This window comes from Vibrio sp. NFR, assembly GCF_027587095.1.
Classification (GTDB): Bacteria; Pseudomonadota; Gammaproteobacteria; order Enterobacterales; family Vibrionaceae; genus Vibrio; species Vibrio harveyi.
The window spans coordinates 288,358-403,700 of the sequence record NZ_JAPPTN010000002.1 but is presented as its reverse complement, the minus strand read 5'-3'; the positions used below and the strand labels follow the sequence as shown (position 1 = coordinate 403,700).

The following is a 115,343-nucleotide window of genomic DNA, read 5'->3' as shown; positions in this document are numbered from 1 at the left end:
TTAGACAAAGCGGGTAAGTTTATCGAACACATCCAGCACTTGATGAAACAATCCACTTATCACGTAGACTGGACGGCAAACGCATCACTCTCTCTGATCTTGTTCTGGCAAGCTCGTGGCAACACAGAAGCGATTCAAGAATGGTTGAACACCGCAGTTCGCCCGGAATCAGCGTGTAACCACTTCTTGCAGTTACAGTGGCGCAATATTGCTCGTGCTCACATCAACCTTGGGCAATATGACGAAGCGCGACAAGCTTTGGACTTCCTACAAAGCGAAGCTCGTCGTACTAACTTGGTGACCGATACCAATCGCAACCTTGTGGTTGAAGCGGTATTTGCCGCGCGTCAGAAAGACGAAGAGCAAGCAAAAGCACTATTGAAAGAAGCACTAGTGATGACAAACCAAACCGGTATGGTCGGCAACTTCTTAATCGACGGTGCAACGATTGGTGGTCTACTAGAGAAGCTAAGTCTTCGTCATGAGCTGGGCGATTTAGAGCGTCACCGTGCTCAACAATTGATGAAAGACATCTCTTCAAACCAACGCAGCCGCTCGATTCACTTTGATGAAGACTTTATTGAGAAACTGGTGAACCACCCGAACGTGCCGGAGCTGGTTCGAACCAGTCCACTCACGCAACGTGAATGGCAAGTGCTTGGTTTGATCTACTCAGGATTTAGCAATGAGCAAATCGCTCAAGAGTTAGATGTAGCAGGCACAACGATTAAGACTCACATTCGTAACTTGTACCAAAAGCTCAACATTGCAAACCGTAAGGAAGCGATTGTGACGGCGGAGAACTTGCTGCAATTGATGGGTTACTGATCACTCGAAAGAGAGTAGCTAAACAGGGGTTGGCGTATTGCGTCAGCCCCTTTTTTGTGGGCATTCATGCAAATTGCAAAGCCTGTAAGAAACGTTGTACATATATACGACTTGGAAAGGGCTGGCTATTACACGGCGTTGTTTTCATTGCGCTCGCATCAATAACAACGCTCTGAATCCTGCATCTCAAAGTCACTTGGGTATACGACAGACAAAAAAATAGCCAACCGCAATTAAGGCGATTGGCTTATGTATGATGTGAACAATGTATATTCACTAACAACGTCAGTTGGCTAGGTGACCCTCGGCTTAAGAAGGGTCGAAAAGGATTATGCATTAATCATGCCAATTTGAAAAGCATTATTTTTGGGCACAAGATCTCATATCAAACTGCCAAGATGTTACAACATTTGCAATATGCAAAGTCAAAATGCAAATTGCAGTTGCAAGCCGCAACTCTGTGGCATAAGTGATAAATAAGTCACCAAACGACTCCATTCAACAAATTTATCGATTTTACGCTGACATTTATTCAATCAAGCGCCCCTTTACAACTGATAACAAATCCATTTCTTTATCGCGTATCTTTCTGTTTTTATTCACCTAAACTAACCAAAAAGCTTAACGTTGCTAGGTTCTGTTGGCCTTTCAAGCTGATTTTTACAGCGAGTGTTTGCCTAGAATGACTAAGCAATACACTCCTTTCCTTGCCTACAACGATTTTAACCATGCGCCCATCAGAACAAAACTTAACCACGAAAGTTCAACAGATCCTAGATAAGCAATCATTTAGATATTTTCCTCACCACTATTTCATACTTTTTTGACATCAATGTTTGTATACTCAGGACCATCTACATGACTTAGTACTTGAGAAATGAACTATCTAATCACCTACTTCAAAGGAATGGCGATGGGTGCAGCCGATGTTGTCCCAGGCGTATCAGGCGGTACCATTGCATTTATTACTGGCATTTATGACACACTGCTAGAAAGCATTCGACGTATTAACCCTTCACTTTTCTCGATTTGGAAAAAGGATGGCTTCAAAGCTGCGTTTAATCACATTAACGGCTTCTTCCTTATCTCTTTGTTTGCGGGTATTTTCACCAGTATCGCGACGCTGGCAAAACTAATCAGTTGGCTATTGGAAACTCATCCAATTCCAATTTGGTCATTCTTCTTTGGTCTGATCTTGGTGTCTGTCTACCACATCATTCGCCAAGTAGAAAAGCGTGACGCTATCCGTTTTGTTGCGTTATTGATCGGCATTGGTTTCGCCTACAGCATCACGGTGCTAAAACCACTTCATATGGAGCCAACGGCGATCAACACCATTCTGGCTGGAGCTATCGCAATCTGTGCGATGATTCTACCGGGTATCTCAGGCAGCTTTATTTTGCTGTTGATCGGCATGTATGCTCCTGTATTGGGCGCGGTAAAAGGTTTCCAAATTGATATCCTTGCGCTGTTCCTTGTTGGCTGTGTTGCTGGTCTGCTGTCCTTCTCTCACTTGTTGTCTTGGTTACTGCGCAAATTCCGCGATTTAACCTTAATGTTCCTAACTGGCTTAATGATCGGTACGCTACCAAAGATCTGGCCTTGGAAGGAAACGCTAACATGGCGTACTAACTCGAAGGGTGAGCAAGTGCCATTGCTAGAGCAAAACCTATCACCGTTTGAGTTTGAGCACATCACGTCTCAACCATCACAACTGGTGTTAGCCGTGATCATGATGCTAGCCGCTATAGCGTTAGTACTTGGTTTAGAGAAGTTTGCGGATTCAAACAAGTAAATCTGAACCACAATTCCATCATTTAAGAAGCGGAGCCATTGGCTCCGCTTTTTTTATTTACGCTTTACAAACAATAGGTTTCAAATAGATGGGTATAGTGCACAATTTGTTGAAATTGCGAGTTTTCGTACATCCCATCTGTGCTAGGATGCAGGCAATGTTAAGTGATAAATACTGAATCTTAATGAAAGTGTTACAAATCGCAGGGATAGCCGTGGCACTGGTCGCTGGCTTTTACGCGCCTACCCTAATAAAAAACTTCTCTTCAGCACCCGAGCCTAAGTCGCTCGATGAATACTGTTTCCTCTCTACTGAACCTTGCATCCAACATGATGTTGCGATGACGCTTAGCGTCGATACTGCTCAACCTCTGATCCCAGCTCAGCTCGAAGTCGAATGGCAAGACAGCAAAGCAGATCAGCTCGTATTAAGTTTGGTTGGTCGAGAAATGGAAATGGGCGAGCCAAAATTCATGCTAAAGAAAGTGGCACCAGGTAAATTTGTGGGTGATGTGACATTGCCCGTTTGTACACAAGATTCAATGACGTGGGTTGGTGAACTTTCCGACGGTAAAGACACCATCTACCCGGCCCTCAAAATGCAAAGATAAGGAATTGATATGAGCCGTAATTGGTCTCTCTTTCTCGTGGTTGCGTTTGTCCTTGGCTTTGGTACCAAAACGTACCTAGATGGACAAAAAGACGTAGAGAAAAAACAACAAGTCACTACCGAGCAAAGCGTGTTGTTTGGCGAAGGCGATAAACCTGTCGATATCTTCGATACCAGCGATGATCGCATTCGCATTGTTTACTTTGGCTTTACGCGTTGCCCAGACGTATGCCCAACCTCATTAGCCATGCTAGCAGGTGCACTCAATCAAATCGACGATGCGCAAAAAGCGCAGTTGCGCCCAATGTTCATCTCGCTTGATCCAGAACGTGATGAGGCAGATGCATCAGCCAAGTACGCCCACTACTTCCACCCGATGATTGAAGGCCTGTCCGCACCACTCGACGTGACCACCCCACTTGCCCACAAATATGGTGTCATTTTCCGTAAAACGGAGCTAGAAGGCTCAGAGCTGAAATACACGCTCGACCACAGCTCTTACTTTTACTTCTTGAAGCCTGACGGCACACTCATCACTAAAGTGCCACACACCTTAACGCCTGCGCCAATTGTCGAAGCGATAACTAAACTGACAGCAGAAGGAAAAACCAATGAAAGCTAAGCATGCAATCAAAACGTTAGCCCTCTCCGCCCTACTTCTAAGCCCTTTGGCACAAGCAAACCTAAACGTGATGCCACACGAACCGTATGCACGAGCAATGGCGCCAGGTGCTGTGACGAGCGCTGTGTTTGTGACCTTTGCTAACCGAAGCCAAGAAGACATCAATATTGTCGCAGCAGAAACCCCTGCAGCAGGTAAAGTCGAGTTGCACGATGTGATTAAAGAAGGCGATGTAATGAAGATGCGCCAAGTAGACCACATCACACTCGCTGCAAAAGAGACCACCGAGCTAAAACCGGGCAGCCTGCATATCATGCTATTTGACCTTAAAAAGCCGCTTAATGAAGGCGACGAAATCGAAGTGACAGTGACTTACGACAACGGCCAAAAGCAAAGCTTTACCGCACCAGTTAAAAAAGTCATGACTGGAATGAAAAAGTACGAACATCATCATTAGTGTCTCTTCACTTCATCGATTCAAAGCTCCTCCAACGTGAGGAGCTTTTTTATTCCTCTCTCTTTTCTCTAAGCAGTATTCGCCAAACTATCAATGCATGATTTTGTGTCCTAAATCAGAGCGAAACAGCCGCTGCTGAGATATAAACAAGGCTTTGCTGCAAACGAGTTTCTCGCCATGTTAAAAGCCCTTTCTCGCGTATTTAAAATGCTGACGCAAGTAAATCCAAACCTAGAACAGGATGTCGATACCATCATTGACGCTATTGGTGGCATGAGTAATTTGGTGGAAACTGGTGCTTGTGCGACAAGGCTACGACTCACACTAAAAGACACCACCATTGTGAATCAAAAAGCACTGAAGGAGCATGGAGCGCATGGTGTCGTGATCATTGATGAACGACATATCCAAATCATCTACGGCGTAAAAGCCAACACCTATTCACAAGAGATGGAAGAACGTCGAATAAAACACATATAAAACGCAAAGGAGTTGTAAGAATCAGAGTACAGTCGCTATACTCCGACCGTTAACTCACCAACTTAAGAGGATATATGATGATTGTAATGAATAACACTAACTGGGCAGTGAAAGGGTAACGTCCAACTTTTTCTCGTGGCTAAGCCACACCACCTCCCTTCTTTGCCCGGTTTTCACCGGGGTCAGCTCTATGCGAATTAGACCCTAATGCGATTTGTATTAAGGCGCTTTGTTGCGTCTGGGATAATTCAACAATGAATAAAACACATTCTTTTTGTGAAACACTACTAACTCAACCTAACCCATTAAAGCTATTAGGTTGGAAACCCTTTTTTCAACAACAATTGACGTTAGACGATTACCAAGACACGCTTTTTGCGCGAGTGATTGCTCACCATCGTAGTGGTTACGTTGTGGTTAGCGAACAAGGTGAAACTCACTTACCTATCCATCCCTCGTTACCCAGCATGACCGTTGGTGATTGGGTAGTATTGGATGGTCAGCAACAGTTTTCTCGCCTACTTGAACGCCGCAGTTTATTTAGTCGCAAAGCCGCAGGTAGTAAGGTCGCCGAGCAACTTATCGCCGCCAACGTGGATACTGTCTTCATCGTTTGTTCACTCAACCACGACTTTAACCTCAGTCGCATTGAGCGCTATTTGGCCCTCATCAATGAAGCTGATGTAGAGCCCGTGATTGTGCTGACGAAAGCAGACTTATGTGACGATGTTGACGAGCTCAAAGCTCAGGTACAAAAGCTCGATCCGTTGCTTATGGTGGAAAGCGTTAATGGTTTGGATGAATCAGACGTTGCCAAATTAATGAGTTGGTGCGGCGAAGGTCAAACCGTCGCATTTATTGGCTCTTCAGGGGTAGGAAAATCGACCTTAGTAAACACCCTGCTTGGCGAGCAAGAACAAGCGACTGGTGGTATTCGTGAGGATGACAGCAAAGGTCGACACACTACAACCTCACGCTCAATCCACCTATTACCATCCGGTGGGATCTTAATGGACACGCCAGGAATGCGAGAGATCCAATTAGCAGATTGCGAGGCAGGCGTGAGTGAAACTTTCGCTGATGTTGAAGCCTTAGCTGATAACTGCCGATTCAATGATTGCCAACATCAAACCGAGCCAGGTTGCGCGGTTCAAGCTGCGATTGAAGATGGCTCTCTTGAGCTACGACGCTTTACTAACTATCAGAAGTTATTGCGTGAACAAGCCCATAACGGAGCGAGTCTCGCAGAGCAAAGAGCGCAGAATAAACAGTTCGGCAAAATGGTTCGCAGTATTGTTGACGGAAAGCGCAAACGCCAACAGAGTTACTAGTTTGTTGTATTTGCGTAATCAATAGAACAAAGGAGGCTAACGCCTCCTTTTTTAATAACTTTATGAAAAACCATCATTCATACTTCGCCATACAAATCAACACAAAAGACCAATAACGATAACATTGAGCAAACATTTAAACTAAGAACAAACTAAAACTAGACACAAAATATTACCAAGTTAAGATATGTGATATTCAGCAAGAAAATGGCTGGATTTATAAAAACAGGATAATTGATAATCAGGATGTCTTAGCAGCACAACCACAAGATTCAGCCCCTTCATGCGAGGGAACATTACGCCGTGTAATGACTGAATATTGCACTGTTGCTGAGTCAAAAATTGCAGGAATGATGTATGCAAATGCAACACAACAGTCTCGTTGCCCGATTCGCTCGCGGTAACCTCGTTCTCCAAATCCTCGTCGGTATCGTCTTAGGTATTCTGCTTGCGACTATCTCGCCAAGCCACGCAGAAAGCGTTGGTATGCTGGGTAGCTTGTTTGTTGGTGCACTAAAAGCGATTGCTCCAGTATTGGTATTTATCTTGGTGGCTGCGTCTATCGCAAACCAAAAGAAAAACCAACACACTTACATGCGTCCAATCGTAATTCTTTACCTAGCGGGTACCTTCTTTGCGGCACTAACCGCAGTAGTACTAAGTTTCCTTTTCCCGACCAATTTAACGCTAGTAACGGGCGCTGAAGGTGCAACACCACCACAAGGTATTGCAGAAGTTATCCAAACCTTGTTGTTCAAACTGGTTGATAACCCAGTAAACGCGCTAGTAGAAGCAAACTACATCGGTATTCTTGCTTGGGGTGTGGGTCTTGGTCTTGCACTTCACCACGCATCAGCAACAACAAAAGCGGTATTCGAAGATCTAAGCCACAGTGTTTCCCACATTGTTCGTTTCATCATTCGTCTTGCGCCATTTGGTATCTTTGGTCTGGTTGCCTCAACGTTTGCAACAACAGGTTTTGGTGCACTAGCAAGCTACGCTCACCTTCTAGCGGTACTACTAGGTTCAATGTTTATCATTGCGCTAGTGGTTAACCCTGCGATCGTATACTTCAAAACGAAAGAAAACCCATACCCGTTGGTGTTCCAATGTCTACGTGAAAGTGGCGTAACGGCATTCTTTACGCGTTCAAGTGCTGCGAACATTCCAGTGAACATGAACCTATGTAAGAAACTAGACCTAGACGAAGATACGTACTCAGTGTCTATTCCACTAGGTGCGACCATCAACATGGCGGGCGCAGCAATCACTATCACTACCCTAACGCTAGCAGCGGTACACACTATGGGTATCGACGTTGACCTAATGACAGCGGTACTACTAAGTATTGTTGCAGCAGTATCAGCGTGTGGCGCATCAGGTGTTGCAGGTGGTTCTCTACTACTTATCCCACTAGCGTGTGGTCTGTTTGGTATCTCAAACGACGTAGCAATGCAGGTTGTAGCCGTTGGTTTCATCATCGGTGTGATTCAAGACTCTGCTGAAACAGCCCTAAACAGCTCAACAGACGTTATCTTCACTGCCGCTGTTTGCAAATCAGAACAGCAAAAAGCTCAGTAAGACTTAAGCATCTTTAAGATCTCAATAATAGAAAGGGGAGCCAATGCGGCTCCCCTTTTTGTTTCCTGCTAGGGATGACCTACAAACGAACCGTCTTCCCTGTTTGCATCGACTCTAACGCGGCATCCGCTAACGTCAGAGCAATCTCACCATCTATACCCGAGCAGCATGGTGCTTCGCCTTTAAGTACTTCAACAAAGTGTTGCCACTCTGCCACGTAAGCACGCTCATAGCGCTCTAAGAAGAAATACTTCGGTGTTGCGCCTGCTTGCCCTGTTTCTGTACTGCAGTTGACTAGATTTTCAGTCAGATTCGCCACTTGCAGCATGCCTTTCTCGCCATGCACTTCGAGACGCTGATCGTATCCGTAACCAGAACGGCGACTATTGTGAATCGTCACCATCGCACCAGAAGGGAATGTAAGCGTCACCACACTGGTATCGATATCTCCCGCTTCACCAATGGCAGGATCTACCTTGCAGCTGCCATGTGCCGTAACCGTGATTGGATCTTCCCCTAAGATAAACCGCGCCATGTCGAGGTCGTGAATCGTCATATCACGGAACATACCACCGGACGATTTGCTGTATTGTGCTGGCGGTGGCGCAGGATCGCGAGAGGTGATGACTACGCTTGCTGGTTCGCCAATTTGACCATCATCCAGCACTTTCTTAAGGCTCAAGAAATGCGGGTCAAAGCGGCGATTGAAGCCTAATAAGAACGGCACCTGATGCTGGTTTACTACGCCCAAGCAATCACGTACTCGCCCCAAATCAAGGTCGATAGGCTTCTCACAAAAAATCGCTTTGCCTGCTTTTGCTGCTCGCTCAATCAAATCCGCATGAGTATCGGTTGACGAGCAAATACACACCGCATGAACGTTGTCATCCGCCATCGCCTCTTCTACGGTTTGGCGCTTTGTCTGCGGATACTGCACACAAAACTGATCCGCATAGACCTCAAAAGGTTCGATAAGCGAATAAATCGTGGTTTCAGGTGAACGTTCGATATTGACCGCATGCACTTGACCAATTCGACCCGCTCCAAATAAAGCAATATTAAACATAGAAAATCCCTTATGTGTCGACTAGTCGAATTGATGCTTCATACCCGCCAACATATCTGCGGCGATATCGTAATAATCCCCTTCCCAGAGTTGGTCGTTGAGGAATTCACCAGAGTAGAATCCGTCGTAACCCGTTTGTCGAATCGCATCGACCCACTCTTTCAATGGCACTTCACCTTGCCCTAGTAAGTAACCACGTAGAGCGCGCTCATCAGGCCAAGCTTCGCCCGGTGCAGGACGCTTACCGTCAGACAAGTGCACGTTGAAAATCAGCTCGGCATCGATATTTGCCACTTGTTCCAACGTTGCTCCGCGACATGCCCATAAGTGCCATGTATCCAGAACAAAACCAAAGTTGTCGCGGCCGACGGCGTCGTACAGGCGGAAGTAATCTTCCAATTTGGCGATTGGAGTCCAAGCCGCGCCTTCATATTGGAAACGGATGCCATAGCTCTTACCAATGTCGACAATCTGGCGAATGTTCTGTGCCGTGAGTTCGATGTTTTGCTCTTTAGTTAAGCCATTTAATGCCTCAAAAGCATTGAGCTGGATGGTAGGTGCACCCACGGCTTGCGCAAAACGGCACAGCGTTTCTGAATCTTGGAACAATTGACGTTGGCTGGCTTTATCTGTCACTTCAACCGCGCCAATGATGTCGATCGCCGTTGGGACAATGCCAAACTCATCCATACGTTGTTTGAGTTGCTCAGCGGAGAAGCCAGCTTGAATATAACGCCAGAGTTTTTCGGTGTGAATTTCGAGCCCTTGGTAGCCAGTTTCTTTGGCAAGTCGGACATCAGATAGGATATTGCTGTGCAGAGAGCACATGCCATGTAGAGCAAAACGCATCAGATTTACCTCTTCTCACTGCCCTGTACATTGCAGGACATAAGCCGAATTCAGCTCGAGCAAACCCGCAGCGCAACCGCTAAGTTGCACTTAATCAGTGGACAAAGGTATGGAAAAATCTGCGCGCTTTACTGCTTATTCGCTCGCAGGATCGCGTCCCTATTTGAGATTACTGAGCGATGAAGTTACTTCACTTCTCGACAAATCAGACTCACCGCAATCGCCTGCGCCAAATACATGGAGCTGCTGAGCGAACGGAAGCCCATCAATTCGCCTTCTTGCACTTCAAAACAGACATCCATTTTGCTGCCATGAGGCGTCATTTGGTTATCAGTAATGCAGACAATCGGTACGTTCTTTTTGCAAGCATCATCAATCAGTTGGCTGGTTTCTTCCGCGTATGGATTGAAGGTGATAGCAAACAGAACGTCTTTTTCGTTCATTCGTCGAGTTAACGGAGACAACATGCCACCGTGATCATCCAAGAGCACTACACTCTTGTCGGATTTCATGAGGGCGTACCAAAGATAGAAGGCCACTGGGTAAGCGCGACGAGTCCCCTGGATGTAGATGGTTTCTGCTCCATCCATCAGAGCCACTGCACGTTCCAGTTTTTGTGGAGAGACCGACATTTGAAGCTGTTCTAGTGCTTCAATGTTTGCGTGTCCGAAATCTTGGAAGATGGCTTGAGGCGAGTCATGTGGGACGTCCTCCATCTCACGAGCTTTACGAACGCGCTCTTTGTAGTCTCTCGGACGATTCAAATACTGATCGCGAAACAGTACTTGCATAGAAGTGAAGCCATCAAAGCCCATCGCATTAGAGAATCGACTCAAGGTCGACAATGGTACGTTGGCTTGCTTGGCAATGGTCGCCATGGTTTCTACCGCCACCAGCATCGGCTGGTCGGTTACAAAATCCGCGACTTGCTGCAAACGTCCGCTCAAACTGTCGTAACGCTTTGCGATTAACTCTTTTAGTGTGTCTAAATCTGCAGGTGCTTTCACTTCAACATCCATAGTTATACTGCTCTCCTATCAATGAACGCTTGGAGATAGAGGCCCCTTATAGTAACAAAAGGGGCTGCTATTTTAAGATAATAATTCAAAGTTTCGTACCGCTTCTTCTTTCACGTACGGCATCGCCTTTTGCATGAAGTAAATACGGTCAAACTTTTGCGGTTCCTGATTCATGTAATCGCGAAGATTATGACCCAGAGCCTGACGCAAACAGGTGCCAATATTGAACTTGGACACACGACTTTGCTTCAGCTTGAGCATGTCTTCATCGCGAATACCACTCGAACCATGAATCACCAACGGCACAGCCACAGCATTTGCGATACGGTCTAGGCGACCAAAATCGATAGTACAAGTGGGCTCGGTTAAGCGGTGAACATTACCGACGGAAATTGCGACACAATCAACGCCACTCTCTTCTGCAAAGCGCGCAGCATCTTCCGGTTCTGTGTAGATAGATTTTATGTGGTCGCGACCTTCTTCGTAAGGCACCGAACCAATTTCCCCCTCTACCGATGCTCCTAGAGCATGCGCCACTTCAACGACTTTCTTAGTGCGAGCAATGTTCTCGTCCAACGTCAGTTGCGAACCATCAAACATCACAGAACTAAACCCAGCTTTAAGCGCGCGAAAGACGATGTCTTCTTCGTAAGTGTGGTCAAGGTGAAGCACGACAGGCACCGTGCTCTTATGCGCTAGATTTAGGAACATCGCCGCAGCGGTTTCGACGCCATAAAAGTCCACAACATCTTTATTACACGCCAGAATTACAGGTTTGTTCACTTGCTCTGCCGCTTCAACAACAGCACGTGCATCTTCAAAGCCGAACACATTAAAGCAAGGGACAGCGTAGTTAGACGCCGCAGCCTCCGGCAATAGGTCATTCAAATTTACCAACATGATGATTCCCCTACTTAAATTTCGCGATCATGTCTTTGATGCCAGGGATCGTCTCCACTTGGTATTCGTGGTGCGGATCAAAATGCTGAATCAAAGATTTCTCTGTTTTGCCAACGATGATGGTGAAGTAATACATTTCATAACCCGGCGCCGCCACACTTGGGTGATAACCTTTGTCGATGGCGATCACAGAGCCCGTGCGCACGTGGTAAACCGGACCAAAGTCGTCTTCGTGCTCGTATAGGAACTGCGCACCAAAGCCGAAATCTGGGTTGAAGCGGAATTGGTACACTTCTTCGTAAAGGGTTTCTTTGCTGCCGTCAGGCTTAACACGATCTTCATCATGCTTGTGTGGAGGGAAGCCAGACCAACCGCCTGCCCCAACGGTGAATAGTTCACTCACCAGTAAGCGACCACGTTTGTCTGCATTGGATTGACCCAGTACGTGTTTGATTTTGCGGTGTGTTTTGGTGTCATCTGAACCGTACTGAACCATATCCACGTTCTCTTCGCGGACGCAGAAAGGCTCCAATGACGCTTCAAACTTACCACCCGCAATCATGACGTCAGCCTTGTCGCTCACACATTGAATGGTCGCGCGGTAGCCAAGTGGTACGTAAACCGCTTCTGGGTTGCCGTCCCAAACTGATTTACGCTTACCAATGTTGTCGAACGTTTCGCTCTCGCCGTCTTTCGTTACGGTGATGCTGCAAGTACCGCCAGCCAATACGATGACAGACTCATATCCTTCGATGACATGGTCAAAAGCTTCGTTCTGATTCAAGAACACTTGGTTGAAGTAACATAGCGGTGTTACTTCGTCGTTCGCACCAATAATTGGTTCATTCTTGTTATCAAATGGTGGAATGTGTTTTCCCATTTTTCTTTTCTCCTCACAGTTCGTTTGATAACGAGACTGTCCTATCCTTCTGAAAGTGGCTTAACAAAAAAGCCGGGCCACGATGGTGTGTACGCGCACTGTTTGGTTACCCTCAAGTGACATACCGGCCCGGGAGACCAAACGCGCAGCAATGTGGTGCCCGAAAGCACCAAACCGTGCTTAACTTCGCGTCTCAATAAAATCGAATAGTTGTTCCTTAGTTGGCATGGCTTCTGTGCAGCTGTGACCGCTGACATTAATCGCCGCTGCAGCCGTGCCGTTGCGTACGCCCTCTTCTAGCGAACCGCCAGTAACTAGCGTCCAAATCAGACCTCCGGCGAATGAGTCACCAGAGCCAAATGGCTTATTGGCTTCGACTCGGAAAATGCCTTGCTCGAACTTATGACCCGTACGGTCGTACACTTTCGAGCCATGCTCACCAGCTTTCACCACCACCACTTGAGTGTTCTCTATTAGGAATCGAGCCGCCGTTTGGTCATCGTCGGTGTTGCCCGGAGCAATGACAGTTTCCATCATGTCGAACTCTTCACGGTTACCGATCACGATGTCTGAAAGACCCGCGGCAATGCCGTAGTAAATCGAAGCATCGGTATCCGTACGCCAAGAGTAAGGACGGTAATCGACATCCAGCACCACTAAGGTATTGCTGCGGCGCGCATGCTGCATCGCAATCAAAGTGGCTTCACGGCTTGGGCTTTCCGACAATGCCGTTCCCGTGACCACCAAGACTTTTGAGCTAGCGATGTAAGCTGGGTCGATCTCTTCTGGTTTGATGGTCAAATCCGATGCGTTGTTACGGTAGATAAGCACGGTGCAATCTTTTGGCTTCATCTCCGTGAATGCCACCGAGGTGCGCGAACCAGAATCATCAGTTCTCATACCATCAAGGTTGATGCCTTGCTCCGTCATGTAACCTTTGACGTAACCACCGAATGCATCGTCAGCCACGCAGCCAATAAAGCCGACCTTACCGCCTAACTTGGCAATGCCCACCGCAATGTTCGCTGCTGAGCCACCAACGAATTTGTTGAAGCCAGAGATATCTGCCATGTCGGTTTTAGCTTCGCGAGCGTAGAGATCTACGCCCGCACGTCCTAAAACGATGGCATCCAATGGTCGATTTGTTTCAAGTGCAATGTTTGTCATCGTCAGTTCCTATTATTTGTATTCAACCCAAGCGGCGTTCTGGTCTGCAGATTCCACACACTTCTCGCATAGGCGCACGCCTTCGATGCCTGCATCGATACCTGGGAACCAAATTTCAGACAGCGCTTGTTGGTCATCACGGTCAGCCGCATCGAATGCCAACGCGAAACGGTGGTATAGGTTCGCCCATGATTCGAAGTAACCTTCGGCATGACCACCACCAACACGGTTAGAAGCCACACCCGGTGCGTCTTGGTATAGGTAGCCCATGCCACGCTCGAGAATACGTGGTGCTTCACCCTGCACTTCAAAACGAAGTTGGTTTGGTTGCTCATCCCACCATTCGATGGACGCTTTCGAACCGACGATGCGGATTTTTTGTTGGTGCATCGAACCTGCATTCACTGCCGATGCCCAAAGCGTACCGACTGCGCCATCTTTGAATTGCATCATGATGTGAGCGTTGTCTTCGAGCGGAGCACGTGACTTGATGAAGCTTTGACGCATGCAAGACAGACGGTCGATTTCAAGACCTGTCATCACTTCACATAGGTAGAAAGCGTGCGTACCCACATCACCCAGAACATAAGTTGGACCTGATACTTCTGGGCTGACGCGCCATTTCAAACCTGGATCGTTTTTCTCGTATTCTTCGTTGTGGAAGCCGTGAGCAAACTGCATGTTCACCACACGAATCTCACCCAGATCACCACGCTTCACCATTTCACGCGCTTGCTGAACCATTGGGAAACCGCTGTAACCGTACATCACGCCAATCACGCGATTGCGCTCTGCTGCGATCTGTTTGAGCTCTTCTGCTTCTTCCGTCGTGAAGGTGATTGGTTTTTCACACACCACGTGCAAGTTAGCTTCCAGTGCTGCTTTACAAATTTCGTAGTGAGTTGAGTTTGGCGTTGCTACCGAAACAGCTTGAATGCCATCTTCGCGTTGCGCTTCCTTCTCAAACATCTCTTTGTAATTTGCGTAACAACGGTCGCCATCTAGACCTAAGTTCTCACCGAAATCACGACAACGAGCCGCATCCAAATCGAATGCACCAGCGACCAATTTGAACAAACCATCGCGCTGCGCCGCATTACGGTGCGAGTAACCGATCTGACTTCCACGACCACCGCCGACCATTGCCCAACGGATTGGTTGTTCAAAATGACGTTCTTCATTAAACATGTTTGACTCCTTGATAGGCTCTTGCTTAAGAGCCTATAAATCGAATTGTTGAAATCTGTTTTAAAGCTGGATGTTTTGATACATAAATCGGTTTGGGCTTAAACGCCGGCACGTTGCGCTGCTCTACCTTCTTCCCATGCCGCCACTTTCTCAGCGGTGCCATCATTGCGTGTCACTTGAGGAAGACCCACTTCCCACCAGCAATCACACTTAGACCAAGCCATTGGCGATACTGGGTCGATGTCGACCACAATCACATAAGTACGGTCAGCTTCTTTAGCGCGTTGGAATGCGTCATCAAACTGGTCGATTGAGGTCAACTTCTCGCTGATCGCGCCTTGCGCTTCGGCATGCTTAGCAAAGTCCACGCGAGCGACCTCGCCATCAGGACGGCGACAGTCTTCCAATAGGTTATTGAACGACTCGTTACCCGTATTGTTTTGCAGCTTGTTGATCACCGCGAAACCACCGTTATCGCATACCACGACAATCATCTTGTGACCCGTCAGAACTGACGAGTAGATGTCTGAGTTTTGAATCAGGTAAGAGCCATCACCGACGAGCACAACCACATCGTTATCTGGGTTCGCGACTTTAGCGCCCCAGCCACCTGCGATTTCATAACCCATGCAAGAGAAGCCAAATTCAATGTCGAACTTACCAATTTGGTAGTTCTGCCAGTTCATCGCGAGCTCTGCTGGTAAGCCACCCGCTGCCGTAAGTACCGTGTCGCCCGGCTGCATAGATTTGTTGAGCTTGCCAATCACTTCTGCATAAGAAGACGTACCTTCGAGTAGGTCGCCAGGTTGAGGATGAGTACGACGATGCACCACGGCTTTCCATTCATCCGCTTGCGCTTTCGCCGTTGCCGCCCACTCGTCACTACTACGGAAATCGCCCAGCAGGTTAGACAGCTCAACTAAGCCACGTTTTGCGTCTGCTTTAACTGGAATAGCACGATGTTTAATGGCATCAAAACGTGCGGTATTGATGGTAACTAGCTTCATATCTGGGTTCTTGAACACCGACCAAGAGCCTGTCGTGAAGTCTTGTAAGCGAGTACCCACAGCCAACACCACATCCGCATGCGCTGCCATGTAGTTTGCAGAGTCTGAACCTGTCACGCCGATTGGACCTGCGTTTAGAGGATTGTCTTGCAGCATCGTGGCGCGACCAGCAATAGTCTCAACCACAGGGATGTTGTGTTTTTTCGCAAAGGCAGCCAACTCGTCCGTTGCTAGTGAGTAATGCACGCCACCGCCAGAGATAACCAAAGGTTGTTTCGCGCTAAGTAGCGCCGCTTTTGCATCCTCTAGATCTGCCACTTCTGGCTCTGGACGACGAATGCGGTGTACTTTTTCTTGGAAGAAGACTTCAGGGAAATCGTAAGCTACGCCCTGAATATCTTGTGGTAAGCCGATAAACGCTGGACCACAGGTTTCTGGGTCAAGCATGGTGTCAATAGCCTGAGGCAATGAGTGCATCAATTGCGTTGGCGAGATAATGCGATCCCAGTAACGTGTTAGCGGTTTGAACGCATCGTTACAAGTGATCGAAGGATCGTAGAAATTCTCTGGCTGTTGAAGTACAGGATCTGGCAGACGACTGACGTAAGCGTCTCCAGAAATCAAAAGCACTGGTAAACGGTTTGTGTGCGCAATACCTGCTGCGGTAACCATATTGGTTGCACCCGGACCAATTGAACTGGTCGCGATACCGATGCGACGACGTAAGTTCGCTTTGGCATACGCGATTGCCGCTGTTGCCATCGACTGCTCATTTTGACCACGCCAAGTCGGAATTTTGTCTTCGATATTTTTTAGCTGCTGTCCAAAGCACGTCACGTTACCGTGACCAAAGATGGCGAATGCTGCACCAAATAGCTGTTCTTTTTTACCATCAATTTCAATCATTTGTGCGGCTAGGTACTGAGCTAGCGCTTCTGCAACAGTTAGGCGTACAGTTTTCATTGTCTTCCCCGGTAGTATCAATCATTTTTGTAGCCGCGTTGTCTCCACGGCTTGATACAGGGGAGACGAATCTCCCCTTCCTTACTTGTGCTCTTATAGACCGTATTTCTTCGCGTAGCCTGTGATGTTCTCGTAAGCCGTTTTCGCGTACGTCAATGGGTGCGCTTTCGCTGGGTCTTGTTCTGCTTCAACCAGCAACCAGCCTTGGTAGTTGCGCTCTTTCAATGCTGCGAATACGTCGTCGTAATCCACGTCACCTGTACCAGGAACAGTGAATACGCCATCAAGCACTGCATTTAGGAATGATTTGTCTGCATCACGTGCAGCTTTCATTACTTCTAGACGAAGGTCTTTAAAGTGCATGTGACCAATACGATGACCCCAACGCTTAATCATGGTCACTGGGTTACCACCTCCGTAAGTGATGTGACCCGTATCTAGAGTTAGGTAAACGGCTTCGCCGGTGAATTCCATCATGATGTTGATGTCATCTTCGGTTTCACAGATGGTGCCAACGTGATGGTGGAAAGAGAGTTTAATGTCGTGCTCGTTAAGCAGGTATTCAGCAACTTGAGTTAACTTCGCACAGTAGGTTTTCCACTCGTCCATCGTCAGGATCACACGCTGAGAAAGCGGCGTGTTGATATCTCCATGAACCGTGTTGCTCACTTCGCCAAACACCATAGCTTTACAACCTGCCGCTTTAAGCAGTTTGATGTGCTCTTGCATCGCTGCAATTTCTTCTTCTGCAGTCAGCTTCATGAGATTGCCGCTGTACCAGCCAGAAGCGAGCACTAGGCCATGTTTTTCTAGTAGAGGGATTAGGACTTCTGGCTCACGTGGGTACTTGGTACCTAACTCTGTTCCAGTGAAACCAGCTTCCGCCATTTCACTTAGACACGTTTCCAATGGGATGTCGCCGCCCAGTTCTGGCATGTCATCATTTGTCCAAGTCAGTGGGCTAATTCCATATTGCACGTTGCTCATTTTTATTCTCCGACAATGTTTCCGTTATTTAATAAATGTCGTGAAGTAAAAGCGTGGTTTTTATAGATGCTTTTCTTTCACCGATTTCGTTTCACTGGAAATTACATTAGCGAAAAAAACTTTAAATGAAAAATATTTTTCACAACATGAAATCGATGTCATCAAATTGTTAAATCATGAAAAAAGCCAATCACAGCAAGCCCTACAAGCAAACTTGCGCCAGATCTCATTTTATTTAAAGCCTTTATTTTCAATAATTTATACTGACATTTAAAAATGAAAAATGTTTTTCATTTTTTGATTTGGGTAACACTTTAGGATAAAAAACGAACAGACACCTAGTCGAATAACAAAAGAGTAAATATGATAAACGCAACCGACAAATGAAAAATAATTTTCATTCATCTAATAAACATTAAAAGTCGGCAATATAGATACCCAATACTCGTACCCTACAAAACAGAGTATTGGCCGCTACCCAACTTGATCTTATTCGATGGTTAAAGGAAAGCTTGGGGATCTAATAAAGGAAAAAACAATGGAAGCTACATCCAAGGCCGAAGCTCGAAAGCACAATATCGCCTACATCGTTAGGATTTGTTGTATCGCTGCGCTCGGAGGCATCTTATTAGGTTACGACACTGCTGTTATCTCTGGCGCAATTGGTCCAATCCGTGATTACTTCGGACTGTCACCAGCTCAAACTGGCTGGGCCGTATCCAGCGTAGTATTAGGTAGTATCATCGGTGCGGTCAGCGCAGGCTGGGCAGCCCTAAAATACGGTCGACGCAACACCCTCTTCATCGCCGCCATTCTCTTCATCATATCCGCCATTGGCTCTGCACTCGCTCAAACCTTCTCTTTCTATGTGGTTCTACGTATCGTCGGTGGCGTAGCTGTAGGTTTGGCTTGTGTGGTATCACCAATGTATATGTCAGAAGTCGCACCAAAAGACTTTCGAGGTCGTGCGGTGAGCATGTTCCAGCAATCGGCAGTTATCGGTCAAACGGGTGTGTTTTACGTCAACTACCTCATCGCAAAAGGCATGTCAGAGGCTTGGTTAGTGGATATGGGCTGGCGCTGGATGCTTGGCTCTGAAGTGATTCCTGCCGCGCTTTTCGCAATGTTGTTGTTCCTCATCCCAGAATCACCACGTTGGCTGGTTTTGAAAGGCAAAGTAGACGATGCCAAAGAGACGTTATCTCGTATCTCAAACCCGAAACACGCAGATCGTTTGATCAAAGAGATCCAAGAGTCGTTGAAAGAAACCGTCGGTGCGAAGAAGAACAAAGTCAGCCTGCGTTCGCCATTATTGTTCGCCATCTTAGTGATTGGTACGTTCGTTGCGGCGGCTCAACAGTTAACGGGCATCAACGTGATCATGTACTACACACCTGAGATCTTAAAACCGATCACTGGCTCAACAGAAAATGCGCTGTTCCAAACTACCTTTGTCGGCATTGTCTTTATCGGTGGTAACGCACTTGGTATGTACCTGATTGATAAAGTAGGTCGTCTACCATTAATGAAATACGGCACCTTTGGTTGTGCATTTGGTATGTTCGTGGTCGGCTATGTGCTTTACCAACAAACCGAAGGCTACGCAGCACTGTTCGCATTGTGTTTGTACGTAGTGTCTTACGCGACATCATGGGGTTGTGCATGTTGGACCATGATTTCAGAAATATTCCCGAACAGCATTCGCTCTCGTGCCATGGCCATCGCCGTCGGCGCACAATGGTTTACAGGCTTCATCGTGACGCAATCTTTCCCAATGCTAAACGAAAACCCTTACCTAAAAGAGCAATTCAATGGTGCATTTAGCTTCTGGCTATTCGGCGTCTTGTCACTCATCTGTATGGTCATCGTTGTTAAGTATGTGCCTGAAACGAAAGGCGTCAGCTTAGAGAAAATGGAAGAAGCGATGGCGAAAAAACTGGGTAAAAAAGTATCTGGAAGTGCGACTGAAGCACGTGCATAAGATAACTTAATGTTTTACAAAGGGAACAGGTGATCGCACTTGTTCCCTTTTTGCTTTGGAGGCAAAACTCATGCTCGATAAAATGGCGTTCTTTGTCTATGTGATCCGCTCTGGGTCTATCTCCTCCGCAGCACGAAAATTCAACATTTCGGTCTCCGCAGGAAGCCGTTGGCTGCAAGAACTGGAGCAACACTTCGGTACAACCTTATGTCGCCGCTCGAATCGGTTATTGGAAGCCACTCAAGCGGGGCAAACCTTATACGAAGAGTTTTCTCCTTTAGTCGACAACGCAGAGCGCATCAGTCGCAAGTTAGAAGACTTCCAAGACAGCGAAAAAGGTCACATCAACATCGCGTGCACACCCGTCTATGCCAATCACTATCTGATGGATAAAATCGCCGAGTATTCCAAACTCAACCCAAAGGTGACCTTCAACATCAACGTCACTCCTTGGGCATTGGATCACGCCAGTACTTGTGACCTAATGATCAGTGCCAATGCCAGCTTCCAAGGCTACCGTGAAAAAGATTTATTACTGGTGAAGCGCGAGCTGATGCAGTGCCCGTTTATCGTCGTGGCTTCGCCGCAATACCTAGAAAAATATGGCTTGCCCACGCACCCAGAAGCACTACGAGACCACGCTTGCTTAATTGCAACCACACTGACGGGCAGCAATGATTGGATCTTCCGCCAAGGTGTGGAAAACATGGTACTCAAAGTGCCAAAAACAATCGAAGTGAACGACAGCGACCTATTACTAAGTGGCTCCTTAAAAGGAGCTGGTGTCGCCTACTTGCCGCAATTCGTCACCGAAAAAGCAGTCGAGAAAGGCGAGTTGGTACCACTATTGGAAGAGTATGAGACCAGTATTTGGAGTTTGAATCTGTATTACCATTCACCCAAAACTGCATCTCCAGTGGCAATAAAGTTCAAAGAGTTCTTATTGGAAAAGCCTTGTTAAGTCGGATTGGAGTTAAAACAATAAAGTGCTCACGCCATCGAAAGTCAGCTTGGCGCCTGAAAGAAACAAGAACAAGTAACAGAGCTGATAGATTCTTTCCTGACTGACGCGATGCAAAAGATACACACCCATCTTAACGCCAACAGGCGCGAGTGGAATCAACACCAACGCAGTCATTAAGTTGGTCGAATCAAACTCGCCAAGCCAAATGTAAGGTACGAGTTTCGCTACATTCACTATGCCGAACAACAGTGCCATGGTCGCTATTAGGTTGATTTTAGGCAGTTTCAACGGCAGTAAATAGATACTCGCTGGGCCGCCACCAGCATGAATTGCGGTACTGGAAAAACCGCTCAGAGTACTCCAAATCCAAGCGCCTAACTTCCCCGATTGAGATGGAGTTTCACCACTTAGCCAATACTGAAAACAGAACAGCAAAGACAGCACGCCAACGGTGATCTTCAACCCCGACTCTGGGGTGATACTCAAAAATAACCCCGCTAATACCACCCCAAGCAAAGCCCCCGGCAACATAGTTTTGAGCACTCGAACATCGGCATTTCGATAATGATGACGCACCGCAAATGCGTCCATCACCAACAAGATGGGCAATAAAATCGCCGCCGCTTGTGTTGGCGGTATCACCAGCGCCATCATAGGAACAGCCAAAATGCCCAGCGCTCCACCGAGCCCACCTTTACCAATGCCATAGATTAGCACCGCAGGAATCGCCAAGAGATAGAACCAAGGATCGCTGAGCATCATTACTGCCTTTTCATCATCTAGTTTCGAATCACGCCACAATCTGAGCGAGATAATCGCGACTGCGTTTTAAATCACGCGAAACCTGACTCACGTCTGCGGTGCCGTGCTCATGCTCGACCACGATCCAACCTTGATAGTCGGCTGCTTTAAGTGCACTCATCACTTGTTGCAGCTTGATATCGCCATCCCCTAAGGGAGTGATCAATCCTTTACTATAGGCGTCAACCCATTCCAACTTATCACGGATAGCTAGTCTCAATTTGTCCGTCGAGATATCTTTAACATGAATATGCTCGATGCGTGATCCGTACTGACGAATGATCCCTAGCGGATCCATCCCATCTAAAAACACATGCCCGATATCGATACATAATCCCAGTTTGGTCCCGGGAATCTGACTCATGACAAAATCGATCTCATCTTTATAACTGATGTAGCCGCCAATGCCCGGATGAAGCAAACAGCGCAAACCATATTGGCTTGCCACGCGAATAATTCGCTCAAGGTTAACAATCATGGTCCGTTTATTTTCCATATTCAGACGCGGTGCAGTGACGTTTTGTCCGATATAGCCATAACGTTCCGTATGAATGCCTTCCATGATCAGTAAATTCTTTACGCCCAGCGAATCTAAACGCTGACAGACGGTGTCGACTTCTTCCAAAATGGCAGACATGTTTGCAGAGTCGCAAAATGGCACTTGTACCTTGCCAGCGCACACCTGCAGTCCACGTACACGAAACGCACTTTTCACCAGTTCAGGATCTTCAGGGAAGAAGCCATCCGGTCCTAATTCAATACCACGAAAGCCACTGTCACTTGCATCCATTAACACCTTTCCCCAGCTTGGATTGGTCGCATGAGATGCCTCTTCCACTCCCCAGCAACATGGGGCGCAAGCAATACGATCAAGCATGTGTTTTTCTCCTAAGTTGATTTCTTTTCACCTTAAGATTGGTAGGGGTAAAAGTTCGTGATTTACGCCTCGTTTGTACTTTGCATTTTCGCAAAGCGGCTTTGAATTCCTGGCTATATCGCGACCACATCGCACTCCCTACACTGGTTATGACAGAACGATTACGGAGTAAACAGCGGTATGGAACGAATCTTTATTGTGGCGGCAAAGCGCACCCCAATTGGCAGCTTTAATGGCTCATTAGCGTCATTGTCTAGTGTTGAACTGGGCGCTCATGCCATCAAGGCAGCCTTGGAGCAAGTGGACCTTGCCCCAGAACAAATCGATGAAGTGATTGTTGGCAACGTACTTACTGGAGGCGCAGGCATGGGACCGGGTCGCCAAGCCGCAATGAAGGCAGGCATTCCAGAATCCGTTCCGGCTTACACACTCAATATGATTTGTGGCAGTGGGATGAAAGTCATCATGGACGGTGCAAGCCATATTCGAGCGAGCGACGCAGAGCTAGTGCTTACTTGTGGTATGGAGAGTATGTCCAACGCACCATACATCTCTTCCGGTCAGATTCGTCGCGGTTATCGCATGGGTCATCAACTCCAAGAAGACAGCATCATCAAAGATGGTTTGACAGATGCCTTCCACAATTACCACATGGGTGTTACGGCAGAAAACATCGCCAAGCAATTCCAAATCAGCCGAGAAGACCAAGATGCCTTTGCCTTACAAAGCCAACGTAAAGCGATCAGCGCGATAGAAAATGGTCATTTTGAAGCAGAAATTGCGCCAATTACGATAGTGGAGCGCAAGCGCCAATTCGAAGTAAAGAACGATGAATATCCGAAAGCCGACAGCACCTTTGAAGGTCTACAAGCACTGCGTCCTGCATTCGATAAAGAAGGCAGTGTTACCGCAGGCAATGCATCCGGTATTAATGATGGTGCATCCGCAATTTTGCTCGCTTCAGAAAGTGCCGTAAAACGCCATAACCTCAAGCCAATAGCTGAACTCATCGAATACGGACAAGGTGCTATCGCCCCAGAGGTGATGGGCTTAGGTCCAGTGTCTGCGATTGCCAATACCTTAGCCAAAGCCGAAATGGCTATTGAAGATATCGACGTTTTTGAGCTTAACGAAGCCTTTGCTGCGCAAGCACTTGGCGTGGTTCGTTCCCTTACCGAGCAACACAATATCGATGAAGCGTGGCTGCTAGAACGCAGTAACTTAAGTGGCGGTGCCATTGCACTTGGTCACCCAATCGGCGCATCAGGTAACCGCATTGTGACCACCTTGGTTTATCAACTGCAGCGCACTCGCCGTGATTACGGTTTGGCATCACTGTGCATCGGCGGTGGCATGGGCACGGCGTTAATTTTGAAACGTTGTTAGAAGGAGCCTCTCATGAACACGAAAAACATGAAAAAAGCAGCCACTACAGGGCAAATTGAAAGCCTATTGCACGACGGCATGACCATCATGATTGGCGGCTTTATGGCAACAGGCGCACCAGAACGTTTAATTGATTTGTTGATCAAAAAAGACATCAAAAACATTACCTTAATCAGCACCGACACAGGCTCACCGGGTCGAGGTTCTAGTCGACTTATCGCGGAAAAACGCGTGAAGAAACTGTATGCCTCGCACATCGGCACCAACCCCGAAACGGGCAAACAAATGAATGAAGGCACACTTGAAGTGGAGCTTGTTCCTCAAGGTACATTGGCAGAGCGCATTCGCAGTGCTGGCGCAGGTTTGGGTGGCGTACTAACACCAACAGGACTTGGCACCATCGTCGCAGAGAACAAACGCGTGATTGAAGTTGACGGCAAACAATATCTCTTGGAAATGCCACTGAAGGCCGATTTAGCACTGATTCGTGGATCTAAAGTTGACCGTCGTGGCAACGTTTTCTATAGCAAAACCACTCAGAACTTTAATCCTTTAATGGCAACTGCGGCGGAAACCGTGGTGGTGGAACCAGAGCAGATTGTGGAATTGGGCGATATTGAGCCTGAAGCCGTGCATACCCCAAGTTTGTACGTCGATTACATCTTAGTGGAGGGCAACTAATGACTGCACAATTAGATAAAGAAGTCGTTCGCCGCCGCATTGCATGGCGCGTTGCTCAAGAGATGAGAGATGGCGACATCGTTAACCTTGGTATAGGCTTGCCAACGCTGGTTGCTAATGAAGTAGACAAAGACGTGGAACTGCTTCTGCAAGCTGAAAACGGTCTGCTGGGTATTGATAAGCTGGCTTCAGAAGGGGAACTCGACGCAGATTTGGTCAATGCCGGCGGACAAAACATCACCGCTATAGCAGGCTCTTGCTACTTTAATAGCGCGGACTCTTTTGCCATCATTCGCGGTGGTCACGTGGATTCAACCGTGCTCGGAGCACTGCAAGTGGATGAACGTGGCAATCTTGCCAACTGGATCATTCCGGGCAAAATGGTGCCTGGAATGGGCGGCGCAATGGATCTTGTGGTCGGCGCAAAGAAAGTTATTGTCGCCATGGAACACACGGTGAAAGGCAATCCAAAACTGCTTAAGCATTGCACTTTACCGCTGACCGCTGTGGGTCAGGTAGATTTGATTGTCACTGAAATGGGCGTGTTCAAAATCACCGATAAAGGCATGATGTTAACCGAACTCGCACCGGAGTTTTCCGTTGAAGAGGTACAAACGGCGACAGAAGCCCAACTGATTGTATCACCTAGCCTTATTCCCATGCCGACACCAAACTAATCCAAAAATCAAGAGGAGCACTATGCTCCTCTTTTCATACCTTGATCGTACTTCAAGTTTCTGTCAGGTTTTTCTGAAACACGCTATTTGCCCTTAAATTTTCGAAAATCGATGCGTAGAATCCCGCTTAGTTACGCATATGGTTGAGTTGTACATAGGGTAAAAACCAATGAGATTGTTGTCTGGATTCTCAGCAAAAGAGTGGCTGTTGACCGCCGTGGTACTCGGAGGGTTAACCATAGCCACAGTCCATTATTCTAACCAACGTACTTCTGCTGCCCGTAGTGCTGCAATCCAAGTTCTGTTCGCTGACATGCAGTATTACGTCTCGCTCCTACACAACAATGCAAAAGCGTTTAAGCAGGACCGAGGCGCAAACCAGTGCGTCCTGACAGCTCTTGGCTATCAAGATTTCTACAACGGTTATCCAGAAACTCAGAGTGAGTGTGGTGAGCAAGTTGGATTTTTCGACAATCTGACCATCACTGATGAGATGAAACAAGCAGACTTGGTCTTTATCGAAAACAATCGTTATTCAATTGTCGGCTACGGCAGTGACGAATCACCAGAGGCACTGATGGCAAATCAGTGTTACGCCTACTATCGAATGGACAGCAAAGGCGTTGATGGACACAGCTTTAGAATTGACACCACTGGCTGTTAATGAAGATCAAAAAAGGGAGCACTGTGCTCCCTCTTTCCTACCAATGATAAGACTTAACTTAATGTCACTTCTTCCAATGGGAAGTGCTTGCTCGGCTCAACGAACTCTTGTTGTGCTGCGATGGTTTGCAGTTCCCATTCGCCCGCTTGGTAAGTCGCATTAAGTACGCCGTAACACGCGTCGTGGCAGTGTTGGAAGGCTTGTTTTGGCGTCCAACCTTTCAGCAAGCCAGCGGTAAAAATCGCCGAGATCAAATCACCTGCACCGACGGGGGCTTTAGCAAATTCAAAATGAGGGCGCTTCGCTAAATAAGTGCCTTCTTGCGTCGCAAGCAACATATTGAAGCTATCGTCAGACAAACAGTAAAGGTGTTTCACCAACACCACTTTAGGACCTTTTGCTAGTGCACGCTGACAAGCGTTGATCGCATCATCCAACGTATGAATTTCCATCTCTGCAAATTGGCTTAACTCGAACTGGTTAGGCACAATCACATCTGCCATTGGCATCAGACGGTTTAACAAGTTTTCTGCAATACCCGGCGCCACAATACAGCCTTTATCTGGCGCGCCCATCACGGGGTCACACACATAAAGTGCGTCTGGGTTTGCTTGTTTTACTTTGGAGACGGTTTCTTCAACTGCCAGACATTGCTCAGCACTGCCTTGATAGCCAGTCAGAACGGCTTTGCACTTCTCTAGCGCGCCAATGTTGCCAAGACCACGAACTAATTCGCTGATGTCATCAGCCGAAAACGCACGACCCGTCCAGCCTTCTTGGTACTGGGTGTGGTTAGAGAATTGAACCGTGTGAATAGGCCACACTTCAAAGCCCATGCGTTGCATTGGGAAAACGGCACTGCTGTTACCAGCGTGACCAAAAGAAACATGAGATTGTATAGAGAGGATACCTTGCATAGTACCAGACCTCTTCTTGTTGTTGTTATCAATAGTTCAAAGACAGCGGCGAGCGCCAGATTTGCGAAACCAGTAGTGTATCCGACAAACCAAGATTCTCTAACTCAATTCTAGCCTTCTTCGCTCGAATCGATTGGAGAGCTGGTTTTCAGTACCATTTTCTTAATTTCCATTTTGTCTTTATTGAGCGCAATTTCGAGGGTGTCCCCTTCCCTTATCCCGAGCTCAGTCAGGATCACGCTTGGAATGACTACGACGGTATCGTCACCGATTTTAACAGGTTGGCTAATCATCTTTCGTCCCCCAATTGTCGAAAATGAGTTTTCACGTTATGAGTGGTGTTGTGTCCTCAACTTACCTAGTGTTTCAAATCAAAAGGTTATGGATAAAAGCAAAAGAGCCCTCCACACCGCGTATGGGAAGGCTCGATTGAAAAAACTTAGTTCACGAGAGGTTCGTGTTTAGAAGCGATCAGACCGTACGCACTCCAACCTAGGAAGGTAACGATAGAGCCCCACATCATGGCTTCGTAGCCAGAACCGTACAACGCATAGAAGCTGTACAGAGAACCAATCAGAGCGATGATGTTCGTTGTCTTCATCTCGCGCTCAGGCACGTGCGCCACTTGCTGCATGATGAAGATTGCGCCCATACATAGAATGTAAGGAATGACGTTCGTCACTACCGCCAGGTTAACCAGCGCTTCAAATTGCTCGTTCAATGTTGGCGAGATAGTCATTAAAGAAAGCACCGATTGGATAACCGTGATAGCCACCATGCCTTTGATTGGTGTACCGCGTTTATCAACTTGTGAGAACAGTTTCGGGAAGAAGCCTGCATCTGAAGATGATTTGAATACTGACGCGATAGTGAACTGCCAACCCAGTAGTGAACCTGCACAAGCAAGAACTGCCATACCCGCAACCACTTTACCCGCCGTAGAACCTAGCATCACTGTCCATACTGTTGAGAATGGCGCTGTAGATGCTGCAAGCTCAGAGTTCGCTACGATACCAGAACAGATGTTGGTTGAAACAATGTAAACCACTGCCGCAATCAGCGTACCGCCCAATACTGCGATTGGTACGTTCTTCTCTGGGTTTTCTACCGCTTCTGAGTTCGCACAAGCCGATTCAAGACCTAGGAATGCCCAAAGTGTCATCGCGATCGAAGCACTTACCGCTTCGCCAAATGGTAGGTGGTGTGGGTTCCACGCTTCTACGTACATGGTTGGGCTAAAGTAGAACCAACCAACGATACCCAAAGAACATACAGGAAGGATAACGCCCCAGACCGTAAACGAGCCGATTTGACCAGTAATCTTCGCACCACCAAAGTTAGCGAAGGTACAAATCCAAAGGATAGCGATGGTGTACAGACAGGTCTCTACTGGCGACAAGGTCACTTCAAAAAACGCAGATCCGTAGCCAACACAGGTTATCGCAATCGCGATGTTGGCGATCAACAACGACAAGCCGTAGGTCCAACCCGCCATAAACGCACCCGATTTACCAAACGCGTACGACGCATAACCGTTCATACCACCGTCACGTTTACTAAAGCGACCACACTTTGCAAATACATAGGCAAGAGCCAATGAACCCGCCGCAGTAATCAGCCAAGATAGAATCGAAATCGTGCCCACTTGCGCTAGCTTACTTGGCAGCATAATGATGCCCGAGCCAGCCATGTTAATGAATGTCAGAATGGTTAGCTGCACCACCGACATTTTTTTGGTTTCAGTACTCATAAATTATTCTCCACGAATAAACGGTTCGCACCGCGACAACCAAGTCACGATGCGAACGGGGTAGATTAATCTTTAAGGGCGTAGCAATGGGCGGTGGTGCGGCCATTGACGTCTTCTAGGTACACACCTTGAATCTCTGGTGCGAAGCCTGGGAATCGGTTGATGCCTTCTTCTAGAGATAAGAAGTAATCGACCACTTGTTGAGTCCAGATTTCGCCCGTGATCACACAGATAATGCCTGGAGGGTAAGGAAGCGCACCTTCTGCTGCGACACGACCTACCGCTTCTTTCAGAGGCAAGTAATCACACTCGCCGCGGAAGTATTTGCGTGTTGCCACATCTGGTTTGTGCACCATAGTTGGGAAGTATTCGCTACGGAACATCGCTTTTTGTAGCTGTTTCACGTTCAGCTCTTTGTACATGTCATGCATTTCCTGACATAGCTGACGGATGGTGTAGCCGCGGTAGCGTTCTTTGTTCGCTTCGTAAACGCGAGGAAGCACGATGTTTAGCGGCGCATCATCACGAATAAATTTCTCGAAGCGGTTAATTTGCGCCACAAGATGACGGATCTTACCCATGTCCTCTGCTGGAGTGAGAAGGAACAAGATAGAGTTCAAGTCACACTTCTCAGGGATGATGCCGTTCTCACGTAGGAAGTTAGCCAATAACGTTGCAGGAATACCAAAGTCTGCGTAGCTACCATCTTCAGCAATACCTGCTGTAGTGAGTAGCAATTTACATGGGTCAACGAAGTACTGACCTTCGCCGTAGCCTTCAAATTTATGCCAGCTTGCGTCTGGCTCGAACATGAAGAACTTCTTATTGGTTGCGATAAGATCGGTGTCGTAACTGCCCCATGGTTGACCATCAACTTGGTCAGGAATGAACGGACGAATCAGCTCACAACTTTTCAGGATTTCTTTACGTGCTTCGATACCAGTCTTAACCGCATCACGCCATAGGCGCAGACCCGCTTCACCATCGTGGATCTTCGCGTTCACATCCAATGCTGAGAAGAGCGCGTAGAATGGTGAAGTTGACGCGTGCATCATAAACGCGTTGTTGAAGCGTTTGTGGTTACAGTAGCGAGCCTGACCTTTGATATGGTGGTCTTTTTTGTGGATTTGCGATGTTTGAGAGAAGCCTGCTTGTTGCTTGTGAACAGACTGAGTCACAATCACACCCGCATCTTCTGGTTTTAGATCCAGTAGCAGTGGAGAACAGTCTTTCATCATAGGAATGAACTGCTCGTAGCCCACCCATGCCGAGTCAAATAGGATGTAGTCACATAGATGACCAATCTTATCCATCACGTAACGTGCGTTGTAGATGGTACCGTCGTAAGTACCCAATTGGATGATCGCAAGACGGAATGGACGCTCATCACGAGCACGCTCTGGTGACACTTTCGCAATTTGAGCACGGATGTATTCTTCATCAAAACAGTGCTCATCCATACCACCGATAAAGCCCCAAGGGTTACGTGCCGTTTCTAGGTAAACTGGCATACCGCCCGCTTGGATCAATGCACCGTGGTGGTTTGATTTGTGGTTGTTACGGTCAAACATCACCAAGTCACCTTCGGTCACTAACGCGTTACAAACCACTTTGTTTGAAGCCGAAGTGCCGTTAAGTACGAAGTAGGTTTTGTCTGAGTTGAACACTTTTGCTGCGTGTGCTTGAGCTTGGTGAGCAGAACCTTCGTGGATCAGCAAGTCACCTAAATCAACGTCCGCGTTACACAAGTCACTACGGAATAGGTTTTCACCGAAGAAATCGTAGAACTGTTTACCTGCTGGGTGTTTTTTGAAGAACTGGCCGCCTTGGTGTCCTGGACAGTCGAATGCAGAGTTGCCCATTTCCACGTAGTGAGTCAATTGTTTGAAGAAAGGTGGAAGTAGGCGACATTCGTATTTGGTGACAGCCTCATTGATTTGGCGACCGTAGTATTCGATTGACTGTCTTTCCAAATCGATAACGCCGGTTAACCATACGTAATCTTCTGCTGAAACTGGGTTTTCATCTGTGACCAAGAAAACCGGAATGCCATAACCCGTTTCAGAAATAATTTTGTGTAGACCAGCCTTAATATCTGCAGAAGTAATAATTGCAGCGCCAACGTCAGTTAATTCGACGTGCTCAAGTGGTTTTAAAGTTCGGTTAAATTGCTCATCCAAAGATTCAGATAATAAACTGAAGTCTTCTGGCATGTAATTACTAACACCGATAATTAAACGTTTCATTTGAAATATCTCTTATTTGTTCTGTAAAGACGACAAGCACAGATATTACAAACGAAATTAATATTTAAAATTCAAAAAACAAATTTCGTGATTATTAGTTCATAATTAAAACTCTTATTTTCTCGAAATAAAATTTCGCGATCTTTATCACTTTCCTTTCGATAAGCCAATGATATTAGATTCTGGCTTAAATTGAATTTAGGTTAAGAATTATGTGACCTCACTAGTTATTATTAAAAAAGGAATCAAAAGAAAATAAAATTTTGCGATTTTCATCACTCTATATTTTATTAAATTGATTTAATAGCAAGAATAAACACAATAAATATGCTTATATTTAACAATTTATAAACTATATACCCAAGTAACTTCAAGATGCAGGGTTCAGAGCGTTGTCATTGATTCGAGAGCAAGGAAAACAACGCAGTGTAATAGCCAGCTCTTTCCAAGTTGTTTGACGCAGCAATCGGGTCAATGACACGCTCCCAAAGGGCGAGCTGCCTTGGCTTGTATACTTTGTTACCGATTCTTGATTTAGACCCACTAAACCTTTAAATCGCCGCCGCGTCTACAAACCAAGTCAGTCTCGCTGAACCTAGCATATCGAGGTTACTTGGGTATAAACAAAAAGCCATCAACATTTCTGCTGATGGCTTTTTACTTTATTGTTTTACTTTGGTGGTTTTACTTTGATAGCAGCGAGAGCCAGTTTAATCAAACAAATGGCTATCGAGCCTCACGCCATTATTCGACCACAATTGATACCGTTTCACCGCGATTCCAGACGAGTACATGGTGTGCTTACAGTCCATACATTCCACAAAGTACAGACCACTCATGCCAGCCATAACATGTAACCTTCGACTGTCACAGCGCTTACAAGACAAGCGCTGCACCTTACTGTTTACATCCACACGACGGGCGAAGTTCAGCGTTTCATGCGAGCTTAGAGCCTCAACAGCGCTGTCTTTAAACGGGTGCTCACTGAGCAAGTGGTTGATGGCATAATCATACACCGGAGGAATCGATGTTTTGCCATTCTCTATATTGGTTATCTTAGCAACGGAAACTCCCAACAAAGATGCAAATTCCACTTTGCTGTATTCCAAGATAAACCTTGAAGAGATGAACTTATCTGCACTAATGATTCTCAACATACACAAATCTCTAATAGACATAAAAAGAGCGTGAGTTTGCCCCTTTATGTTGAAAAGGATAATAACAGGTTGCTTCTTACTGTATTTATACGCAGAGTGTGCGCTATTTTATTTTTGGGTATATTGCGCTCAATTAAGTTAAAGATCAATAGAGATAATAGAAAACCGAAAATAGAAATTAAGATTTAGTAATATAAAACTTAATAGCTAATATTAGTTAAAGTAATGAATCTAGATAGATCAACACAAATTAAGCTAACAAATTATTTTCATTGCCATTTTATTGGCTAATCAATAATATTGGATTGGAGCTTAATTCGTGTATTTCCAACAAGGGGGGATTTCCCTCTATTTGTCGATTTATATAACGATAGGTGATTAAGTGATGGATTTCTGTTGAAAAATTGCATAAAGATCACTCACCTCTTTATACCTAAGAGATGCTTGGGTATATGCACTTGGTGGAATTTCTTATAACACGGGCAATAAAAAAGCCTCACGAATGAGGCTTGTTGAGATTCTGTGGCTGTAAGAAGTTCTGAGTAAAGTCGAGCACTTCTTTTGATGGTTGCTTGGGTGGAGAAGCAAACTCTTGCTGTGGTGGAACCTCAGCATCAAAGTTCAGCTCTGGTGCGCCATCAAGCAAACTTTCTTCTTCATGATGTTCTTCACTCAGCAACTCATTGAGTTCATCTTGATCTGGGAAGTAAGGTTCACGTTTGTAGACCTTGTTTAACGCACGAATGATAGAGTGCTTTTTGACGAAACCAGATGCAAGCTTCCTCTGCAGCGGTTTAGCGATAGATTGCAGCCCCACTACAACATCCACGCCGATGTTGCTTGCGACTTCATCACGAACGACACGTGCTGGCTCATAGCCCATGTTCGCGGATAAAAACAGCCAAATATAAGCAATCGCATTGCCTGTTTTACCGGTATCTTTCCACGCTTCTCCCGCGTGAAACATTGCCTCTGCGCTGCCACTCTCCGCCGCTCTTTCAAGCCAATAACACGCTTTCACCATGCTTTTATCAGTGCCAGTGCCTCTTAGATAACACAAACCCACTTGGATTTTACCTTCAGCACTGTCTTGCTCGGCAGCTTTCATAAACCAGAACAAAGCATCAGCACTACGCCCTGCCGTATTCTCCGGTGATAACTGCCATTCCCCCATATACAACATGGCAGGAATACAACCCTCATCTGCTGCCATTTCGATGAGTTGATGCCCTTTGGGAATATTCTTCTCGGTACCACGTCCAGACAAAAGTGCCTTACCCGTTGCAAATTTCGCGTCGATATCACCTTCCATACCGGCAATCGCAGTACGCCAAAAATTCGCTTGCTCTCTTAAGATAACATCTTCACGCATTCGCTCAGCCAAACGCACCACACCATACATACCTGTGACGTTATCCAGTTTGGCAGCTTTGTCGTACCAATACAGAGCGCGCTTGAGATTGTCTCGCTCTGATTCTTTCGCTAAATAGAGAATTGTCGGAATATGACCGGTCTCCGCCTTAAACTCACGCTCTTTACGTTCTTGTTCGCGCGCTTTTTGCATCGCCTTGCGATACGCCACTTCACGCGCTTTCCTCTCTGCCTCTAGACGTTGCTTACGCATCGACAACGAGATCATCCAAACAAATATCAGGATGAGTGAAAGGCCAGTTGCTGTAATAGCAATGCCCATACTACTCATAAACCGCCTCTTTTTAGGTCAGTGCTCACCGAGACTTTCCGCGCTTGGGAAAATCTGCAAAATTCTAACTCGGGGTATAATTGCGCCATCTTTGGCGTACTCCGCTCTATTATATAACGACCATGTAGGTAAAATCTGAAGTTTACTGGTCGAGTATGGCGAATTTTTATTCGATATCACCGCAACTTATTTTTAATTAAAAAATAACACCCCTAATTTTATAGAAATGAGTCACAGTTTTGGGGCTTAGACATTCTCCGCCCCTATCATCCCCCCTTTCTCCTCCTATAAAAATTTACATCTTTAGGCTGTGCTGAATATCTCACTATGAGACCGTTTTATTATTTAATTTGTGAACAAAATCTAGTGTGACAGAAAATTTTCACTTGTAAAAAACTTAACTGCCTGCTCTCACATTTTGCTGATAGTTCAGTGTATTAGCATCTTGTTGAACATTTCCTTTTCGGCATTTTGCCAATCTATTATCAATTCAATAACAATGGATTTGTAAACGTGGACAATAAAACATTTAAATTATCAGCGATTGCTAAAACCGTACTGCCGCTCCTTTCTGTGGCAGTCATCAGCGGTTGTGGCAGTGATAGCACAAGCGATGACACAACGAACCCTGGCTCTGGTCTACACCCTGCGGGAGAGAACGAAGTTGTCATCTATTACAAACGCGATGTCGCAGCTGCATCATCAGCAAGCGATTACGAAGGTTGGGGTCTACACCTTTGGAATGGCGAAGGCTGTACCAGTACCGATCTTGAAGAAATGGGGCTCCCAGAGGGCGGTACGGACTGGGGGTCACCTCGCCCATTCGACGGCATCAGTGACACTTACGGTGCTTACTACGTTCTGAAAGTGAACCCAGACGCATCTGACCCACACAACTGTATGAACTTCATCCTACACAAAGGGGATGAGAAGGCATTCGGCAGTGCAAACTCAAAAGTTGAGCTGACTAAGCTAGGTGAATCGAAAGGTTTGTTCGGCTTCCACGGCAGCAGCGAGCTTTACTACGAACCAATCGAAGAGCGTCCTGTAGAAATTGACGGTCAAAAAGCGCATTGGCTAGATGCTAATACCATCGCTTGGGAAGCGGCGGCGAATGCAGACTCAATGAAGCTTTACTACAGCTTGACTAACGACATCAAGATGGATGAAGACAAGCAAATCACTGGTGGTACAGCAGTTGAGCTGACGAAAGCAGGCGAACTGTCTGAAGCACTGAAAAAACGTTTCCGTCACCTTTCTAGCCTACAAGCAGCAGGTATCGATGTTGATGCTGACGTACTTCACACCATTCTAAAATCGCAAATCGTCATGGTGGCTTACAACGCAGATGGCGATGTTATTTCTGCAACTGAAGTACAAAAACCAGGCGTACTTGATGCCGTATTTGCTAACAAAGATGCAGGTAACGCAATCGGTCAGGAACTTGGCGCAATTGTTGATGGCAACGCAGCAACATTCAAGCTTTGGGCACCAACAGCGCAAGACGTTGACCTGATCATTTACGATGCAGATTTGAAAGAACAAGCAACCGTTGCGATGACAGAAGATCCAGCTACAGGTATCTGGGCATCAGAAGCGCAAAGCGACGTATTAAACAAATACTATCGTTACCAAGTTAAGGTTTACCACCCAACAACAGGTGTTGTAGAAACCCGCCTTGTTACTGACCCATACTCGCTAAGCTTGTCTCAAAACTCTCTGTACTCACAAGTTGTAGACCTAGACAGCGATAGCTTGAAACCTCAAGGTTGGAATGATTACAAACGTCCTGAACTTGCTAAAGACGAAGACCACGTACTGTACGAGTCGCACCTACGTGATTTCAGCTTTAGCGATACCAAAGGGACCAAAGCATACAATGGTAAGTACCTTGCTCTGACAGAAGCGGATCGTGAATCGGTTTCACACCTTCAAGCTTTGAAAGACGCAGGTCTCACTACGCTTCACATTCTGCCAGCATTCGATATCGCTACCGTCGATGAAAACGAAGCAAACCGCGTGGATATTACTGACACGGTTGGCAAACTCTGTGACATTAAACCAGCCGCTTCTGTTTGTGGTACAGAAAACGAAAGTAAAGTTATTGAAGATGTCCTAAACAGCTACGATCCAACAACGGGTTCAGCTCAGGCTCTGATGAATGACCTACGTATGCTAGACAGCTTCAACTGGGGCTATGACCCATTCCATTACACAGTGCCTGAAGGCAGCTACGCGACCGATCCTAATGGTTCTAAGCGTATTGTTGAATTCCGTGAAATGGTTCAAGCAACACACAAAATGAAGCTAAAACTTATCATGGACGTGGTGTACAACCACACTAACGCATCTGGCGTAAATGATAAGTCGGTTCTGGATAAGATTGTCCCTGGATACTACCACCGCTTGAACGTAAACACGGGTGGCGTAGAGAACTCAACTTGTTGTGATAACACAGCAACAGAGAACCTAATGATGGGTAAACTGATGGTTGACTCATTGTTAGTATGGGCAGACGACTACAAAGTGGATGGTTTCCGTTTTGACTTGATGGGTCACCAGCCAAAAGACGTGATGGTTTACGCGCTAGAGCAAGTACGTAAAGTTGACCCTAACACACTATTCTACGGCGAAGGTTGGGACTTTGGTGAAGTGGCACAAAACGCTCGCTTCGACCAAGCGACGCAAGTCAACATGGCTGGCACAGAGATCGGTACTTTCTCGGACCGTCTACGTGATGCAGTTCGTGGCGGCAGCCCATTCGATGGCGGTAAAGACTCAGAAGGTAACCACCCACTTCGCTTCAACCAAGGTTTTGGTAACGCGGCATACGCTAACGAAGAAACGAAGACAGACGCTGATTCAGTAAACGGTCGTCTACACAACCAAGATCTTGTTCGCCTAGGTATGGCGGGTAACTTGGCTGAATTCGTTCTTCTTGATTACAAGGGCGACACTAAACTTGGTAAGAACGTAGACTACAACGGTGCACCTGCGGGCTACACTAAGATGCCATCAGAGAACATCTCTTACGTATCTAAGCACGATAACCAAACGCTTTGGGACAACAACGCTTACAAGATTGCTACAGGCACCCCTTCTGCTGAACGCGCTCGTATGCAAAACGTGTCTCTATCTACGGTAATGTTGGGGCAAGGTATTCCATTCATTCACATGGGTTCTGAGCTGCTACGTTCAAAATCGATGCAGCGTGACTCTTACGATTCTGGTGACTGGTTCAACCGTGTGTTCTTCAACGGTACGGACAACAACTGGAACGTCGGTCTACCTCGTCAAGATAAAGATGGCGCAAACTGGGAGCTTATCCAGAAGATCGTTGGTGACAGTTCTGCGAAACCAAGTGCTGAAGATATCGAGCTAACTAAGAAGCAATTCCTAGAACTACTGAAAATCCGCAGCTCTAGCGAACTGTTCCGCTTAGATACTGCACAAGAGGTAATGAACCGCGTCGATTTCCGTAACGTAGGCAAAGACCAAGTAGAAGGCTTGATCGTTATGTCTATCGATGACGGTAAATCAGCAGGTAAAGACCTAGACACCAACTACGATGCCGTTGTGGCAGTGGTGAACTCAACGTCTAAAGAGCAATCTTTCACAGTGAAAGGTGCAACAGGTTTCGAACTGCATGAGATTCAGAAGAACTCAGCAGACGACATCGTAAAAGGTGCAAGCTTCGCGGGTGAGACGTTCACAGTTCCTGCGCTAACAACAGCGGTATTTGTACAGCCTCAGGGCGGTGCACAAGGCGACGGTCTACCGGTTAACAAAGACAACAAAGACGTATCAAGCATTCCTCCTTACGGCGAAACTGTGGTTTACGTGAAGGGTTCGATGAACGGTTGGTCTGATAGCAGCGATTGGGCAATGACCTTTATCGGCAATGGCTTGTACTCAGTAACAGGTGTACTTGAAGCTGGTGAGCACGAGTTCAAGTTTGCAGATTCAGGTTGGTCAAATCCAAACATCGGTTGTGATGCAGCAACCCAAGCAAGTGACTCTTTAGACCTAGGTGCAGCGGGCAACTGTAAGCTATCAGTGGCTGAAACTGGCAAATACAACTTCACTCTAAACGCACTGAATGTTCAAGATGAAAGCGTAGAAAAACCAGTAATTTCAGTAACGAAAGCAGCAGATGCGCCAACGTTTGGTGACACGTCACTGTTCTTACGCGGCACTATCACCACTTGGGATACGCCAGCTGAAGACTCTAGCGCTAAATTCTCTTACGTAGCCGCTGATGTTTACTCACTAGACATCGCTCTAGCAGCAGGCAGCTACGAAATGAAGATCGCAAGCGCAGACTGGGCTGACGCAACCAACTTTGGTGGTGACGGCAGCGTGGAGCTAGGTAAAGCGGTCACCATGAATGCCGGTGGCGGTAGCAAAAACCTTAAAATTACGATTGCTGAAGCAGGAAACTACAACTTCCACTTCAATGCGGCAGACAAGGCGGCACCAATCGTAACGGTAACTAAGAAGTAAAACAGTAGGCGCAATCATGTGCTAGCTTGGGGAGGGTAACACCTCCCCTTTTTTGGGTCTGCTTTCCGCAACGACGAAAACCACAAACCTCCACAGCTCATCGCTCCTAAACACAGCGAGAGTTAGTGTGGCAACTGCCACAACCTCGCCACGTTTTCTGCCAAATTGGCTAGGTTTGTATCCGCTTCTTCCATCGCTTCAGGCAAGCTCATGGCGCGTGGCACACACACGAATACCGCATCAATGCCATATTCGTAGACTGCTTGGAAGTTATCACCTGTGCAGCCTGCTAGGGCAATCACTGGCAAACCATATTCTTTCGCCACTTTCGCCACACCCATTGGTGTTTTGCCATGCACGGTTTGATGGTCAATACGACCTTCACCAGTAAAGACAATATCAGCGTCTGCTACGTGCTCTGCGAGCTTTACGGTGTCTAGCACAATCTCGATACCCGGCTTCAGTCGTGCTGGGAGGTAACCAAGCAACGCCGCGCCCATACCACCGGCTGCACCTGCGCCTTTTTGAGTCAGAACGTGCTTGCCCGTCACTTGCTCCGTCAGTTCACCGAATTTGTTGAGAGCGGAATCTAACAGCTCAACATCTGCTGACGTTGCGCCCTTCTGTGGACCAAAAATTGCTGATGCGCCTTTCTCTCCACACAGTGGGTTATCAACATCACACGCCACCAGCACCTCACAATCAGCTAAGCGAGCGTCGAGACCAGACACGTCAATGCTTGCTAGCTCAACCAAACCACCACCATTGAGGGTGATTTCACGACCAGAACGGTCTAAGAACTTCACCCCTAATGCCGCCAGCATACCTGTACCGCCGTCATTGGTTGCGCTACCTCCTAAGCCGATGATCAAACGTTGAATACCGCGATCAAGTGCATTCGAAATTAACTGACCAGTACCAAAGCTGCTGGTGTTTTTCGGGTCACGAAGATCACTTGGCACAAGATGCAAACCACTTGCCTCTGCCATCTCAATCACTGCGGTTTCGCCGTCACCCAGAATACCGTAAAACGCCTTCACATCATTACCGAGCGGACCTTTTACAGTCACGAAAACCTGCTCCCCCTCAGTCGCATCAATCAAAGATTGAACTGTACCTTCGCCGCCGTCAGCAACAGGTAGCGTGACAAACTCTGCGTCTCGCCAAACACGAGACAAACCCACTTTGATCGCCTCACTTACTTGTTTAGCGGTCAAGCTCTCTTTAAACGAATCTGGGGCAATCACAACTTTCATTTCATTCTCCTGAAAACAGCGCGCTGCGAGGAACAAGTCGCAACTCATCAATGTAGCTATTCTCACTCAAAAACTCGGCGCATTCTTTAGGCAAACAACCAAATTACACTGAGCTTAATTATTTAAATCTTGTGCGCTTGCACAATAAATCAACTTAACTTATTGAGATGACTGGCAATATAAAGCTCAACCAACCCCGTAAAATCATGCGTTGAAATGCCCGTCACTTCACTGATTTTATCTAGACGGTACCTCAATGTATTTCTATGAATAAACAATGTATTAGCGCAATCATTAGCGTTGCCATTGGCATGAAAATACGCCTCTAAAGTTTTCACCAACTGCCCAGATTTGTCTGCTGAAGCAAGAGAAGTCATCGCCTGAGCGAGTTGTTCACCTTGCCAAGAGTCGGCTAACGGGGCGAGTAACACAGGTATGCGATACTCAGAGAAGCTCAATGTGATTTGTTCTGGATGAGAACGGCGACCAACGGCAAGCACCTGCTTGGCACTTTGGTAGGAAAGAGGGAGTTGTTTTGCGCCATCAAAATATTGCCCAATCGCAAGGCGAACATCGTCAATTTGATTGGCCGTTAATCGGCGCTGAATGCGCTCAAGTATACTTTGGTCACTGTTCGAGGTAGAGGAAGAACGCAAAGACTTCAGAACGACAATTTCGTTCATCGACATGATCGCCACCAACGGTTTATCTTCAGAACGATACAGTACGTCCACCACTTCACGTACCTTGCTCAAACTAACAGGAGCATTATCTGCAATAAGCTCAATCACCACGGCAACTCTTTGTGTTACTAAATCGATGCAAAGACGCTGAGCCCAATCGTGCAGATCTGAATCATTGAGTTGTTGGTTTAACCATGCTGATACAAACTCTTCTTGGTGGCGACGATCCCATTGCAACTGCTCCACCAGCGAAGCTTGCTCAATGGTCAGTTCCGCTGTCACCTTAACTAACTGAGCAAACGCTCGGATTTGCTCAGGTTTGCCAGTGACGCCCACCACACCAACCACTTCACCTTTAAAGTGCAGCAGCATATTGATGCCCGGTTTCACGCCTTGCAGGGATTGGCAACTTTGCTCATCCAACTCCAGCGAATCACCGTGGTTGAGCGCTAGCACCGCCCCATCGTGCTTTTGACCAATGCGCTCAGCTTCACCACTGCCAATAATAGTGCCTGCCGCGTTCATCACATTGATGTTGTGTCCAATGATCGACATAGTGCGATCGACGATTTGCTGCGCGAGTGTGTGGTCAAGAATCACCATTTCTGTTCCTAAAATCTCAACGATTGAGGCGTCAATAAATCACACTTTGTCTTCTATCGCCATGATATTGAACTGGAATCAACGCCAAAGTGAAATATCACCCAATTATACCCAAGTGACTTCAAGATGCAGGATTCAGAGCGTTGTCATTGATTCGAGAGTAAGGAAAACAACTTGGTAATAGCTAGCTCTTTCCAAGTTGTTTGACGCAGCCATTTGTTTGACTAAAAAAGCGAGTCAAAGACACGCTCCCAAAGGGCACTCTTTGCAAATAGTAAGGACCTTGGCTTGTATACTTTGTTGCCGATTCTTGATTTAGAATGACTAGATCTTTAAATCGGCGCCGCGTCTACAAACCAAGTCATTCTCGCTGAACCTAGCATCTTGAGGTTACTTGGGTATAACCTTAAATTATTTACGGCTATTAAGCTAAAAAGTCTGCCATCACTGCTTATACTTATAGTCGAGCCACCCAAGTTTTTGTACTTGGCGCGACTTGAACCGACAACCAAACAGTGACCGGAGGGAGACTATGGAACTGCGGAACAAGGCGGGCGACATTGCCAAAATTGCTGACAACCTCACCTTGAAAGAAATAACCGAAATGGGCTACACCGTCGATCTATGCGATGAAGCCTTTGATCCAGGCGAACATTGGAAAGCAGAAGGACAAACGCAAGGTATGGGCGAATACCCTGAAGAATAATCTATAGAACCTTTTAGCCGAGTGAATCATCGCTCGGCTTATTCATCATCAATTTGTTCATACACCACTTCCCCGCGCAGCACTGTCATGAGGACACGCGCTTGTGCTATGTCTTGTGCTTTCAATTGGGTAATATCTTGATCCAATACGGCAAAGTCTGCCGATTTCCCAACATCTATTGAGCCAATTTCCTTCTCTAAACCCAAGCTGTAAGCCGGATGAATTGTATATGCATCAATCGCAGCGGTAACGTTTGGCAAGCCAGTATCTCCCATCACCAAGCTGTTGGAGATGCCAACCAATGGGTTCAAATCATGCACATTCCAATCACTGCTTAACGTCACGTTAGCTTTAGTATTATAAAGCGCGCGCAGGTTCATTAAGGCTCTAGTTCGCTTAGCGCCTAAGAAGGCTTCTGCCCATTGATGTTCGTGATACGCCACATAATCGGAACCGACTTGAAAGTCTGCCGTAACGTCCAACTTGGCAAACCTTGGTACATCTTTGCTGTTCACCAGTTCCACATGCGTCAAAGTATAACGACGCTGGTTACCTTGGCTGCGCATTGTTTCAATCGCATTGAGTGATTCGCGAATGCCACCATCTCCGATAGCATGAATGTGCGCGCTGTAACCGAGTTTATCGAGCTTGTTTAGCCATTCAGGCATCACTTTTGGTGAGATGTAATTCAACCCATATGGTGAATCAGGCAAGTAAGTATCAAGATAAGGTGCAAGGGTTTTTGCGGTACCATTTATAAAGATGCCATCGCTGTACATTTTGACTTGGTTTACCAGTAACAAGCGAGAGGTGTCGTCGGACTGAATGCGTTTCAAATACGTCAGTTGAGAGTCCATGCTGTCGGTCGGATAGATCCATGGTCGTAAAGAAACACGAGCGGTCAAATCGCCTCGTTTTTCGCTCTCTTTCCATACTTCATACCAACCTCGCTTCCAGTACATTCGTCCATCACCAATTGTGGTAATGCCGTAGAGCGCAGCTTCTTCTAATCCGGTCAACAAGCCTTGGTAGCTCACCGCAAACTGCGCACTCATGCTGTTCCAAGCCAGCTCCATCACTAAATCACCCGCGTTATCGAGCAAGATGCCATTCAACTCGCCTGTATCCGGCTCTTTGAGAATGCGACCGCCTTGCGGATCGGACGTAGTTTTATCAATGTTCGCCGCTTTCAGCGCAGCCGAGTTAACCCACATCGAGTGAGAGGTTTGCTCCATTAACACCACAGGCGTATCAGGAAACACCTCATCGATCACTTCGAGAGGTGTGCGTTGGTTTTCTTCCGACAAAGTAGCATCAAGCGTAAAACCGTAGCCCATCAACCACTCGCCATCTTGGACAAACTCTTTGCAGTCTTGCAGTTGTGGGATTTGCTCATCCAACAAAACGCCAGCTTGCAACAAGCACGTACCGCCTGCTTCGGAAGCCGCCTCAAACACATGGTTGTGGTTATCGACAAAGCCCGGTAACAAATAGGTATCGCTTAAATCCACCACTTCCGTGCCATCACCAACCCACGCTTGTGCCTTGGCTTTATCGCCAATAAAAGCAATCCGCCCGTCACGCACGGCGACAGCATCGGCTTGCGGATGACCATAAATACCAGCGTTGATGTACACCATGTCTGCCGTTTGCTCAGCAGCATTCGCCCATGCGCTAAATGCAGACAGCAACACAGCACCAAGAATCCGTCTATGAGGAGTTAACATGACACCTTCCGTTGTATTCGCTAACACATTGAGTATATGCAAACTGGTTTAGTTTGCTGTCGGTGCAGGTTAGGCGTCATTATTTCTGTGCGCTTGCTTGGATTTCCTCTACAAACAGACGCACCTCTTCTAGATAGTTGCCATTCGCACAGCCCCAGTCACTCACTTCGATAAATTCACGCGTTAACTGACCATTTTCATCATGAATGACGTTTTGGCGAAACAAGTTCCAATTTGCCGTCTGTTTTGGATTGTTGGCATCCACATAACGCTCACCATAGCTTTCGATTAACTGGTTGTAGGCATTCTGACGCTGTTCTGCGTTTGCCGATTCACTCAGTATCACAGCGCAGTTTTTTTCGATGACCTGAACTCGGTCATTGGTTGGCAGCGTCGTTGAGCATCCTGCTAATGTTAGACCCATTAGACCCATTAGACCCATTGTTATTCTTGTTTTCATTATTGTTTTCCTTACCTTTAGCACCACTGCGAAAGACCGAATTTTATAAACTGCGCTCCACGATTTCTAATCAAAAACGGAAAAACTTTGTGACTGACGTCTGCACATGTAAAAAGTGCGGTAAATTACTGTTTACAAGCCATAAAGAAGACAAATGGATTTCGCATTCCTTTCTGCTGCTTAGGCGTGCCATAATCAACGACGATAAAAACCTCAATAAAGCAAACATTTGAAGGATCAAAATGACTGCAACGGAATACCTAAACGACCTCAACCAACGTTACCTCGCTATCCATCGCACCAAAGAAGACTTCTTTTGGGAAACCTACATGGGCATCAGCGACGACCACGATGGTTCGACAAAAGCACAAACCGCTTGGACCAATTTCTTGAGCAACGCCGAACAAATCTCAGCCATCAAAGCGCAACTTGAATCGGCTGAAGCGATCGCTGATCCACAAGAGAAACAGCAAACGCAAATTGGTTTACAAGGATGGTTGGCAACATTTGAATCTCATGCGATTGAAGGCGAACAAGCTCAAGCCCAAAAGAATGCTCTGATTGCATTTGAAGCCGAGTTGTTCGAGAAAAAGCAAAATCACGTCCTGACGTTTACCAATGAAAACGGTGAACAAACCGAGGGCTCTTTGCCTGTATTGTCTTCGACCATTCGCGCCAATAATCACGAAGAAGTGCGTCAATCAGCACATCAAACGCTACTCGACCTTGAGCAATGGTTGCTGCAAAACGGCTTTATTGAGCTGATCAAACTGCGTAATCAATTCGCACGTTCTTTGGGCTACGAAACCTTCTTTGACTACTCAGTGAAGAAGACGGAAAAGATGAGCTCTGAGCAACTGTTCAGCATCTTAGATGACTTTGAACTGCGCACGCGCGATGCTCACCTAAGCAGCTTGGCAAACCTTGCAGAGCAAAAAGGTCAAAGCGCACTGACTGGCTATAACTTTGTGTACTCGTTTGCCGGTGACGTCATGCGTGACTTAGACCCGTACGTACCGTTTTCAAAATCACTACGTCGCTGGGTAGAATCATTCGGTCGCCTAAATATCGAATACTCAGGCGCAGAGCTGACGCTAGACCTGCTTGATCGTAAAGGCAAATACCCGAACGGTTTCTGTCATGGCCCTATCCCATCGTTCTACAACCAAGGCGAATGGGTTGCCGCGCAGGTGAACTTCACCAGTAACGCGAAGCCAGACCAAGTGGGCAGCGGCTATGATGGCATCAATACTCTGTTCCACGAAGGTGGTCACGCTGCGCATTTCGCTAACGTCAAGATGAACGCGCCGTGTTTCTCTCAAGAGTTCGCACCAACTTCCATGGCATACGCAGAAACACAATCTATGTTCTGTGACAGCCTGCTGACCGATGCCGATTGGCTAAAACAATACGCGTTGGACGCAGAAGGTAGCCCAGTACCGGATGAGATCATCCAAGCGATGATCAATAGCCGTCAGCCATTCAAAGCGTACGAAGAGCGCAGCATTTTGGTCGTGCCGTATTTTGAACGCGCACTTTACCAATTAAGCGATGAAGAACTGACGCCAGAACGCATCACAAAGCTGGCACGCAATTGCGAAAAGCAAATCCTTGGTTTGGAGTGCAGCCCACGCCCATTGATGGCGATTCCACACCTTCTATCTGATGAAGCAGCGTGTGCCTACCACGGTTACTTGCTAGCACATATGGCGGTTTACCAGACTCGCGCTTACTTCCTCGATAAGTTTGGCTACCTGACTGACAACCCAGAGATTGGTCCACTACTGGCGAAACATTATTGGCATGCGGGTAACCACCTATCGCACAACGAGACTATCGTTAGTCTCACGGGTGAAGGCTTTAACGCTAAGTATCTGGCAGACATGTGTAACCTATCCCCAGAACAAGCATGGGAAGTTCAGCAGCAGAAGATTGCCTCGCTGCAAACTCGTGAACGTGCTCCGGTAGCGTCTTTAAATGCCAGCATCAAAGTGGTGGATGGCAGTAAAGAGCTTGCAAGCAACTCGATCTCAGACGAGCAGATGTGCGAGCAGTTTGAGCACTACATCGAAGAGACTTACGGTCGATAAGCGAAACCAAGAGCTGGGGGGTATACTCCTAGCTCTTTTTCTATCAGGGAAGCAACCATGTACCAAGATATCCTGACTTTCTGGTTTGAAGAACTGGAACCAAAAGACTGGTTTGTGAGTAACGCCGATGTCGATAAACAAATCGAAACGCGCTTTCTCACCACCTTAGAGCAAGCCGCTCAATCTGAATTGTTTGACTGGCGAGAGACGGCACAAGGTCGCCTCGCAGAGATCATCGTGCTCGACCAATTCTCTCGCAATGTTTATCGCAACACGTCCAAAGCGTTCGCTCAAGATGCCCTCGCACTTGCCTTGGCACAAGAGACGATTCGTTTAGGGTTGGACCAAGAATTGACCGACGTTGAGCGCAGCTTTTTGTATATGCCATTTATGCACAGTGAATCTAAGCGGATTCATGAAGAGGCAGAGAAGCTGTTCAAAGCTCTGGGGCGAGAATCTAACTACGAGTTCGAACTAAAGCATAAGGTGATCATTGATCGCTTTGGTCGCTATCCACACCGCAATGCGATTTTGGACCGTGATAGCACTGCAGAAGAAGTGGAATTCTTACAGCAGCCTGGTTCCAGTTTTTAAACACAGCTAGCACAAAATTGAAGCAGGATTATCAATTTATATTTGATAATAAATCAATCATTGTGCTGTTTATCATTTGGTGATTCGCGACTAATCTTTACCTCGTCAACACGATACATCACGATCAACAGAGGATTTCCACCATGGCTAAATTGACCATCGTCGCTAACATCATTGCCAAAGCAGACCAAGTAGAATTGGTAAAAGCTGAGCTACTGAAACTGATTGATGTCACTCGTGCCGAGGAAGGTTGCATCAACTACGACCTTCACCAAGATAACGAAAACCCAGCGCATTTCACCTTCTACGAAAACTGGGAATCACGCGAACTATGGCGCAAGCACATGGACAACGCGCACCTAGCACAATACATGAAAGCAACAGAAGGCGCGGTAGACACCTTCACTCTAAACGAGATGTCGCACATCGCTTAACGCCTTGTACTACGCAGCACGCACTAGAAAGCCAGCAACCATCACCTTGCTGGCTTTTTGTTTTTCTTTTGCTTGTTCTCTCTTGCATCCTCTCCGAGCGATTCAAAGCAAGCTTATGAAAACATGAGCAAGATCTGATTATCTCCCCCCTAAGACTGGCAAGATTTAAAGCTACTCACCCTCTGCTGTATCAAAAGGTTTTGTATGAAGTTAGACGCCGTATTGTGGGATTACGATGGCACCCTAGTAAATTCTGTTCCGAAAAATATCGACATCACCAAAGCGATATTGTCCGTTGTAGCGCCGCGCCTGACCGGGGATAACTTACCGAAATACCTACGCAGTGAAGCGGATTATCATCATGCCAATCACGCAGCGAAAAACTGGCAAGAACTATACGTAAACTACTATGGTATGTCCCAAGACGAAATGCTCATAGCCGGCACCATGTGGGCAGAGCACCAAGAACAAAACCAAACACCAGTGGATCTATTCAATGGTATTGCCAATGTGGTGAATGCGTTCGCGCACCTGCCACACGGAGTCTGCTCTCAGAACTCGCAATCCAACATTCGTAACGTACTTCGCGCCAACCAAATCAATGCACCGTTTAAAGCCGTCGTGGGCTACGATGATGTGTCTAACGGGCATCAGAAGCCGGATCCTTTTGGTGGCGTCAAATGCATTGAATCCATCTTTGGGCACACGGATAAACAGTTGCTGATGTACATTGGTGACCACGAAGCGGACACGCTTTTTGCACGCAATATCGAGCAACATTTAGGTAGCAACTGCAAAGTGATTGCCGTAGCAGCAGCGTACAGTGGCGCTCAACCGCAGCACTGGAACGCCCAGCCAGATTATGTGGCACATCAAGTAGACGACTTAATCGACATCATTGGTAATTACGCTTAGCCTCAACATGCACAACACTGAAAACCCGAAAACCATCTCAAAGACAGAAAGCCTTTTGCTCTCTTAAGGCTTTGTGTATCGTACATGCCTTGTGCTGGCTTACTCGGCTCACGCGCAACTTCAGACCATTCACACTCAATACCTAAGGTAACGCAATGATCACATGGCCTTGTTTACTTAAACTCGATGGTGACGATGAACTGGTGTATTTAGCTTCACCAAAGCAGCTAAATGCAGAATGCCAAGCGTTGATTTGGGGTCAGGATGACATAGTGATTGATACGCAAGGTCATTGCTTTGCATTGAAAACCAGTGCCAACAACACGGTGGAATTGGGCCTTTTGCCACAAACATTGAATGTGCAGCAAGTGACAGAGCTGATTCAAAAGCACGAATTTAGCAAAGCACAACGTTGCATCATCAAAATCCATTTTGTGTCGGTCCAGCAAGCGATTGAAGCGTTGGCTGATTAACAATTACGCCCTTGTTTTTATGCTGAGATAAAAACATAAGCACATGAATTTCGATACTTTTTCATTTTGAGACTCATAATCACTAAAAACAGCGGAGTGATTCTTGCTACCTCAATCTTTTGGCTTTGAGGAAAATGACATGCAAGAAAAAGTTCGCCAATTGGATGCGCAGCAAACCACCTCATTTGACACGGAATACATCGATAAAGGCATGTTTGAAGTACTAACCAAACAACTCAACATGCTCTATCCTACCCAGCAGCCTTTTCACCTACTCGATGTAGGTGGCGGGAATGGAATGTATGCAGATAAGATTTTGAATCATTATCCCAATGCTCAAGTCACGCTTATCGAGCCAGAAGCGTCACTCATCGCCAAAAACCGTCCCAACCCAAACAAACATCTGGTCTGCCACCTTTTCCAAGATGCTGCGCTTGAAAGCAGTTTTGATATCATCCAGTTCAACTGGGTCTTGCATCACTTTGTTACCGACACCTATCAGTCCACCAAGCAAGTACAGCAAGAGGCTCTTCATTGTGCCTACCGGCATTTAACCCCAGGAGGGCTGATTGTCATGTTTGAAAACTTCTACGAAGGGCTTTTAGTGAACAATTTACCCAGTTCACTGATTTATCGATCTACCTCATCCAAGCTACTAGCACCGCTCACTCAACGACTAGGTGCGAACACTGCGGGCGTTGGTGTCTGCTTCCATAGTCGTACTACTTGGCACGATATGATCATTGAAGCGGGCTTTAAAACCGTCTTGCACGTTCCCTTCTATGCCTTTGGCAATTTGAGTAGTCTCAAGACCAAAGCGTTGCATTTGCGAAAACAAAATGTGGGATTATTGATTGGTAAAAAGTAGCTAATCCGCTATTAAAATTTGTTAATCTGGCACGATGAAACGTGTGAATAGTGAAGCCGCTTATGAACAAGGTCGTATTGGTATTTGGTGGATTGGGGAGCGCCAAATCGTCTGTAGTGGGTTTGTATAAGAACCTTCTGCACACCTTAAGTTCTCGCTTTGATGTCGTCGCCATTGACCCTGCAGTTCAACATCCCAAGTCCTGTGCATCGCAGTTCCAATTCCCTTACTCCGCTCGCTACGCCGATCTTGATGCGTTTTTACAAGCTCATTCACACACTGACGTTGCTGCCACCTTCGTTCTAACACCGGTCGGCACACATCTTTCCATCATTGAACAAGTGAGTAATGCCCTCGACATTCAAAACCTGTTGTTTGTGGTTGAGAAACCGTCCTTCTCTTTAGCTGAAATCGACACAGGCTTTAACCAAGTCATCCCTGAGCTTAAACGTCGCGGAGCACTGTTTTACTTTATTGATACCGCTTTGGTTTCCCCTTCGTTGGAAGCACTCTTTGCCGATTCATCTATCGCACTACCTGACTCTGCCCCGCGCAAGATTATCGCGATTGCAGCCGACAACCCTATCGACAATGATGAAGCGATCCAAGACTTCCGTTTTGAAAACCGCATTGAGTTACTCAACGCGAGAAAGCTACTTAACTTAGCCACCAGCGGCGGCGGAGGTTATGGCTTTGATATGGGCATTCATGCGATTGCAGGGCTAGTTCGCTACCTGCATAAATCCGGCATAGGAGACTCGCAAGTTGAACTAAAACAGATCCGTGCCGAACGTATTAACGAATCGCAATTGGAGTACACACAAGGCGCTGAAACCCATCTTTATATCGAAGGCGAACTCACGTCTCCGGAGGGCAATATTGAGGTAGTGATTGAAGCAGGAAAAGCGGGTGATATTTGGGACAGACGGTTGGAACTGCACTACACAGACTGCGTCATCGCAATTGGCTTTGGCACACTCAAGCATCCTCCTTATCTTTGGGAGAGAAGCCCCAATGGCATCAAGAGCACCACATTTGATGTTTCTGGCTCAGGTTATGCAATGCACTTTAACGACATCCTATGCGCGCTTGGTTTTGACGCAGAGCCTTTGCTCTCACAACAAGAAAGCGAAGCCTTGATGTCACAATCGATGAACTTGCTGCGCTGCGTATTTGACGCCATCGGCGATACCCATCAAGTTCGCGAACGAAACATTACCGTGGTTGATAAACACATACCCAAATACCTATCGGAAGCAGAGCTAGAGATTAGGAAAGAGCTCAGTCAATACCTCAACAGTTTGATTCATTAAATGGGAAACGAGTCAGTATTTCTGGCTCAATTCAATTAAGTGATATAGTTTCTATTCATACCCTTCAATTTGTAAGTTGAATGATAGGAATATCATGATAAATCTATCCCACTTAATCAAAAATGATATGAACCTGCTGATTTGTCTGTACGTTTTACTGCAAGAACGCAGCGTGAGCAGAACCGCAGAAAAGCTATTCTTATCTCAATCGGCCGTCAGTAAACAACTTACTAAATTGCGCCAGGAGTTTGATGACCCTTTATTCGAGCGAGAATCCAAAGGTTTATTGCCGACCCCAAAAGCGTTGGCATTGGAGAGCAAACTGCAACAAATCCTGATGCAAATTGATCAGCTTCGTGAACCAGAAGAATTTGACCCAGAACGCTCGACTCGCGTTTTTAGTATCGATCTTATCGAAACCGCTTACTCCACAATTTACCCACGTTTTCTGCCTCAGGCGTTATCCAGTGCACCGAACATCACCATCAAAAGTGCCGATTGGAGCCACAGCAGTATTACTCGATTACAAAGGCGAGAAATCGATTTTGGTGTCGGTATTTTTGAGTTTGATGATCGTTCGAAAACTCATGTCGACACCATCCCTGACACACTGAATTACGCGGAACTGATGCGCGATACTTCGGCATGTATATTGAGAAAAGGACACCCTGCATTAGAGGAAGAATGGAACCTTGATGCGTTCTTAAAGTACCGCCATATACAAGTCATCACAGGAGGCGTGTCTAGTTGGCTACTGCACGAGGTGCTCGACACAAAACGACTGCGCATTGATAACGCCGTCAACATGTCCGACATTTCCAGCGCGGTAAAACTGTGTGAAAAAAGCGACTTGGTACTGACCTACCCCTACAAAAGCATCCGCGAGTTCGAAGGTAAATCAGACATTGTGATCAAGCCGCTCCCGATAGAGATGGAGCCCGGTGGGTTCTTTCTACTTTGGAACAAGCAACTCGACAACGACCCAAGCCATAAATGGTTAAGAGAGCTAATCGTCAGTCAGTCTTACGCTTAATCTCAGAGCCTGTTACCAAAGTAGAAAATGCAAAGCTATGAGTTGATGTACTTTAGATGAACATTCAAGCGCCAAAAGTAGAGTGCTTGCAAAGCGATAACAGAGAATGTCGAAAGTAATTCAATAATAAAATAATGTTGATCGCCAAAATCAAAAGATACGATAGCCATCCCAACAAGCACAGATAAAGCGACAAACCTAAAAGACAAAGGGATAGATAAAGCGATAGAGCGAAGAATGTAGGTTTTACCATCTCTATTGTTCGTTCTATACGTGACACCTACCCCAAAAATTGACACGACTAAGATACCGATAGCCTCGGTTATCATAGCTTCATTGCTTGCATACGGTGCCAAGATCATCAAGTACGGGGTTACCGTATAAAAGATTAAGAATATTAAAGCGTATTTAATCCAATCACTGTCTGGCACTTTGTTGTCTCTTAGCTCCTCAGACAGCTTTGATGTTTTCCAAATGTACAAATCCTTATTCCTTTTTATGTGAGCTTAGATTAAAGGCTCCCCTAAAACCCTAACTACCAACGTTCAAAAACAACCAGTCAATATCAATAAAAACAGATAACTAGCAGCAACTTCGGTCTGAAGTTTACCTCACAAAACCATTCACAATCGATATAAAACAATCCAAAAAGCAAAGGAATTTATAAGATAACTGTTTGATAAGCTCGCGGAATACATTTGTTTATTCTTCTCCTTACCCATCAATAACAAAAAATTATTATCTTGAAAATTATTGATAATTTCATGTAATTAAAGTTTCTCCATATACTCACCTCCATCGAAACGAAACACGAATTAAGCATCACAGTTTTTGGAGCAGAATTATGAAAATGAATCACGTAGGCATTATGGTTGGCGATATGGACAAAGCAGTAGAGTTCTACACTAAAGCGCTTGGTCTTCGCATTGTAATGAACAACACAAAAGTTATCGAAGAGCGCGAATCAGCAATCGGTCGTATGTGTATCGCCGTATTCGGTGAAGGCTTTAAAGGCTTCAACATCGCTCACCTAGTGACGTCTGACGGCATCGGTGTTGAGTTGTTTGAAATGAAAGAGCGTCAAGAGCGTCACGAAGTAGACTTCTCTCGTCTAGGCATCTTCCACTTCTGTCTACAAGTAGCGAAAGAGCAGTTCCCACAAACAATCAAACGTATTGAAGAGTTTGGTGGTAAAGCTCGCATGGACATCATGCGCTACCACCCAGAAGACGACAGCAAACAAGCTCAAATGATCTACATGGAAGACCCGTTTGGTAACTTGTTCGAGCTTTACTCACACACTTACGAAGAGACTTACGCGTCTGATTACGAATAATTAAACGTCTAAGAACAAAAAAGGACTGGCACTAAGCCAGTCTTTTTTTGCAATAAAATCAGTTCATTAAGCTCAACCAATCTATATTACTTCTTTTTTAACTCCCACGTTAATATTGCTAGCACATAAAGATTCCCGATATTCGCTTTCTATTTCCCGATATTGCTATTGTTAAAATAACGCTTAGATGAGAATACCTCCCATTAAGGAGTCATCTATGCATCTAACGGACAAGATGAGCGTCACTCAAGCACTCATCTCATTATTAAAAACGGAAAAAAAACGCATCACTTATACCGGCGTTAGCGCTGTGTTGTGTGTGTTCGCAGAACTCGCCACTTGGATTTGCTTATACGCCGCATTGAGCAAATACCTAAATACCCAAAGTCTCTATTTCTACTTAGCCCTTATGACCATTGCAGTCTGTGTGCGCTATTTTTTCTATACGATTTCGGTATGGCAGGCGCACCTTGCTGCTTATCAAATTATTCAGACCATTAGGCAGAAGCTCGTTCGTGCTCTGTCCGAAATGCCAACCGCTAAACTGATGCAATACCATCGTGGAGATATAGAAAAACGACTCAGCGACGATTGTCAAAGCCTTGAACCTCTTATTGCTCATCATACGACCGATATTATTACTGGTACTTTACTTCCGTTTGTTTTGCTTGGTTTTATGGTCAGCATCGACTGGCAACTAGGCTTAATCGCATTAAGTCCTCTCCCCCTCGCCGTAATTGCCCAAACAGTCATGATGCGTGGCTTTTCAGATAGACAAAAAAAGTACAATCAAGTCGTTGCGAATATGCACAAAGCGCAACTAGAGTTTTTGCGTAGCATCGGCGTGATGAAACTATTCGGCGTTGACGCGGACTCTTACCGCCAGTTAAGCAATAACATGACTAAGCACCACAAGCTGGTTAACGCTTATACCAATCAAATGGTTGGAGCATGGGTCACCTTTACTACCTTAGCTCAGGCGTCTTTGGTTCTTGTTATTCCATTCGCCATCATCAAATTGACCCAAGGTTCATTAAGCCCGGTCGAGCTCGTGATGATCGTGATTCTTTGTGCCGGCATCCTTAAACCATGGTTGGATCTAACACAGATATTTGGGCAAGTGCAGCAGTCCTTTTCTTCTCTAGAGCGAATACTACCTCTGTTCTCAGCAACGTCGGATCAACATTTCAAATCCATTGCAACGCCTTATGTCGAGCTTTGTTGTGAAAACTTAGCAGTCAAACGTGACTCACTCGATATCGTCAGTGGACTGAACCTTCAGTTATCTCATGGCGAGTGCATCGTAATTCAAGGCGCATCAGGCTCAGGGAAAAGTAGTCTACTGGCAACGCTTTACGGAGAATTAGCAACATACGAAGGCGATTGGTTTATTAACCAAAAAGCCGTGTCTTCGATGTCCGATAGAGAACGAAGCCAATTTATCTCAGTTGTCGACCAACACCCTGTTTTCTTCAGCGCATCAATACGCGAAAACTTGGTCTTAGGAGATCGATTGATACACGACTCCGTGATTATCAAACTCCTCGATATGCTTGGACTTTCTGCACTTATCGAACAGCTTCCGAATGGTTTGTATTCCAGTATGGATGAAACCGAACGCAATTTTAGTGGAGGGGAGCTACAGCGGTTAGCCATCGCTCGCGCCATGCTAGTACGCCCTGCCATTCTGGTTTTAGATGAAGCGACTTCTCATCTAGATAAGGTAACGGAAAATCGTGTTCTAGAAGCAATACGTCAACATGCACCGCAGCAAATCCAATTGGTCATCAGTCATGGTTCACAAGCATTAACCATCGCTAACCGAGCGTTTTCATTATCACACGGGCAGCTTAAACAAATTCATCTTGAGGAGACCGTCTGTGCGTAACATTCTCAAGCTACTCGATCATGCAGATATCAATCCAAAAACGTTTTTGGTTGGCATCGCTGGCAAAGTGTTCAGTGAGATTCTGCCATTATTTTGTTGGCTACTGATATTCGGAGCCCTTACCCAAACATGGTTACTTTCTCTTGAAGCCCTATTCGCAGTTTCACTTATCACGGTTGTCGTTCAGTGGCGGTTAGGACAATCCGCCAAACAAAGCTTCTTAGGCGCTTATGACATTACTCACCACCTGAGAAAAGTGCTACTACATGACATTCGTAGCCAACCGTTTTCCAAGATCACAGGGCAAGGTCTGGGAGAGCGCATTAAGCTAATCACTCGTGATTTAAAAGCATTCGAAGACATTTTTAGTCACCTAATTGCTGACTTGATCGCAGCTTTGGTGGTTCCGTTCGCGATGCTTTGTGTACTGCTATTTTGCTCACCTTACCTAGTCTCACTTATGCTGATTGTTATGGTGATCGCGAGCTTATTGCTGTGGAAATTCGAAGATAACTTTTCCAAACAAGCACAACGCCATGTCGATAAAAACGCTTCTTGCACCAACAAACTGCTCGAATACATAGCTTGTTTACCAACGCTAAAACGCTTTGGTCGCAGTGAAGTATTAGCGACTCCACTTAATCAAGAATTAGTAGACTTGCGCAAAACAGGGTTAGGGGTTGAATGGGCTGGTGGAATTGGCGTCATTTTAGCAAGCTTGTTACTTGAGCTTTCTATTCCGATGGTTGCGGCGCTCGGTGCTTACTTAATGAGCCTGGGCTACCTTACGCTCGGGGAGTGGTTAGTTTCAATCATTGCTGCCGTCGCTTGTATCCGACCATTTGTACGCATGACTATTTTCTCTACGTTACTCAGATACATGGCTAAATCTGCCGATCGTCTATATGCCCTAAGCCAAGAACCGCAACAACCTGTGCATGGTGTTCAAGCACATCAACACGATATCGAATTCAAAGCGGTTGAGTTAACTCTGGATGGCAACACCATTCTTAAAGACATCAATTTGCAGGTTCCATATGGGCAACATATCGCGCTCATCGGTACCAGTGGAGCGGGAAAAACCACCTTGCTAGATTTACTTGCTGCATTCCACATCCCCACTCATGGAGCGGTAAAAATTGGTGGTTGCACGGTAGAAGCAACAGGGACAATGCACTGGTACCAGCACATCTCCTACGTTACCCAAAATGTGCAATTGTTCGCTGGGACGCTAAAAGAAAACTTGCTCATCGCCAAAAAAGACGCGAGCACCGAAGAGTTAGAAACTGCAATCACTACCGCAGGACTTGATGAGCTGATCGCTCGCTTGCCACAAGGACTAAACACCGAAATAAACGAGAATGGCAAGGGTTTATCGGGTGGAGAACGTCAACGCTTGTCCCTCGCAAGAGCGTTGCTTCATGATGCGCCCATTGTGCTGCTTGATGAGTTTACATCCGCACTCGACCACCCCAAACAACGGGAAATACTGCATAGCATTACCGAGTGTTTTGCCTCTAAAACCATGATCACAGTAGCGCATCGATTGGACACCATTGCTGATGCAGATTGCATCTATTTGATGAACCACGGTCGCATTGAGGATTTTGGCTCGCACGACCAATTAATCGCAACCTCTTCCCACTACCAGTCTCTGTGGGAAGCTCAACATAACAATTAAAAATTCAGCGCTGTGAGTAGTGCTAACTTATTCAGATTCAAGGAAAACAGTATGTACAAGATTTCTTCGCCGCGCACCGTCATTGCGAGCGCTATCCTCACAATTTTGGGTACTTCATACTCCTATGCCGAAGAGACGCCACCAGCAATGGAAGTGGTTATCGTTGAAGCAACCAAGTTCGATACTCCTTTATCGCAAGTGAACAATTCAGTTGTGGTCAAAACGGGAGAAGAACTCGAAAAAGCAGGCATTTATCAGGTCAAAGATCTCGAGATGGTATTCCCTGGACTGCTTATACAAACTCGCGGGAACCGAACTTACGCCAACACCACCGTTCGTGGGATTAGTTCACCTGACTACTATTCGCCAACCGTGAGCATTTATGTTGATGGCGTCCTGCAAGATAACGCTTTTGTCACTCAACCGCTGATTAACGTGGAAAAAGTCGAATTGCTGCGCGGTCCGCAAGGCACACTTTACGGTGGGAACGCGCAAGGCGGTGTCATTAACATCGTGACTCGTCGTGAAACTGACGCCACCGAAGTTAAAGCTTCTGCTTTATATTCTAATTTGAGTCAGCAAGTTGATGCTGTCGCCGCTACCCGTTTATCTGACTCCATTTCAGCGGATATTGCAGCTAGATATATCTACGATGAAGGTGATATTAAACACGCCACCAGCGGGAAAAAAGACGCAAACGATGCAGATGAGCAAGCATTAAAAGTTCGCTTTCACTACTTACCAAATGACTCAAAACTTAGCGCAACCCTATCAGTCGCCGCAGATAAGCTCGACAGCCATGAGGAGTGGTACTTCACTGAGAGTGAACATGACTCTGGTGTAAAAGACGCACCAATCCCCAAACTTAAGCGAGACGTTAATACTTTCGCGCTGAATCTTGGTTACGATTTAGATTCCTCTCAAATCACAAGTATCACCGCTTATCAAACACGCGAGATAGACCGCGAATATGTCTATGGCTACTACCAAGAAGATCAAAACAAGTTCAGCCAAGAGCTACGTCTAAACCAACAATACAACGATCGTTTTAGCTACGTAGTTGGCGGCTACTTGGAATATCGCCGTTTGGACGTTTCAGCCAATAACGCACGAAACAAATTGGACTATGACACGTACGCGTTGTTTGGGCAGACAAACTACCAGTTTGCACCACAGTGGGATGTCACTCTTGGCGTCCGAGCTTCATACCTAAAAGTAAACTCTGACTTCAACGGTAACCCGGCATGGTTTATCAATCCTTATAACAAGGAACAGACAGAATCGACGGTTTCACCAAAAACTGCAATTGGTTGGCAAGCGAATGAGGACACTCGACTTTACGCTTCCATAACCAGTGGTTACCGACCGGGGGGCTACAACGTTGTTCCTCTGAGCAATGCAGATGCAAGCGGTTACGACGCGGAAAAATCACTGAATGGCGAGCTAGGCTGGCGCACCAACTTTGCGAATCAAAAAATCGATTTTAGTGGCGCATTGTACTGGATTAAAACGGATGATATTCAACTATATACCGGTACGCCAGGGCATCAAACTCTTAAAAATATGGGTGAGGCTCTAAGTAAAGGTATCGAAGCTGAGTTCGCTTTCTACCCAACCGATGATCTGACCATCACTGCTGCCGGGACTTTTGGACGTTCAACATTTGAATCAAACAACAGTACCTTTGAAGGGAATCGACTGCCTTACGCGCCAGACACCACGGCAACGTTGGGCTTTAACTATTACCTACCAGTAACAGGAATCAAAGGCGACATTTCGATCAACTCTCAAGCTCGTTATAACTCTAAAATCTACTTTAACGAAGCTAACTCACTATCACAAAGTGCGTACACTCTCGTCGATCTATCCATTAACTACGACTATAGCGAAGCTCTGTCTATCTCGCTCTTTAGCAACAATATTACTGACAAAGACTACACCACTTACGCATTCTCTTATGGTCAGACATACAGCAATTACGGTACAGGTAGAGAAGTTGGTGTGAAAGCGAAGTACGAGTGGTAATGAAACCTATGGTTAGCGCTCAAGGAATCAAACTCAAACCATTGCTCGCCGTTCTGGCGAGCGTTTATACCATCCAAAGCTTAGTCAGTATGTTCACACTTCAAGGCTTGCCAGCGATAATGCGACATGAGGGCATAGATACCTCCCAAATAGGGTTGTTCTACCTTGCAATGCTTCCTTGGGTCGCTAAATTTTTGTGGTCACCTTGGATCGAACGGCAACGCAAAAAGGGAGCGAGTTTACAAAATCACGCCATCATTATTTTTGGTTCTCAGCTAGTTTTAATTGCCATACTCGTTGCGCTTTGCGTCATTGGAACGATCGAGAATCGAATGACCCTGTTTGCTGGCGTTTTGGTTATCAGCTTATTTTCCAGCTTCGCTGATATCGCTACAGACGGTCTGGCGATTGACCAGTTGGAGGCAAAAAGAAGATACCTAGGCAACGTCATGCAAGTTGGTGGTTCGTATCTAGGGGCTGTTTTTGGCGGTGGATTATTTATCTATGCGACTTCATTGCTCGATTGGCAAACCGCATTATTCGGTCTGGCTCTTCTAACTTTATTATTCAGTATGCCAACGCTTTGTTTATTCTGGAATCACGGCGCCAATCAGAAAAGCGCGCCAACAGCTCGTACTCCCTCCCTTAAAGCTGCATTTTCTAACCCTGAAGTAAGGATTGGACTGCTCCTTGTGACCGTATCGCAGCTCGGAACGAGAGGGGTTTTATCAATGATGATGCCTTTCTTAGTCGACAGCGGTATACAGCTAGAAAGTTTGGGTCTTTTGGTTGCAGGTGGAGGAGTGATTACCGGTTTAATTGGCGTAGTGCTAGGTGGCTGGTTAATCAAAAAAAGTCGATCACTCAATGTGTTACTACTAATGATGGTCTTTGAAGTTGTGTTTTTTAGCTTCTATTTAGCATACGACTTAAATATTGCTGAGCAGGGATGGTTAATCGCGGGTATCTTTGTCGTTAATGGCATCATTACGTCGGCTAAATTTGTTGCGCTTTATACTCTAATGATGGGGTTTGCCTCCGGACATCAGTCAGGTGTGAACTTCTCTCTTTTCCAATCGATGGATATGTTCATTGCAATCGTGATGGCTATCATTTGCGGGGCACTGATCGGCGCTTTCGGGTATTCAGTACATTTTATGTTAATGATCGCTTTTAGCCTCGTCGCTATCTTCATAATCCCAGTCTTAAAACCAAATGAGAAGGCGAACCTCATCTCACAAACCTAACCAAGCCCTGTCGTTAAAGAAGCTCTAGGTATATCCAGAGCTTCTTTCTCTGTGAACTCGACTTAGTTCAATAATCTCTACAAATGATATCTATTATCATTTATATTAATTGATCAGGGAGATACTCACGAGAAAACGACGAAGGCTGAAACAATGAGTAATATCGTGAAGAGCTTAAACTTAGTAGGCGGCGTAGATGGAACGTTTGATGTTGTTGCTCTCGATGATGGTGTGAATGCCTACATCGTTAACTGTACAGCAACAACGGACATTCAGTTCAATGATCCGGCAGACGCGGGGTTCTATATCAGCTTTGCTGGTATTAACCACGCCTACAGCCCTAAATATCCTGATTACCCTGCCGCATCTTTTGCTTCTCGATGCATAGCATCACTTTTGCCGAAGCCTGAACCTGTAAACCCTATTGAGCTAGGAGAAGGAGGTCGAATTGAGAACATTCGAATTCATTTCCCGTTACACCATAGCTTGACTAAAAATCTTCTTCCTCAAAATAGGGGCTCATCATTCAAGCCTTTCGATCTTTATGAAACAGGTTGGCAAATGCCACTTACAGGAGATATTCTTAACGTTGCCAAATCGATTTGGAACAATGACTTCCAGGGTATAGCCCGAACAGTATGGCTAAGAGGAAAAATCTTAGAGCTGCTTGCGTTACTCATGGTGCACAAAGAGCCTAAGTCTCTCGCCGAGCAAGCGTGCGACCTCATTGCAACGCAGCCCCATATTGATTGGAACATACCGGGCTTATCTAAAGAACTCGCAACTAATGAATGTTATCTAAAGCAATCCTTTAGAGAGCAGTTCAATATGGGCGTCGCAAGCTGGATCCAAGCTTATCGCATCAGCCTTGCCAAAGAACGTTTAGCCAACCCTAATGAGTCCATCACCAAAATCGCCTTAGATTTGGGTTATCAAAGTGGTAGCTATTTTTCGAAGGTATTCAAACAACACACCGGACTTACGCCCAAAACATTTCGCAGCCGCTCTCCAAAACAGTAATCGGTGTCGCACAGCGACGAAAAAGCGTGATATAGAAAAAAGGCTTGGTACTGAACCAAGCCTTTCACTTATTAAATGACTTGTTGAGGCGGGGTGCGCTTTGAGATACCTCGTTGACAGCCAAAATGGCTTCATCACCTTTGATATGAATATTCAGGCGCAAAGTGCAGACGACGAACAACCCGCTAATCCTAACAAGCCACTATAAGTCAGAGCGGCTTTGCTAGGCTTCAAGATCACTCTTCAGGAGCCCATACGCGGATATCGACATCCAAATCAGCGGGAGCGTAAACCACGACTGGTAGCTTGCTGTTGTAACGGTACAAATCACGAGTCGGCATTTGCACGAACGTTTCGACCTTCTCCATATCTTCAGGACAAGCCATTAACGTTGAGATAGCACCACCCGCTGAAGAATCAACTTGATAGTAGGTATAACCCCAACCTTCCAATGTATGCTCCGTCACAGAGCCGCCTAAAGATACGCGGTTACAGTCTGTTTCCATCATTTTACCAACCACTAACTCTACGCGCTTATCTGCTTCGTTGCTTGCTGGGTCTACATAGAAAACATGTTTTGTCATGCTCCCCATTTCTGGAAACATCTCTGCTGATGGACGAGATACATCATTTGCTGAATTCATTGCAGAACATCCGCTCAGTGCCATAGCACCGGCAGCTAACCAAACTGCTTTCATCGTTTTTTCCTTTTTCATATGGACGTGCATATTGTAACTGGGAACACCAAATTAGTGTAAATATGCGATGCAAATTGCTCACGACTCTCACAATTACGACGTATCCCCCCATCGAACAGTTCTGGCAAGTCTCTAATCTGGACCTTGCAGCGATTTGGCGACAAGGTTATGGTTTGAAACCTGATTTGGTCACAATTCAAGGAAGAGAAAATGACCACCTATCTTGCTGGTTTTACGCTGGGCATTTCCTTAATTCTGGCTATTGGGGCGCAAAATGCCTTCGTTTTAAAACAAGGCATCAAACAGCATCATGTATTCTTAGTGTGCTTCTTATGCGCCTTGTCTGATGCCATTTTAATTTCTCTTGGTGTCGCGGGTTTCGGTTACTTGGTAACTCAGTTTCCTTTGATCGAGACAATTGCACGTTACGCTGGCGCAGCGTTCTTAACTTGGTACGGCATCAGTAGCCTACGCTCTGCATTCACACAAAAACACATAATGAACCCTGAAGGTGATGCCTCAAAAAGTGCATGGCAGACAGCACTGATTTGCTTGGCATTCACATGGTTAAACCCGCATGTTTATCTTGATACAGTGGTGTTGCTGGGCTCTATTTCCACTCAATATGAACCACATAAATGGCAGTTTGCGATAGGCGCTGTTTGCGCCTCTTTCGCATTCTTTTTCAGCCTAGGCTATGGCGCAAAACTGCTTATCCCGATCTTCAAACATGCGCGTTCTTGGCAGATTTTGGAATTCATCATTGGCTTTGTCATGCTGGCTCTGGCGATCAGCTTGCTGGTTTAGTGCGTATACTTTTCTCATCATGGAAAAAAGGGCAACGTCATGGCAAATCCGAGAAATCCAATTGAAGTAAAAGCGCTCGACCACGTGGTACTAAGAACAGACAATCTCGACGCGATGCTGCACTTTTACCGAGATATATTAGGATGCCCAATAGAGCGTGAATTACCAGACTTGGGGTTAACTCAGCTTCGTGCAGGAATGGCGATCATTGATTTGGTGACGGTCGATAGCGAACTCGGAAAGCTAGGTGGAAAATCGCCCAGTCAAAACGGTCGTAACCTTGACCACTTTTGCGTGCAAATTGCCCCTTTCGAGGAAAAAGAACTGCTGTCTTACTTACGCCAAAACAATGTGCATGTTGCAGAGTTTGCTGAAAGATATGGTGCCCAAGGCTTCGGGCGCTCTGTCTACTTGGAAGATCCAGAAGGCAATGTGGTCGAGCTGAAACCACAGAAATAATGCACCAGAAAACCACCCATTTTCGACCAGAAACATCCCTAAATGAATCCCAATCGCTGCGCGTTACGTATGTGTGTATCCAACAGCAGAACAGGATTAACGAATGACCTTTAGCGATGACATGCTATCAAGAATTATTGAAATGGCATGGGAAGATAGAACCCCGTTTGAAGCCATCCAACATCAATTTGGTTTGGACGAGAAAGGGGTTATTAACTTAATGCGCCACCACTTACAACCGAGCAGTTTTAAGCTTTGGCGACACCGAGTCTCCGGCAGGAAAACCAAACACCTAAAACTGCGCTCTCCAGAAGTGAAGCGTGGCTATTGCCCAACACAGTACAAACAACGTTGAGCCTCTCTTAAATTTCTAATGCTATGTGCTTAAACCATAAAATACGGCGCACTATCGCGCATGAACTCAGCCATTGAGGCTAGATAGTCCCATGTCTCTCGGTAAGTGTGGTTCATACATTGGGTGAACACCTGACACAAAGACGGGTCCTCTTCCAACCACTGGCTGACATGCTGAGCCGTATAAGAGACCTGCTTGACCTCATCATCCAGTATTTTTTGAATGGTTGGGCGCATCTCTTTCAGGTAAGGGACATCAGATTGATCAATAAAACTAAGCTGCGCGACCAGCAAACACCATGAACGGATTTCAACAGAATGCGCGCGGAAAAGGTGAATTTTAATATCGTCGTAGAAGTTGCTAACGTTGTTAAAATTGAAATCACTAGACTTGGCTTCTTGGTATACCTCAGTTTGGTATCCCGTCAACGGGATTAAGCTGGCATACATAGCGGAGTGATTTAAGTCGTTTTGACAATGGTGCATGATTTGCTGCTTCATTTCCCCTTGCGCATAACGATTGGCAATCATCTTGAGCCGCTCTGCGCCCTCTTCCTCATTGATGGCGTTGTGCAACAGGTAATACGCCATGGTTTGCTTGCTCTGAAAAATCTCTTGAGTGAGCTCATTCATCGCTTTTGGTGTAAGGGAAGAATCCGAATAAAGGTAGCTTGCAATAGAGGCTTTGTACTCATTAGAGGGCACAAAGTTATTATCTTCTAACAAGTTATAAAGGCTGGTCTGTAAACAATTCATGTCACCTTCCTTGATGGTGTTGCAACGCAACACGTCATGCTGACAACGTAGAAAGTGAGGTATTTATCAATACGCTCTTCAAGGTGAGGAAAATTCAGGCGGCAGAGTAGAGTGTTGGAATGATTTTGGCTCGGAGCGGCTGAACAGCGGCGAGATTTGGGGTTACTCTAATGCTTTTGCATGAATGTAAATGACCTCACTAATACTTGCAGCATATGCATTGTTACAGCATGGTTAAACGATCATTTTATAAATGTTATCTATTGCAAATCGACAGAATGAAATGCGGACAACTAACTTACCAATATTTAAAGAAAAATCTCTCTGTAGCGCAATTTCTATGGCAAACAACTTTTCAAAAACAGCGGAAAATTAGTGTTTTAGCTCTACAAAAACCGGACAGCTTTCACTGTCCGGTTTGATCTTATTGAGCCTAATTTGAAGGGGTTAAGCGGTTGTAGATGCTAGGGGGTTCATCTACAACGCTTAATGCTTTACGTTGTCAGGGGCGCAAAACTTATTTGCCCACAAAACCGTTGTACAACATGTAGAGGTGGGCAGCACTCCATGAGAAGTTATTTGCACCTTGTACTGCACCAGTTTCTGGGTTGTAGTTTTCCTGAATTGGCGTTGCTTCCGTTAGACCTTGAGCGTTCTTGAATAACTTATCGACCATCAGACGAGCTTCCACGCCGTAGCCGTAGTTGTCCATACCACGAACACCGAAGTAGAACTGATCGAGCCACACACGACCACGCCAGTAAATGTCTGGACCGTAAGCTGGGTTATCCATTGATGCGGTACCTAACGGGATCTTCGGCGAGTTAAACTTGCTGGTATCAAGCATGTTCTTCACCACTTTATCAGCATGCTCTTGTGTCGCCGCGTTGTTGAACAATGGTGACCAACCTTCAGGACCCATGCCGCGTTTGACTAGAGTTGGACCCGCACATTGGTTACTCAAACCTCCAGGTACCACTTCGATATCGTAGTAGAATCCTGTCGCTTCATCGAACATACAACGGTTGATGTACTCTTTGGTGTCATCCGCTTTCGCTTTAAACTCAGCAGCTTTCTCCGCTTTACCCAGAACCTCTGCAATTTGCGATAGGTACAGGTTATCTGAGTACCAGTAAGAGGCTTGGTCTACCGACTCTTGCATGAGCGAGTAACCTGACAACTTGTTCTCGTCATTGGTGTTCTCGTTGAACTTCACTTCCCAGTCTTTCTTCGCCTGAGCCAGTTTGTCCAAGTTCGCAGCTGAAGTATCACGGTAAGTGATCTCCGAGCCTTGTGCACCCATCACCATATCGTACGTGTTGTCGAAACCATTGGTGTTGTGAGCATAGCGCCCCATTTGGTCAATCACTTCTGCTTCTTCTTGCGTTGGTAGATCAGACTTACCTTGCAAGTCATCGATGGTATCGATAAAGCCAAACACACCCGCGTTATCGCGCCCTGATTCCCAACCAGCAGCCACTTTTGCCGGAATGCTCATCGCCGTGTAATCACCAGAAGTCAGCAACTCATTGTATTTCTCGATTCCAGTCTCTTTGATCCACTTGTCACCATTTGCTTCGTCTTTGTACTGGAATTTCATGTCGTCTACAGACGCATCTGGTCCCCAAGATCCATCATTCACGTCATCTTCAAATACGGTGTGAATTGGGTCTTTCGCTGCACCGTATTCCGGAATGCCGTTCTTGTTGGTATCGCGAGCACGTAACCACCAATCGTGGAATGCAACGAGCTTCGGATACATCTCTTCTAACCACTGTTTCGCTTCTTCCGGACGATTATGTTCGTCTTTTAGTGCGGTATACACTTCCCATACTGCCCATGCCGCAAGAGATGGTTTGGTGTTACGTTCGTTCCAGTTCAAACCGTCTGTTGCCAGTGGGAAGACTTTTTTGTATTCCGCAGACATACCTTGCCAACGTTCAGCCGGTAAGTTGTATGTCACCACATCAAGCAAGTAGCCTTCATCCCATGGACGCACAGGGTCGTCAGACTTAACTTGGTATTGGAATACCGTGCGAATGTTTTCCATCGCAACGTCTGGGTTGAAATGAGACATCGCGTACGCTTGTTTCCACGTATCCCACGGCCAAGTCATGTTGCCAGAGAAGTACGGCGCGGTAACAGAAGGCGTTACGGTGTCGTGGTCAATCGCGCCAGCAGCACCACGCCAGTTCGCACTGAGCGTTTCCATCGCTTTTACTGCAACGAATTCATGCTCTTTAGAAGCCGCGTCATTCGTTAGACCTTTTTCTAGGTATTCTTCCCAGCGCATTGCCGATTTGTGCATGTAACCGTTCGGGTCTGCCATCACATCGTCCAATTTAGCAAACTCAGAAGCTTGCTCTTTGGTGTTTTGCACGTGAGTGTAAGCCGTGTACAGTGTGATTTCTTCGCCGTTACCTAAGGACGCGGTTTGTACAAAACCTTTTTTGTCATCACTGATGGTTGAAGTTTCTGGCTTGATAGAGCGTGTCACTTCGAATTTCGAATCCCCCGAAGTCAGTAGAGACCATGAGTCACGAACTGCACCAAAAGATACTTCTACACCGTTATCGGTGGCTGTGATAGCACGAGAATAGGTAGGGTAAGCTTCTTCAACGCTGCGAACTGTGCTGTCATCGTTCTTGTATAGCTGACCATCATCCGCGCGATAATCTTGCATTAACTCGCCATCCCATTCGCCTTGAATAGCCAGTTTATTTGGGTTTTTGATTGTCGTTTTAACCAAAGAAGTACGGTCGGTGACAAAGCGCATTTCCAGCTTCGCTTCAACGCCATCGTCACCCGTGTATGTTTGGATCAGCGCGCCTGGCTGTGAGTATGCTTCTGTCAGCTTAAGCGGCATCGGTTTACCATCAACCGTTAACGCCAAACGGTCGAAACGCGCCGCCATGAATGACACATACTCTTCGGTTAGCAACGCGGTACCACCTAACGTGATCTCACCACCTTTGGTGTCTAGCGTGTGACCATGCCACGAACCATTATCAAACATAGGAATGTAGCGAAGGTGACCACCATGCAAATCGCGCAGTGCCACTGGCACACCTGCACGGTTGATGGTGTTATGGAATTCAGCCGCTTTCAATGGCGCATCCACGTTAGAGTCATTATCACTACTGTTGCATCCACTTAGTGTTAGAGCAACCCCGACAGCAATCGCACATAAAGAAGTCTTAAAGTGCATGTTATATCCCTCATTTATTGGCTTTTGGTCCTGATCAGGCGAAAAAAGGTCGAGACATGCCCTGCCGAGTTTCGATGATGAAGATTCAGCCTTATTTATTTCACTTTTGGATTTGAGAAGAGATCGGTTAATTTGTCTCTTCTTCGTTTGACCTATTTAAATAACAGGTCATTAATTTTGGATAATAGTGGGTCTTTGATGCATTCATTATCAAACACATCCACTTAATATAAATTCTTTATTTTATGATTAAATAGTCACTATTTTTCATTCGCCATTGAGATGGCTTTTAATAATTCACCGTCAATATTCGGAATCGTATCCGAAAGGAATATCTGATTGCCCGGAGTGTAAGTCATCAAGACGTTTCGGAGTCGCTTACTGCCTTCTCCGCTCTTGTTTTGCACATCAAATTCTATCAGTTTGTTGTACACCTCGTTCGCCAGTTTCTCTTCCTGTTCTTCAGTGATAGCAATGCGTCCCATGCAAATCGGTGGTCTCACATCATGGCTAAACACTTCATCTCGAAAGCGCTTAGCAAACAAAGTATCGAGCTTAGAACCTTCTTCGAAAATAAAGCGACCTTGGTCTTTAAAACGGTATTGGTCATCACCTTTTAGCTCGATGTAATCCATCATTTCCAACGCGCGGAAATAAAGCGTGATCGAGGTATGGGTCAATTGGTATTTGCTCGCAATATCTTGCGGAGAGCATTCCTTCCGACGTAATAAATACAAAAAATCAAATAGGTACGGATACTGGTGAAATATTTCACTGTTAGTGTCGGTGATAAATTGCTCATTTTCTTGTTGCAGCTGTTTACCACGCATGGACAATTCGACTAAGTCGGTATCTAAATGAGTGGCATACGAGAGTATTTTATCCAACCCTAAAGACGTGTTATGCAACTGCCTTTTAATCGTTGATAGAGGAATTCCCATTCCAATAGAGAGGTCAGAATAACAAATACCCTTCTCTTTAATTTTTTCTCGCAAAGCAGCAAGTAAATACGTTGCAGAATTATTCATCGAACAATGCCTATTTTATTTTTGTCAGCATCCCTGATGATATATTCAAGAAATCCCTACTCTTGTGATGCCGGTTCCAAATATTTCCAGCAATTTCTATCTATTAAATATGTTTCAATGATGAGACTTTTTACCAAGCATTAACCGATCAATTTTTACCCACCAAGATTAAGCTTTAACCAGTTATTGCAAGCCTTATCAGTATGCGATGAGTATAATTGTTTTGATGCGTAAAATTAAGTTCACCTAGTTTTTTAGTAAAAGTTTTCTTTTTAAAGATTAAATTTTTAGGTGGTGAGTATCAAAAAGTTGTACTTAGAAAATTAGTCACGTGAGAGATCACAGAAAAACGGTGACTTGCTGGTAATTTATTGATTCGATGACCAGTAAAAAGCTTGTTATAAGGACCAAGAAAGTTGGTTAAATTGGTAGGGATATTATTGAAGCGTCATCATATTATACCCTTATTTTTCTAGCTTGCTCACATAATTTTTCCACCTGCCACCATGCGTTGTTTTTATATTGTTGCGCGACATAAAAACTCTCGCCTGCCATAGGGGTAAGTAACTCAATGTGATCCACTTGGCAATGTGCTATCAAATCCTCAATCGGCTCATCCCATTTATGAGTAAACAACTCATACGTTGCCCAGTGTACTGGCAACAGCTTCTTTGCTTGCAGATCTTTAAAAGCTTGCACTGTGTGGTGGGCTTGCATGTGCCCCCAATTCTCTACCGGATAACCTTGATTGCCTTTCACATCTGCCGCGACTTCCAGACAAGCAATGTCTATCGGTCCGCAGCGCTGAGCGATTTGTACAAAGTGATTGTCGTAAGCAGTGTCCCCGCTGAAATAAAGCGTCTCTTGTTGTCCTTTCACCACCCAAGACGCCCACAAAGTGGCATTCTTATCCAGATAAGTTCTACCTGAATTATGGTTAGCGGGCGTGCAAATCAACTCGACGTTGGCGTACTGAACGCTCTCCCACCAATCGAATTCCACTACGTTGTCCGGTCTAACGCCCCAACGAATCAAATGCTTACCGACACCTAGTGGCACGTAAAATGTTACAGATCTATCAGAGTAATAACGTATAGTCGATGCTTCGAGGTGATCGTAATGATCATGAGAGATCAGGATGACATCGGGAGTCGGCAAGCTGTCGCGAACTGATGTATTGGGAATATTGCGCTCAAACCACGCCTTCGCAATCAACGGCGACGCGTAGTCGAACACAGGGTCAGTCAGGATGCGCACACCATCGGTCTCAATCATCAAAGTGGAATGCCCCAGCCAAGTGACTCGCATCGCTTCTTGTCGCTCTAAAAACCGCGTGGGCTCTATCGCTGAATAAGGCAGTTGCTTATCAGGACTGAGCGGCGAACGCCCGCCCATGTAAGCCCAACACACTTGCCAAAATGACTGAGGGCTTGGCACGTTTGGCATCTTATCTTTGACGCGTCCATTTTCAAATTGAGCTGAGTGGTTGATGCGATGCGCCAACTGCGCGTAGTAAGTATGAGGAGTAATCAGTGATTGCGTTGCGCGCTCACGAGCCAAGTACGTGTTTTTAAGTGTCGTTTCAGACATGTCCTATCTACGTCTTGTTCACTAAACTATGGTTTTAGTTAAGCCTGCTTGTGTGTCTTTTTCATGACCAAAATAGGGCGTAAGATGAAGATTAGGTTTCAGAGAAGGATTCCTGTTCTTAGTCGGTCTTGATAAAGAACAGCAAAGGAGAAAAATTATGGTGACCTGCAGCCAATACGATTTTATTGAAATCGCCTGTATGTTTAAGCTACCCGTAGAAATTACGCTCAAGAACGGTGAGAAGCACCAAGGTAGCGCGTTCGATACTGGTTACGATATGGAACGCCAAGAATGCTTATTTTTGGATATTGAAGGTGAACGCATTTCGTTTCCAACCGAACAGTTAGTCGCGATGAAAGCACTCAAAGACAATCCGCATTTCAGTGAAGTCACCTTCGGTTGATTGTCCGATATCAACTCCTAAGCCCCTAAGAATCAGATGTAAAAAAGCGCCCTTAACTGGCTGAGTTAAGGGCGCTTTAGTTTATGTTTAGAGGTTTACTTTGAACGGATAAATACCAGCATCGGCATCATGATCACGAACATCACTCCGACCAACTGGAAGGTGTGCACAAACGCGACCATTTGCGATTGCTGATGGAGCATGCTTTGGTACTGCTCCAATGCAGCAGGATCAGTAATCGACAATCCTTGCTTAGCAGCCCAATCATGCAACACAGGATTGTAAGGATTGAAACCTTCACCCAAAGCGTGCCATTGCTGTTGTCCATCACGGTACTGGTATGTGGTAGCGATAGAAATACCAAATGAGCTACCAATGGTTCGGAACAAGTTAAAAATACTCGCCCCTGCTACTGACTGTTCTTTTGGTAGCGTCATGTAAGCCAGCGTCGACAAAGTCGAGAAAGTCAAACCTAAGCCCATACCTTGAATCATACTTGGCATCACGATCCAGAAAGTGTCAATTTCTGTCGAGTATAGGGTCATAAAATAACTGCCAATACCAATACAGGTTAAACCGAATACAATCTTCAACCTTGGATCAAATTGCGGGTTGATGATGATGACCAAAATTAACATACAGGCGGACGCTAACCCTCGTGGTGCCATCAACATACCTGTGGTCGATACTGGATAGTTCAACAAGCTCTCAAGCAGCATAGGCTGTTGAGTGGTCAAGCCAAACATCGCCATCGAAACGACCGCTATCATCAAAGATGAGACCATGAGGTTTCTGTCTTTGAGGAGCCACAGCGGCGCTATTGGACTCTTAGTCTTCCAGCTGCGGTAGATCCACATGACTAAGCCCATTATCGCTAGCAGTGCAGCGGTTTGAATGATGCGTGAGTTAAACCAGTCTTCATCGTTCCCCTTATCGAGCACGAACTGCAACGCACCAACACCGAGCGCCATATAGCCAATGATCCACCAGTCGAAGTTTGGTTTCGACTTGTTGCTGATGTGGATGTAGCGATAAATCAGCGCGGTACACACCAAGCCAAATGGTAAGTTAACGTAGAAAATCCAACGCCAATTGATGTTATCGGTAATCACACCGCCCACCACCGGACCTAAGATAGGACCTAGCAAGATACCGATAGAGAAGATCGCCATCGCCTTGCCTTTTTGCTCAGAAGGGTAAATCTGAACCAATGTGGATTGCGCCAATGGAATAACCGAAGCACCAAACGCACCTTGAATGATACGAAATACCACCATCTCTTCGAGCGAGCTGGCTTGTCCACAGAAGGCACTCGCAATGACAAAACCAATCACCGCCACCAGCATGACTTTGCGTTCACCAAAGCGCGATACCCAAAAACTGGTCATCGGAATGAAGATCGCTTCTGCCATGCTGTAGCCAGTCAGCACCCAAGTGATTTGGTCTGCCGTTGCGCCTAGTGCGCCCATCATGTGCGAAAGCGACACGTTGGCAACGGTCATATCTATCAGCACCATGATGGCAGAAAGCATCACGGCGACGGTGGCGATACCCCGTTTATCTGCCGTAATTTCGTTACTCATTGTGCGTTACTTTTTAGATCAACAGTGACTTCAGAACTCGCCCCCACACGCAACTGTGGCGCACCTTCAGGTACCTCTAAAGTTAAACGCACAGGGAAGCGTTGTTTAATTTTCACCCAGTTACCGGTTGCGTTTTCTGGTGGCATCAATGAGAAAGAGGTACCACTTGCAGGCGATAACTGCTCCACTTTTGCATCCCAAACCACATCTGGGTACATGTCGATCACGACTTCAGCGTGCATACCTGCTTTGATGTGAGTTAAGTCAGTCTCTTTGAAATTCGCGCGCACCCAGTAGCTGTCTTTGATGATCACAGGGAATAGTGTTTGACCGATACTGACGACCGAACCCGTATGAGTGTTGATTTCACCTGCAATGCCATCGACTGGAGAAGTGATGTCGGTGTAGCTCAGGTTCAATTCAGCTTGTGCAAGTTGCGCTGCTGCTTGTTGAACAACCGCCGCCTCTGCACCTTCTTCACCACGGTTTGCGATTGCTTTTTCAACTGTTGCTCGCGCTTGCTCTAGACCAGCTTGCGCGTTAGCGAGTTTGTTTTTCGCCGTATCAAGGTCTTGGTCAGACGCTAACTTACGTTTCACAAGAGAATCGGTACGTTTGTACTCCACTTGCGCTTCAGTCAAGTTAGAACGCGCCGCATCCAAACCAGCCACGGCTTCGGTCACTTGTTTGTCTGCCACATCGTGTTGTTGAACGGCCAACTGATAAGCGGCTTTCGCTTGTTTCACTGCCAATAAGTAAGGGCGAGAATCAATCTTAAGCAGTAAGTCACCTTTGTTGATGACTTGGAAATCTTTCGCTTCTACTGATACCACCTGACCCTGAACCTGTGGAGCGACAGATAGGATTTTAGCTCTTACATACGCATCTTCCGTACTCGGGTGACTGTCGGAATATTGCCAAGACCAGTACATCGCACCAAAGGCGATTGCACAAACGAGTAGGAAAAGGATTTTGGTCATTTTAGATTTCGAAGAGGATTTCTTCGCGATATCGTCGCTCATTTATATTGTCCAAGTGTTCAATTATGTGATCAGTGTAGGATTTTTCCGCTTTCGAACAACAAGATGATCTGAAAGGTTAAGATCCGATTTTGAGCGTTGATCATTTGTTCAAATGATGCGCAAAGTAATCAAACATAAAGTATAGAATGCGCTAATAATTCCGCGACATTGAAAATAGAAATGATGAATATTTCAGACAGAAAAAAGCCCCGTCAGTCTTGGCTCCAACGGGGCTGTTAGGTTATTTTTCTTTAACTATCAACATGCTGTGTCGTTCTGCATTGCCACACGTCGACGTTGTAGCCAAATCACAACACCAAACAAGAACATTGCTGGAATCCACATCCATTCTTTGCGATAACGCTCAACTGGCACACGCACATCGACAATCTGTTGGTCGAACTGCAATCCTGCCGCCTCTGCTGGGCTAGCAAAACTAACGATATCAATCAGAGTTTGTTCATCTTGCTGATAAGTCGCTATGCCAAGTGCATCCAGCTTATCTTGTCCGGTTTCCCCTTCAGGAACCGAAAGCAGCACCGAGAATTCACGCATCTTACCTACCGCATCTTCACCGCTGATTCGCATTCTGAGTACACCGCCCTCTTCAAGCGGTTCAAGCGTTTGTGCCAGTTGGGCAGGATTGCTCGATTGGTACGGATCCGCCACCATGTCGATCCAGAACCTTGGACGGAACAAGGTAAATGCTACGAGCAACAACAACACGCCTTCGTACCAACGATTACGAGTCAGGAACCAACCTTGCGTCGCAGCAGCGAATATCAACATCGCAATAGTAGAGATAACAAAGATGGCGATACCGTGCGCCCAATCCACGTCAATCAACAACAAATCCGTATTGAAGATAAACAAGAACGGCAAAGCCGCGGTTCTTAAACTGTAGTAAAACGCGGTTAAGCCCGTCTTGATCGGATCGCCTTTCGACACCGCAGCTGCAGCAAAAGACGCCAGACCTACTGGCGGTGTTACGTCCGCCATGATGCCGAAGTAGAACACGAACAAGTGCACCGCAATCAACGGCACTATCAAGCCGTGTTGTTGACCCAGCGTAACGATAACAGGCGCCAACAAGCTCGATACCACGATGTAGTTCGCCGTCGTTGGCAAGCCCATGCCTAGAATCAGGCTCAATACCGCCGTGAGCATCAGCATTAACAGCAAGTTACCCATAGACAGCATCTCAACCAAATCAGCCAATACTAAGCCAACCCCCGTTTGCGATACCGCACCAACAATTACGCCTGCGGTGGCGGTCGCGATGCCAATGCCGATCATATTGCGCGCACCAGCAATCAAGCCTTCACGCAAGTCGATACAGCCGTCTTTGAAGTTGCCATAATCGTGTTTGCCATATTTACGCATCCAACTCAACAGAGGACGCTGAGTCAAAACGATCACCACCAGAATCACACTACCCCAAAAAGCAGACAACCCCGGAGACAAACGCTCGACCATCAAACACCACACCAAAACCACCACAGGCAGTAGGTAATGCAAGCCAGAGAGTAAGACTGCGCGCGTATTTGGTAACTGTTCTAGTGGAGCATCTGGATCTTCTTCTGGTAGCGGCTCATTACTTGCGGCGACTTTTAGCAGTGCCAAGTAAACCGTAGCCAGAATTAACGCCATCCCAGGTAATACAAAGTCACCCAATACTGGCTTCAACCATCCTAAACCGTAGTAGACTGCCATCGACAATCCAGAAATCAACGCCGCGCCAAATGCAAATCCCGTGAGTCTCGCTAGCCAAGGTTTTGAGCGTGCGGCATCAATTGGCTGCATGCCCAACTTGAGCGCTTCTAGATGGACAATATAAAGCAGTGCGATGTAAGAAATTGCGGCAGGTAAGAAGGCATGTTTGATGATCTCAACATAAGGAATGCCGACGTATTCCACCATCAAAAACGCTGCGGCTCCCATAACAGGAGGCATGATTTGCCCGTTCACCGATGATGCCACTTCGACTGCTCCCGCTTTCTCAGGAGAGAAGCCAACTTTGCGCATCATAGGAATAGTGAACGTCCCCGTGGTTACCACGTTGGCGATCGACGATCCCGAAATCAAACCCGTTAAGCCCGAAGCAACGACGGCTGCTTTTGCAGGACCACCACGCAGGTGCCCCAACATGCTAAATGCCAATTGAATGAAGTAGTGCCCTGCTCCAGCGCGTTCCAATAACGCACCAAACAGAACAAACAAGAAGACAAAGCTGGTCGATACGCCAAGCGCAATACCAAACACACCCTCCGTGGTGATCCACTGGTGGTTAGCCAGCGCATCCAACTGAACACCGCGATGGGACAATAAACCCGGCATATACGGACCAGCTAAGCTGTAGCCGATAAACACCAACGCAATCACCGGCAAAGCAGGACCAAGCACTCGACGCGCGGCTTCTAAAAGCAAAGGCAAGCCGATCAATGCGGTAATAAAGTCTTCAGTGGTTAAGCTGCCCGGACGTTGTGCTAGTGCTTCGTACATAACAAATAAGTACAGCGAAGAGGCACAAGCAATCAAACCCAACATGATGTCGAAGGCAGGAACACGATCGCGTGGAGAGCGTTTAAAAGCGGGGAAAACGAGGAAGGCAAGCAACAGGGCAAAACCAAGGTGAATGGCGCGCGTTTCGGTGTCATTCATCACGCCGAAACCGACAATAAATGGGAGCGGAGACGCTATCCAAAGTTGAAACAAAGACCACAGTAACGCCAAACCCGCAATCAGCTTTTCCATGATTCCGGTTGGCAGGCGAGCACCCACATCTTGGGCAATCAGTTCTTCTGCCGACAGCTCATTCGGATGCATGTCAGCATGGGACGTGGAGATCGTCTTATCCATAATTTTCTCACAAACAACAGAGAAGCAAGCGCTGAGAATCCATCGCAGCGCTTGCTAAAAATCGAAGGTGTTAAGAGTTACAACCAGCCGCGCTCTTTGTAGTAGCGAACCGCACCTTCATGCAGTGGCGCAGACAGACCCACCTCAATCATTTCTGATTCTTTCAGGTCTTTAAATGCTGGGTGCAGGCGTTTGAAGCGGTCTAGGTTATCGAACACAGATTTCGTCAGTTGATACACTAACTCAGGGTCCGTCTCTGCTGTGGTTGAGAGTACCGCTTTGCCGCCGATAGATTGAGTATCGTTCGGGTTGCCACGGTACATTCCGCCCGGAATAGTTGCTTTGGTGAAGTACGCACGCTCAGCAAGTAGCTTGTCGATTTCAGGACCAGTCACTGGTACTAGCACAGCATTGGTGGTGGTTGATGCTTCCTGAATCGCGCCGTTTGGGTGACCGACGAAGTAGCTCATTGCATCGATGTTATTGTCACTCATTGCGGAAGCTTGTTCTGCTGGCTTCAGATCCGATACCAAACTGAACACATCTTGCGACCAGCCTTTTGCTTGCATCACTTGTTCAAACGTATCGCGTTGACCAGAACCAGGGTTACCGATGTTGACGCGCTTGCCTTTCAAATCGTCGAAACTGGTGATGCCCGCGTCTTTGCGCGCAAGAATCGTGAACACTTCACTTTGTAGGGAGAAAACGGCACGAATATCCGTCATTGGTTGGTTATTTTGGAAAGGAGCCACGCCTTCTAAGGCTTTGTATTGATGGTCTGACTGCATGATACCGAAGTTGTATTCACCACTGCGCAAACCATTTACGTTTGCCACGCCACCCCCACTAGCTGGAGCATTACACTTAATGCTGTGGTCTGCTGCGCCACGGTTTACGAAACGACAGATCGACTGCCCAGCAACGTAATAAACGCCCGTTTGACCACCGGTGCCGATAGTAATAAATTTCTCTGCCGCACTTATTTTCTCACTGTATGAGAACAGCGAGACTGCCGAAGCAAATACTGCAATGAGTGTGGTTCCTTTCATTTTAGGTTCTTCCTGTCTATCGATTGAAAAATAAAGACATTTTTCTCAGCTAAAGACAGCAAAACCGGAAAATACTCGTGTGAAAATTTCGCACTTCATGAGTAATTTTCCTTAGTCAGCCAGTCATTAGCTTCATTTTGTAATTTTTATTTCAGCGTTCGATTAATAATTAACCGAACACTTCCAATCGAATTTATCAGAACAATTTCAAAACCTAGCTATGGTAATTTTGCACTTTTCTCAGCAACCGAGAATTAACAGAAAATTCATCTTTTTGGTCACGTGTTTACAAATACCAAAGTAGTGCACCACTATCGTAGTCATATGGGGAGAGAGAAGGGGTATAGGGAAGGCAAAGAAAACCAGAAAGAATAGATAAAAAAGAGGGGCAATCCCCGCAACTGCCCCTAAAAGTCATGCCAATAATCTTATTGTTCTTTTGCTACTGCTTTTTCTTAGAACTTGTAACCACCGCTGATCATGAATACCCAAGGGTTGATCTTTACGTCAGTCTTTTGTGCTGCGCCATTAAATTTATAAGTCGCTTCGGTCTCGATATTTGCATACCAAGCGGATGCGTTTAGGAACCAGCTTTCATTGATCATGTAATCGACACCTACATTGGCAGCCAGGCCAAATGAGTCATCCAATTTTAGATCAGTAAGACCTACATCTTTGGCTTTACCGTTAAAGCCCTCGTCAAAGAACATGGTGTAGTTTAAACCCGCACCTACGTATGGGCGGAACTTGCTTTGCGAATCACCAAAGTAGTATTGCAGCATCACTGTTGGTGGTAGGTGTTTAGTATCTGCGATATCACCAAGACCAAGAAGATCAGTCGAGATATCGTGACTAAATGGTGTTGCCGCTAGAATCTCCAGGCTGATGTTGTCAGTAAACATGTAACCAAACGTCAAACCCAGTTGAGTGTTTGAATCTACTTTTAACTCTTCTTGAGAACCTAGGATCTTGTCACTGCTGTCGTTTGGTACAACCGATGCCGCACCAACACGTAGAATGAAGTCACCTTCACTGTGAGCAAAAACACTTGGAGACACTAACGCAGCAACCACTGCTAAACTGCAGATTGTTTTTTTCATTGTTATTTCCTTTTGTAGGGCTTTGTTTCTTTTGTACTCCGCTATGCTCGTCCTTTTCGGACGGTTCTGTTATCAATCCAAAACCTTGAAGCACGCGAGTATCACTATTTTCTTGAGCTGCGCGCAAAATAGCATATAGAAACCCTACTATTTTGATGGAAATCAATTTGTGAAAAATATAGCTTTTCCGTATACAAAAACGCCAATTTGATCAACAAATTATGCAAATCGGATACAATTCTGTAATGCAAACTGTGCGTGTGAGAAGAGTACGTCGCAGTTCTCATTTCAATTCTTCTGTAAGCCTCTGTGCTCAACAAAACTTTTTTCTCGATATGCTCGGATTATTTTTACAAAACATCGACTTTAAACAGCCCGTTTGACCGCTTAAATTGGCGATTTTCGGGGTCTGTAAACCACTGAAATACAAGAAGTTATATTTCTGGAAAATCAGTTACTTAGAGTGATAGTCTGCATCTAACCAAGTAAGGAAAAGATAAAAAGCCATGATTAAGACCGATCTCACTTTCCAACAGGAAGACTTTTCGCATCACGATTTGCAAAACACCACTTTTCAAAATTGCCGCTTTTATCAATGCAATTTTGACCACGCCGATCTCAGTGATGTGAAGTTTATTGATTGCCGCTTTATCCAACCAAGCGACATTGAAGGCTGTACCTTTCGCTATGCCAAACTTAAAGATGCCAGTTTTAGCAACTGCATGTTAGCGATGTCTCAGTTTAATGGCGCAGACTGCGTCGGCATTGAGTTACGTAAATGCGATTTGAAGGGTGCAAACTTTCAAAGTGCTAATTTCGCTAATCGCGTCAGCAATACTGTGTTCTTTTGTATCGCCTACATTACGGGTTGCAACTTGGCTTACACTAATTTTGAGCGCGCACTGCTAGAGAAATGCGATCTATTTGAGAACCGATGGAATGGTGCCAACTTGATGGGTGCAAGCTTTAAAGGTGCGGATCTATCACGTGGAGAATTCAGCCCTGAACAATGGGGCAGCTTTAATATAGAAGAAAGCGACCTGACCCATGTTGATTTAGAGGGTTTGGACATCCGCCGCGTCTCTTTATACGGTGTTAAGATTTGCGACTGGCAACAAGAACAATTGCTCTCGCCATTTGGCCTGATTGTTATTTAGGAAACATTATGAACCTTTTAAAAGACCTACCTTGTGATTTGAGTGAAGAGGTATTTGAAGATTTACTCACACACAGACAGCTCCGAATCGAGCGTATTGTATCGAAGGGGCAAACGACGCCAGAAGGCGAATGGTACGATCAAGAAGACCATGAGTGGGTATTGGTGCTAAAAGGCGTAGGCGAACTGACTTATGAGGACGGCACGAAGAAGCGTTTGGAAGCGGGCGATCACGTCAACATTCCAGCGCACACGAAGCATCGAGTAAGTTGGACCGACCCAGAGCAAGAGACAATATGGCTAGCGATCTTCTATCAATGAGATAGTTCACCGCCTATTCCCTCCCTTTTAAACTTTTGTTAAAAGCTCACTTATTGACACTTTTATCACTTCAAGCAATTGGCTTTATTATTTAATAATAAAGCCAACCATTAAAATCCGCATAAAAAACCATGCCCATTAAGAGTTAGATGAAAATATTAGTATTATATATATTAGTGGGTAATTAGATTTCACTGACGCTATAGAGATGGCGTCATAATTCTGACAAAATATCTTAAAAAGATATTATTGGGATCTTTAAAATAATTTCTTTGACGTGATTCTGTCATCTAGTATTTTATAAAAACGTTTGCCTAAGGAATAAAAACAGATGACTATAAAAATAGAAGAAATATCAATTGACAATAATATTGTTAGTGTTTTCTGGAATAATCAAAATTTTGTCAGCCTTGAGTTCAAGCTTCAGCCAATCGTAGATCCAAAGAACTATAAGATTCACGGTTATGAAGTGCTGTCTCATTTAGTTAATTCAAGTGGGGAGAGGTTGAATAGCGAGGAGTTTTTTGAATATATCAATGATGAGTTCATAAAAAAGATTTTTCTATGTCAAATCAGATTCTTAAATGACAATTTATCTCAGTTTAACCTAAATATATCACTCAACCTACCTCTTAGTTGTTTACTTGATTCATCCTTCGTTGATGAAGTCATAGAAAATACTGAAAATCCCATCATCATCGAAGTGACGAAGATAGAAAGTATTAAAGAGGTCAACGCTGCCAAAAGAAACATCGTTAAACTCAAAAAACAAGGACACCAATTCTGGTTGGACGACTATCATCATGATGAGAAGCTCAAAACCTCTGCGTTGCAATGCATTGATTGGGATGCAATAAAACTCGATAAGAGTTACTTGCTATACCAAGATGGCTTGACCATGATCGGAATGCTGATTCCTTTACTTAAATTCCATAGCAAGAAGATCATTGTAGAAGGTGTAGAAACATCCTCTCAACGAGTTGCATTTCTTCATCCTGAGGTCTTTCATCAAGGTTACAACTATTATTACCCGCTCTCACTCTCTGAAACTCTCGATTTATTGAACTTTAGAGAGATAAAGGAAACACCTCGATTCGAAACAGTTTTGTCCGCGTAGACTTGTTTATATTCCTATGAAAAAAGTTACATTTAAAGCGCTCAAATATCAAAGTCCACAGTTATTAATAGAAGCATACGTCTCTCGGCATTTATTAGTCAGAGTGTCCAATGCGATAGGCTTTGTTAGTGTGAGTGGTCGAATGATACAGATTAAAGGAAGGGACATTATTTATGTTCCCGCGCACTCTAAATGTTGGGTCTCACTTAGACCAATCAATAAGGACAAAGAAATAGAAGTTGAACGCTTCACTTACACAGAAGAAATGCTAAGAGTCATTGTAGATAATTATTACTTCTTCGATTTTGGAACGGGAGATGATCAAGAGAAGTTATTTAATACAAATGACTACTTCGACTCTTCGATTGAATATTGTTTATCTGACGTTTCGTCATGTATGGTTCACTCAATCAGCGTCTTCGCACTTACGTCTTTTTTAAGCAATTGTAGTGAGTTCGATAAAGCGAACATTTTATCATCTGTAAAGCTCATAAATAAGATGACTAACTGTATTCAAGCAGACACTGAGTACCCATGGACGTTGGAGAATGTTTCGATAAAAACAGGGATCAGCAAGAGTTACTTATTAACTGAGCTCAAAAACTCGAACATTACCTTTACCCAGTTAACCAATAATATCAGGTTAAAAAAGTCAGTTTCGCTCATTATGTCAGGTATGTCGATCAAGCAAGCAGCGATCAAAAGTGGGTTTGGGTGCCCTAATTACTTTAGTCGGGTGTTTAAGAGACGTTATGGGGTTCAACCGAGTCGACTGATCAAGTCGTCCGGTTTTGTTGATACTGATGGTTTGGACTTCATCAAAGCCAAGCTGTAATCATCCAACGTCACCTATTGCGTCCAAGACCACACTTTTATTCCCCCTTCTAGAAGCGAAAATCGCAGTTAATTGGCGCTGTTAGTCACAAGAAAAACGGGGGGAAGAAATATCTCTTCCCCCCAATGCGCAAAGGGTCTTGGTAAAGCGCAAATAGAATTGAAGTCATGACCTCCGAGCCAGTCTCCCAACCGTTACTCAGAAATGAACCTAGTCACCACTTCAATATTCAATAAATCGTTATTGGATAGAGAGTGTGTTTTGTTTGCGATTATATTCGAAGCGATGGCTCTGCTTAGCGTGGTCTTTTACTTCCAGACCTTCCATCGTACTTGTGCCCTTCTCAAGCCAAACTTGATCACCGTTCAACTCGACAATCAGCTTTTCGTAATGACTGCTTTGATTTGCGTCTTCATATTGCAGTCGCACTGTGTAAGTGCCTTTACTCTCGTCATATTCTGCCTGATAGCCTTCATTGAATGCTTCAATACTGATGCCTTCAGGGTAGACCACCATGGTGATACGTGTTGGTTTTTCACTGAACTTGTAGGTAGAGATACCAAAGCGTGTTTCAATGATTTCTTGTTCATAATAGAAGTGCGCAATTTCCTCTGGTGTGCTCACCATTACCATATCAGGCGAAAGACGCATGAGATGGTATTTCCAGAATGAAGAGGTTTTGCTGTCACCGACATTGGGCACTAGCGCTTGCAGCTCTTCTAAAGTGCTCACGTTAAACTCCCACAGCAAACCCAAAGAAAGTCTGTCTAGGGTATAGGTGACTTTGCGCGATAAGTTTTCTGCTTCAAAACCAAGTAAATCATCGCTGATTGCATCAGTAATAGAGTGATGGAGCAAATCGATCCCATCCACTTGATAGCTTGCTCTAGGGTCTTTGAACTTGGGAATTGAATCCGTTGACATCCCTTCACCGCCACACCCACTCAATGCCAATATCACCGCAGTCGCCGCTATCGCTTTATGCATCAATACACGCTCCTCTCTAAAGACGGCGGCAGTGTAACGACTACAACCAAGACTTGGTGTAAGCGTATGTAAGACGCCACTATTATTACATTTAAGTAAAAGTTATTTGATTTTTTGCAGGATTATCATTTTATTCGACATCAATATACTAAGCGCACTCCACAACAACTGAAGACGAATGATAACAATGAGCTGGTTTTTCTTACTTTTAGGCGTGGGCGCAGAAGCCCTTTCACATGTTGCACTTAAAGCGACTGACGGTTTTAGCAAGCCACTGCCAGCAACACTAGTTTTGCTGGGTCACTTGGCAGCATTTGTCTGCTTAGCACAAGCAATGAAAGGCGGTATGCCTGTGGGTATCGTTCACGCACTTTGGGCTGGCTTAGCTATCGTATCTGTTACCTTAATTTCTCAACTAGTGTATCGCCAGCATATGGATACCAGCCTTTGGATTGGTATGGCACTTATCGCTGCAGGCGTGATGGTGATAAACTTCTCCCACGGACACGCACATTAACCCTTAAGGCAGTAGATTGTCAGATTCTCGAAAGCCCGCTTTAGCACTGTTTGATTTTGATGGCACCATCACCGATGAGGACATGTTTAGCCTGTTCCTTCACTACTCGGTGACGGGTCCACGCAAGTGGCTAGGCAACATTATCATCTTGCCATTTTATGCGATGTACAAAGCTGGGTTCCTCCCTGCTAGACGAATGCGTCCAATCGCCAGTTTTATTGCCTTTGTGGGGCGACAAACCGAAGAAGTGAAAACACTAGGAGCACGGTTTGCTCAAGAGATCATCGTGCAACACATCCGCCCTGAAGCCAAAACACGATTAGATTGGCATCATGCTCAAGGAGATACGATCGTAGTCGTTTCCGCGTCACTTAACGCCTACTTAAAACCTTGGTGCGACACTCAAGGTTACCACTTGCTGTGCAGTGAACTCCTTGGGAACAGCAAACGCATTAGCGGGCTCTATCACAGTAAAGACTGCAGTTTGGAAAGGAAAGTCGAACGCGTTCAAGCAAAGTTCGACGTTAGTCAATATCAAGCAATCTACGCGTATGGCGATACACATGAAGACATCCCCATGCTCAAATTGGCAAAGCATGCCACGATGAATTGGCAACCTTGGTCTGCTAGTCGTTCCGACAGTTAAAAACAAGAAACCCTTCTCAATCGAGAAGGGTTTTATTTATTTGGGAAGAAAGAATGCTAGCGCCAAACGCCCCATTCACCTGTTGTTCCAGGTTCTTCGCCACGAGTCCACCATTGTGCGGTCCACTCACGACCATTGTGCGTTACGACATCGCCTTGGTTGTACACCGCGTCTTTGCTCCAAAGATTGGTTGGCTCGACTGGTGGTTGAGTATCGCCTTTAATCAACGATAATGCGTAACTAAAATTGGCACTCGGAGCCAATACTTGGTTCGCATAAACATTGTTCGTATCGAACATGTAGTGATTCATCGCTTCATGCCAAATACCTACATACCAATCACCAGTTTGCTGTGAGTTAAATTGATCTGCCAGTTCTGCTGCCCATGTCGTCGTGTTATTGGCATTAATAGGGAGTAAAAGGTCGACGATCTCAGTACCTGTTTCATTAAACGTACGAAAGCGCACGGTATCACCCGCCTCGACAGGACCAAACCCTTGTGGAACAAAATAGCCAAGTGACGTGAGGTTATTACCCGGATCGGTGGGATCGACAGGGTCAGTTGGTGGTGTGGTGCCATTACCATTCAACGTAATATCACTACAGTTGTAGAAACCTTCACCCGCTACATCAATACGCTGCCAACGAGTGTAAAGGATCGCATCACCCGAACGATCAGCAGGGAAGGTCACTTGCATGCGGTAGCGTTTTTCTGCATCAACATAAACGTCACCAGCCGTATCGATCAATTCTAAATCGTCCCAAGTAAGAGGTTGCGTGTCGTCATAAGTTGGCTTGGAAAGGTAGAACTCCCAATAAGAAGGGTTATGTGGAGCTTTGCCATAGAACACCAATTCAATTTGGTTGTTGGCGTCTGGGGTAACATTGGTACGCTGCCAATTTGGCGATGGAATGTTTAGACCTTTTTTCGCCGCATCGCCTGCAGAACACAGCTCTCCATCACGAATGATTGCTTGTACATGTGCCATATCACGATAATTTGGCACGTTAGCCGCCACTTCACTGCGCTGAACAAATGGGTATGCCCCCGACTCGTCATAAGCAGCCTGACACGCTTGGTTTGGAATTTCATTGGTCCAAAAGCCACCGTCTAAATAACAGGTATTTTGACGTGCGCTTGGAAACTCGACCCAGCCGTGGGCATTAACATTAAATGAGCTTAACGCTGCAATCGCGCCCAAGCTCACTAGGGGAAGGGTTACGTATGATTTCATCATTCATCCTTAAATTTTCTATCACGCTGCTCGCGAACCAAGCAACGACGTAGAAAAACTAGCAGGATGCGATTATTTAGAAGGTGAGAATAAATGCTGGAATTGTCAGATTGTAGCCTGCTTTCCAGCATTTTATGTGGACTGCAGTCATACTCGACTCACTCTTTCGAGTCACTTCAAATTGATGTACTACAACACAATGTTCCCTATAGCGGTTATCGTTCATCTTTTGGTGTGTCCATCACCACCATGGTCGTGATTGCTTTGACATGTTCGCATTCACCAAGCACGTCTGCATGAAACGCTTTGTATGCCGCAAGGTCTTGAGTTTCGACACGCAACAAATATTCATTTGCCCCTGTGATGTTATGGCATTCCACCACCTCATCAACAAAACGTACATGATCTTCAAAACCGAGCTGCGCTTGCTTTGAGTGCGACGCCAAACCTATCGACACATAAGCGACAAAACCAACGCCCATTTGCTGATTGTCCAACACTGCGCGATAGCCTTTGATAGTCCCTTTGCGTTCGAGGTCTTGTACGCGGCGCAAAGTAGCAGACGGCGACAATCCAACGCGCTCAGACAGCTCTACATTGGAGATTCTTCCGTCCGATTTCAGTGCTTGCAATATTCTTTCGTCAAATCTATCCATAATGTTCTTTTGTTGTTTAAGCGAAGCATTTTCATCAAATAAAAGCACAAAATTGATGACACTTCTACCTATCATTGTGTTTGACCGGTCAGAAAACGTAACCCCTTGCCCATCACTTTGTGGCAAACATATTTGTAGGAACACACTATGGAATACTCTCAACTTGGTGCACTCGCGCTGTTTGCGTTTGTCTCGACCTTCACTCCTGGTCCAAACAACATCATGCTCATGACATCTGGCGCCAATGTCGGCTTTAAACGCACTATCCCCCATATGCTGGGGATTACCCTCGGCTTTGGCGCAATGCTGATCTTAGTTGGCATTGGCTTGATGAGCTTGTTCCATGCTTACCCGATCACGCATAGCATTCTTAAGGTATTGAGTCTGACTTACTTGCTGTACCTAACATATAAAATTGCCACCAGCAGTAAAACGGAAGTCAACGATGATTACCGCCCAATGAGCTTTTTAGGTGCAGTAGCATTTCAATGGGTCAACCCGAAAGGTTGGTCAATGGCATTAACCGCAATCACGGTATACAGCAGTGGTGGCTCTTGGCTAGAACTGGCATTCATCGCGGGTATTTTTTGCCTCGCGAATCTGCCTTCCGTGACCTTTTGGACCGCTGCTGGTATCCAGCTTCAGCGCTGGCTGACTACCTCCAAACGAGTGAAAGGATTCAACTATGGCATGGCAGCACTTTTGCTTTTGTCGACTATCCCAATGATATAAATGACAAAACAGCGAAAGATAAGTGTGACTTATGCCAAATTTCGACTAGTCCCTTGTTCGGTAAGTACAAAAAATCGCCACTCCCAAGGATGGATTGGGTCATAGTAGCAACAGCAGTGACAAGAATATTAAAAACCCTCAAACATAAGCCCTATCGATATATTCGATTTTGGCTTTTCTTTCACTGCTTTGTCGCTTTTGTTCTTGAATAGCGACTATCGATTCATTCTGACCGACAAGCACGATGCTGACAGGTCCGTCACACAAGGAGCGTTATACAATGCGTACTCGCAAGCTTATTCTTGCTACCGCTTTTGGTCTACTACTCGCGGGTTGTAGCCAAACTTCAACCACGACGACTGCCGAAGTTATCCCACCGGAATATCCCGTAGATTACTTCTTCCGTAATGCTGAAGTCTCTAGCTACCAAATCTCCCCTGCTGGAGATTACATTTCAATGATGAAACCATGGCAAGACCGTAAAAACGTATTTGTTCATCCAGTTGGTAAGCCAGAGGATGTGAAACGTATTACGTCAATTACTGGTCGTGACATCGCTTACTACTACTGGGTTGGTGATGACACCATTATTTACTCTCGCGATACGGGCGGTGATGAAAACTTCTATCTCGTAACGGTCAATGTCAAAACGGGTGAAGAGCAAACCATCACACCTACATCTGGCGTAGTGGCTTATGTGATCGACACTTTAGAAAGCCAACCAGATGACATTCTTATCACGACCAACGAACGTAACCCGCAAGTGTTTGATGTTTATCGTCATAACTTAAAAACGGGTAAGAACACGCTTGTGGCTCAAAACCCAGGGAATGTGCGTTACTGGGGTACAGACCACGATGGGAACATCCGCGTGATTTCAACTTCAGACGGCGTAAATACAGCGGTTCTGTACCGTGATACCGTGGATGAAGAGTTCCGTCCATTGAAGAACCTCACCTTCAAAGAAGACTTCTCTCCAATCTCATTTACACCAGATAACAAGAACCTGTACGTTGCCTCACGTATCACTCGCGATAAATCAGCGATCATCGAATATGATGTGAAGGCTAACAAAGAAGTGCGCGAGATCTTCTCTCACCCAGAAGTGGACGTCACCAGTGCAAGTTACTCAAATGCACTCAACAAGCTCACAACGATCTCTTATGTGACAGACAAACGTCAGTACCATTTCCTTGATAAAGGTTATGAAGAGACTTTTGAGCGTCTGCAAGAAAAGCTACCGGGTGTTGAAATCTCGGTGAACAACACCACTCGCGACGAGAGAAAAATGATCGTCGTGACCTACAGCGACACCGACCGTCCTAATTACTACTACTACGATCGTGATTCAGACCAACTTGAGAAGTTAGCTGCAAACGCACCTTGGCATAAGCCAGAAGATATGGCGAAGATGAAGCCAATCACATATACCGCTCGTGATGGTGAAACCATCCATGGCTACTTAACGTTACCAAAAGGCCGTGAAGCGAAAGACTTGCCACTGCTTGTTCTGCCGCACGGTGGTCCTTGGGCTCGCGATCACTGGGGCTTCCAACCAGAAGTTCAGTTGTTTGCAAACCGTGGTATTGCCGTTCTACAGATGAACTTCCGTGGTTCAACAGGTTATGGTCGTGAATTCTGGGAGAAGTCATTTAAGCAATGGGGTCAGTCAATGCAGGATGACATCACTGACGGCGTTAAATGGGCGATTGACCAAGGCTACGCACAAGATGGTGAAGTATGTATCTACGGCGCATCCTACGGTGGTTACGCCACATTAGCTGGTGTGACGTTCACGCCAGACCTATATAAGTGTGGTATCGACTACGTTGGTGTGTCCAACCTCTTTACTTTCATGGATTCCATTCCACCATACTGGGCACCATTCCTAGCTATGCTGCATGAGCAAGTTGGCGATCCGAATAACCCAGAAGATGCGAAGATGATGAAAGCATACTCACCAGTATTCCATGTTGACCAAATCAAAGCTCCATTATTGGTTCTACAAGGCGCGAAAGACCCACGTGTAGTGAAAAGCGAATCTGACCAAATCGTCAATGCTCTTCGTGAACGTGGCGTCGAAGTGGAATACATCGTGAAAGAGAATGAAGGTCATGGCTTCCGCTCTCTTGAAAATCGCCTCGATGGTTACCAAGCGATGGATCGATTCTTGAAGACACATTTGTTAGAGCAAACGCAATAAGCAACCTCTCTCATTCTACCAAGGGCACTTCGGTGCCCTTTTTTATTCTTTAAACCCAAATCTTATAAACATGGATGACGAAGTGTTCATTCGGGCGAGGTCTGTCGGAATTAAATCGCCGATTTTCACATCAGAGTGTAAATTTAGATAAAGACGCTATCTGCCTTACTAAGATACTGTTAATCTTAGATGAGAAAGAGAATAGTTATCAAACGTAGTGAAATGTGAATTAAAATGAAAAAGAAACCACAACCAAAAAGCCTCGTTGTTATCAACACACAAACAGTAACGCCCAACATGCAGCGTATTACCCTGCAAGGCGAAGCACTAGGCAACTTTCCACAAGATTGCGAAGGCAGCTACATCAAGCTGCTGTTCAACGAAACAGGCGGTACTGACATCCAAGGCTTTTCTGAAGAAAACCGTCCAGTTATGCGTACCTACACCATTCGTCGCTTCGATCCACAAGCATGCACGATTGAAGTCGACTTCGTTCGCCATATTACTAAAGACCTACAATGTGGATTTGCAGCGCGCTGGGCGATGTCCGCTAAAGAAGGCGACACCATCAACATCGCCGGTCCTGGCAGCATCTCGAACTTAAACACAGAAGCTGATTGGTTCTTTATGGCTGCGGATATGACAGCGTTGCCAGCGCTATCAGCGAAGATTCGCACTCTGCCAGAAGACGCAAAAGGCTATGCCGTGATCAGCGTGATTTCTGAAGCGGATATCCAAGCTCTCGAAGCACCAGCAGGTGTGGAAATCCATTGGGTCACCGAGCAATCACTCGAAGATAAAGTCCGCTCACTGGAGTGGAAAACGGGTGAAGCAGCAGTGTGGTGTGCTTGTGAGTTCGACTCAATGCGCGCGCTACGCCAATACTTCCGCAACGAAAAAGAAGTGGAGCGTGAAAACCTTTACCTCAGCAGTTACTGGAAACAAGGCGTATCAGAAGATGGTCATAAGGTCATCAAACGCGAAGATGCCGAGCTAAACGAACAGTGATTTAAGAGCGCAAAAAAAGCTAAGTAACAAGATTTGCTACTTAGCTTTTAAACACATAAATACCTATTTCTAATTTAGGCTCTCAGCCAAGAAATCAATCAGCAGACGAACTTTAGGTGAGAGGTTACGGTTTTGCGGATAGAGCGCCCAAATACCTTCGCGATCGTCTCGGTAATCGGTTAACACTTCCACCAGCTCGCCATTGTCTAACGCCTCTTGCACGTAGTAGTCCGGCAGCTGCACCAAACCTAAACCACGTTTTGCCGCATCGACCAAAGCAAAACCACTATTGCATTTGATTCGGCCAGAGACACGCAGAGACTTCTCACGTTTTTGCTCTTTGAAGTGCCAATAGTCAGCGGTACCCACCAAGCATTGGTGATGACTCAGTTCAGACAAGGTATGCGGCTCACCAGAGCGCTCTAAGTAAGCCGGGCTGGCACACACATACAGCTGACGCGATGAAAGGCGTTTAGCGATCAAGCTCGAGTCTTGCAAGCGTCCCAAACGAATCGCCACATCGACACCTTGCTCAATCAAATCGAGCTTTTGGTTAGTAAGAATCAGATCGAGATTTACTTGCGGGTACTTTTCTAAAAACTGGTGCAGCAGCGGAGCAAGATTCATTTCCCCATAGGTCACGGGCGCAGTCACTTTGAGCACACCTTTCGGTTCGGCTTGCATCTGAGTTACCGCCAGCTCAGCTAACTCTAACCCTTCCACAAGGTGCTTACACTGTTGGTAATAAAGTTGACCAGCTTCAGTTAACGACACTTTACGCGTAGTACGATGAAGCAATTTCACTGCCAAGCGTTCTTCTAACGCTGATACACGACGGCTGATTTGCGCGACCGATGTTTTGAGCTTATTGGCTGCGCCGGTAAAGCTGTTGGTTTCTGCGACGGCGACAAATTCGCTGACGCCTTCCCAATTCGCCATGATTTTGATCCTATGGAATTCAATTTATTGCGTATTCTCACACAAAGTTAATCGCGGAGAAAACCCGTTTAAAAAGGATAGCCGACTAAATGAACCGTCTGTTGTGGCCAAATAATTTTCAGAGAGCATACCATGGTGTCATCAGTACTGACCCAATGATTTGGGGCAACTTTTATCTTCAAATTATTGATGGGTGTATAACCACTGGATCGATAAACTGGCGTGCGACCAAATAAAACAGAAAATGCGTCGCCTCGCTCCAATGCATCCTGATGAACCGCTTCCAACAAGATTTTCACCAGCCCTAACCCGCGAGAACCGGGGTCAACACAGACTTCTGCAATACCACTAATGGGAAAAGATTGATCATCAATCATGACTTGTTTTTCGTGTACGGCAACGTGGGCAGCGAGTTTATCGCCATCCCAAATCAGATAGCGGTGACGAGGTATTTCATTGAAATAACGTTGAGTTTGAAAGATTTTGTCTTGCTCCTTGGTGAAGCAAGTGGACAGCAAAGCTCTTAACTTAGCATCGAGTTCTTGGGTGACTTCATCATCAAGCAAGTATTCAAAGCGCATGATTTACCTCATTTATTCTTCAAGGTTAAAAGTAAACCTTTGAAAACTCACTTACTGAGATATAGCGCAAATAAAAAAAGCGCAGGTTGAGCTGCGCTTTCCATTTTTGAGCCGATAAGTAAGGAAATTAAGCGTAACGCGATGCTTGAAGTCTCATTTCGAGCACGATTCCCCCTCAGTTACGACTCTTACACTGGCTTTAAAGATGAGTAATCAGCATCAAGAGCGATACCAAAATGGGTTTTAAGCGCAGATAGATACGTTTCTCCCGCTTCCAGCTCAATCTCAACGACCTCACCATTTGCTCGGTACTTTAAACTGTGATTGAACAAAGTAATGATGCCGCTATCTGTCGCCAACGCCGCAACTCGACTCGAAGTGAAATGGGAATTTGGTGAAGTCGATGTGTAGTGATTGCCGCATACGATGTCACCGTCAAATACGTGCTCAAAGTCTAAACTATACAAATCAATCCATTGCTCAGGGTCATCATAGGATTGAACTTGCAACATATAGCCAACCAACTCATGTTCGATAAATCTGAATGTTTGAAGGTCAGTATGAATATCTTGGTTGAGTACAAAGGGTAGTGGTGCGCGTGGCGTGTTAGAACCGAACCCCACATCAACGATCCACTTATCTTCCCCCATGGTCACCAAAGTGAATTGATGCGTTCGATCTGATGGTGTGCCAGACAAATGAACGCGCCCCAACAACGGTCGTGCATCAAAGCCGATGGTTTTCAGTACATTCAAAAGTAATGCATTCAATTCATAGCAATAGCCACCACGCTCGCGATAAATCAGTTTGTTAATAATGTCTTGTTCAGCAACTGAAATGCTACGCCCAAGCGCAATATCAAAGTTCTCAAAAGGCAAACGACGATGCTGAGCATTGTGTAGTAATAACAAAGTATCAGTATTGATATTCAGCGATTGAGAGATACCCACTTTCTTTAAGTAGGCTTGAAGATCTGTTTGGTTCATACCCATTCCAATTCAACGTTTTTACGGTGGCAACAACACTAAACCCTCAACTGCACTTGAGGTCAAACACCAATGCGATTTTTGTCATTCTTCTTAACCTCACTCGCACTAACAATGACGTTATCGAACTAATTATTACACATACGTAAAAATCATTTTCAATTTAGCCGGATTATCATTTTTCATGAAACACCTAAAATGGGCACCAACAAAACGACGCAGCGCAGTGAACAAACCTCAACTACGCTTATGACGTCACTCCATATACTGAGAATATAAAGGAAACATCCAATGTCGCTTGAAATCAAACCTGGTCAAACTCACATTAAATCAAAAGCAATGGTTGCATGGGCTGCTGGCGAGCCACTTAAAATGGAAGAAGTTGATGTACAACTTCCAAAAGCTGGTGAAGTGCTAGTACGCATCGTAGCAACTGGTGTTTGTCACACTGACGCATTCACACTATCAGGTGACGATCCAGAAGGTATCTTCCCTTCAATCCTTGGTCACGAAGGTGGCGGTATCGTTGAAATGGTTGGCGAAGGCGTAACAAGCGTTGAAGTTGGCGACCACGTTATCCCACTTTACACCGCTGAATGTGGTGAGTGTAAGTTCTGTAAATCTGGCAAAACTAACCTATGTCAGGCAGTTCGCGAAACGCAAGGTAAAGGTCTGATGCCAGATGGTACAAGCCGTTTCTCTATCAACGGTGAGACTATTTTCCACTACATGGGTTGTTCTACTTTCTCTGAGTACACGGTTCTTCCAGAAATCTCACTAGCGAAAGTAAACAAAGAAGCACCACTTGAAGAAGTTTGTCTTCTAGGTTGTGGCGTAACCACCGGTATGGGTGCGGTACTAAACACAGCTAAAGTTGAAAAAGGCGACACAGTTGCTGTATTCGGTCTAGGCGGTATCGGTCTTTCTGCAATCATCGGTGCTCGTATGGCTGGAGCAAGCCGCATCATCGGTGTCGACATCAACGAAAGTAAATTCGACCTAGCGAAACAACTTGGTGCTACAGACGTCATCAACCCAATGAAGTTCGACAAGCCAATCCAAGACGTTATCGTTGAGATGACAGACGGTGGTGTTGATTACTCATTCGAATGTATCGGTAACGTAAACGTGATGCGTCAAGCACTTGAGTGCTGTCACAAAGGTTGGGGTGAGTCAGTAATCATTGGTGTTGCTGGTGCAGGTCAAGAGATCTCAACTCGTCCATTCCAACTGGTAACTGGTCGCGTATGGCGCGGTTCTGCTTTCGGTGGCGTTAAAGGTCGCTCTGAGCTTCCAGAAATCGTAAACCGTTACATGGCTGGCGAGTTCGGTCTACAAGAATTCATCACGCACACGATGGGTCTACAAGACGTGAACGAAGCGTTCGAACTGATGCACAAAGGTGAATCTATCCGTACCGTTCTTCACATGGATAAATAATCCAAGATAACGGTTCACGTAATATGACTGATATTTGAAAATTTGAAACAGGCTCTCTTCTCTCTTGGACACGTTTTCTTTTGGGAAGAGAGCCATCCGCTGTCTTTAACGGTCTTGTCCACCGTTAAAAATCATTGTTTTAAATACTCACAGTTTCAAACAAACATTGTTTTATCGAGAGATTATCCATGACCATTGAAAGCCTAAGCCAAGCCAAAGTATTCGGTGGTTGGCATAAACAATATACACACGAATCTCGCGCTTTAAATTGCAACATGCGCTTTGCGATCTTCTTGCCGCCAAATGCAACCAAATCAAACCCAGTGCCTGTGGTTTACTGGTTGTCTGGTTTGACGTGTACTGATGAGAACTTCATGCAGAAAGCCGGTGCGTTTCGCATGGCTGCTGAGTTAGGTATCGCCATTGTGGCACCGGATACTAGCCCACGTGGTGACGACGTTGCAGACGACGAGAACTACGATTTGGGGAAAGGCGCGGGTTTCTACCTAAACGCCACTCAAGAGCCGTGGTCGCGTCACTACCACATGTACGATTACATCACCCAAGAGCTACCTGCGATCATTGAAAGCAACTTCCCTGTCTCTGACGTGAAGTCGATTTCGGGTCATAGCATGGGTGGTCATGGTGCAATTACCATTGGTTTGAAAAATTCAGAGCAGTACCGCTCAATTTCTGCTTTCAGTCCAATCAGTAACCCAATGCAATGCCCTTGGGGTCAGAAAGCGTTTACCGCTTACCTAGGCACCGATATTGAAAGCTGGAAACAATACGACGCAAGTGAATTACTCAAACAAGCAAAATCACCATTGCCAATCTTGGTAGACCAAGGTGATGCTGATAACTTCCTTGCTGAGCAATTGAAGCCTGATGCGTTACTGGCGGCAGCAAAAGCTCATGATTCTGAAGTTGAACTGCGCATGCAACCAGGTTACGACCACAGCTACTTCTTTATCTCTAGCTTTATCGCTGAACACTTGAACTTCCACGCTAAGTACTTATTTGCTTAACCTTGGTTGTGACATAAGAAAAACGATAAAAAACTGAATGGTTTAATATACAAAGCCACCCACTTATTGGGTGGCTTTTTGCGTTTTAAAAACACTCACCTTCTCTTTACAAAACCACCATTGCAATTGCTCTGATTGGTGTCTAACTTGTAAGGGAACGCTATTCGCTTACTAGGGTTTATAGACCCGAATAGGACCCTATGAAAAAACCATCGTCAGTTATCATTAGTACCACCTGTTTCAGCTTTTTGCTCGCCTCTCCAATGGCTCAGGCAATCAACTTTTTTGATCCCATTGATGGGCAATTGGACATGGGAGAATATCTGGCTGAAAACGCTTATGGATTTCTGCCCGTCCCGATAGTGATTACCGAGCCCGCCGTGGGCTATGGCTTGGGCTTCACTGGCGTGTTTTCGCATGAATCCGATGAGCAACGGGAGAAAAGGCGCAAACTGGCAGAAACCTCTCTCGATGGTGGTGCGCAGCTACTAACACCAGCCATTACTGCAATCGGTGGTTTTGCCACCGAAAACGGCACTTGGATGGGCTTCTTAGGGCACCGCCGGACGTGGGCGCAAGACACGGTGCGTTACCTAGGTGGAGTGGGTTATGGCGACTTCAATATGACCTTCTATCCGCAATCCACCTTGCCGGGCTTAGATAGCGTCTTTAACGGCAAAGGGTTGGATTTCGAAATAACTGGCGGTGGCATGCTCAACCATCTTCAATACCGCATTATACCCAAGTAACCTCGAGATGCTCGGTTCAGCGAGAATGACTGGGTTTGTAGACGCGGCGGCGATTTAAAGGTCTAGCGGGTCTAAATCAAGAATCGACAACAAAGTATACAAGCCCAGTCAACTCGCCCTTTGGGAGCGTGTCATTGACCCGATTGCTGCGTCAAACAACTTGGAAAGAGCGGGCTATTACGCTACGTTGTTTTCCTTGAACTCGAATCAATGACAACGCTCTGAATCCTGCATCTTGAAGTCACTTGGGTATATTGATGCTCCGCTGTTTATCGGTGTGAAACAGCTCTATTTCGTCACCGATCAGAAAATCACCAACTCCCCTGTTGCCGATAAGTTATTGCAAACCCTGACCAATACCTCTCCGACTACCTCTGGATTGGGTCTGACACTGGAATGGGACAGCAGAAACAACTTCTTTAGTCCGACGCAAGGCTACAACTACAAAGCCGAATACCTTTGGTACAACGACGCGATTGGCAGTGATTACGAATACGAACAACTGGATGTGGAAGGCATTAACTATTGGGAGTTAGCGGATCGATGGTCGCTAGCGCTACGTGGTCAATACAAATCTCTTTACACTGACGAACGCTTTTTACCACCAGCGTCTTATCCAGACATTGAACTGCGTGGCGTTGCGAGAAATCGTTATCAAGGGGACGAGACACTGTCAGTCGAATCACAACTGACCTATCAGTGGAACACGCGCTGGTCGACGAATGTTTTCGGCGGCTTTGGTTACGCTTCAACCGAAGCATCACTATTCGAAAACAACGCCGAATACGCTTACGGCGTGGGCTTTCGTTACCTCATCGCTCGTCGTTATGGTCTGCAAGCAGGCATGGACTTCGCCTTTAGCGATGAAGACAGTGCAGTGTATTTCCAAGTGGGTTCAGGCATCTAAACCCACTTATACCCAGTAACTTCAAGATGCTGGATTCAGAGCCAAATCTCTACTCATGCTTCGGGTTCGCACCATATTGGTTCGAGCCTTCTTCACTGTCTTGGATGAGAAAGTACAGCAGCACTAAGACACCAATGATGGGCACAAAAGCGATCAACGCCCACCACCCAGTTCGTCCTGAGTCGTGTAAACGCCGCACGGTAACCGCAATCGATGGGATCATAATGAACAGGGCATAAATCACACCAAAGAAGCCAAAATTGTCCATTTGCATCACACTGCCGATCACTCGATCGATGATGCCCATCACTAAATTGACCAACACATTCACTAACGTAAAGTACCAATACTCTTGGCGTCTAGCCCTACCACTAAAGTTGGAGTAATTGAGGATGACCCTGTAGTACCAATCAAACATATCGCTTCTCCTAATGAGATGAAAGTGTCGCGAAAGTTAGACAACGTGAGGCAAACTGCACACAAAATAGACTAAATAATGTATTCATCCAATAGTTCTATTTTTAACTATGTCATTAACCTTGACGTATATTCCACCAACGGTTACTTTTCACCCATAACGTATTATATAAATCCATCAAGTTGGCTCTATTATTAATAAATAACCGAAATTTCTGCGGATCGATGTAGTGACGCTATACCGCCGAAACAAGGGCAATAAATCAAAGGGCACAAGATGAGAAAAACAGTGGCACTCGCTTTGCTTTTGTTTGCACCGACACTTTTTGCAAACACGATACAGTTTAGCAGTCCTGAGAAATCCGATGTTGTTGTGGCATTAAAAGACCTAGAGTCATTGCCTCAAACTACCTACACCACCAAACTGCCTTGGCTCGAAACGCCAGCCGAGTTTGAAGGCGTTAAGTTAAGCATCCTATTACAAAATGCATTTGGACAAGTACCCCAGCGCGTTGAAGTACGTGCATTGAATGACTACCACTCCGATTTATCTCGTGAAGATATCCTTCGTTACCAGCCTATCGTGGCGTACAAACAAAATCATAAATACATCAAGATCCGAAACAAAGGTCCCTACTGGTTGATCTATTCTATAAATAAATACCCAGAACTAGACATTGCCCCATACCATTCGCAAATGGTCTGGCAAATCAACAGGATCAGCGTGAAAGAAGAATAACAATGAAGGCGAAACCCCATCCTACAAAACAAGGTCCATTTTCGACTAAGAGTAAGTTATTGTTGTTGATTTTTTCATCGACATTGCTGCTCGCCAACATCGTATTATTGAAAGAAACCCGAGCACTTACCCAAAGCTACTCTGCCCAACAAAACCAAGCGACTTGGTTTTTATTTCATTTATCTAAAGAGTTATCGGAATTAGTGGGTGAAGCGCGTCGGCTCAATGAGAGCGTGATGAACATTGATGGAGCCGAGCTGCAATATGAGTTAGCTTGGAGCCGTTTTGATTTGCTGATCAACAACAAAGAAGCGGACTCTTTCCTATCAAGAGAAGAAGTACGCGTGTACTTTGTCTCTCTATTCGATAAATTTCAACAACTCGAACCCATCTTAGTTGAAGCCAAAACAGGCAGCAGCGTGGCTGCTAATCAGTTTTACCGCGCAACGCAAAATCTATACATGGAGATGATTGACTACGTCACCCAGAACTTCCGTGTTGCAAGCCCGCTTTATCAGCAACAGCAAGTTCGTGCGTACAATTTACTGCAAGCGCAATACATCTTGTTGGGCATTTTCGTACTTACCGTGGCGCTGCTGACCTACTTCTATAAGCAAGAATCGAAGTTCCACAAACAACTCGCGTTAAGTGATCCACTGACGAATCTTGCCAACCGCAGTGCTTTGTTTCTCGATTTACATCGCAAGGAAGAAACCAAAACCCCGTTTTCGCTGCTCCTACTCGATCTGAACGGCTTTAAGAACATAAACGATACGTTGGGACACCAAGCGGGTGACATCGCTTTAATCGAGATAGCAAAGCGCTTAAACGACATGGCATTGGATGACTTTACTGTCTATCGCATGGGTGGTGACGAGTTTGCCGTAATCATCAACACAACCGACGAGAACAAAATTACCGAAGCAACGCACCACGTCCATGTAGTGTTTGAGAAACCGATTCTCGCCTCCGACCAAGCCGGAGCTCTATCCACCAGTTTAGGTGCAGCGAGCTACCCGCAAGACGCCGATAACATTGACTTCCTAATCAATTTAGCGGATAAGCGCATGTACAAAATGAAATTCCAACGTTAAACGGATAACCATGATGAAAAATTTCATGCGAGCGGTGTTATTACTGCTAGTGATCGCGCTTGGTGTGTTGGCTTGGGTCTTTATCCCATCCCACGAGACAGTGGGCGCACAAACCCTCGAAGAGGCGCTCAACGACAACTACATACTGGTTGGTCATCGCATTCACTCTACAGACCCTGACGCGGGTAACATGTTCGGTTACTTTGTTGTATACAAAGGCGCAAGCACCGAAAACCTAGAGCCGTTTTTGGTGACTTCTGATCAGTTTATTCGTATGGAGCAAACCGGCGACAACACGCTAGCTCTAACCGTGAATGGTCGTATTTACCGTTATCACAATGATTTGTGGGTAGAAAACCCAGATGGCAAGCTACAACACTGGTTTGTAAGTGCGACAGCGAAATACGTACGCTAACTCATACCTGTTTGAGCCTTAGACAAACAAAAGCCCCGCTCATCAAATGGCGGGGCTTTTTTATGCTTGAGATTCGCTAAGCGGCGATTAAAGCACTTTTTCTTTGATGACCTTCATCACACCCGAATCACGGTTACTTGGTGCTGAGAAGCGCGCCACTTTTTTTACTGCTTCATGTGCGTTTTCCATCGCATAGGAATGCTCACTCACTTGCAGCATTTCTAGGTCATTGAGGTAATCACCAAACGTCATCGTCTCTTCAGGACCGAAACCCATGGTTTGTTGAAGGTGCTTGATCGCCGCCCCTTTTGACGCTTCTGCGTTCATCACATCAAGCCAGATCTTCGCACTCACCACCACTTGATGACTGTGACCAAACTTCTCACTCATTGTAGGGAATACCAATTCTTCAGAACCACCAAAGTGGCAGATTGCGACCTTGATAAATTCGTCCTCTACTGCCAGCAAATCCGGCACGTATTCGCAACGGTGGTAGTATTTCTGGAACTCTTCTAACGCTTTTGAATCTTTGGTTTCGATGTAAGCCGAACGCTTACCACACAGTACAAGGTGTGTGCCTTCTACCGCACGTGCCGCTTTTACTATCTCATCGATTTCCGATTTCGGAATGGTGCTGCTATAAAGCTCTTTGTCTTGGTGCATCACCAAGGTGCCATTTTCTGCCACGTAAATCATACGGTCTTGAATTGGCGCAAACGTATCACGCAAACTGTAGTACTGACGACCTGACGCTGCGGAGAATAAAATGCCCTTCTCTTCAAGCTGTAAAAACAGGTCAAAAAACTCTGGGTCTAGACGACCATATTGGTCAAGTAAGGTGCCATCCATATCGGTGGCGATGAATTTGATGCTAGCTTGTGACATGACTTTAACTCAAAAGTGAAGCAGCTCAGGTCACTCTTTGAATGAAAACAGGCTGCAAAAAATAGTCACGCTAAGGTACAGGATCTTGGATGAATCTCAAGCTGAAATCAACGAGTCTTTACCGAGTTTCAGCTTGAGAATAACAGGGGATTACGCCGTTTCTACTACACTATCAGGCTCCATCATTGGTCGCATAAGGTCTAAACTGCGAACCGTGCCAATCAAGAAATCCAACTCACGATAAATCTCCGCGACCGCTTCAAACTCACCCGCAGGTTCATCCAATTTAGGCTCAAACAGCTCTTTCCAATGCGAGATGGCGATGTAGAGCTTTCCGTTTACTTGAGAAAGCGACAAGCTAGAAAACTCACTTTCACGACGAAAAGTCAGCACACGCTCAATCAATTCATCCGTTAACAATTGCTTTGCCGTGTCTAAATCGTCGCTATACACCTCATACTGCTGGTCAAATTCTGGATTGCCCAGTCGGACTCGTTTACCTATTTGAATCTTGAAGAAGCTATCCCACAACTTTTCGCGCAAGGTTGGCGTATCATCACGATCAGTCAGCACAAAGGTGCAAATGTCTTCATTCATCGGAACGTCGATTTCGCAAAACAGCCCCGCAAAAAATACGTGATGCTTACTCGAACTGTCACTTCCAGAGCTGATGAGCTTTGATGCTTGAATCTCAGACATCACCACTTTGGCTTCACCGATGGTACCCGAAATAAAATCATCACTTTCGAAACCATCACAGCGGTCTAAGTACAAACCACTACGTTCAAAGGTATCTTTGTCAAGCTTGCGGCTTGGGTCCCAAGTCAGTGAAGGCTCAATGTGTGCCAACAAACTCTGCATAATGTATTGCTTGTAGGTTGTACGATACTCATTGTGCTTTTTGTTGAAGTAAGCCCAACCGCCGAGCAACAGTGCCAAGAGCACAAACATGGTAGCGAAGGTGGCAATATCAAAAGCCACTGCTCCAAAGAAAACACACACCGCGACACCAAGAAACTTGCGGCGACGAAGCGCTTCTAAACGTAAAGCTTCCAGCGGTTCGAGCTTATGTCGCAAATCATTTTCAAACAGAGTTTTGAGTTGATCAGTGGTCATCACATTCCTTTTTATTTACGTACAGAGTCCATTACCAACAATTGCAAGGTGAATCATTGCCACCGCTACAGGCGTCACTCGGGACGCAATCCAAAGAGTTGCATCCCATATCCGTTACACAAGATGAGTCTTTGTTCTTACGCCGCTTGCGATTACGGGAAGGTTCCTCAGTTTGAAGACGCTGATGAGCATGTCTACAGCGTGTAAACTGGTCTTGAACACTGGTATAGCTAGAAAACACGCCTTTACGTTGAATTATTTTGCTGATGGCTGCAGAACAAGAATCCGTGCCGTAGTACACCGCATGAGCACAACGGAACCCTTTGTGTGGGGATAAATAGCGTTGATAAAATCGTATCAATGCCAACACCAGTTTCGACATGCTTTTCCTTTTGCATCTAATAAATCATTCGAGAACAACGCTCTTTCTTATACCCAAGTAACCTCGAGATGCTAGGTTCAGCGAGAATGACTTGGTTTGTAGACGCGGCGACGATTTAAAGATCTAGTCACTCTAAATCAAGAATCGGCAACAAAGTATACAAGCCAAGACAACTCGCCCTTCGGGAGCGTGTCATTGCCCCGATTTCTGCGTCAAACAACTTGGAAAGAGCTGGCTATTACACGGTGTTGTTTTCCTTGAACTCGAATCAATGACAATGCTCTGAATCCTGCATCTTGAAGTCACTTGGGTATATCAATCAAAACAGTACATCACTCAAATTAATCATTTCAAACGCAATCCTAATTTCTGCGTTCTAAGCAATGAAAATCATTGAGATAAGGAGTCATAGCGAGCCGATACCGTCAGCCCAGGAGCGCCTTCGAATAGCAATCACAGCCAAAACAGGTACAATCCGTGCTCGATTTTTATTTCGCGCGGACTCACTCTCATGCACTCGCCTGAACAATGCTTTACTCGATTTTCTGCAGACATTTCTGGCTATAACTTGCCAGCGCAGTTTACGTTTCCGTTCTACTACACCCCTCACCCATTGTGTGTATTGGCTGCCGAGCAATTACAGCAGCACCTCATGACACAAACTGACTTTGAGCACGATTTTGGTCTTGAGGATGAGCAAAGTGGACGCGGTAAGATGTTCGGTGTTTTGCTAGTGCGTAATCCACAAGGTGAGATTGGCTACTTCAGTGCGTTCTCTGGCAAGATTGCCGATCAAAACTTGCTCCCTGGTTTTGTTCCACCCGTATTCGACATGTTGACGGAAGAAGGTTTCTTTCGTGGCGAGACGGATGCTATTAACGCGGCGAATGCGGAATACAAAGCCTTTGCTGCTAATCCAGAACTGGCACAACTGAAAGCAGAAATTAAAGCCGACCGCGAAGCGTATCAACAAGAAGAGAATGCCCAGCGCCAAGTGATGATTACCGGTCGTGCAGAACGAAAACAGCAACGTACGCAAGGCGAGCAAACCTTAAATCCAGAAGATCTAAAAGCGCTACTGGATGATTTGGGTAAACAAAGCGTTGCTGAGAAGAATGTGCTCAAGTACCTCAAACAAGCTTGGAACGAAAGGCTGGCAATCAAAGAAGCACGCTTAGCCGAGCTAGAACAAACACTGGCAGGGCTCAAAGAGCAGCGCAAAGATTTGTCTAATGCTCTACAACACAAACTGCATAAGCAATACCGCTTCTTGGACAACCGCAACGCAGAGCGCGACTTGGTGGACATTTTTGCTCCTACTACCAATCCAGTACCACCAGCCGGTTCTGGTGAATGTGCCGCTCCGAAACTGCTTCAGTTCGCATACAAGCATGGCTACCAACCACTAGCATTAGCTGAGTTTTGGTGGGGCGTATCGCCGAAATCGGAAGTGCGCCAACACAAAAAGTTTTACCCATCTTGCAACAGCAAGTGTCAGCCGATTTTGGGGCACATGCTGCAAGGCTTGGATGTGGAGCCAAACCCATTGGCAGAAAATTGGGCAGAAGATAAAGAGTTAGAAATACTGTTCCAAGATGAAGCCATGGTAATCGTCAACAAGCCATCGGGTCTGCTTTCTGTTCCGGGTAAAACTATCAAGGATTCCGCGTACACACGTCTTCAAACAATGTTCCCAGATGCCGAAGGACCATTTGTGATTCATCGCTTAGATATGGCGACTTCGGGGATTTTGGTGTTTGCTTTAACCAAACGCGCGAACAAGAGCTTGCAAAAGCAGTTCATTACACGCAGCGTACAAAAGCGTTATATGGCACTGCTTGAAGGTGTATTAACTGAGCCTGAAGGTGAAATCTCGCTTCCGATGCGTGGCGATCCAGATGACCGTCCACGTCAACTTGTGTGCTTTGAGCACGGTAAACCTGCCGAAACTTACTGGCAACTGATTGAAATAAAAGACGGACGCAGCAAGGTGTACATGTACCCGAAAACGGGGCGTACCCACCAATTGCGTGTACACAGTGCCCACCACATGGGCTTGAACATGGCGATGGTTGGCGACGGCTTATATGGCGAGAAAGCCAACCGTCTGCATTTGCATGCGGAGATGTTAGAGTTGGATCATCCGTACAGCAAGGAGCGTATGTGTTTCCAAGCAGAGTGTGAGTTTTAAAGTGACTCTACGTGAAAAGCAGATAGCAAAAAGGCGCTGAGTTACAGCGCCTTTTTTACGTTTAGAGCAAGTAAGAGATTCCCGACTGCGCTCCTCCGTCGCTATCGGGAATGACGCGTTATAGAGTTAGGTTTCCAATCACCATAACTAAACATTGTCATTCCAGAATCGAGGAACGAGATGTCTGGAATCTCTGGTTTTTATGAACGGAAGTTAACTGACTTTAAACTTCGTCCACACTTGAGAGCGCCAGCGTCTTGCCATAATGATACCGCGCACCCATTCATCTAGAGCAATTGCCATCCAAGCCCCAATCACGCCATAACCCATGTGAATGCCGAAGATGTAAGAAAACACCACACCTAATCCCCACATGCTCAGAATACCCATCTGTACGGGGAACTTGATGTCGCCCGCCCCCTTGAGTGCCGAAATGAAGATCAGGTTAAACACGCGTCCTGCTTCTAGCACGATTGACCCCATGACCAATGCGCCCGCCAATGCCAAGATTTCTGGCTGATCGGTAAACACGCTCAGAATCTCTTCATGGAATAGGTAGATCAAACACGTCGCTGCTGTTGACGCCGCAAAGCCAATCAAAAAGTAGATCTGCACGCGTTTCAAAATGCTGGTCACCCAACCTTTGCCTATGTAGTACCCTGTCTGGATTTGCGCTGCCTGACCAATCGCGAGCGCAAACGCGAAAGAGAAACGTGCGATGTTTTGCGCATAGGTAAATGCCGCTAGCGAAGAGGTACCCATTTGCACCACAAAGTACACGATGCAGATTTGCGCCATGTTGTAAGACAGTACTTCGCCCGCGTTCATGCCACCGATTTTTAAGATCTTTTTGTAGACCTCTTTCGGAACTTGTTTGAGCTTAGACATTGGCAATTCAATACTGCTGCGTTTCAAAATCACGCCTAATAGCAAAGTACCGATCACTTGGCTGACGACAGTCGCCACCGCAACGCCTTCAACGCCATACACAGGCAAACCAAAAGGCTGATACAAAGCAAGGTAGTTACCAATGATATTGAATACACCAGAGATAAGGTTCACCACCATTGGTGAGCGTGAGTAACCATGGCTGCGCAGAATTGTGGTGAAGACGATACCAATCGTCACGTTGAACGTCATCGCACCGCTGATCAGCAAGTATTCCCTTGCGTACTGCTCAACCTGCGCCTCTAACCCGTAATAAGGTAAGAAGAACACCGCACCGATCACAGCAAGCACACTCAAAAAGGCACCAACAATAACGGACAAAGCTACGCTGGCAACGCCAACATCAACAGAGTCTTTCTCACGCCCTGCACCGTTGTATTGCGCGATCAAGATGCCCGTGCCACTACTCACAAAGGTAGATACGATGATCAGGAAGAACGTGAGCTGCGTGATAACACCAACCGCAGAGACGGCTTTATCCGAGTAACCACTCAGCATGAATACATCACTGGTTCCTAAAGCCGTCCGTAGCAATATTTCGACAAGTATCGGCCAAGCCAATGCCACGATAGACATACGCTGGTTGATATTCTGGCTTTTAGGCATGAATTGAGACCTTTCCTACAACTAAAAACTGCCCCACAGAAAACTGTGAGGCAGTTCAAAAAATTAGATTTATTAGAATTTGGACATTTCGGCAATTGAACACTTAACCACCAAAATGCAGGCGCGAATTCTAGACGGAGTTTGGTCACAAATACAACAAAATTTCGTCGAGTTTCGGAAAATATTTTCTAATGCATTCGACGGATTGCCTTAGCTTGACTGACGAAACTTTGAAGCGGTAGATTGACGAACAATCAACTCAATAGGTGGCAAACGCACCTCGTGTCTCTCACCACTCAATAAATTAAGAATGGACTCTGCACTGAGCGCTCCGACTTCTTCAATTGGCTGGCGCAACGTGGTTAATGCTGGCGTAAAATACTGTGAGGTCGGCAAATCATCAAAACCGATCACGGACACATCTTCTGGTACACGAAAACCATGGTCATGCAGAGCTTTTATTGCTCCATAAGCCGTTTGGTCATTGGCAGCAAACAACGCGGAGAAATGCACTTTAGATTCGATCAACTCAACGGTTTTGGCGTAACCGGACTCACTGCTGAAGTCGCCTTGCTTAACCAATTTTGGTAGCACTTTAATGCCAGCCTCTTGCAGTGCGTTCTTGTAGCCAACAAAGCGAGCAACGGCGTCTGGTTGATTCAAAAGCCCTTTAATATGCGCGATATTCACGTGACCTTGCTGCATCAAATGCAGTGTCGCCATATATCCACCCAATACATTATCTATATTTATGGATCGAACCTTATCGCCAATGACATTGTATCCAACCGCAACAACCGGAATTCGCTCTGCATATTCCAGTATCTGCGCTTCCGTCAAACTGCCCGTTACAATGATGACGCCATCGACATTACTCTTCGCCAAATACTCCAAAGCATGCGATTCCAATGAACGCTGCCAATGTCCCGTCGCAATCACCAACGAGTACCCCTGAGCATTCAGAACCTTTTCCATATCGTTAAGGATACGACTGGTGTGCGGACTTTCTGGATGTTGGATAAGAACGCCAATCGTCATGGAACGCGTATTAGTGCCTTGTCCCATTTGATAGTTCGGCTTATAGCCCAGTGACTTGATCGCTTTCTCTATGTTTTGGCTTTTATCGTCCGAGACAAAAGTTGTACGGTTGAGGAAACGTGAAACGGTGCTCGGTGATACCCCAGCCAACTTAGCCACATCGTAAATAGATGCTGCTCTTTTTTTCTTTTTCATTGTAGGAATTTTCCCAGCAAGCTAATAACAAAAATATAAGTTGCGCCGGGGAACGCGACAACGTTTGGATATGGGAAATGAGAGCTAGATAATTTGCCAGTACGCAAGCGCGCACTGGCTTTCATATCGAGGGTTTAGAATGTCGCTAGCGAGTTTTCACTCAGTGCATCAAACAGATGAATCGCATCTAAATCCAAGTAGAGAGTTAAACTATCCACATCCACTTCCGCAGCTTGTGTTTCAACCATTAATGGCTGACCAGCAATTTCCGTTTTCAGTAGAATACTTGCACCTAGTAGCTCCTTGTCTTTAATTTTGACAGGGAATGGCAGCACGCGGTCATGATCCACTTGCTCAGCACGTAGATGGATGTCCGTAGGACGTACACCAAAGTGCAGTGCTAAGTTCTTCGATGCGTGTGCTTTGAAACGCTCTGGTAGAGGAATACGAACATCACCCAATTCCACTTCCCAGTTACCGTCTTCACCAATCAGCTTGGCATCCAACATGTTCATGGATGGGTTGCCAATGAATTGCGCCACAAACTTGTTAGCCGGGCGTTGGAACACTTCCGTTGGTGTGCCAACTTGAGCTACATAACCATCTTTCAAGATCACGATACGGTCTGCCAGTGTCATCGCTTCAATTTGATCGTGGGTTACGTAAATCGTGGTGGTTTTTAGCTCACGATGAAGCTGTTTGATCTCTTCACGCATTACACCACGCAACTTGGCATCTAGGTTCGATAATGGCTCATCAAACAAAAACACCTTAGGCGTGCGAACCATGGCACGCCCCATCGCAACACGTTGGCGTTGACCACCAGACAGCTCTTTTGGTTTGCGATCTAACAGTGCGTCCAACTCAAGCATTTTTGCCGCTTTACGCACTTCAACATCGATTTGGTCTTTTGGCATGCCTTTCAGTTTCAGTGCAAAAGCGATGTTCTCGTATACCGTCATATGTGGGTACAGCGCATAGCTTTGAAACACCATCGCAAGGTCACGATCTTTCGCATCGATTTTATTCATCAGCTTATCGCCAACGTAAATCTCACCACCCGTTATGCTTTCCAGCCCAGCAAGCATGCGTAGCGTGGTCGATTTACCGCAGCCCGATGGACCAAGGAAAACCACAAACTCTCCATCTTGCACCGTGAAGTCGAAGTGTTTCACTACCTCAACATCATCGTAGGATTTCTTGATGTTTTTGAATTCGACTTTTGCCATTACTGGTTCTCCTCTGCTCGATCTAGCAGCATGTTACGGTAAGCAATTGCGCTCGCTTTTAAGGTGCGTTTTTGTGTTTGGTAATCCACGTGGACAATGCCGAAGCGCTGCTTGTACCCGTAAGCCCACTCGAAGTTATCCATTAAGCTCCAAGCGAAGTAACCATTCACATTCACACCTGCTTTAATCGCAGCATCCAACGCTTCTAGATGCAGTTGGAAGTAACGCACACGTTGCTCATCATTCACTTCACCAGCAATGCAATGGTCATCGCCAGCTGCGCCGTTTTCAGTGATGTAAAGTGGCGGCAAGTTTGGATAACGGTCATTCAGACGCAATAGTAAGTCCGTCAATGCCTGAGGGTGAATTTCCCAACCAATGAACGTGTGCTCTTGCTCTGGTTGAGGAACAGTTTCAATATCACCATGTTCGTTGTAACGCACCACACAACGGGTATAGAAGTTAATCCCGATAAAGTCCAAATCGGTTTGGATGATGTCGAGGTCACCTTCCAGAATCATCGGTAGATTGTGCGATTGGCGATCTAAGACCAACTGAGGGTATTCACCCTTCAATACAGGGTCCATAAACCAATGGTAACCTTCCGCATCACTGTACTCTGCCGCACCGATATCTGCCTCGCTGTATGGGTAAGCAGGCGTCGCATTGAACACACAACCGTGCATCGCATTTGGTGCATTCTTACGCATGTGTGGAATCGCAAGACCATGACCCAGCATTAGGTGGTGTGCTGATAAGAAACCTTCGCGTTCCCCCTTAAGACCTGGAGCATGTTCACCCCAACGGTAACCTAGGTAGGCTGAACAGAATGGTTCGTTCAATGTCGCGTAAGAATCAATCTTATCGCCAAAGTAAGCACTAACTACATCCGCATACTCTGCAAACTTGTAAGCCGTTTCTCGATTTAGCCAACCACCTTTGTCTTCTAGGTATTGCGGAAGATCCCAGTGGTAAAGCGTGACGAAAACTTTCAAACCACGAGCGTGACACTCATCGATGATTTGCTCATAGAACTTCAAACCTTCTTCATTCACTTTGCCATCTTCTGGAATGATGCGCGGCCATGCCATGGATAAACGATATGCGCCAACCCCTAAGCCTTGAATCATCTCGATGTCTTGCTTCCACAAATGATAGTGATCACATGCCACGTCACCGTTATCTGCGTTGTCGACTGCACCTGGCTTATTACAAAACGTGTCCCAAATCGAAGGCGTACGACCACCTAACTGGGCACCGCCTTCAATCTGATAAGAAGAGGTTGCGACACCAAATAGGAACTCTGGGCTACGTAATTTTGAATCTTGTGGTAATTGGAATTTATTCATTGTTATAAAACCTTTTGTTTCGCTTAGCCCTTGACGGCACCAGAGGTCAAGCCGCTGATCATCTGTTTAGAGGCAAATAAGTAAGTAATCACTAACGGTAAAATGGAGATGGTTGTTCCGAGCATCACCGCTCCCCACGGCGTATTCGGAATGCCCTGCACGCTTCGCAGTGCCTGCGTAATCACGTAGTTTTCTGGCGTTGTAAGTACCACGAGTGGCTGCATGAACATGTTCCAGAAGAAGACAAACTGCACGATAGCCAAAGTTGCAAGCGCAGGCTTCATCAGTGGCAATACCACGCTCCAGTAAGTTCTAAATTCACCTGCACCATCGAGCTTCGCCGCTTCTAACAGCTCTTTTGGAATCGAAGCCACCACGTGCTGACGCATCAAAAAGATGCCAAATGGTGTCGTTGTGAACGGTAACCAAACCGCTAAGTGGTTATCGAGTAAGCCGAGAAACTTCACGATCATGAAATAAGGGATCAAACTCAGTACTGGCGGAATCATCATTGAGCCAACCAACATACCAAACAGCACGTTTTTGCCCTTGAACTTGTAAACCGCAAACGCATAGCCGCCCATGCTACAAAACAGCAGTGAAATTGTGGTGCCTAGGAATGCGATGTAGATAGAGTTAAACATCGCCTGCCAAAACGGCATTATTTCCAGTAGTTTTGCGTAGTTGACCGCTAAGCTGTCGCCAATCGCAAAGCTAATCCCAGTGCCAAAGATTTCGGTACGGTCACGGGTTGATAGCAGCGCCGACCAAATGAACGGAAATACGGTCATGATGGCAGAAACAATCAGGATTGAGCCGAGCATCACCATCAGTATTTTTGTGAAGATCTCGATACTGCGATCGCTTGGACGCCAACGCTGCGCCGCAGGTAAAGTGTTAGTACTCATCTTATTGCTCCCCTAGACCTTTCTTACCGAAGAAGAAGAATTGAACCGCTGTACAGCCTGCAATCAAGGTAAAGAGCAGCCACGAAATCGCTGACGCTGTACCCATCTCTAGCCATTCCCAGCCCACTTTGTAGAGGTACATTGAGATGGTTAAACCAGACTGACCTGTACCACCCGTACCGCGCGTTAGAACGAAGGGTTCTTCGAACAACTGCAAGTTACCGATGATGGTCATGGTGACCGCAAAGAAGATGAATGGACGAATCATTGGTAGTGAAATGCTCCAGAATCGACGCCATGCGTTTGCACCGTCCATACGAGCCGCTTCTAGGATGTCTTTAGGAATCGTCATCAAACCAGTGGTGTATAGCACTATGTTAAAACCGGTGTATTTCCAGAACACCATAATGGCGATAGAAGGCTTCACCATGGTTGCGTCATCTAACCAACGGATTGGCTGGAAGTCGTTCACCCAAGAGAATGCCCAACCAAATAGTGTGCTGTCTGCCAATGCCATTAAGCTTTGGTTGATGATCCCTGAGTTTGGCGAGTACATGTTGAAGAAGATAAGTGACGCAGCCACCGTTGACGTAATGAACGGCAGGAAATAAGCCGACGTCAACCAATGACGGAAACGGTCACCCAAAGACACCAGAATGTACGCCACAGGCAGAGCAACTAAGTGCTGCGCCACACCAGACGTAATGGCTAGCCAAAGGGTGTTCTTCAATGAGCGCCACAGCCACGGGTCGGTCAGAGCAATGTGGTAGTTCTCTAGCCCGACGTAATCCATCGCACCCAAACCTTCGACTGGGTTCCACTCATGGAAAGAAAGAAAAATTGAAAACAGTAACGGGAAGATCCCGAAAACAGAAAAAATAATCAAAAACGGCAATAGGAATCCATACGGTGTAAGCGCTTTCAAACTTAGACGAGAAAAAATGCTCTCACGTTGTGATGTTTCCATAACCTTGCTCGCTGCATGATTCATAGTAACGACCTCTACTCAGGAGGGCGATTCGCCCTCCTTGCTTACCAAATGGCGAAATGCTTACAAATTACGGGTGCGGCGCTTAATCATGCGTTCCGCTTCTTTCAATGCCGTTTCAATGTCTTTGCCTTCATCCAGCACTTCCATCAGTGCGTTTTCTAGGATGATAGAGCGAGCAACGTGGTCGCCTTTTGCTGGTGCCACTGGCTTGATGTTTTGTGCCACCTCAGCAAACAATAAGCGCGCTTGCTGCCCACCAAGGAACTCGACTTTCTCTTCAAACATAGGGTCGTCGTAAGTTGTTGTGTTTGCAGGGAATGCTGCGATAGTTTCGAAGTGTTTAAGCTGAATATCGCGACGAGTTGTCATGTATTCGATCAGCTTCCACGCTTCGTCTTGATGCTTAGATTGGGTTGGAATCGATAGGAATGAGCCACCCCAACTACCGTAAATACCATCAGGAAGGTTAGATACACCCCAGCTACCTGCAGTCTCAGGAGCAATCCAGTTGTTTAGGTGACCAAGTAGCCAAGCCCCCGAAAGCTGAGTAGCAAATGTGCCGTTACGGAAGCCTTCGTACCATTCGTTTGACCACGCAAGAATACGACCATCTAAACCTTTATCACGAATCTCTTTCGCCACTTCAAACGCGTGCACAAAACGCTCAGAGGTCACGACTGGGTTGCCATCTTTATCGAAGTATAGACCTTCACCTTCTGGCACTGTGGTAAAGATAATCGCTTGTGCCACATCCGCAGCAGACGCGATCAGTTGAACGTTTTGTTGCTTCAGCTTTTCACCCGCCGCAATATAAGAGTCCCAATCTTTGATCGCTTCATTGATATCAATGCCCGCTTTTTCAAAAATGTCAGTGCGGTAGTACATCACACCCGGTCCTAAATCGACTGGCATACCATACACATCGCCATCTGCTCCTTTACCCTGCGCCCATGCATAAGGCGCAAAGTTTTCTGCGTATTTGTCTGCACCATAGTTTTCAGACAGATTCACTAAGCCGCCAGACGCCACAAATGGACCGATTTTTTCTACATCAACAACAATCACATCACCTGCGCCAGAACCCGTCGCCAAGTTGGTTGTCAGCTTGGTATGGTGGTCACCGTGGTTATTCATTAGGTAATCCACTTTAATGCCCGTTTCCTTCTCGAAATCCGGTAGCAGCACTTTCAAGCTACTATCAAAATCAGGGAAACCATCGAAGCGAATTTTGGTTTCATCAGCCGCATTTACCGTTGCAGCAACACCCAAAGCAGCGGTCATGGCAAGCGTCAAAGTTTTCAGTTTCATGTTGTTGTCCTTAATTATCGTTTTATAGGGTATGCAGTTCCTTGACTGAACTTCTTGGCACCAAGCTTGGCGACAATTTGAAGTTCACATCTCGTTTATTTTTATTGAGAATTTGAATCACGAGCTGGACAGCTTCAGCGCTCATTTGCTCAATAGGGAAGTTAACTGTGGTTAGGGCTGGCGTGAGGTAGCGTGCAAATAAAATGTCATCAAACCCCACCAAAGAGATTTGCTCCGGAACGTTTACACCATTGGCTTTCAGCACTTCGTAAGCACCGAACGCCATATGATCATTACACGCAAATACAGCAGTAAAATGACAATCGCGCTTCAACAGTTTACGCATTGCGCTTTCCCCTGATTCTTCAGTAAAACCGGCCTCGGACACCAACGCTTCGTCATACTCGATTCCCGCTTCTTCAAGAGCCTTGCGGTAACCTTGTAGACGCCCCCGTGCGTCAGATTTGTCCAGAGGACCGGTGATACACGCTATGTTGCGATGCCCCATTCGCAACAAGTATTCGGTCGCCAACTGACCACCAAATTCGTTATCGATCTCAATACAGCATTGCGCCATTTCTGGAATAAAGCGATTCACCAGTACCACCGGAATGCCTTTTTCTTTAAGATCGATTAAATAATCATCCGTCAGGTTTTGTGCATGCAAAATGATGGCATCCACGCGTCGTCCAAGCAGAAATTCCACTGACTCACGCTGACTTTGCTCAGAGTTTGAACCTGCAGTCACCACCACGTGGTAACCGAAACGGCGCAGACGCTCTTCCATGCTGTGCAAAATGCCAGAGTAAAATGGACCACCAAGCTCTGGCACGATGATGCCAATACTGCCAGTGCGACTAGACGCCAAAGCCTGAGCGATTGAGTTTGGACGATAGCCAAGTTCTTGAATCGCTTTCTCGACTTTCAGCTTCTTATCGTGACTTACACGGCTAGTGCCATTAATCACGCGAGAAACCGTTGCCTGAGAAACCCCTGCGTATTCAGATACATCTTTAATCGTCGCCACAAGAAACCTCTTCCACCTGAGCATCAAGATTCAATTTTGCTTCGAGATGCATTTCTCGAAACCGCTTTCATGGCAGCTAGTATTTCTTATCCACTAGGGTGTTATCGTGAGAGAAATCACACCGAAATCCCTTTAGATTCGGGCAATATCGGAAAAAATGAAGCGGTAGGCAGTTTCCTTCCACGCCATGAAACTGTTTCATGAAACGGTCATTTCACGCTCAAATGAGATTCAATAAAGGCATTGATTTCACAACTCTTTAATAAAGATCTCTGCGCAGTTTTTAAAGCATAGAAACAAAAAAAGAGCCGCAAATGCGGCTCAAAATAGGGTCAATAATGGACTGTACGGTGTTCACTGGCTGCAATGAACGCCATGACTAAATAGAGAGAGTTAAGAAATAAATCAGTGGTAGAGACCTAATAAATCTGCCTTCAGTACCTACCACTGTTACATGGACAGTAATTAATTAGACTCGGTTTACCACCAAGCTTCCCACATAGCACCTACGCTAAATGTGTCTTGCTTAGGGTCATTGTTGGTTGCTTTGTTGTCGACCTCACCTGCCGTCGCGTAGAAGCGGAGCATCGGACGAGCGCCAGCGCCCCAATCAAACGAGATATTTTGCGATAGCGTCACTTTCCAGCCTGTGTTGTCATCATCGGCACGTGCGTAATCAACCATTTGGTAACCCGCTTCTAGCCAAGTCGAGTGAACATCATTCCAGAAGTACATAGGACGGACGATAGCACTGTAGTTAGTACGCTCATGTTCAAGCTTGTTTGAACCGTCAATTGAGTAATCGTGGTATGCCAATAGGTATTCAACCGCAGCGTTTTCACCAAGGTTTGCATTACCTTCAAAGCTTGCGTAAATAGTTGTTAAGTCTTCTGTTTTCCAGAATACGCCGTTGTCAGCGTTATCAGAATAACGCAACACTAAACGGTTTGATCCGCTGTCGTGTGCACGAGAAATCACCGCACCCAGCTGGTAAGCATCAATGTGTTCTGAGCTCTCAATTGCTTCTGAATCAAAACCATAGTTCGCGTAAAGCTCTAAATCAGCAAAGCCCATATCAATGCCGTGCAGTTTAGATGTGAATGCATACGCACCGCTATCACCCGTTCCAGAGCCACCAGTACAAGAGATTGAAGGGTTTGATCCCGGAGTGATTTCCGGGTTACAGCTTTCAACCGAAGCAACCACACCAAGGTCAAGTTTGACGGAACCAAGCTCAAGGTTGTTGATACCGCCACCTTGACCATCGTGCATCATCCAAAAGTAATCATTGATGCCCTGTTGTGGACGCTGATGGAAATCACGACCAGCCCAAATGTAAGCGTTCGGCTGACTCTCTAGTACATTCGTAACGCCTGCATAAGCCTTTTTCAGGTTCACCTCGTCACCCCAGTGATCGAACATCACCACAACATCCCAGATTGCGCCACTGTCATTCTTAAATGCTTTTGCTAACTGGAATTCACCGCCATTGCCTTCGTTACCTAATCGACCAATAGCGGATGAGCCGTTAAAAGAGCCATCAACCATCACGTACTTTTGGTCGCCCCCTTGGTAGTGAGCACCGTAACGAGCATAACCAGAGAACACAACGCCATAAGGAATCTCAATGTCCGGCGTTAATACCGCTGGTTGTTGGTCATCGACATAAGTTGGGTCAATGCGTTTCTCCAGTTCTTGAATACGTTTTTCCAAAGCTTCTACATCAGAATCGGCAGCAAAAGTAGAAAGAGAAGCAAGCGAAGTGGCCACTGCAAGAGTGAGAGGTAAAACCTTTAAGTTTTTCATGTGATTTCCCTAAGTTTTTGTAGGTGTAATTATTTCAATAGGGATCTTAAGGAATGAAACGTTTGAAAAGTCGCTACTGCTTCACATGGCACAAGCACTCGAAATGACATGAAACAACGCATGAAACTAGCGCCGTATTTTGTTAATTAAAATCATAGTGTTATTAGATTCTAATTTGTCATTCATATTTTGAAATCGCTTTCATTTCACAGAAATGTTTAAGAATAATCACGTTAATTTGTTCAAAATAAGCGCAATTCATACTTGGTTTTTTGAAAGTTTTCATAATCCTGAAAACTTTCACAGGTCGTAAATTTCTTACAAATTCAATAACTCACATTCATGCCAAACATGATTCATATCACAATTAAACGTATTGCTATTCCATGTAGTACTAAATTACCACCTAGAATAGGCATTAAATAATTCTAAAGTAGGGATACACAATGTCGAAATTGGCCGGAGCACGCCTAGAGGAAATGGCGGATATCCGATCGACAAGAAAAAAGAAGATTGTATTTCTCTGTTCCAGCATTGCGACGGCATTTTTAGCCTATGGCTCTGTGCTGCATTACTTTGAAGGGAACTGGGGGCTTAGCTTTTTAATTGGTCTGTGTGCTGTGGCATGTTTAGCCATCAGTTATTTAATTAAAGTACGTGGGCATCATCAATACGCAGATTTACTGCTCACCGCGGTATTGATGTTCGATGGTTTACTACTGCTGCTCTATAACGACGCGCCATCCGGCAGGTTGCTTTGGCTCTACCCCATTGTGGCTGCCATTATTCTAATTAATGAATTTAAGGTCGGCTTACTATTCAGTGTCAGTTACACACTCATCATTTTTTTTGGTTTAACTTTTCTAGAAAGTGTTCCCACTGCAAGTGAAATGACTGAGCGTCGCTTTATGTTCACCTTAGTGGCGATCTGCTTTGTGTGCCATACGTTTTCTTATTACTACTCAAAAGTGGTTAATTACATCCAAACTCTCTATCGAGAAGGGATTGAAGAACTCGCTTATCTCGATCAATTGACAGGCTTAGCGAATCGCTGGAGTTTTGAAACTTGGGCTCGCGCCAAGCTAGAGGAGCTAGATCAAACCCATAGTAATACGGTTACCGCATTGGTCTTCCTTGATATTGATAACTTCAAACACATCAATGATAACTATGGTCATGATGTGGGTGACCGCGTACTAAAACACTTCGCGACACGCTTGAAAAACAACATTCGCAACAAAGACCGCAAGACAGACAAACACGATTATTCGATCGCTCGCTTTGCGGGTGATGAGTTTGTACTCATGCTCTACGATGTGCGCTGTAAAAAGGACTTAGACACCATCATGGATC

The 115,343-nt window shown here is 45.8% G+C and carries 101 protein-coding genes and 2 pseudogenes (2 of these 103 only partly in view); 52 read left to right on the top strand and 51 right to left on the bottom strand.

Features of this window, described 5'->3' with window-relative positions; all coding sequences use genetic code 11:
• The 8 genes from malT to sstT form a co-directional block, all read left to right on the top strand.
• Positions 1-828: the final stretch of an HTH-type transcriptional regulator MalT gene (gene malT, locus OH463_RS05410; protein WP_009698026.1), read on the top strand. Its footprint begins 1,881 nt before the window's first position; only the last 828 of its 2,709 coding nucleotides appear in the window; the start codon falls outside the window, past its left edge; the stop codon is at positions 826-828.
• An 877-nt stretch (positions 829-1,705) separates the two neighbouring features.
• A complete protein-coding gene (locus OH463_RS05405; RefSeq protein WP_005437870.1) occupies positions 1,706-2,623 on the top strand; it encodes a DUF368 domain-containing protein in 918 nt (305 codons plus the stop codon).
• A 184-nt stretch (positions 2,624-2,807) separates the two neighbouring features.
• The gene (locus tag OH463_RS05400; protein ID WP_045486146.1) at positions 2,808-3,233 is read left to right on the top strand and encodes a hypothetical protein; all 426 of its coding nucleotides are present in this window, start codon (positions 2,808-2,810) and stop codon (positions 3,231-3,233) included.
• 9 nt (positions 3,234-3,242) lie between these two features.
• Complete coding sequence (locus OH463_RS05395) at positions 3,243-3,854, top strand: SCO family protein (RefSeq protein WP_005447419.1); 612 nt, start codon at positions 3,243-3,245, stop codon at positions 3,852-3,854.
• Positions 3,844-4,311 carry a copper chaperone PCu(A)C gene (locus tag OH463_RS05390; protein ID WP_269990745.1) on the top strand — a complete coding sequence of 156 codons (468 nt, stop codon included), beginning with the start codon at positions 3,844-3,846 and terminating at the stop codon, positions 4,309-4,311. The genes OH463_RS05395 and OH463_RS05390 overlap by 11 nt, the downstream gene beginning before the upstream one ends.
• A 177-nt stretch (positions 4,312-4,488) precedes the next feature.
• Positions 4,489-4,791 (top strand): glucose PTS transporter subunit EIIB, encoded by a 303-nt coding sequence (locus tag OH463_RS05385; RefSeq protein WP_009698030.1) that lies wholly within the window; start codon positions 4,489-4,491, stop codon positions 4,789-4,791.
• 254 nt (positions 4,792-5,045) lie between these two features.
• Positions 5,046-6,122, top strand: coding sequence for a ribosome small subunit-dependent GTPase A (gene rsgA, locus OH463_RS05380; protein ID WP_009700613.1), 1,077 nt, complete (start codon positions 5,046-5,048; stop codon positions 6,120-6,122).
• A 363-nt stretch (positions 6,123-6,485) separates the two neighbouring features.
• Complete coding sequence (gene sstT / locus OH463_RS05375) at positions 6,486-7,703, top strand: serine/threonine transporter SstT (protein ID WP_026000277.1); 1,218 nt, start codon at positions 6,486-6,488, stop codon at positions 7,701-7,703.
• A 79-nt stretch (positions 7,704-7,782) separates the two neighbouring features.
• Here sstT and iolG read toward each other — a convergent pair whose 3' ends face one another.
• From iolG to iolE, 9 genes are all read right to left on the bottom strand, one after another.
• Positions 7,783-8,769 carry an inositol 2-dehydrogenase gene (gene iolG, locus OH463_RS05370; protein WP_269990742.1) on the bottom strand — a complete coding sequence of 329 codons (987 nt, stop codon included), beginning with the start codon at positions 8,767-8,769 and terminating at the stop codon, positions 7,783-7,785.
• Positions 8,770-8,790: 21 nt separating this feature from the next.
• Positions 8,791-9,618 carry a sugar phosphate isomerase/epimerase family protein gene (locus OH463_RS05365; RefSeq protein ID WP_017189700.1) on the bottom strand — a complete coding sequence of 276 codons (828 nt, stop codon included), beginning with the start codon at positions 9,616-9,618 and terminating at the stop codon, positions 8,791-8,793.
• A gap of 185 nt (positions 9,619-9,803) precedes the next feature.
• Positions 9,804-10,637 carry a MurR/RpiR family transcriptional regulator gene (locus tag OH463_RS05360; RefSeq protein WP_005447408.1) on the bottom strand — a complete coding sequence of 278 codons (834 nt, stop codon included), beginning with the start codon at positions 10,635-10,637 and terminating at the stop codon, positions 9,804-9,806.
• A gap of 72 nt (positions 10,638-10,709) precedes the next feature.
• Complete coding sequence (locus OH463_RS05355) at positions 10,710-11,537, bottom strand: class II fructose-bisphosphate aldolase (RefSeq protein ID WP_005437843.1); 828 nt, start codon at positions 11,535-11,537, stop codon at positions 10,710-10,712.
• Between the two features lie 10 nt (positions 11,538-11,547).
• Complete coding sequence (locus tag OH463_RS05350; RefSeq protein WP_039977954.1) at positions 11,548-12,417, bottom strand: 5-deoxy-glucuronate isomerase; 870 nt, start codon at positions 12,415-12,417, stop codon at positions 11,548-11,550.
• Between the two features lie 180 nt (positions 12,418-12,597).
• Positions 12,598-13,584, bottom strand: a complete 987-nt coding sequence (iolC, locus tag OH463_RS05345) for a 5-dehydro-2-deoxygluconokinase (protein WP_269990735.1) — start codon at positions 13,582-13,584, stop codon at positions 12,598-12,600.
• 12 nt (positions 13,585-13,596) lie between these two features.
• Positions 13,597-14,772 (bottom strand): Gfo/Idh/MocA family protein, encoded by a 1,176-nt coding sequence (locus OH463_RS05340; protein WP_171369859.1) that lies wholly within the window; start codon positions 14,770-14,772, stop codon positions 13,597-13,599.
• Between the two features lie 98 nt (positions 14,773-14,870).
• Positions 14,871-16,742 carry a 3D-(3,5/4)-trihydroxycyclohexane-1,2-dione acylhydrolase (decyclizing) gene (gene iolD / locus OH463_RS05335; protein WP_269990734.1) on the bottom strand — a complete coding sequence of 624 codons (1,872 nt, stop codon included), beginning with the start codon at positions 16,740-16,742 and terminating at the stop codon, positions 14,871-14,873.
• A 93-nt stretch (positions 16,743-16,835) separates the two neighbouring features.
• Positions 16,836-17,729, bottom strand: coding sequence for a myo-inosose-2 dehydratase (iolE, locus tag OH463_RS05330; protein ID WP_005437833.1), 894 nt, complete (start codon positions 17,727-17,729; stop codon positions 16,836-16,838).
• A gap of 538 nt (positions 17,730-18,267) precedes the next feature.
• Here iolE and OH463_RS05325 point away from each other — a divergent pair.
• Together OH463_RS05325 and OH463_RS05320 are read left to right on the top strand one after the other, a co-directional pair.
• Positions 18,268-19,710: a sugar porter family MFS transporter gene (locus OH463_RS05325; protein ID WP_005447390.1), complete on the top strand. Its 1,443-nt coding sequence runs from the start codon at positions 18,268-18,270 to the stop codon at positions 19,708-19,710.
• A gap of 70 nt (positions 19,711-19,780) precedes the next feature.
• A complete protein-coding gene (locus OH463_RS05320; protein WP_009698038.1) occupies positions 19,781-20,671 on the top strand; it encodes a LysR family transcriptional regulator in 891 nt (296 codons plus the stop codon).
• 12 nt (positions 20,672-20,683) lie between these two features.
• On the opposite strand, the gene OH463_RS05315 is transcribed toward OH463_RS05320, so the two are convergent.
• Together OH463_RS05315 and OH463_RS05310 are read right to left on the bottom strand one after the other, a co-directional pair.
• Positions 20,684-21,433, bottom strand: coding sequence for a sulfite exporter TauE/SafE family protein (locus OH463_RS05315; RefSeq protein WP_017189708.1), 750 nt, complete (start codon positions 21,431-21,433; stop codon positions 20,684-20,686).
• A 31-nt stretch (positions 21,434-21,464) separates the two neighbouring features.
• Positions 21,465-22,352, bottom strand: a complete 888-nt coding sequence (locus tag OH463_RS05310; protein WP_269990732.1) for a sugar phosphate isomerase/epimerase family protein — start codon at positions 22,350-22,352, stop codon at positions 21,465-21,467.
• 180 nt (positions 22,353-22,532) lie between these two features.
• Between OH463_RS05310 and OH463_RS05305 the strand changes: the two genes are divergently transcribed.
• The 4 genes from OH463_RS05305 (at position 22,533) to OH463_RS05290 (ending at position 25,760) form a co-directional block, all read left to right on the top strand.
• Complete coding sequence (locus OH463_RS05305) at positions 22,533-23,738, top strand: acetyl-CoA C-acetyltransferase (RefSeq protein WP_269990730.1); 1,206 nt, start codon at positions 22,533-22,535, stop codon at positions 23,736-23,738.
• A gap of 27 nt (positions 23,739-23,765) precedes the next feature.
• A complete protein-coding gene (locus tag OH463_RS05300) occupies positions 23,766-24,419 on the top strand; it encodes a CoA transferase subunit A (protein WP_269990917.1) in 654 nt (217 codons plus the stop codon).
• Positions 24,419-25,096, top strand: coding sequence for a 3-oxoacid CoA-transferase subunit B (locus OH463_RS05295; protein ID WP_047514364.1), 678 nt, complete (start codon positions 24,419-24,421; stop codon positions 25,094-25,096). Before OH463_RS05300 ends, OH463_RS05295 begins: the two co-directional genes overlap by 1 nt.
• Before the next feature lie 169 nt (positions 25,097-25,265).
• Entirely contained in the window at positions 25,266-25,760 is a 495-nt protein-coding gene (locus tag OH463_RS05290) for a hypothetical protein (protein WP_009698044.1), read from the top strand.
• A 53-nt stretch (positions 25,761-25,813) separates the two neighbouring features.
• Here the strand turns inward: OH463_RS05290 and pdxY are convergent, their stop codons facing one another.
• The 6 genes from pdxY to OH463_RS05260 all read right to left on the bottom strand — a co-directional run bounded on the left by pdxY (position 25,814) and on the right by OH463_RS05260 (position 33,532).
• Positions 25,814-26,677, bottom strand: a complete 864-nt coding sequence (gene pdxY / locus OH463_RS05285) for a pyridoxal kinase PdxY (protein ID WP_269990726.1) — start codon at positions 26,675-26,677, stop codon at positions 25,814-25,816.
• A 110-nt stretch (positions 26,678-26,787) separates the two neighbouring features.
• On the bottom strand, positions 26,788-26,970 hold the full coding sequence (locus OH463_RS05280; RefSeq protein ID WP_005447373.1) for an AbrB/MazE/SpoVT family DNA-binding domain-containing protein: 183 nt from the start codon (positions 26,968-26,970) through the stop codon (positions 26,788-26,790).
• 146 nt (positions 26,971-27,116) lie between these two features.
• Positions 27,117-28,427, bottom strand: a complete 1,311-nt coding sequence (gene potE, locus OH463_RS05275) for a putrescine-ornithine antiporter (RefSeq protein ID WP_005447372.1) — start codon at positions 28,425-28,427, stop codon at positions 27,117-27,119.
• A 65-nt stretch (positions 28,428-28,492) separates the two neighbouring features.
• Positions 28,493-30,673, bottom strand: coding sequence for an ornithine decarboxylase SpeF (gene speF / locus OH463_RS05270; RefSeq protein WP_005429232.1), 2,181 nt, complete (start codon positions 30,671-30,673; stop codon positions 28,493-28,495).
• A 710-nt stretch (positions 30,674-31,383) separates the two neighbouring features.
• Positions 31,384-31,830 (bottom strand): helix-turn-helix domain-containing protein, encoded by a 447-nt coding sequence (locus OH463_RS05265; RefSeq protein WP_005447369.1) that lies wholly within the window; start codon positions 31,828-31,830, stop codon positions 31,384-31,386.
• Positions 31,831-32,326: 496 nt separating this feature from the next.
• A complete protein-coding gene (locus OH463_RS05260) occupies positions 32,327-33,532 on the bottom strand; it encodes a tetratricopeptide repeat protein (protein WP_005447367.1) in 1,206 nt (401 codons plus the stop codon).
• 513 nt (positions 33,533-34,045) lie between these two features.
• On the opposite strand from OH463_RS05260, the gene pulA reads away from it, so the two are divergent.
• Positions 34,046-38,035, top strand: a complete 3,990-nt coding sequence (gene pulA / locus OH463_RS05255) for a pullulanase-type alpha-1,6-glucosidase (RefSeq protein ID WP_009697267.1) — start codon at positions 34,046-34,048, stop codon at positions 38,033-38,035.
• 122 nt (positions 38,036-38,157) lie between these two features.
• On the opposite strand, the gene OH463_RS05250 is transcribed toward pulA, so the two are convergent.
• Positions 38,158-39,291 carry a glycerate kinase gene (locus tag OH463_RS05250; RefSeq protein ID WP_069217717.1) on the bottom strand — a complete coding sequence of 378 codons (1,134 nt, stop codon included), beginning with the start codon at positions 39,289-39,291 and terminating at the stop codon, positions 38,158-38,160.
• Between the two features lie 149 nt (positions 39,292-39,440).
• Positions 39,441-40,577, bottom strand: coding sequence for a sugar diacid recognition domain-containing protein (locus OH463_RS05245; RefSeq protein WP_269990720.1), 1,137 nt, complete (start codon positions 40,575-40,577; stop codon positions 39,441-39,443).
• A 532-nt stretch (positions 40,578-41,109) separates the two neighbouring features.
• Between OH463_RS05245 and OH463_RS05240 the strand changes: the two genes are divergently transcribed.
• Complete coding sequence (locus OH463_RS05240; RefSeq protein ID WP_005428284.1) at positions 41,110-41,283, top strand: hypothetical protein; 174 nt, start codon at positions 41,110-41,112, stop codon at positions 41,281-41,283.
• Positions 41,284-41,321: 38 nt separating this feature from the next.
• Here the strand turns inward: OH463_RS05240 and OH463_RS05235 are convergent, their stop codons facing one another.
• Complete coding sequence (locus OH463_RS05235; RefSeq protein WP_188014488.1) at positions 41,322-43,010, bottom strand: amidohydrolase; 1,689 nt, start codon at positions 43,008-43,010, stop codon at positions 41,322-41,324.
• Positions 43,011-43,089: 79 nt separating this feature from the next.
• Positions 43,090-43,470 carry a hypothetical protein gene (locus OH463_RS05230; RefSeq protein WP_269990718.1) on the bottom strand — a complete coding sequence of 127 codons (381 nt, stop codon included), beginning with the start codon at positions 43,468-43,470 and terminating at the stop codon, positions 43,090-43,092.
• Between the two features lie 242 nt (positions 43,471-43,712).
• On the opposite strand from OH463_RS05230, the gene OH463_RS05225 reads away from it, so the two are divergent.
• The 8 genes from OH463_RS05225 to OH463_RS05190 all read left to right on the top strand — a co-directional run bounded on the left by OH463_RS05225 (position 43,713) and on the right by OH463_RS05190 (position 51,190).
• On the top strand, positions 43,713-45,560 hold the full coding sequence (locus OH463_RS05225; protein ID WP_009695993.1) for a M3 family metallopeptidase: 1,848 nt from the start codon (positions 43,713-43,715) through the stop codon (positions 45,558-45,560).
• 57 nt (positions 45,561-45,617) lie between these two features.
• Positions 45,618-46,154 carry a DUF924 family protein gene (locus tag OH463_RS05220; protein WP_017818375.1) on the top strand — a complete coding sequence of 179 codons (537 nt, stop codon included), beginning with the start codon at positions 45,618-45,620 and terminating at the stop codon, positions 46,152-46,154.
• A 143-nt stretch (positions 46,155-46,297) separates the two neighbouring features.
• A complete protein-coding gene (locus tag OH463_RS05215; RefSeq protein WP_009695991.1) occupies positions 46,298-46,588 on the top strand; it encodes a putative quinol monooxygenase in 291 nt (96 codons plus the stop codon).
• A gap of 204 nt (positions 46,589-46,792) precedes the next feature.
• Complete coding sequence (locus tag OH463_RS05210; RefSeq protein ID WP_017818374.1) at positions 46,793-47,503, top strand: HAD family hydrolase; 711 nt, start codon at positions 46,793-46,795, stop codon at positions 47,501-47,503.
• Positions 47,504-47,658: 155 nt separating this feature from the next.
• Positions 47,659-47,976, top strand: a complete 318-nt coding sequence (locus OH463_RS05205; protein WP_005447351.1) for a DUF4144 family protein — start codon at positions 47,659-47,661, stop codon at positions 47,974-47,976.
• A 139-nt stretch (positions 47,977-48,115) separates the two neighbouring features.
• Positions 48,116-48,844, top strand: coding sequence for a class I SAM-dependent methyltransferase (locus tag OH463_RS05200; protein ID WP_005447350.1), 729 nt, complete (start codon positions 48,116-48,118; stop codon positions 48,842-48,844).
• Positions 48,845-48,906: 62 nt separating this feature from the next.
• Positions 48,907-50,157 (top strand): hypothetical protein, encoded by a 1,251-nt coding sequence (locus OH463_RS05195; RefSeq protein ID WP_269990716.1) that lies wholly within the window; start codon positions 48,907-48,909, stop codon positions 50,155-50,157.
• 94 nt (positions 50,158-50,251) lie between these two features.
• Entirely contained in the window at positions 50,252-51,190 is a 939-nt protein-coding gene (locus tag OH463_RS05190; RefSeq protein ID WP_005447345.1) for a LysR family transcriptional regulator, read from the top strand.
• A gap of 35 nt (positions 51,191-51,225) precedes the next feature.
• Here OH463_RS05190 and OH463_RS05185 read toward each other — a convergent pair whose 3' ends face one another.
• Positions 51,226-51,672 (bottom strand): hypothetical protein, encoded by a 447-nt coding sequence (locus tag OH463_RS05185; RefSeq protein WP_069687882.1) that lies wholly within the window; start codon positions 51,670-51,672, stop codon positions 51,226-51,228.
• Between the two features lie 362 nt (positions 51,673-52,034).
• Here OH463_RS05185 and OH463_RS05180 point away from each other — a divergent pair, with 362 nt between their 5' ends.
• From OH463_RS05180 to OH463_RS05155, 6 genes are all read left to right on the top strand, one after another.
• Positions 52,035-52,526 carry a VOC family protein gene (locus tag OH463_RS05180; protein ID WP_005428296.1) on the top strand — a complete coding sequence of 164 codons (492 nt, stop codon included), beginning with the start codon at positions 52,035-52,037 and terminating at the stop codon, positions 52,524-52,526.
• 217 nt (positions 52,527-52,743) lie between these two features.
• On the top strand, positions 52,744-54,414 hold the full coding sequence (locus OH463_RS05175; RefSeq protein ID WP_269990712.1) for an ABC transporter ATP-binding protein: 1,671 nt from the start codon (positions 52,744-52,746) through the stop codon (positions 54,412-54,414).
• Complete coding sequence (locus OH463_RS05170) at positions 54,407-56,095, top strand: ABC transporter ATP-binding protein (protein ID WP_269990710.1); 1,689 nt, start codon at positions 54,407-54,409, stop codon at positions 56,093-56,095. The genes OH463_RS05175 and OH463_RS05170 overlap by 8 nt, the downstream gene beginning before the upstream one ends.
• Before the next feature lie 51 nt (positions 56,096-56,146).
• A complete protein-coding gene (locus OH463_RS05165; RefSeq protein WP_269990708.1) occupies positions 56,147-58,120 on the top strand; it encodes a TonB-dependent receptor in 1,974 nt (657 codons plus the stop codon).
• On the top strand, positions 58,120-59,367 hold the full coding sequence (locus OH463_RS05160; protein ID WP_269990707.1) for an MFS transporter: 1,248 nt from the start codon (positions 58,120-58,122) through the stop codon (positions 59,365-59,367). Before OH463_RS05165 ends, OH463_RS05160 begins: the two co-directional genes overlap by 1 nt.
• Positions 59,368-59,520: 153 nt before the next feature.
• On the top strand, positions 59,521-60,387 hold the full coding sequence (locus tag OH463_RS05155; RefSeq protein WP_050903870.1) for a helix-turn-helix transcriptional regulator: 867 nt from the start codon (positions 59,521-59,523) through the stop codon (positions 60,385-60,387).
• A gap of 236 nt (positions 60,388-60,623) precedes the next feature.
• Here the strand turns inward: OH463_RS05155 and OH463_RS05150 are convergent, their stop codons facing one another.
• Positions 60,624-61,085, bottom strand: a complete 462-nt coding sequence (locus OH463_RS05150; RefSeq protein ID WP_269990706.1) for an ecotin family protein — start codon at positions 61,083-61,085, stop codon at positions 60,624-60,626.
• A 210-nt stretch (positions 61,086-61,295) separates the two neighbouring features.
• Between OH463_RS05150 and OH463_RS05145 the strand changes: the two genes are divergently transcribed.
• The 3 genes from OH463_RS05145 (at position 61,296) to OH463_RS05135 (ending at position 62,706) form a co-directional block, all read left to right on the top strand.
• Positions 61,296-61,892, top strand: coding sequence for a LysE/ArgO family amino acid transporter (locus tag OH463_RS05145; RefSeq protein WP_050907987.1), 597 nt, complete (start codon positions 61,296-61,298; stop codon positions 61,890-61,892).
• A gap of 39 nt (positions 61,893-61,931) precedes the next feature.
• Entirely contained in the window at positions 61,932-62,351 is a 420-nt protein-coding gene (locus OH463_RS05140) for a VOC family protein (protein ID WP_009695976.1), read from the top strand.
• Between the two features lie 103 nt (positions 62,352-62,454).
• Positions 62,455-62,706 (top strand): TIGR03643 family protein, encoded by a 252-nt coding sequence (locus tag OH463_RS05135; RefSeq protein ID WP_005447331.1) that lies wholly within the window; start codon positions 62,455-62,457, stop codon positions 62,704-62,706.
• 29 nt (positions 62,707-62,735) lie between these two features.
• Here OH463_RS05135 and OH463_RS05130 read toward each other — a convergent pair whose 3' ends face one another.
• From OH463_RS05130 to OH463_RS05115, 4 genes are all read right to left on the bottom strand, one after another.
• The gene (locus tag OH463_RS05130) at positions 62,736-63,461 is read right to left on the bottom strand and encodes a hypothetical protein (RefSeq protein WP_005447330.1); all 726 of its coding nucleotides are present in this window, start codon (positions 63,459-63,461) and stop codon (positions 62,736-62,738) included.
• Positions 63,462-63,978: 517 nt separating this feature from the next.
• Positions 63,979-66,669: an alpha-glucosidase gene (gene ygjK / locus OH463_RS05125; RefSeq protein ID WP_256901785.1), complete on the bottom strand. Its 2,691-nt coding sequence runs from the start codon at positions 66,667-66,669 to the stop codon at positions 63,979-63,981.
• Positions 66,670-66,929: 260 nt separating this feature from the next.
• Positions 66,930-67,697 (bottom strand): hypothetical protein, encoded by a 768-nt coding sequence (locus tag OH463_RS05120; protein ID WP_050922398.1) that lies wholly within the window; start codon positions 67,695-67,697, stop codon positions 66,930-66,932.
• A gap of 456 nt (positions 67,698-68,153) precedes the next feature.
• Entirely contained in the window at positions 68,154-69,287 is a 1,134-nt protein-coding gene (locus OH463_RS05115) for an MBL fold metallo-hydrolase (protein ID WP_269990701.1), read from the bottom strand.
• Positions 69,288-69,444: 157 nt separating this feature from the next.
• Between OH463_RS05115 and OH463_RS05110 the strand changes: the two genes are divergently transcribed.
• A complete protein-coding gene (locus OH463_RS05110) occupies positions 69,445-69,690 on the top strand; it encodes a Rho-binding antiterminator (protein ID WP_009695972.1) in 246 nt (81 codons plus the stop codon).
• Positions 69,691-69,785: 95 nt separating this feature from the next.
• Here the strand turns inward: OH463_RS05110 and OH463_RS05105 are convergent, their stop codons facing one another.
• The 5 genes from OH463_RS05105 to ompW all read right to left on the bottom strand — a co-directional run bounded on the left by OH463_RS05105 (position 69,786) and on the right by ompW (position 77,303).
• Positions 69,786-71,273, bottom strand: a complete 1,488-nt coding sequence (locus OH463_RS05105) for an MDR family MFS transporter (protein WP_009695971.1) — start codon at positions 71,271-71,273, stop codon at positions 69,786-69,788.
• Positions 71,270-72,295, bottom strand: a complete 1,026-nt coding sequence (locus tag OH463_RS05100; protein WP_005447317.1) for an HlyD family secretion protein — start codon at positions 72,293-72,295, stop codon at positions 71,270-71,272. Before OH463_RS05100 ends, OH463_RS05105 begins: the two co-directional genes overlap by 4 nt.
• 258 nt (positions 72,296-72,553) lie before the next feature.
• Positions 72,554-75,154 carry a TRAP transporter permease gene (locus OH463_RS05095; protein WP_269990698.1) on the bottom strand — a complete coding sequence of 867 codons (2,601 nt, stop codon included), beginning with the start codon at positions 75,152-75,154 and terminating at the stop codon, positions 72,554-72,556.
• A 77-nt stretch (positions 75,155-75,231) separates the two neighbouring features.
• Complete coding sequence (locus OH463_RS05090; RefSeq protein WP_005447314.1) at positions 75,232-76,203, bottom strand: TAXI family TRAP transporter solute-binding subunit; 972 nt, start codon at positions 76,201-76,203, stop codon at positions 75,232-75,234.
• A gap of 455 nt (positions 76,204-76,658) precedes the next feature.
• Positions 76,659-77,303 (bottom strand): outer membrane protein OmpW, encoded by a 645-nt coding sequence (gene ompW, locus OH463_RS05085; RefSeq protein WP_005447312.1) that lies wholly within the window; start codon positions 77,301-77,303, stop codon positions 76,659-76,661.
• A gap of 506 nt (positions 77,304-77,809) precedes the next feature.
• Here ompW and OH463_RS05080 point away from each other — a divergent pair.
• The 4 genes from OH463_RS05080 to OH463_RS05065 all read left to right on the top strand — a co-directional run bounded on the left by OH463_RS05080 (position 77,810) and on the right by OH463_RS05065 (position 80,732).
• A complete protein-coding gene (locus OH463_RS05080) occupies positions 77,810-78,460 on the top strand; it encodes a Qnr family pentapeptide repeat protein (protein WP_050932267.1) in 651 nt (216 codons plus the stop codon).
• Between the two features lie 8 nt (positions 78,461-78,468).
• Complete coding sequence (locus OH463_RS05075) at positions 78,469-78,780, top strand: cupin domain-containing protein (RefSeq protein WP_005447308.1); 312 nt, start codon at positions 78,469-78,471, stop codon at positions 78,778-78,780.
• Between the two features lie 331 nt (positions 78,781-79,111).
• Positions 79,112-79,897 (top strand): EAL domain-containing protein, encoded by a 786-nt coding sequence (locus tag OH463_RS05070; RefSeq protein WP_009695967.1) that lies wholly within the window; start codon positions 79,112-79,114, stop codon positions 79,895-79,897.
• Between the two features lie 142 nt (positions 79,898-80,039).
• Complete coding sequence (locus tag OH463_RS05065) at positions 80,040-80,732, top strand: helix-turn-helix transcriptional regulator (protein WP_038898299.1); 693 nt, start codon at positions 80,040-80,042, stop codon at positions 80,730-80,732.
• Between the two features lie 240 nt (positions 80,733-80,972).
• On the opposite strand, the gene OH463_RS05060 is transcribed toward OH463_RS05065, so the two are convergent.
• Positions 80,973-81,719 carry a hypothetical protein gene (locus tag OH463_RS05060; RefSeq protein ID WP_053053291.1) on the bottom strand — a complete coding sequence of 249 codons (747 nt, stop codon included), beginning with the start codon at positions 81,717-81,719 and terminating at the stop codon, positions 80,973-80,975.
• A gap of 187 nt (positions 81,720-81,906) precedes the next feature.
• Between OH463_RS05060 and OH463_RS05055 the strand changes: the two genes are divergently transcribed.
• Together OH463_RS05055 and OH463_RS05050 are read left to right on the top strand one after the other, a co-directional pair.
• Entirely contained in the window at positions 81,907-82,236 is a 330-nt protein-coding gene (locus OH463_RS05055) for a DMT family transporter (RefSeq protein ID WP_005428450.1), read from the top strand.
• Positions 82,237-82,252: 16 nt separating this feature from the next.
• Positions 82,253-82,882 carry an HAD-IB family hydrolase gene (locus tag OH463_RS05050; protein WP_269990691.1) on the top strand — a complete coding sequence of 210 codons (630 nt, stop codon included), beginning with the start codon at positions 82,253-82,255 and terminating at the stop codon, positions 82,880-82,882.
• 56 nt (positions 82,883-82,938) lie between these two features.
• Here OH463_RS05050 and OH463_RS05045 read toward each other — a convergent pair whose 3' ends face one another.
• Both OH463_RS05045 and OH463_RS05040 read right to left on the bottom strand, forming a co-directional pair.
• Complete coding sequence (locus OH463_RS05045) at positions 82,939-84,117, bottom strand: lytic polysaccharide monooxygenase (RefSeq protein WP_269990916.1); 1,179 nt, start codon at positions 84,115-84,117, stop codon at positions 82,939-82,941.
• 215 nt (positions 84,118-84,332) lie between these two features.
• Complete coding sequence (locus OH463_RS05040) at positions 84,333-84,773, bottom strand: Lrp/AsnC family transcriptional regulator (RefSeq protein ID WP_009695964.1); 441 nt, start codon at positions 84,771-84,773, stop codon at positions 84,333-84,335.
• 147 nt (positions 84,774-84,920) lie between these two features.
• Between OH463_RS05040 and OH463_RS05035 the strand changes: the two genes are divergently transcribed.
• The 3 genes from OH463_RS05035 (at position 84,921) to OH463_RS05025 (ending at position 88,716) form a co-directional block, all read left to right on the top strand.
• On the top strand, positions 84,921-85,505 hold the full coding sequence (locus OH463_RS05035) for a LysE family translocator (RefSeq protein ID WP_009702356.1): 585 nt from the start codon (positions 84,921-84,923) through the stop codon (positions 85,503-85,505).
• Positions 85,506-85,785: 280 nt separating this feature from the next.
• The gene (locus OH463_RS05030) at positions 85,786-87,708 is read left to right on the top strand and encodes a S9 family peptidase (RefSeq protein ID WP_009695962.1); all 1,923 of its coding nucleotides are present in this window, start codon (positions 85,786-85,788) and stop codon (positions 87,706-87,708) included.
• A gap of 234 nt (positions 87,709-87,942) precedes the next feature.
• On the top strand, positions 87,943-88,716 hold the full coding sequence (locus OH463_RS05025; RefSeq protein WP_005447291.1) for a siderophore-interacting protein: 774 nt from the start codon (positions 87,943-87,945) through the stop codon (positions 88,714-88,716).
• A 69-nt stretch (positions 88,717-88,785) separates the two neighbouring features.
• Here OH463_RS05025 and OH463_RS05020 read toward each other — a convergent pair whose 3' ends face one another.
• The 3 genes from OH463_RS05020 to OH463_RS05010 all read right to left on the bottom strand — a co-directional run bounded on the left by OH463_RS05020 (position 88,786) and on the right by OH463_RS05010 (position 91,222).
• A complete protein-coding gene (locus OH463_RS05020; protein ID WP_005447289.1) occupies positions 88,786-89,655 on the bottom strand; it encodes a LysR family transcriptional regulator in 870 nt (289 codons plus the stop codon).
• A 68-nt stretch (positions 89,656-89,723) separates the two neighbouring features.
• Positions 89,724-90,236, bottom strand: coding sequence for a GNAT family N-acetyltransferase (locus tag OH463_RS05015; RefSeq protein ID WP_005447287.1), 513 nt, complete (start codon positions 90,234-90,236; stop codon positions 89,724-89,726).
• A 188-nt stretch (positions 90,237-90,424) separates the two neighbouring features.
• The gene (locus tag OH463_RS05010) at positions 90,425-91,222 is read right to left on the bottom strand and encodes an arylamine N-acetyltransferase family protein (protein ID WP_269990690.1); all 798 of its coding nucleotides are present in this window, start codon (positions 91,220-91,222) and stop codon (positions 90,425-90,427) included.
• Between the two features lie 291 nt (positions 91,223-91,513).
• Between OH463_RS05010 and OH463_RS05005 the strand changes: the two genes are divergently transcribed.
• The 4 genes and pseudogenes from OH463_RS05005 to OH463_RS04990 all read left to right on the top strand — a co-directional run.
• A complete protein-coding gene (locus OH463_RS05005; RefSeq protein WP_005447284.1) occupies positions 91,514-92,662 on the top strand; it encodes an S-(hydroxymethyl)glutathione dehydrogenase/class III alcohol dehydrogenase in 1,149 nt (382 codons plus the stop codon).
• Between the two features lie 188 nt (positions 92,663-92,850).
• Entirely contained in the window at positions 92,851-93,690 is an 840-nt protein-coding gene (fghA, locus tag OH463_RS05000) for an S-formylglutathione hydrolase (RefSeq protein WP_005447282.1), read from the top strand.
• 200 nt (positions 93,691-93,890) lie between these two features.
• Positions 93,891-94,427 (top strand): annotated as a pseudogene (locus OH463_RS04995) (glyceraldehyde-3-phosphate dehydrogenase); the annotation flags it as partial.
• 265 nt (positions 94,428-94,692) lie between these two features.
• Positions 94,693-95,346: pseudogene (locus OH463_RS04990) on the top strand (BamA/TamA family outer membrane protein); the annotation flags it as partial.
• Positions 95,347-95,395: 49 nt separating this feature from the next.
• Here OH463_RS04990 and OH463_RS04985 read toward each other — a convergent pair.
• Entirely contained in the window at positions 95,396-95,764 is a 369-nt protein-coding gene (locus OH463_RS04985) for a DUF805 domain-containing protein (protein ID WP_017189737.1), read from the bottom strand.
• Between the two features lie 276 nt (positions 95,765-96,040).
• Between OH463_RS04985 and OH463_RS04980 the strand changes: the two genes are divergently transcribed.
• Genes OH463_RS04980 through OH463_RS04970 form a run of 3 tightly spaced genes read left to right on the top strand, consistent with a single transcriptional unit; the run spans position 96,041 to position 98,011 of the window.
• A complete protein-coding gene (locus OH463_RS04980) occupies positions 96,041-96,502 on the top strand; it encodes a hypothetical protein (protein ID WP_005447276.1) in 462 nt (153 codons plus the stop codon).
• 2 nt (positions 96,503-96,504) lie between these two features.
• Entirely contained in the window at positions 96,505-97,596 is a 1,092-nt protein-coding gene (locus OH463_RS04975; RefSeq protein WP_005447275.1) for a GGDEF domain-containing protein, read from the top strand.
• 10 nt (positions 97,597-97,606) lie between these two features.
• Positions 97,607-98,011 carry a hypothetical protein gene (locus OH463_RS04970; RefSeq protein WP_269990688.1) on the top strand — a complete coding sequence of 135 codons (405 nt, stop codon included), beginning with the start codon at positions 97,607-97,609 and terminating at the stop codon, positions 98,009-98,011.
• An 87-nt stretch (positions 98,012-98,098) separates the two neighbouring features.
• On the opposite strand, the gene OH463_RS04965 is transcribed toward OH463_RS04970, so the two are convergent.
• The 3 genes from OH463_RS04965 to yidD form a co-directional block, all read right to left on the bottom strand.
• Positions 98,099-98,896: an HAD family hydrolase gene (locus OH463_RS04965; RefSeq protein ID WP_269990687.1), complete on the bottom strand. Its 798-nt coding sequence runs from the start codon at positions 98,894-98,896 to the stop codon at positions 98,099-98,101.
• Positions 98,897-99,046: 150 nt separating this feature from the next.
• Positions 99,047-100,012, bottom strand: a complete 966-nt coding sequence (locus OH463_RS04960) for a DUF3137 domain-containing protein (RefSeq protein ID WP_005447272.1) — start codon at positions 100,010-100,012, stop codon at positions 99,047-99,049.
• Positions 100,013-100,043: 31 nt separating this feature from the next.
• Complete coding sequence (gene yidD, locus OH463_RS26310) at positions 100,044-100,394, bottom strand: membrane protein insertion efficiency factor YidD (protein WP_079401627.1); 351 nt, start codon at positions 100,392-100,394, stop codon at positions 100,044-100,046.
• Between the two features lie 511 nt (positions 100,395-100,905).
• On the opposite strand from yidD, the gene OH463_RS04955 reads away from it, so the two are divergent.
• On the top strand, positions 100,906-102,585 hold the full coding sequence (locus OH463_RS04955; RefSeq protein WP_269990686.1) for an RluA family pseudouridine synthase: 1,680 nt from the start codon (positions 100,906-100,908) through the stop codon (positions 102,583-102,585).
• Between the two features lie 213 nt (positions 102,586-102,798).
• Here the strand turns inward: OH463_RS04955 and OH463_RS04950 are convergent, their stop codons facing one another.
• The 9 genes from OH463_RS04950 to OH463_RS04910 form a co-directional block, all read right to left on the bottom strand.
• Complete coding sequence (locus OH463_RS04950; protein ID WP_017189740.1) at positions 102,799-104,139, bottom strand: MATE family efflux transporter; 1,341 nt, start codon at positions 104,137-104,139, stop codon at positions 102,799-102,801.
• Between the two features lie 210 nt (positions 104,140-104,349).
• Complete coding sequence (locus tag OH463_RS04945; protein WP_009696617.1) at positions 104,350-105,372, bottom strand: LacI family DNA-binding transcriptional regulator; 1,023 nt, start codon at positions 105,370-105,372, stop codon at positions 104,350-104,352.
• A gap of 134 nt (positions 105,373-105,506) precedes the next feature.
• Entirely contained in the window at positions 105,507-106,601 is a 1,095-nt protein-coding gene (locus OH463_RS04940) for an ABC transporter ATP-binding protein (protein ID WP_005448999.1), read from the bottom strand.
• Positions 106,601-107,950 (bottom strand): GH1 family beta-glucosidase, encoded by a 1,350-nt coding sequence (locus OH463_RS04935; RefSeq protein ID WP_009696616.1) that lies wholly within the window; start codon positions 107,948-107,950, stop codon positions 106,601-106,603. Before OH463_RS04935 ends, OH463_RS04940 begins: the two co-directional genes overlap by 1 nt.
• Positions 107,951-107,973: 23 nt before the next feature.
• Positions 107,974-108,858: a carbohydrate ABC transporter permease gene (locus OH463_RS04930; RefSeq protein WP_005448996.1), complete on the bottom strand. Its 885-nt coding sequence runs from the start codon at positions 108,856-108,858 to the stop codon at positions 107,974-107,976.
• 1 nt (position 108,859) lies between these two features.
• Positions 108,860-109,849, bottom strand: coding sequence for a carbohydrate ABC transporter permease (locus OH463_RS04925; RefSeq protein ID WP_005448995.1), 990 nt, complete (start codon positions 109,847-109,849; stop codon positions 108,860-108,862).
• Between the two features lie 60 nt (positions 109,850-109,909).
• Positions 109,910-111,157 carry an ABC transporter substrate-binding protein gene (locus OH463_RS04920; RefSeq protein WP_005448993.1) on the bottom strand — a complete coding sequence of 416 codons (1,248 nt, stop codon included), beginning with the start codon at positions 111,155-111,157 and terminating at the stop codon, positions 109,910-109,912.
• 22 nt (positions 111,158-111,179) lie between these two features.
• Positions 111,180-112,184, bottom strand: a complete 1,005-nt coding sequence (locus tag OH463_RS04915) for a LacI family DNA-binding transcriptional regulator (RefSeq protein WP_005448990.1) — start codon at positions 112,182-112,184, stop codon at positions 111,180-111,182.
• Positions 112,185-112,664: 480 nt separating this feature from the next.
• Positions 112,665-113,990, bottom strand: a complete 1,326-nt coding sequence (locus OH463_RS04910; protein ID WP_199478865.1) for a carbohydrate porin — start codon at positions 113,988-113,990, stop codon at positions 112,665-112,667.
• Between the two features lie 446 nt (positions 113,991-114,436).
• Here OH463_RS04910 and OH463_RS04905 point away from each other — a divergent pair, with 446 nt between their 5' ends.
• Positions 114,437-115,343: the 5' portion of a GGDEF domain-containing protein gene (locus OH463_RS04905; RefSeq protein WP_050907266.1), read on the top strand. The gene runs 248 nt beyond the window's last position; only the first 907 of its 1,155 coding nucleotides appear in the window; it begins with the start codon at positions 114,437-114,439; its stop codon lies beyond the right edge, outside the window.

What these genes read in the sequence shown, in the direction of transcription:
- OH463_RS05405 (WP_005437870.1), top strand. Translation starts at nt 1,706, where the DNA reads ATGAACTATCTAATCACCTACTTCAAAGGAATGGCGATGGGTGCAGCC.
- OH463_RS05400 (WP_045486146.1), top strand. Translation starts at nt 2,808, where the DNA reads ATGAAAGTGTTACAAATCGCAGGGATAGCCGTGGCACTGGTCGCTGGC.
- OH463_RS05395 (WP_005447419.1), top strand. Translation starts at nt 3,243, where the DNA reads ATGAGCCGTAATTGGTCTCTCTTTCTCGTGGTTGCGTTTGTCCTTGGC.
- OH463_RS05390 (WP_269990745.1), top strand. Translation starts at nt 3,844, where the DNA reads ATGAAAGCTAAGCATGCAATCAAAACGTTAGCCCTCTCCGCCCTACTT.
- OH463_RS05385 (WP_009698030.1), top strand. Translation starts at nt 4,489, where the DNA reads ATGTTAAAAGCCCTTTCTCGCGTATTTAAAATGCTGACGCAAGTAAAT.
- rsgA (WP_009700613.1), top strand. Translation starts at nt 5,046, where the DNA reads ATGAATAAAACACATTCTTTTTGTGAAACACTACTAACTCAACCTAAC.
- sstT (WP_026000277.1), top strand. Translation starts at nt 6,486, where the DNA reads ATGCAACACAACAGTCTCGTTGCCCGATTCGCTCGCGGTAACCTCGTT.
- iolG (WP_269990742.1), bottom strand. Translation starts at nt 8,769, where the DNA reads ATGTTTAATATTGCTTTATTTGGAGCGGGTCGAATTGGTCAAGTGCAT.
- OH463_RS05365 (WP_017189700.1), bottom strand. Translation starts at nt 9,618, where the DNA reads ATGCGTTTTGCTCTACATGGCATGTGCTCTCTGCACAGCAATATCCTA.
- OH463_RS05360 (WP_005447408.1), bottom strand. Translation starts at nt 10,637, where the DNA reads ATGGATGTTGAAGTGAAAGCACCTGCAGATTTAGACACACTAAAAGAG.
- OH463_RS05355 (WP_005437843.1), bottom strand. Translation starts at nt 11,537, where the DNA reads ATGTTGGTAAATTTGAATGACCTATTGCCGGAGGCTGCGGCGTCTAAC.
- OH463_RS05350 (WP_039977954.1), bottom strand. Translation starts at nt 12,417, where the DNA reads ATGGGAAAACACATTCCACCATTTGATAACAAGAATGAACCAATTATT.
- iolC (WP_269990735.1), bottom strand. Translation starts at nt 13,584, where the DNA reads ATGACAAACATTGCACTTGAAACAAATCGACCATTGGATGCCATCGTT.
- OH463_RS05340 (WP_171369859.1), bottom strand. Translation starts at nt 14,772, where the DNA reads ATGTTTAATGAAGAACGTCATTTTGAACAACCAATCCGTTGGGCAATG.
- iolD (WP_269990734.1), bottom strand. Translation starts at nt 16,742, where the DNA reads ATGAAAACTGTACGCCTAACTGTTGCAGAAGCGCTAGCTCAGTACCTA.
- iolE (WP_005437833.1), bottom strand. Translation starts at nt 17,729, where the DNA reads ATGAGCAACGTGCAATATGGAATTAGCCCACTGACTTGGACAAATGAT.
- OH463_RS05325 (WP_005447390.1), top strand. Translation starts at nt 18,268, where the DNA reads ATGGAAGCTACATCCAAGGCCGAAGCTCGAAAGCACAATATCGCCTAC.
- OH463_RS05320 (WP_009698038.1), top strand. Translation starts at nt 19,781, where the DNA reads ATGCTCGATAAAATGGCGTTCTTTGTCTATGTGATCCGCTCTGGGTCT.
- OH463_RS05315 (WP_017189708.1), bottom strand. Translation starts at nt 21,433, where the DNA reads ATGCTCAGCGATCCTTGGTTCTATCTCTTGGCGATTCCTGCGGTGCTA.
- OH463_RS05310 (WP_269990732.1), bottom strand. Translation starts at nt 22,352, where the DNA reads ATGCTTGATCGTATTGCTTGCGCCCCATGTTGCTGGGGAGTGGAAGAG.
- OH463_RS05305 (WP_269990730.1), top strand. Translation starts at nt 22,533, where the DNA reads ATGGAACGAATCTTTATTGTGGCGGCAAAGCGCACCCCAATTGGCAGC.
- OH463_RS05300 (WP_269990917.1), top strand. Translation starts at nt 23,766, where the DNA reads ATGAAAAAAGCAGCCACTACAGGGCAAATTGAAAGCCTATTGCACGAC.
- OH463_RS05295 (WP_047514364.1), top strand. Translation starts at nt 24,419, where the DNA reads ATGACTGCACAATTAGATAAAGAAGTCGTTCGCCGCCGCATTGCATGG.
- OH463_RS05290 (WP_009698044.1), top strand. Translation starts at nt 25,266, where the DNA reads ATGAGATTGTTGTCTGGATTCTCAGCAAAAGAGTGGCTGTTGACCGCC.
- pdxY (WP_269990726.1), bottom strand. Translation starts at nt 26,677, where the DNA reads ATGCAAGGTATCCTCTCTATACAATCTCATGTTTCTTTTGGTCACGCT.
- OH463_RS05280 (WP_005447373.1), bottom strand. Translation starts at nt 26,970, where the DNA reads ATGATTAGCCAACCTGTTAAAATCGGTGACGATACCGTCGTAGTCATT.
- potE (WP_005447372.1), bottom strand. Translation starts at nt 28,427, where the DNA reads ATGAGTACTGAAACCAAAAAAATGTCGGTGGTGCAGCTAACCATTCTG.
- speF (WP_005429232.1), bottom strand. Translation starts at nt 30,673, where the DNA reads ATGAAACGTTTAATTATCGGTGTTAGTAATTACATGCCAGAAGACTTC.
- OH463_RS05265 (WP_005447369.1), bottom strand. Translation starts at nt 31,830, where the DNA reads ATGTTGAGAATCATTAGTGCAGATAAGTTCATCTCTTCAAGGTTTATC.
- OH463_RS05260 (WP_005447367.1), bottom strand. Translation starts at nt 33,532, where the DNA reads ATGAGTAGTATGGGCATTGCTATTACAGCAACTGGCCTTTCACTCATC.
- OH463_RS05250 (WP_069217717.1), bottom strand. Translation starts at nt 39,291, where the DNA reads ATGAAAGTTGTGATTGCCCCAGATTCGTTTAAAGAGAGCTTGACCGCT.
- OH463_RS05245 (WP_269990720.1), bottom strand. Translation starts at nt 40,577, where the DNA reads ATGGTGATTCTTGACCACACACTCGCGCAGCAAATCGTCGATCGCACT.
- OH463_RS05240 (WP_005428284.1), top strand. Translation starts at nt 41,110, where the DNA reads ATGGAACTGCGGAACAAGGCGGGCGACATTGCCAAAATTGCTGACAAC.
- OH463_RS05235 (WP_188014488.1), bottom strand. Translation starts at nt 43,010, where the DNA reads ATGTTAACTCCTCATAGACGGATTCTTGGTGCTGTGTTGCTGTCTGCA.
- OH463_RS05230 (WP_269990718.1), bottom strand. Translation starts at nt 43,470, where the DNA reads ATGAAAACAAGAATAACAATGGGTCTAATGGGTCTAATGGGTCTAACA.
- OH463_RS05225 (WP_009695993.1), top strand. Translation starts at nt 43,713, where the DNA reads ATGACTGCAACGGAATACCTAAACGACCTCAACCAACGTTACCTCGCT.
- OH463_RS05220 (WP_017818375.1), top strand. Translation starts at nt 45,618, where the DNA reads ATGTACCAAGATATCCTGACTTTCTGGTTTGAAGAACTGGAACCAAAA.
- OH463_RS05215 (WP_009695991.1), top strand. Translation starts at nt 46,298, where the DNA reads ATGGCTAAATTGACCATCGTCGCTAACATCATTGCCAAAGCAGACCAA.
- OH463_RS05210 (WP_017818374.1), top strand. Translation starts at nt 46,793, where the DNA reads ATGAAGTTAGACGCCGTATTGTGGGATTACGATGGCACCCTAGTAAAT.
- OH463_RS05205 (WP_005447351.1), top strand. Translation starts at nt 47,659, where the DNA reads ATGATCACATGGCCTTGTTTACTTAAACTCGATGGTGACGATGAACTG.
- OH463_RS05200 (WP_005447350.1), top strand. Translation starts at nt 48,116, where the DNA reads ATGCAAGAAAAAGTTCGCCAATTGGATGCGCAGCAAACCACCTCATTT.
- OH463_RS05195 (WP_269990716.1), top strand. Translation starts at nt 48,907, where the DNA reads ATGAACAAGGTCGTATTGGTATTTGGTGGATTGGGGAGCGCCAAATCG.
- OH463_RS05190 (WP_005447345.1), top strand. Translation starts at nt 50,252, where the DNA reads ATGATAAATCTATCCCACTTAATCAAAAATGATATGAACCTGCTGATT.
- OH463_RS05180 (WP_005428296.1), top strand. Translation starts at nt 52,035, where the DNA reads ATGAAAATGAATCACGTAGGCATTATGGTTGGCGATATGGACAAAGCA.
- OH463_RS05175 (WP_269990712.1), top strand. Translation starts at nt 52,744, where the DNA reads ATGCATCTAACGGACAAGATGAGCGTCACTCAAGCACTCATCTCATTA.
- OH463_RS05165 (WP_269990708.1), top strand. Translation starts at nt 56,147, where the DNA reads ATGTACAAGATTTCTTCGCCGCGCACCGTCATTGCGAGCGCTATCCTC.
- OH463_RS05160 (WP_269990707.1), top strand. Translation starts at nt 58,120, where the DNA reads ATGAAACCTATGGTTAGCGCTCAAGGAATCAAACTCAAACCATTGCTC.
- OH463_RS05155 (WP_050903870.1), top strand. Translation starts at nt 59,521, where the DNA reads ATGAGTAATATCGTGAAGAGCTTAAACTTAGTAGGCGGCGTAGATGGA.
- OH463_RS05150 (WP_269990706.1), bottom strand. Translation starts at nt 61,085, where the DNA reads ATGAAAGCAGTTTGGTTAGCTGCCGGTGCTATGGCACTGAGCGGATGT.
- OH463_RS05145 (WP_050907987.1), top strand. Translation starts at nt 61,296, where the DNA reads ATGACCACCTATCTTGCTGGTTTTACGCTGGGCATTTCCTTAATTCTG.
- OH463_RS05140 (WP_009695976.1), top strand. Translation starts at nt 61,932, where the DNA reads ATGGCAAATCCGAGAAATCCAATTGAAGTAAAAGCGCTCGACCACGTG.
- OH463_RS05135 (WP_005447331.1), top strand. Translation starts at nt 62,455, where the DNA reads ATGACCTTTAGCGATGACATGCTATCAAGAATTATTGAAATGGCATGG.
- OH463_RS05130 (WP_005447330.1), bottom strand. Translation starts at nt 63,461, where the DNA reads ATGAATTGTTTACAGACCAGCCTTTATAACTTGTTAGAAGATAATAAC.
- ygjK (WP_256901785.1), bottom strand. Translation starts at nt 66,669, where the DNA reads ATGCACTTTAAGACTTCTTTATGTGCGATTGCTGTCGGGGTTGCTCTA.
- OH463_RS05120 (WP_050922398.1), bottom strand. Translation starts at nt 67,697, where the DNA reads ATGAATAATTCTGCAACGTATTTACTTGCTGCTTTGCGAGAAAAAATT.
- OH463_RS05115 (WP_269990701.1), bottom strand. Translation starts at nt 69,287, where the DNA reads ATGTCTGAAACGACACTTAAAAACACGTACTTGGCTCGTGAGCGCGCA.
- OH463_RS05110 (WP_009695972.1), top strand. Translation starts at nt 69,445, where the DNA reads ATGGTGACCTGCAGCCAATACGATTTTATTGAAATCGCCTGTATGTTT.
- OH463_RS05105 (WP_009695971.1), bottom strand. Translation starts at nt 71,273, where the DNA reads ATGAGTAACGAAATTACGGCAGATAAACGGGGTATCGCCACCGTCGCC.
- OH463_RS05100 (WP_005447317.1), bottom strand. Translation starts at nt 72,295, where the DNA reads ATGAGCGACGATATCGCGAAGAAATCCTCTTCGAAATCTAAAATGACC.
- OH463_RS05095 (WP_269990698.1), bottom strand. Translation starts at nt 75,154, where the DNA reads ATGGATAAGACGATCTCCACGTCCCATGCTGACATGCATCCGAATGAG.
- OH463_RS05090 (WP_005447314.1), bottom strand. Translation starts at nt 76,203, where the DNA reads ATGAAAGGAACCACACTCATTGCAGTATTTGCTTCGGCAGTCTCGCTG.
- ompW (WP_005447312.1), bottom strand. Translation starts at nt 77,303, where the DNA reads ATGAAAAAAACAATCTGCAGTTTAGCAGTGGTTGCTGCGTTAGTGTCT.
- OH463_RS05080 (WP_050932267.1), top strand. Translation starts at nt 77,810, where the DNA reads ATGATTAAGACCGATCTCACTTTCCAACAGGAAGACTTTTCGCATCAC.
- OH463_RS05075 (WP_005447308.1), top strand. Translation starts at nt 78,469, where the DNA reads ATGAACCTTTTAAAAGACCTACCTTGTGATTTGAGTGAAGAGGTATTT.
- OH463_RS05070 (WP_009695967.1), top strand. Translation starts at nt 79,112, where the DNA reads ATGACTATAAAAATAGAAGAAATATCAATTGACAATAATATTGTTAGT.
- OH463_RS05065 (WP_038898299.1), top strand. Translation starts at nt 80,040, where the DNA reads ATGATACAGATTAAAGGAAGGGACATTATTTATGTTCCCGCGCACTCT.
- OH463_RS05060 (WP_053053291.1), bottom strand. Translation starts at nt 81,719, where the DNA reads ATGCATAAAGCGATAGCGGCGACTGCGGTGATATTGGCATTGAGTGGG.
- OH463_RS05055 (WP_005428450.1), top strand. Translation starts at nt 81,907, where the DNA reads ATGAGCTGGTTTTTCTTACTTTTAGGCGTGGGCGCAGAAGCCCTTTCA.
- OH463_RS05045 (WP_269990916.1), bottom strand. Translation starts at nt 84,117, where the DNA reads ATGAAATCATACGTAACCCTTCCCCTAGTGAGCTTGGGCGCGATTGCA.
- OH463_RS05040 (WP_009695964.1), bottom strand. Translation starts at nt 84,773, where the DNA reads ATGGATAGATTTGACGAAAGAATATTGCAAGCACTGAAATCGGACGGA.
- OH463_RS05035 (WP_009702356.1), top strand. Translation starts at nt 84,921, where the DNA reads ATGGAATACTCTCAACTTGGTGCACTCGCGCTGTTTGCGTTTGTCTCG.
- OH463_RS05030 (WP_009695962.1), top strand. Translation starts at nt 85,786, where the DNA reads ATGCGTACTCGCAAGCTTATTCTTGCTACCGCTTTTGGTCTACTACTC.
- OH463_RS05025 (WP_005447291.1), top strand. Translation starts at nt 87,943, where the DNA reads ATGAAAAAGAAACCACAACCAAAAAGCCTCGTTGTTATCAACACACAA.
- OH463_RS05020 (WP_005447289.1), bottom strand. Translation starts at nt 89,655, where the DNA reads ATGGCGAATTGGGAAGGCGTCAGCGAATTTGTCGCCGTCGCAGAAACC.
- OH463_RS05015 (WP_005447287.1), bottom strand. Translation starts at nt 90,236, where the DNA reads ATGCGCTTTGAATACTTGCTTGATGATGAAGTCACCCAAGAACTCGAT.
- OH463_RS05010 (WP_269990690.1), bottom strand. Translation starts at nt 91,222, where the DNA reads ATGAACCAAACAGATCTTCAAGCCTACTTAAAGAAAGTGGGTATCTCT.
- OH463_RS05005 (WP_005447284.1), top strand. Translation starts at nt 91,514, where the DNA reads ATGTCGCTTGAAATCAAACCTGGTCAAACTCACATTAAATCAAAAGCA.
- fghA (WP_005447282.1), top strand. Translation starts at nt 92,851, where the DNA reads ATGACCATTGAAAGCCTAAGCCAAGCCAAAGTATTCGGTGGTTGGCAT.
- OH463_RS04985 (WP_017189737.1), bottom strand. Translation starts at nt 95,764, where the DNA reads ATGTTTGATTGGTACTACAGGGTCATCCTCAATTACTCCAACTTTAGT.
- OH463_RS04980 (WP_005447276.1), top strand. Translation starts at nt 96,041, where the DNA reads ATGAGAAAAACAGTGGCACTCGCTTTGCTTTTGTTTGCACCGACACTT.
- OH463_RS04975 (WP_005447275.1), top strand. Translation starts at nt 96,505, where the DNA reads ATGAAGGCGAAACCCCATCCTACAAAACAAGGTCCATTTTCGACTAAG.
- OH463_RS04970 (WP_269990688.1), top strand. Translation starts at nt 97,607, where the DNA reads ATGATGAAAAATTTCATGCGAGCGGTGTTATTACTGCTAGTGATCGCG.
- OH463_RS04965 (WP_269990687.1), bottom strand. Translation starts at nt 98,896, where the DNA reads ATGTCACAAGCTAGCATCAAATTCATCGCCACCGATATGGATGGCACC.
- OH463_RS04960 (WP_005447272.1), bottom strand. Translation starts at nt 100,012, where the DNA reads ATGACCACTGATCAACTCAAAACTCTGTTTGAAAATGATTTGCGACAT.
- yidD (WP_079401627.1), bottom strand. Translation starts at nt 100,394, where the DNA reads ATGTCGAAACTGGTGTTGGCATTGATACGATTTTATCAACGCTATTTA.
- OH463_RS04955 (WP_269990686.1), top strand. Translation starts at nt 100,906, where the DNA reads ATGCACTCGCCTGAACAATGCTTTACTCGATTTTCTGCAGACATTTCT.
- OH463_RS04950 (WP_017189740.1), bottom strand. Translation starts at nt 104,139, where the DNA reads ATGCCTAAAAGCCAGAATATCAACCAGCGTATGTCTATCGTGGCATTG.
- OH463_RS04945 (WP_009696617.1), bottom strand. Translation starts at nt 105,372, where the DNA reads ATGAAAAAGAAAAAAAGAGCAGCATCTATTTACGATGTGGCTAAGTTG.
- OH463_RS04940 (WP_005448999.1), bottom strand. Translation starts at nt 106,601, where the DNA reads ATGGCAAAAGTCGAATTCAAAAACATCAAGAAATCCTACGATGATGTT.
- OH463_RS04935 (WP_009696616.1), bottom strand. Translation starts at nt 107,950, where the DNA reads ATGAATAAATTCCAATTACCACAAGATTCAAAATTACGTAGCCCAGAG.
- OH463_RS04930 (WP_005448996.1), bottom strand. Translation starts at nt 108,858, where the DNA reads ATGAGTACTAACACTTTACCTGCGGCGCAGCGTTGGCGTCCAAGCGAT.
- OH463_RS04925 (WP_005448995.1), bottom strand. Translation starts at nt 109,849, where the DNA reads ATGAATCATGCAGCGAGCAAGGTTATGGAAACATCACAACGTGAGAGC.
- OH463_RS04920 (WP_005448993.1), bottom strand. Translation starts at nt 111,157, where the DNA reads ATGAAACTGAAAACTTTGACGCTTGCCATGACCGCTGCTTTGGGTGTT.
- OH463_RS04910 (WP_199478865.1), bottom strand. Translation starts at nt 113,990, where the DNA reads ATGAAAAACTTAAAGGTTTTACCTCTCACTCTTGCAGTGGCCACTTCG.